General features: G+C 69.5%; 71 protein-coding genes and 2 pseudogenes (1 of these 73 only partly in view). 33 read left to right on the top strand and 40 right to left on the bottom strand.

Annotation, left to right across the window (positions count from 1 at the left end; translation table 11 throughout):
* Positions 1 to 226: 226 nt before the first annotated feature.
* Together AB0M87_RS28965 and AB0M87_RS28960 are read right to left on the bottom strand one after the other, a co-directional pair.
* The gene (locus AB0M87_RS28965) at positions 227 to 697 is read right to left on the bottom strand and encodes an NUDIX domain-containing protein (protein WP_365858079.1); all 471 of its coding nucleotides are present in this window, start codon (positions 695 to 697) and stop codon (positions 227 to 229) included.
* 2 nt (positions 698 to 699) lie between these two features.
* Positions 700 to 1,446 (bottom strand): XRE family transcriptional regulator, encoded by a 747-nt coding sequence (locus AB0M87_RS28960; RefSeq protein WP_365858077.1) that lies wholly within the window; start codon positions 1,444 to 1,446, stop codon positions 700 to 702.
* Between the two features lie 246 nt (positions 1,447 to 1,692).
* On the opposite strand from AB0M87_RS28960, the gene AB0M87_RS28955 reads away from it, so the two are divergent.
* Positions 1,693 to 1,944: a hypothetical protein gene (locus AB0M87_RS28955; RefSeq protein ID WP_365858099.1), complete on the top strand. Its 252-nt coding sequence runs from the start codon at positions 1,693 to 1,695 to the stop codon at positions 1,942 to 1,944.
* Positions 1,932 to 2,177, top strand: a complete 246-nt coding sequence (locus tag AB0M87_RS28950) for a hypothetical protein (protein WP_365858075.1) — start codon at positions 1,932 to 1,934, stop codon at positions 2,175 to 2,177. The genes AB0M87_RS28955 and AB0M87_RS28950 overlap by 13 nt, the downstream gene beginning before the upstream one ends.
* A 598-nt stretch (positions 2,178 to 2,775) precedes the next feature.
* Here the strand turns inward: AB0M87_RS28950 and AB0M87_RS28945 are convergent.
* Positions 2,776 to 3,669 (bottom strand): GntR family transcriptional regulator, encoded by an 894-nt coding sequence (locus AB0M87_RS28945; protein WP_365858074.1) that lies wholly within the window; start codon positions 3,667 to 3,669, stop codon positions 2,776 to 2,778.
* A gap of 164 nt (positions 3,670 to 3,833) precedes the next feature.
* Here AB0M87_RS28945 and AB0M87_RS28940 point away from each other — a divergent pair, with 164 nt between their 5' ends.
* The 7 genes from AB0M87_RS28940 (at position 3,834) to AB0M87_RS28910 (ending at position 9,600) form a co-directional block, all read left to right on the top strand.
* On the top strand, positions 3,834 to 4,187 hold the full coding sequence (locus AB0M87_RS28940; protein ID WP_307056007.1) for a hypothetical protein: 354 nt from the start codon (positions 3,834 to 3,836) through the stop codon (positions 4,185 to 4,187).
* Positions 4,184 to 4,372 carry a hypothetical protein gene (locus tag AB0M87_RS28935; RefSeq protein WP_307056008.1) on the top strand — a complete coding sequence of 63 codons (189 nt, stop codon included), beginning with the start codon at positions 4,184 to 4,186 and terminating at the stop codon, positions 4,370 to 4,372. Before AB0M87_RS28940 ends, AB0M87_RS28935 begins: the two co-directional genes overlap by 4 nt.
* Position 4,373: 1 nt before the next feature.
* The gene (locus AB0M87_RS28930) at positions 4,374 to 5,744 is read left to right on the top strand and encodes an FtsK/SpoIIIE domain-containing protein (protein WP_365858071.1); all 1,371 of its coding nucleotides are present in this window, start codon (positions 4,374 to 4,376) and stop codon (positions 5,742 to 5,744) included.
* Between the two features lie 36 nt (positions 5,745 to 5,780).
* On the top strand, positions 5,781 to 6,497 hold the full coding sequence (locus AB0M87_RS28925; RefSeq protein WP_365858069.1) for a DUF2637 domain-containing protein: 717 nt from the start codon (positions 5,781 to 5,783) through the stop codon (positions 6,495 to 6,497).
* Between the two features lie 141 nt (positions 6,498 to 6,638).
* The gene (locus AB0M87_RS28920) at positions 6,639 to 8,072 is read left to right on the top strand and encodes a replication initiator (RefSeq protein WP_365858067.1); all 1,434 of its coding nucleotides are present in this window, start codon (positions 6,639 to 6,641) and stop codon (positions 8,070 to 8,072) included.
* Entirely contained in the window at positions 8,069 to 8,293 is a 225-nt protein-coding gene (locus tag AB0M87_RS28915; protein WP_365858065.1) for a helix-turn-helix domain-containing protein, read from the top strand. The genes AB0M87_RS28920 and AB0M87_RS28915 overlap by 4 nt, the downstream gene beginning before the upstream one ends.
* Positions 8,293 to 9,600, top strand: a complete 1,308-nt coding sequence (locus tag AB0M87_RS28910; RefSeq protein ID WP_365858063.1) for a site-specific integrase — start codon at positions 8,293 to 8,295, stop codon at positions 9,598 to 9,600. Before AB0M87_RS28915 ends, AB0M87_RS28910 begins: the two co-directional genes overlap by 1 nt.
* Positions 9,601 to 9,688: 88 nt before the next feature.
* Here the strand turns inward: AB0M87_RS28910 and AB0M87_RS28905 are convergent, their stop codons facing one another.
* From AB0M87_RS28905 to AB0M87_RS28885, 5 genes are all read right to left on the bottom strand, one after another.
* Entirely contained in the window at positions 9,689 to 10,177 is a 489-nt protein-coding gene (locus tag AB0M87_RS28905; RefSeq protein ID WP_365858061.1) for a hypothetical protein, read from the bottom strand.
* On the bottom strand, positions 10,146 to 17,009 hold the full coding sequence (locus tag AB0M87_RS28900) for a polymorphic toxin-type HINT domain-containing protein (RefSeq protein ID WP_365858059.1): 6,864 nt from the start codon (positions 17,007 to 17,009) through the stop codon (positions 10,146 to 10,148). Before AB0M87_RS28900 ends, AB0M87_RS28905 begins: the two co-directional genes overlap by 32 nt.
* A gap of 225 nt (positions 17,010 to 17,234) precedes the next feature.
* A complete protein-coding gene (locus AB0M87_RS28895; RefSeq protein WP_365858097.1) occupies positions 17,235 to 20,888 on the bottom strand; it encodes a LamG-like jellyroll fold domain-containing protein in 3,654 nt (1,217 codons plus the stop codon).
* 435 nt (positions 20,889 to 21,323) lie between these two features.
* Positions 21,324 to 21,668 (bottom strand): hypothetical protein, encoded by a 345-nt coding sequence (locus AB0M87_RS28890; protein ID WP_365858057.1) that lies wholly within the window; start codon positions 21,666 to 21,668, stop codon positions 21,324 to 21,326.
* Positions 21,662 to 22,120 (bottom strand): ATP-binding protein, encoded by a 459-nt coding sequence (locus tag AB0M87_RS28885; RefSeq protein ID WP_365858056.1) that lies wholly within the window; start codon positions 22,118 to 22,120, stop codon positions 21,662 to 21,664. The genes AB0M87_RS28890 and AB0M87_RS28885 overlap by 7 nt, the downstream gene beginning before the upstream one ends.
* A gap of 201 nt (positions 22,121 to 22,321) precedes the next feature.
* Here AB0M87_RS28885 and AB0M87_RS28880 point away from each other — a divergent pair, with 201 nt between their 5' ends.
* Both AB0M87_RS28880 and AB0M87_RS28875 read left to right on the top strand, forming a co-directional pair.
* Entirely contained in the window at positions 22,322 to 23,182 is an 861-nt protein-coding gene (locus tag AB0M87_RS28880; RefSeq protein ID WP_365858055.1) for a helix-turn-helix transcriptional regulator, read from the top strand.
* Positions 23,182 to 23,418, top strand: coding sequence for a DUF397 domain-containing protein (locus tag AB0M87_RS28875; protein ID WP_365858054.1), 237 nt, complete (start codon positions 23,182 to 23,184; stop codon positions 23,416 to 23,418). Before AB0M87_RS28880 ends, AB0M87_RS28875 begins: the two co-directional genes overlap by 1 nt.
* 74 nt (positions 23,419 to 23,492) lie before the next feature.
* On the opposite strand, the gene AB0M87_RS28870 is transcribed toward AB0M87_RS28875, so the two are convergent.
* The 4 genes from AB0M87_RS28870 to AB0M87_RS28855 all read right to left on the bottom strand — a co-directional run bounded on the left by AB0M87_RS28870 (position 23,493) and on the right by AB0M87_RS28855 (position 27,540).
* Positions 23,493 to 24,122 carry an MBL fold metallo-hydrolase gene (locus tag AB0M87_RS28870; RefSeq protein ID WP_365858053.1) on the bottom strand — a complete coding sequence of 210 codons (630 nt, stop codon included), beginning with the start codon at positions 24,120 to 24,122 and terminating at the stop codon, positions 23,493 to 23,495.
* Positions 24,122 to 25,210 carry an S-(hydroxymethyl)mycothiol dehydrogenase gene (locus AB0M87_RS28865; protein ID WP_365858052.1) on the bottom strand — a complete coding sequence of 363 codons (1,089 nt, stop codon included), beginning with the start codon at positions 25,208 to 25,210 and terminating at the stop codon, positions 24,122 to 24,124. The genes AB0M87_RS28870 and AB0M87_RS28865 overlap by 1 nt, the downstream gene beginning before the upstream one ends.
* Before the next feature lie 70 nt (positions 25,211 to 25,280).
* Positions 25,281 to 26,723 (bottom strand): amino acid permease, encoded by a 1,443-nt coding sequence (locus tag AB0M87_RS28860; protein ID WP_365858050.1) that lies wholly within the window; start codon positions 26,721 to 26,723, stop codon positions 25,281 to 25,283.
* Positions 26,724 to 26,838: 115 nt separating this feature from the next.
* A complete protein-coding gene (locus AB0M87_RS28855; protein WP_365858048.1) occupies positions 26,839 to 27,540 on the bottom strand; it encodes an FCD domain-containing protein in 702 nt (233 codons plus the stop codon).
* A 147-nt stretch (positions 27,541 to 27,687) separates the two neighbouring features.
* Here AB0M87_RS28855 and AB0M87_RS28850 point away from each other — a divergent pair, with 147 nt between their 5' ends.
* The 4 genes from AB0M87_RS28850 (at position 27,688) to AB0M87_RS28835 (ending at position 31,504) form a co-directional block, all read left to right on the top strand.
* Positions 27,688 to 28,197 carry a gluconokinase gene (locus AB0M87_RS28850; protein ID WP_365858046.1) on the top strand — a complete coding sequence of 170 codons (510 nt, stop codon included), beginning with the start codon at positions 27,688 to 27,690 and terminating at the stop codon, positions 28,195 to 28,197.
* Between the two features lie 42 nt (positions 28,198 to 28,239).
* Positions 28,240 to 29,634, top strand: a complete 1,395-nt coding sequence (locus AB0M87_RS28845; protein WP_365858044.1) for a gluconate:H+ symporter — start codon at positions 28,240 to 28,242, stop codon at positions 29,632 to 29,634.
* A 77-nt stretch (positions 29,635 to 29,711) separates the two neighbouring features.
* Positions 29,712 to 30,479: an SDR family oxidoreductase gene (locus AB0M87_RS28840; protein WP_365858042.1), complete on the top strand. Its 768-nt coding sequence runs from the start codon at positions 29,712 to 29,714 to the stop codon at positions 30,477 to 30,479.
* Positions 30,479 to 31,504 (top strand): L-idonate 5-dehydrogenase, encoded by a 1,026-nt coding sequence (locus AB0M87_RS28835; protein WP_365858040.1) that lies wholly within the window; start codon positions 30,479 to 30,481, stop codon positions 31,502 to 31,504. Before AB0M87_RS28840 ends, AB0M87_RS28835 begins: the two co-directional genes overlap by 1 nt.
* Positions 31,505 to 31,753: 249 nt before the next feature.
* Here AB0M87_RS28835 and AB0M87_RS28830 read toward each other — a convergent pair whose 3' ends face one another.
* The 5 genes from AB0M87_RS28830 to AB0M87_RS28810 form a co-directional block, all read right to left on the bottom strand.
* Positions 31,754 to 32,398, bottom strand: coding sequence for a cytochrome b/b6 domain-containing protein (locus AB0M87_RS28830; RefSeq protein ID WP_365858038.1), 645 nt, complete (start codon positions 32,396 to 32,398; stop codon positions 31,754 to 31,756).
* Positions 32,340 to 33,125, bottom strand: a complete 786-nt coding sequence (locus AB0M87_RS28825; protein ID WP_365858036.1) for a molybdopterin-dependent oxidoreductase — start codon at positions 33,123 to 33,125, stop codon at positions 32,340 to 32,342. Before AB0M87_RS28825 ends, AB0M87_RS28830 begins: the two co-directional genes overlap by 59 nt.
* Positions 33,126 to 33,188: 63 nt before the next feature.
* Entirely contained in the window at positions 33,189 to 34,745 is a 1,557-nt protein-coding gene (locus AB0M87_RS28820) for an APC family permease (protein ID WP_365858034.1), read from the bottom strand.
* Positions 34,746 to 34,771: 26 nt separating this feature from the next.
* A complete protein-coding gene (locus AB0M87_RS28815; RefSeq protein ID WP_365858032.1) occupies positions 34,772 to 35,713 on the bottom strand; it encodes a hypothetical protein in 942 nt (313 codons plus the stop codon).
* Between the two features lie 194 nt (positions 35,714 to 35,907).
* Complete coding sequence (locus AB0M87_RS28810; protein WP_365858030.1) at positions 35,908 to 37,584, bottom strand: FAD-binding dehydrogenase; 1,677 nt, start codon at positions 37,582 to 37,584, stop codon at positions 35,908 to 35,910.
* Between the two features lie 158 nt (positions 37,585 to 37,742).
* Here AB0M87_RS28810 and AB0M87_RS28805 point away from each other — a divergent pair, with 158 nt between their 5' ends.
* From AB0M87_RS28805 to AB0M87_RS28790, 4 genes are read left to right on the top strand one after another with little or no spacing between them, the layout of a single operon-like run.
* Positions 37,743 to 38,630 (top strand): DMT family transporter, encoded by an 888-nt coding sequence (locus AB0M87_RS28805; RefSeq protein ID WP_365858027.1) that lies wholly within the window; start codon positions 37,743 to 37,745, stop codon positions 38,628 to 38,630.
* Positions 38,627 to 39,196 carry an NUDIX domain-containing protein gene (locus AB0M87_RS28800; RefSeq protein WP_365858025.1) on the top strand — a complete coding sequence of 190 codons (570 nt, stop codon included), beginning with the start codon at positions 38,627 to 38,629 and terminating at the stop codon, positions 39,194 to 39,196. The genes AB0M87_RS28805 and AB0M87_RS28800 overlap by 4 nt, the downstream gene beginning before the upstream one ends.
* A 48-nt stretch (positions 39,197 to 39,244) precedes the next feature.
* Positions 39,245 to 39,640, top strand: a complete 396-nt coding sequence (locus AB0M87_RS28795; RefSeq protein ID WP_365858023.1) for a DUF202 domain-containing protein — start codon at positions 39,245 to 39,247, stop codon at positions 39,638 to 39,640.
* Positions 39,637 to 39,942 carry a DUF202 domain-containing protein gene (locus AB0M87_RS28790; protein ID WP_365858021.1) on the top strand — a complete coding sequence of 102 codons (306 nt, stop codon included), beginning with the start codon at positions 39,637 to 39,639 and terminating at the stop codon, positions 39,940 to 39,942. The genes AB0M87_RS28795 and AB0M87_RS28790 overlap by 4 nt, the downstream gene beginning before the upstream one ends.
* 15 nt (positions 39,943 to 39,957) lie before the next feature.
* On the opposite strand, the gene AB0M87_RS28785 is transcribed toward AB0M87_RS28790, so the two are convergent.
* The gene (locus AB0M87_RS28785) at positions 39,958 to 40,884 is read right to left on the bottom strand and encodes an NADP-dependent oxidoreductase (RefSeq protein WP_365858019.1); all 927 of its coding nucleotides are present in this window, start codon (positions 40,882 to 40,884) and stop codon (positions 39,958 to 39,960) included.
* 186 nt (positions 40,885 to 41,070) lie between these two features.
* Between AB0M87_RS28785 and AB0M87_RS28780 the strand changes: the two genes are divergently transcribed.
* On the top strand, positions 41,071 to 41,982 hold the full coding sequence (locus tag AB0M87_RS28780; RefSeq protein WP_365858017.1) for an MBL fold metallo-hydrolase: 912 nt from the start codon (positions 41,071 to 41,073) through the stop codon (positions 41,980 to 41,982).
* Between the two features lie 78 nt (positions 41,983 to 42,060).
* Here AB0M87_RS28780 and AB0M87_RS28775 read toward each other — a convergent pair whose 3' ends face one another.
* From AB0M87_RS28775 to AB0M87_RS28765, 3 genes are read right to left on the bottom strand one after another with little or no spacing between them, the layout of a single operon-like run.
* Positions 42,061 to 42,657 carry a TetR/AcrR family transcriptional regulator gene (locus AB0M87_RS28775; protein WP_365858015.1) on the bottom strand — a complete coding sequence of 199 codons (597 nt, stop codon included), beginning with the start codon at positions 42,655 to 42,657 and terminating at the stop codon, positions 42,061 to 42,063.
* 31 nt (positions 42,658 to 42,688) lie between these two features.
* Positions 42,689 to 44,344, bottom strand: coding sequence for an AMP-binding protein (locus tag AB0M87_RS28770; RefSeq protein WP_365858013.1), 1,656 nt, complete (start codon positions 44,342 to 44,344; stop codon positions 42,689 to 42,691).
* Complete coding sequence (locus tag AB0M87_RS28765; RefSeq protein WP_365858010.1) at positions 44,341 to 45,102, bottom strand: SDR family NAD(P)-dependent oxidoreductase; 762 nt, start codon at positions 45,100 to 45,102, stop codon at positions 44,341 to 44,343. Before AB0M87_RS28765 ends, AB0M87_RS28770 begins: the two co-directional genes overlap by 4 nt.
* Before the next feature lie 166 nt (positions 45,103 to 45,268).
* On the opposite strand from AB0M87_RS28765, the gene AB0M87_RS28760 reads away from it, so the two are divergent.
* On the top strand, positions 45,269 to 46,549 hold the full coding sequence (locus AB0M87_RS28760; RefSeq protein WP_365858008.1) for a DUF1343 domain-containing protein: 1,281 nt from the start codon (positions 45,269 to 45,271) through the stop codon (positions 46,547 to 46,549).
* Positions 46,550 to 46,599: 50 nt separating this feature from the next.
* Here AB0M87_RS28760 and AB0M87_RS28755 read toward each other — a convergent pair whose 3' ends face one another.
* On the bottom strand, positions 46,600 to 49,374 hold the full coding sequence (locus AB0M87_RS28755) for a penicillin acylase family protein (RefSeq protein ID WP_365858006.1): 2,775 nt from the start codon (positions 49,372 to 49,374) through the stop codon (positions 46,600 to 46,602).
* Between the two features lie 240 nt (positions 49,375 to 49,614).
* Here AB0M87_RS28755 and AB0M87_RS28750 point away from each other — a divergent pair, with 240 nt between their 5' ends.
* On the top strand, positions 49,615 to 50,226 hold the full coding sequence (locus tag AB0M87_RS28750; RefSeq protein ID WP_365857998.1) for a hypothetical protein: 612 nt from the start codon (positions 49,615 to 49,617) through the stop codon (positions 50,224 to 50,226).
* Positions 50,227 to 50,460: 234 nt separating this feature from the next.
* Here AB0M87_RS28750 and soxR read toward each other — a convergent pair whose 3' ends face one another.
* Positions 50,461 to 50,931 (bottom strand): redox-sensitive transcriptional activator SoxR, encoded by a 471-nt coding sequence (soxR, locus tag AB0M87_RS28745; RefSeq protein WP_365857996.1) that lies wholly within the window; start codon positions 50,929 to 50,931, stop codon positions 50,461 to 50,463.
* Between the two features lie 124 nt (positions 50,932 to 51,055).
* Between soxR and AB0M87_RS28740 the strand changes: the two genes are divergently transcribed.
* On the top strand, positions 51,056 to 51,517 hold the full coding sequence (locus tag AB0M87_RS28740) for a MaoC family dehydratase (protein ID WP_365857994.1): 462 nt from the start codon (positions 51,056 to 51,058) through the stop codon (positions 51,515 to 51,517).
* Here the strand turns inward: AB0M87_RS28740 and AB0M87_RS28735 are convergent.
* The 3 genes from AB0M87_RS28735 to AB0M87_RS28725 all read right to left on the bottom strand — a co-directional run bounded on the left by AB0M87_RS28735 (position 51,508) and on the right by AB0M87_RS28725 (position 53,793).
* Positions 51,508 to 52,173 carry a TetR/AcrR family transcriptional regulator gene (locus AB0M87_RS28735; RefSeq protein ID WP_365857992.1) on the bottom strand — a complete coding sequence of 222 codons (666 nt, stop codon included), beginning with the start codon at positions 52,171 to 52,173 and terminating at the stop codon, positions 51,508 to 51,510. The two genes, AB0M87_RS28740 and AB0M87_RS28735, sit on opposite strands and share 10 nt — an antisense overlap.
* 114 nt (positions 52,174 to 52,287) lie before the next feature.
* Positions 52,288 to 52,575 carry a YiaA/YiaB family inner membrane protein gene (locus tag AB0M87_RS28730; RefSeq protein WP_365857990.1) on the bottom strand — a complete coding sequence of 96 codons (288 nt, stop codon included), beginning with the start codon at positions 52,573 to 52,575 and terminating at the stop codon, positions 52,288 to 52,290.
* A gap of 63 nt (positions 52,576 to 52,638) precedes the next feature.
* Complete coding sequence (locus tag AB0M87_RS28725; RefSeq protein ID WP_365857987.1) at positions 52,639 to 53,793, bottom strand: acyl-CoA dehydrogenase family protein; 1,155 nt, start codon at positions 53,791 to 53,793, stop codon at positions 52,639 to 52,641.
* 68 nt (positions 53,794 to 53,861) lie between these two features.
* On the opposite strand from AB0M87_RS28725, the gene AB0M87_RS28720 reads away from it, so the two are divergent.
* Entirely contained in the window at positions 53,862 to 54,512 is a 651-nt protein-coding gene (locus AB0M87_RS28720; RefSeq protein WP_365857985.1) for a TetR/AcrR family transcriptional regulator C-terminal domain-containing protein, read from the top strand.
* Here AB0M87_RS28720 and AB0M87_RS28715 read toward each other — a convergent pair.
* The 3 genes from AB0M87_RS28715 to AB0M87_RS28705 all read right to left on the bottom strand — a co-directional run bounded on the left by AB0M87_RS28715 (position 54,502) and on the right by AB0M87_RS28705 (position 58,584).
* A complete protein-coding gene (locus AB0M87_RS28715) occupies positions 54,502 to 55,584 on the bottom strand; it encodes a Zn-dependent alcohol dehydrogenase (protein ID WP_365857983.1) in 1,083 nt (360 codons plus the stop codon). The two genes, AB0M87_RS28720 and AB0M87_RS28715, sit on opposite strands and share 11 nt — an antisense overlap.
* Before the next feature lie 18 nt (positions 55,585 to 55,602).
* A complete protein-coding gene (locus tag AB0M87_RS28710; RefSeq protein WP_365857981.1) occupies positions 55,603 to 56,997 on the bottom strand; it encodes an aldehyde dehydrogenase family protein in 1,395 nt (464 codons plus the stop codon).
* A gap of 225 nt (positions 56,998 to 57,222) precedes the next feature.
* Positions 57,223 to 58,584: an ABC transporter ATP-binding protein gene (locus AB0M87_RS28705; protein ID WP_365857979.1), complete on the bottom strand. Its 1,362-nt coding sequence runs from the start codon at positions 58,582 to 58,584 to the stop codon at positions 57,223 to 57,225.
* Between the two features lie 263 nt (positions 58,585 to 58,847).
* Here AB0M87_RS28705 and hmgA point away from each other — a divergent pair, with 263 nt between their 5' ends.
* The 4 genes from hmgA to AB0M87_RS28685 all read left to right on the top strand — a co-directional run bounded on the left by hmgA (position 58,848) and on the right by AB0M87_RS28685 (position 63,766).
* Positions 58,848 to 60,200: a homogentisate 1,2-dioxygenase gene (gene hmgA, locus AB0M87_RS28700; protein ID WP_365857977.1), complete on the top strand. Its 1,353-nt coding sequence runs from the start codon at positions 58,848 to 58,850 to the stop codon at positions 60,198 to 60,200.
* A 19-nt stretch (positions 60,201 to 60,219) separates the two neighbouring features.
* Entirely contained in the window at positions 60,220 to 60,966 is a 747-nt protein-coding gene (locus tag AB0M87_RS28695) for a GntR family transcriptional regulator (protein ID WP_365857975.1), read from the top strand.
* A gap of 383 nt (positions 60,967 to 61,349) precedes the next feature.
* Entirely contained in the window at positions 61,350 to 62,516 is a 1,167-nt protein-coding gene (locus AB0M87_RS28690; RefSeq protein WP_365858095.1) for a type ISP restriction/modification enzyme, read from the top strand.
* Positions 62,517 to 62,560: 44 nt separating this feature from the next.
* Entirely contained in the window at positions 62,561 to 63,766 is a 1,206-nt protein-coding gene (locus AB0M87_RS28685) for a CaiB/BaiF CoA-transferase family protein (RefSeq protein ID WP_365857973.1), read from the top strand.
* A 79-nt stretch (positions 63,767 to 63,845) separates the two neighbouring features.
* Here the strand turns inward: AB0M87_RS28685 and AB0M87_RS28680 are convergent, their stop codons facing one another.
* Both AB0M87_RS28680 and AB0M87_RS28675 read right to left on the bottom strand, forming a co-directional pair.
* On the bottom strand, positions 63,846 to 64,109 hold the full coding sequence (locus AB0M87_RS28680) for a hypothetical protein (protein WP_328539596.1): 264 nt from the start codon (positions 64,107 to 64,109) through the stop codon (positions 63,846 to 63,848).
* A 230-nt stretch (positions 64,110 to 64,339) separates the two neighbouring features.
* Entirely contained in the window at positions 64,340 to 65,149 is an 810-nt protein-coding gene (locus tag AB0M87_RS28675) for an SGNH/GDSL hydrolase family protein (RefSeq protein ID WP_365857971.1), read from the bottom strand.
* Positions 65,150 to 65,333: 184 nt separating this feature from the next.
* Here AB0M87_RS28675 and AB0M87_RS28670 point away from each other — a divergent pair.
* A pseudogene (locus AB0M87_RS28670) lies at positions 65,334 to 66,429 on the top strand (DUF5925 domain-containing protein).
* Between the two features lie 87 nt (positions 66,430 to 66,516).
* Here the strand turns inward: AB0M87_RS28670 and AB0M87_RS28665 are convergent.
* Complete coding sequence (locus AB0M87_RS28665) at positions 66,517 to 66,891, bottom strand: GntR family transcriptional regulator (RefSeq protein WP_365857969.1); 375 nt, start codon at positions 66,889 to 66,891, stop codon at positions 66,517 to 66,519.
* Positions 66,892 to 66,971: 80 nt separating this feature from the next.
* Between AB0M87_RS28665 and AB0M87_RS28660 the strand changes: the two genes are divergently transcribed.
* Both AB0M87_RS28660 and AB0M87_RS28655 read left to right on the top strand, forming a co-directional pair.
* Positions 66,972 to 67,892, top strand: coding sequence for a GNAT family N-acetyltransferase (locus AB0M87_RS28660; RefSeq protein WP_365857967.1), 921 nt, complete (start codon positions 66,972 to 66,974; stop codon positions 67,890 to 67,892).
* A complete protein-coding gene (locus AB0M87_RS28655; protein WP_365857965.1) occupies positions 67,873 to 68,355 on the top strand; it encodes a DUF402 domain-containing protein in 483 nt (160 codons plus the stop codon). The genes AB0M87_RS28660 and AB0M87_RS28655 overlap by 20 nt, the downstream gene beginning before the upstream one ends.
* 9 nt (positions 68,356 to 68,364) lie before the next feature.
* Here the strand turns inward: AB0M87_RS28655 and AB0M87_RS28650 are convergent.
* From AB0M87_RS28650 to AB0M87_RS28630, 5 genes and pseudogenes are all read right to left on the bottom strand, one after another.
* Positions 68,365 to 68,937, bottom strand: a pseudogene (locus AB0M87_RS28650) (class I SAM-dependent methyltransferase); the annotation flags it as partial.
* A gap of 64 nt (positions 68,938 to 69,001) precedes the next feature.
* Positions 69,002 to 69,451 (bottom strand): GNAT family N-acetyltransferase, encoded by a 450-nt coding sequence (locus AB0M87_RS28645; RefSeq protein WP_365857963.1) that lies wholly within the window; start codon positions 69,449 to 69,451, stop codon positions 69,002 to 69,004.
* 97 nt (positions 69,452 to 69,548) lie between these two features.
* Positions 69,549 to 70,412 carry an alpha/beta fold hydrolase gene (locus AB0M87_RS28640; RefSeq protein WP_365857961.1) on the bottom strand — a complete coding sequence of 288 codons (864 nt, stop codon included), beginning with the start codon at positions 70,410 to 70,412 and terminating at the stop codon, positions 69,549 to 69,551.
* A 174-nt stretch (positions 70,413 to 70,586) separates the two neighbouring features.
* On the bottom strand, positions 70,587 to 71,525 hold the full coding sequence (locus AB0M87_RS28635) for a hypothetical protein (RefSeq protein ID WP_365857959.1): 939 nt from the start codon (positions 71,523 to 71,525) through the stop codon (positions 70,587 to 70,589).
* On the bottom strand, positions 71,522 to 75,115 hold the full coding sequence (locus AB0M87_RS28630) for a DNA polymerase III subunit alpha (protein WP_365857957.1): 3,594 nt from the start codon (positions 75,113 to 75,115) through the stop codon (positions 71,522 to 71,524). Before AB0M87_RS28630 ends, AB0M87_RS28635 begins: the two co-directional genes overlap by 4 nt.
* A gap of 188 nt (positions 75,116 to 75,303) precedes the next feature.
* Between AB0M87_RS28630 and AB0M87_RS28625 the strand changes: the two genes are divergently transcribed.
* Complete coding sequence (locus AB0M87_RS28625) at positions 75,304 to 76,311, top strand: DUF3533 domain-containing protein (protein WP_365857955.1); 1,008 nt, start codon at positions 75,304 to 75,306, stop codon at positions 76,309 to 76,311.
* A 55-nt stretch (positions 76,312 to 76,366) separates the two neighbouring features.
* Here AB0M87_RS28625 and AB0M87_RS28620 read toward each other — a convergent pair whose 3' ends face one another.
* Positions 76,367 to 77,452 carry a S1 family peptidase gene (locus AB0M87_RS28620; protein WP_365857953.1) on the bottom strand — a complete coding sequence of 362 codons (1,086 nt, stop codon included), beginning with the start codon at positions 77,450 to 77,452 and terminating at the stop codon, positions 76,367 to 76,369.
* Between the two features lie 150 nt (positions 77,453 to 77,602).
* Positions 77,603 to 78,427: an SPFH domain-containing protein gene (locus AB0M87_RS28615; protein WP_365858093.1), complete on the bottom strand. Its 825-nt coding sequence runs from the start codon at positions 78,425 to 78,427 to the stop codon at positions 77,603 to 77,605.
* A 155-nt stretch (positions 78,428 to 78,582) separates the two neighbouring features.
* On the opposite strand from AB0M87_RS28615, the gene AB0M87_RS28610 reads away from it, so the two are divergent.
* Positions 78,583 to 79,449: an alpha/beta fold hydrolase gene (locus tag AB0M87_RS28610; RefSeq protein ID WP_365858091.1), complete on the top strand. Its 867-nt coding sequence runs from the start codon at positions 78,583 to 78,585 to the stop codon at positions 79,447 to 79,449.
* Positions 79,450 to 79,472: 23 nt separating this feature from the next.
* Here the strand turns inward: AB0M87_RS28610 and fxsT are convergent, their stop codons facing one another.
* Positions 79,473 to 82,446 carry the 3' portion of an FxSxx-COOH system tetratricopeptide repeat protein gene (gene fxsT / locus AB0M87_RS28605; RefSeq protein ID WP_365857951.1) on the bottom strand. The gene runs 974 nt beyond the window's last position, so the window shows 2,974 of its 3,948 coding nt (coding positions 975-3,948); its start codon lies off the right edge, out of view; it ends in the stop codon at positions 79,473 to 79,475.

Raw genomic sequence — 82,446 nt, 5'->3', positions numbered from 1 at the left:
TCAGACGGCTCGACGGATTCGACCTCAGTCACGTTGTCACTGGTCATCGATGCATCTTCCATGATCGGGAGTTACACCGAACGTTTTACAGTCCCCATAGTACGTGTGCTACGCGGAGCCCTCGACCTGCTTCTTCGCAGGTCAAGCGCGGTTTGCTGGTCCGGTGACGTGCGTGGGTGTCCGTGGTTGTGCGGGGTTGTTGCCGTCAGCTACTGCCGTCAGCTGTTCAGCCCAGGTATGGCTTCTCGCGGTGTTCCATGAAGTGCTGGAGCCTGAGCCGTTGGGTGTGGTGCATCGGCAACTGCTCGATCTCTTCGGGCGGTACAAACCGGAGTTCGGTGGACTCGTCGGAGATTGCCAGCTGACCGCCGGTGATGCGGGCGGTGAAGCAGACGTTGAACTGGCGGCGGACCTCGCCGTCGGTGTAGGCGATGATGTGTTTCGGGTCGGTGTAGGTGCCGACCAGGCCGGTGATCTGGATGTCGAGGCCGGTTTCTTCCTTGACTTCGCGGACGGCTGTGCCGGGCAGGGAGTCGGTGAGGTCCATGCCGCCTCCGGGCAGTGCCCATAGGTCGTTGTCGCGGCGGCGCTGGAGGAGGATGCGTCCGTGGTTGTCGGTGACGACGGCGGATGCGGCGACGACCATGCTGTTCGGTTTGGGGGCGGTGGGGTCGTCGTAGTACTCGGTGCGGGCCACGGTCAGCCTTCCTCTCGTACGGGGGTTGCCGTCGTCCACACGGCGTCGAAGCTCTCGGCGTAGGTGTCGAACATGCCGCCTGTTTCGTGTCGGCGAAGATGCCACACCGGGGCTGCGTAGGCGTTGACGCCCCAGACGTGTGCGTTGACGAGTTGCTGGTCGTCGGCGCGGTAGAGGGAGTTGTAGAGCGTGGTTTCATGGGTGCGGACTTCGATGCCGGGGGTGCCGGCGAGTGGCCTGTAGTGCATGAGTGCGAGGCGGCAGCGGGATTCGATGCCGTGGCCGAACCGCTCCTCCTGGCCGCGGGCTTGGACGGTGTCGCTGTCGGCGTCTCCGATCGCGATGCGGACGGTGCAGCCTTGGGCGGCGCGTTCGGTGAGGAGGTCGTTCAGCCGGGGGTAGGCCTCGTGGAGGAAGACGGCCGCGTAGACGAGGATGTCGATCCGTTCCTGGGCTTGGGCCATCAGGTCGGTGAACGCCGAAACGGGGATGTCGGCCCGCTGTTCGTAGAGCGCCACCAACTCAGGGCTGATGGCGCGGGCGGGGCGGGCTTGGCGGAGTGCCGGCCAGAGTGCGTGCACGTCTTCTCCCAGGGCCTTGGCCGCCTGGAGGGCTGTGGTACGGCGTGGGATGCGCCCGAGGTTCACCCAGCGCTCGACCGACTTGGGGTCGACCTCAACCTCCTGGGCAAGGGTCGCGTAAGTCCAGCCTCCGGCCGCCATGACGGCTCGTAGTCTCTCGTTCGGCATGAGTCTCCCCCTTCGTCTCAGGACGGCACCAGGGACGTTCTACACGGTGCGGGACGTCCCGATGTGGGGTTTGGTGGAGGTTCCTTCGTCCCGGTGACCGGCGTGAGGATCGGTGGCGACCCTGCGGCACCGACGGGCCCAGGGGCACGTATCCACGCCGCCGAGGAGCGTCACCGTGCGAAAGAGCACCACCCCATGTGTTCCCGCCCTGCGACTGGACGCCCGCTCGCGCACCGCCTCGCCGGGGTGGTCACGATGACGGCCCCCACCCCTGATACCGACGGGCACACCGTCTCGCCCGATGTCGGCGCCCTGGTGGTCGACCGACGGAACGGCAAGGTGGGCGTGGTGATGGGGCACGTGGGGCCGTACGTGCAGCTTCGGCCACCACACGGCGGCCGGGAGTGGGACGTGCCTCCCGAGGACGTACGTGCGCCGACTCCGACGGAGGAGTTGAGCGCGAAGGTGGCCGTGGCCAACCGGAGGTGGGGACGGTGACCCCTCGCTCGGTCCTGCGCTACGAGACCTGGACTCTCCAGCCCGACCGCGAGCCGGATGCGGAGCCGGTCCAGTACGCGATGCAGTGCGCCGTGGACGGAGAGATCTCGCCGACGAGCGAGGACTTCGCCGAACCGCAGAACTGGGTGCTGCGCCACTGCGGCCAGAACCCGTCCCACCACACCTACCGGGAGATCATCACCCGGCCCTGGCGGGCCTGGCGGCAGATGTGACCAGCCCCGCTCGACCAGGCGCCGCCCCGCGCTGACCCACCCGACCCCCGTCCCTGCCGGTCGTGACCGATCGAGGCTCCCCCCGTCCTCATCAGCCCCGGCAGGGACGGGCGCTCACATGCCGGGCCCATGACCACGAGGTTCTGGCCTCAGCCACAGAAGGTCAGCCACGACGGCGGGCGCGCCGACCGATCACCCGTCACGTGTGTCTCGCTCAACCCCGCACCGGCATCAGCCCAGTTATCTCCATCGTCACGGCCTCAGCCAGGCACCAGGCCCAGGCGGCCGGGACGTCAGCTCGGCCCGGGTGCCGACGCACGGCACGAACTCACCGGACGGCCTCTCGGGCACCCACCCCGCCTGCTGCTGAACGGTCGGGCGGAATGGGCTTCCGCTTGATAATGCCCGCGCTCCCCGGATCTGCGCGCCGAGTGGCCGGTGGGCGTCGCCAGCGGGGCGGCAGACAGGAGCGGGCGGCGGCCACCGGCCACTCGGCGCGCAACGGCCCGCGTCAGCGGGCCGTTCTTGATCAAGTAAAGAAACTCTGAACAGCTCACCCTGCGCTGCGTCTCCTGCTGCTCCGTCTGGTGCGGCTGGTTCAGCGCCGGCGTCTGCCTTCGTTCAGCCGGTCGTGCAGGCGCTGGACGCTGGCGGCCTGTTCTTCAGGCGTGTAGTTGCCACTGAGGCGCTTGCGTTGCTCCATGACGGCGCGCATGGCGTCACGGTGGGCGGTAGCGGCTTCGAACTCGGTGCTGGCCTTGGTGAACCGCTCCTCGGCGGCGGCGAGTTCGGCGGCCACCTCGTCATCGCTCTTTCCGCTGAGCCGTACCGCTTCCTCGTCCGCTCGACGCTGCGCCGCCATTTCCTCCAGCCCCTCGTTGTAGCGCTTGAGGAACTGATCGCGCGGGCTGAGCTGTCGGACGAAGACCCCCCGGCCCTGCACGGAGTAGATCAGCCCCTCCTCCTTGAGGACCCGCAGGGCGTTCTGCGCGGTGGAGTTGGCGATGCCGTACTGGGCTTGCAGGTCGCGGGCGGAGGGGAGCTTGGCCCCAGGTGCGAGCCGGCCGTCCTGGATCTGCTTGCGGAGCGCGTCCGCGGTCCGCACGTACGGGGGTCGGGGATCGTCAGCGGGGCTGTCGGCGGTCTGCCAACCGCGCCGGAGGTCACCGAGACCGGTGTACTCAGGATCGGACTCGCCCAGATCGACTTCGTCTTCCTCTGCTGCGGCCACCTCTGCTTCGGTGGTCACCATCGGCTTCGGCGCGCGTACGTAGCTGCCCCGGCCGAGGACGGAGTAGATCAGCCCCTCCTCCTTGAGGACCCGCAGGGCGTTTTGGACCGTGGAGCTGGCGATGCCGAAGCGTCGTTGCAGCTCGCGCGCGGCGGGGAGCCGTTCACCTGGGCGCAGCTCGCCGTCGTGGATGGCGGTGCGCAGGACGTCGGCGGCCTGGACGTACGGCGGCCGGGGGTCCTCTCCCAGGGGCAGCTTCATGGCACGAGGGTAGCGGCGTCGGCACTCGCGGCACACCCGGGCGTCCTCGGCGTTCCAGACGTATCGCTGTAGCGATACGAATCGAGTGTTGCGGGTGTAGCGAGTGTGCCGCTATGGTCATGGCGAGTCGATCAAGCGACTCCATCGAACGAGGATGTGATGGCATGGCCATGACTCGAATCCGTGTTGCCCTGCTGCCGTCGGCGGTGTGCATCGCGGGCACCGAGCCGGTGCTGAAGATCAAGGACCAGCAGACCGGGGAGGTCGCCACCGACCGGGAGACCGGCGCGTCGCTGTACACGGTGACCGTGATGCTCATGGAGGACGGCCGCGCCGAAGTCCTGAAGATCACCGTTCCGGAGACGGGCCTGGCGGCCGGGCTCAAGCCGGGGGCGATGGTGCGGCCTGTGGAGCTGTTCGCCACCCCGTGGGCGCGGATCTTCAATGGTCAGCTCTCCGACGGTGTCGCCTACCGTGCTGCTCGCCTGGAGCTGGTGACGGTGGAGGCGAACCAGTGACCCGCTTCGAACGCCACCTGTCGGAGCGGGAGTTGTACCCGCTCCGGCCCCTGCCGGGGACCGAGGGCAAGGCCACCTTCGCCGTCTCGGCTGCCGTGCTCGATCTGCTCGGCCTGGACCCGGAACAGGCGGCCCACCTCGACCTGGCCCACGCCCTGCGCCTGATACGCGAAGAGGGGGCCTGACGTGGAAGCCGTCACGGGATACGCGTCCTACGTGCTGCCGATCACTACGGCGCTCATCGGTGTGTGGCTGGTGTGGACGGTGGTGCGCTACGTACGGGCCGACCGGGGCACGCGGGTCAGCATGCGGCAGGCCGTCCGGGTCCGCTGGGGCTGGGTACGGCTCGCGCGGATGGCGGGACTGACGGTCACCGACAAGACACCGAGCCTGCTCGCGCAGATCACCGCGCAGAAGGACGGCCCCGCCCCCGCGCCCCGGGTGCTGACGCCCCGGATCAAGGTAACCCCGGACCGGTTCGGCGTGATCGTCAAGGCGCGCACGCTGCCGCAGGTCGGACTGGAGGAGTACCAGAAGTCGGCGCGGTTCCTGGCAGATGCCTGGCGGTGCACTCGGGTCTCCGTCCTGCCAGAAGGCCCCGGTCGGGTGGTGATCCGGGGCGTGCGCTCCGACCCACTGACCACGCCGACCACCCACCGGCCCACCGGCCGCCCACCCACGGACCTGACGCGCTGGGAACTGGGCGTGGACGAGTACGCCGCGAAGGTGTGCGTGTCCCTGGCCAACGTGCCCGGGGTGACCGTGGCCGGCACCCCGGGAGCGGGCAAGACCTCAGGGGTCAACAAGTTCGTCTGCGACTTCGCGCCGTCCCCGTCCGTGCAGTTCGCGACTGCGGACGGCAAGGTGTCACGGGCCTCAGAGGGCGACTACGCCGACCTCGTCAAGCGGATGTTCGCATTCTGCGGTGACGACCTCGCCGAAGCCAACGCGCTGTTCAAGCGCCTGGTGGAGCTGCGCCAGCGGCGTTCATCGGTGATCCGTGACGTGCTGGGCGTGAAGAACATGTGGCACGTCGGCCCCTCACCACAGTGGCCGCTCACGGTCCTGATCATCGATGAGGCGCACACGTTCTTCCGCGAGTACAAGGGCAGCGACGCCGAGACGAAACGCCTGGCCGCGCTGACGGCGGAGAACGCCCGGCTGGTGGAGGACCTGGTCAAGAAGGGCCGCAGCGTCGGCATCCTGGTGATCCTTATCAGCCAGAAGACCACCGGCGACGCCATCCCCACCTTCATCCGCGACGTGTGCCCCATCGGGCTGTCCTTCGCGCAGAAGACCGTAGAGGCCGCGGTCGCCGCGCTGGGGGACGACATCCGCAACTGGCCCGACGCCAGTCCGGTCACCTTGCAGGACCCCGCCTACGTCGGCGTCGCTGTGATGGCGATGCAGGGCCGTCCCGGCTACACCCGCATCCGCACGCCCTATGTCTCCGACGCCGACGCGGCCCGCGTCGCCGAGGACACCTCGCATCTGACCGCCGACCCGGCTCTGAGCCTGGATGCCCTCCTCGGCACCTCTGTCCCGTACACCAAGTAGCTCCCAACACCCCGCATCTGAAAGGAGGTCGAGCAAATGGCGGAGGAACGGTTCACCCGGCGCACCGTGACCGTGGTCATGGCGGTCATCGCGGCCCTGGCTTTCGTCTTCTCCTTCGGCAACGTCTGGGCGCTGGCCCTGCGCCTCGGTGTTCCGCACCCGATCGCGCCGTTGATCGCCCCCATGGTGGACCTGTCCGTCGTCGGGCTCCTGGTCGCTCTGCGCTTCCTGGCCCTGCGCGGCGTGTCCAAGGCGGAGTTGCGGGCCGGTACCCGGCTGCTGCACCTGTGCGGGCTGCTCACCCTCGCCCTGAACACCGCCGAACCCCTGCTGACCGGACGCTACGGCCGCGCCTGCCTGGACACCGTCGCCCCGCTCCTGCTGCTCGGCTGGGGCCACGTCGGCCCCGCCTTCCTCGCCCAGTTCCACACCCCCGCCCGCCCCACCCCGTGCCTGGAGGCCGCACCCACCCCCATCTCCGAGCCGATGCCCGCCCCGGTCGCCGTCGCCTGCCCGGCCGAGGAACCACAACCCGCTCCGACTCCGGCCTCGGCCGCTACTCCGCCCATCACTGTCGCCAAGACGACCCGACCCGCCTCCGACCCGGCCCTGCCAGCCGCCCTGCTGGACGCGGCCCGGCGCATCGCGGACGCCCACCATGCCGAGCACGGGACACCAATCACCGCCGCTCACCTGGGGAGGCGCATGGGCGTCGCCCTTCCGGTGGCCACCGCCGCCCTCGCTCAGCTCTGAGTCCCGGCCCTCGCAGCCCGAATCCCTCTCGCCGCACCACGCCCACCCACGGGCTTGGTTCGTCATGCCCCGAGCACCAACACGCCTTCCTGGCTGGTTGCTGCTCGGGACCACCCACCCGACAGAAGGGACACGCCCCGAATGGTCACCCTGGACCTGCGCCACGTGGCAAGTCCCGCCGTGCGGGACCTGCTTCACCTGGTCAACCACCCCGACTTCGACCGCGCACAGCAGCAGATCGAACGCCTCGGCGGCTGCACCGAACCCGTCCGCCTGACCGGCCAGAGCACGACCGTCGACACCATGACCGGTGAGGTGCTGCGCTCCTACACCGCCTCCGACGAGCCCACCGGCAGCCTGCTGACCACGTGCGGCAACCGCCGTGCCTCACGCTGCCCGGCCTGCTCCCGCCTCTACGCCGTCGACACCTACCACCTCATCCGCGCCGGCCTCTCCGGCGGCAAGACCGTCCCCGACACCGTACGCACCCACCCCCGCGTCTTCGCCACCCTCACCGCCCCCTCCTTCGGCCCCGTCCACAACCGCCCCGACGCCCGGCCCTGCCGCTGCGGAATCCGCCACGAGCCCACGGACCCACTGCTCGGCACACCGCTCAATCCGGCGACGTACGACTACACGGGTGCAGTCCTCTTCAACGCCCACGCCGGAGCCTTGTGGGCCCGCTTCACCACTTACCTGCGCCGCGAGCTCGCCGTCCGGCTCGGCCTCACCCAGAAGGCCGCCCGCACGGTTCTGCGGGTGTCCTTCGCCAAGGTTGCCGAGTACCAGAAGCGTGGCCTGGTCCACTTCCACGCCGTGATCCGCCTCGACGGCCCCGACGGCAGCGCCCAGCCCCCGCCCTCGTACGCCACCGTCGCCGTGCTCACCGACGCCATCCGCGCCGCCGCACCGCGCGCCCGCATCTCCGTCACCTCGGACGCGGTCGGGGAACGCGAACTCACCTGGGGCCGGCAGCTCGACGTACGCGAGATCGCTGCCTTCAGCACCGAAACCGAACTCACCGACCAGGCGGTCGCCGCCTACGTCGCCAAGTACGCCACCAAGTCCGCCGACGCCTCCGGCACCCTCGACCGCACCCTGTTCTGCCGCCCCTGCCAGGGACGCGGCGCCACCCTCCTGCCCCACGGCACCCCGCTCCCCTGCACCGCCTGCGACGGCACCGGACAAGCCCGGCCGCTGCCCCGGCTCGCCGTCGCACCGCATGTGCGGCAGATGATCCGCACCTGCTGGGATCTGGGCATCCTGCCGGAGTTCGCCAATCTGAAGCTGTGGAAGTGGGCCCACATGCTCGGCTTCCGCGGCCACTTCTCCACCAAGTCCCGCTCCTACTCCACCACCCTCGGCGCGCTGCGCGACGCCCGCCGCGCCTGGCGTACCGAACAGGCCCGCGTCCACGCCAGCCTGCCCGAGCACGACCCGGACACCACGCTCGTCCTCGGCCACTGGGACTACCTCGGCTCGGGCTACAGCCCCGGCGCCGCGCTCCTCGCAGCCGCCGTCTGGCACCGCCGGGAACTGGAACGCCGGTTCGTCGCGGAAGGGGGCTGCGGATGAACGCGCAGGAACCCGCCCCGACCCGGTGGGGACTCAGTACGCCGGAAGAGCTGCTGACGGTCCCCCAGGTCATGGCCCACCTCCAGCTCGGCCGCTCCGCCGTCTACGACCTGCTCCGCACCGGGCAGCTCGCCTCGATCACCCTCGGCCGCGCCCGCCGCATCCCCGCCCACTCCCTCACCGACTTCATCCGCGCCCGCCTCGAACAGGAAGCTGCCTGATGGCCACGCCTCGCGACACCCCCGCCTCCCGCCGAACCCGCGCCAACGGCGACGGCACCGTCTACCAGCGCAAGGACAGCCGCTGGGAAGCCGCCGGATACGTCCTCGCCCCCGGCAACACCCGCCGCCGCATCCGCGTCTACGGCACCACCCGCAAAGAGGCCCTGGCCAAGCTCACCGAGAAGATCGCAGCCAGCAACCGCGGCCTCCCCATCCCCTCCACGCAGGGCAGCGTGGCCGCGTACCTGACCTACTGGCTGGAGAACGTCGCCGTCCACCAGCTCCGCGAGAACACCCACACCCGCTACACCGCCGTCTCCCGGCTCTACCTCATCCCCGGCCTCGGCAAGAAGAAGCTCGCCAAGCTCACCGCCAAGGACGTCCGCACCTGGCTCAACCAGCTCCGCACCACCTGCCAGTGCTGCACCCGCGGCCTCGACACTGCCCGCGACAAGCCCCACTGCTGCGCCACGGGGAAGTGCTGCTCCAAGCGGCTCTCGCCGCTGACTCTGGCCTATGTGCACTCCGTGCTCAAGTCGGCCCTGGAGCACGCGGTACGCGAGGAGGAGATACCACGCAACGTCGCCCGGAACGTCCGCACCGGCACACCCCGGCCCCGACGCTTCGAACCCCTCACCGCCGACGAAGCCCGCAGGTTCCTGACCGCCGCCAGCGGGCACCGGTTGCAGCCCCTGTTCGAACTCGCCCTGCACACCGGCCTCCGCAAGGGCGAACTCCTCGGTCTGCGCTGGGAAGACCTCAACCTCACCGGTGGCACCGCCAGCATCCGCCGCACCCTCCAGCGCACCAACACCAGCGGCCTGACCGCGCTCCCGACCAAAACCCAGAGCTCAGAACGACGCATCGCCCTACCGACACCGTGCGTGGTCTCCCTCGAACAGCTCCGCGCCCGGCAGCTCCAGGAACGCGAAGCGGCGGGGGCGGGCTGGCAGCACAGCGGCTACCTCTTCACTCGCCCCGATGGTGCACCGATCGAAGGGTCCACCCTCACCCGAAACTTCAACACCCTGCTCCACCGGGCCGGGCTCCGACGCATCCGGTTCCACGACCTCCGCCACTCGGCGGCCACTCTCCTCTTGGAGCAGGGAGTGGAACTCGTCGTGATCAAGGAGCTGTTGGGGCACGCCCACATCGGCGTCACCGCGTCCGTGTACGCCCACGTCCGACTCCGCCTCCAGCGCGACGCTATCGATCTGCTCGGCCACGCCCTCCGCAACCCCGCCGAGATCACCGGCAAGCCCGACGACGGCGACGAACCACCCCTCGGCGCGACCCTCGTCCGCTGACGTTGCCGTCAACTACTGCCGTCAGACCACACTGAAGCCCCGCCAAGATGCATCTGGCGGGGCTTCAAATTTGCGACTGCACGCGTTGCTATCGACCCCAGGCAGACTCGCGGAACCGGCGCACATGAGAGGTGCTCGTCAGCCACTCAGAGATGCGGTTTCCATCCTCGTCAACCGAGGACCGAGGCTCGACGTACCGCCACGGCTCTTGCGGGTTGAACTGTTCGTCGAGTTCATCCAGGAAGATGATCGAGTTTTGCACGTAGACCTCTTCCCCCTCGCGATACATCGGCCAACAGGAGATGAAGTTGCTGGTCGCCGGATCAGTGATTGAGGCAATGAGGCATGAGGTCGAATTATCGATCTCCTCAAGTTTTCTCAGCGCGCCATCCCAGCTTCGGTGGTATTCATCTACCGTCCAGAAACTCAGGTCCATCGGAAACGTCTCCGTGAAACCACTGACCCTGATCCTGCCGACCGCCTCGGAGGGCGGCGAAATCGCACCCTCCGAGGTTGGGTAATCGATCACCTCGATAACGAAGTCGTCATTCCTTGAGGTAGTTGAGATCCGGGTCATAGGTTCCGATCCGTTGTCCCTTGCGATTGAACATCTTCCAGCCATCCGACACGTTATGCCCATCGACATCAGGCGTGATGTAGTTCTTCCCATTAGAGAAGACCACCTGGCCGTGTGAATTGAACGGGGCCTTTTGTGCGGGAATTCTCGTTCTGTACCCCAGGGCCCCCGCCCGATCTCCTACGGTTCCGGCATACAGCTCTCGGTTCTGCTGACTCCGTGCAGCGACCGAGTCCGGATGGTACGGGTCACCCTCGAGTGCAGGGGAAGAGGTATACCCCTCCGGAAGGTCTCCGTTGCAGTTGTGGACGAGGACCGGTGTGGCCCCAGAAAGTACATAGTACGTGTGGAGCTGCCGGACGGTGAGGTTGTACATATTCGCGGCGCCGGCCCGTACGGTGATGGCGGTCACGAAGACGTGCGTGTTGCTGCTGGTGTTGAGCGCATGCCCCCGTGCGAGGTGGCCGGCTGGGACCCAGGTGTGGGTGGTGTCGTCCCAGAAGGGATGCTTGGAAGTGGTGTGCAGAACGGCCTTGCTGCCGTCCTGCTTTCGGATGGTGAGGTCGACGAGGTCGTCGTCGTGGTTGATCCATCGGGCCGTTACTGGGCGGGGGCCCTTATGTTTCCCGGTCTCTGGATCGGCGGCTTCGACTTTGTCGCCCTTCTTTATTTTGCCGATCGGTTTTGTTTTGCCCTTTTCCATGAGCACTGGGGTATCGGGGCTGAAGCTGCACGGTCCAGCTCCGCCCTTCCCGGATACGCCCGGCCGGTTACCGCGCGGTCCGTATTCCACCTGTGCCGCGATCATCATATTTGCACCCATGGCTCCGCCCAGGCTGGCACCGACCTCGTGAAAGCAATCGGTCCGGGCGCCCATACCTACGCATACGTTGAACTTCAGAACCGCAAGACTATTTGCTCCGATATCGTCGGACGGGTCGAAACACGAGAGGTCACCCACATAGCAGAGTTGCAGGCCCTGCTCCATGAATTCCTTGGTGAACCTTTGGGCGTATTTCCAGTCGGCCGATACGTCAACGGCTGGAGCGATCGAGATCCGGCCGTCCGAATTTCTATCGATTCCGTCCCTTTCGTAGGAATTACTCGTACCACCTTCTTGCCGCGGGGTATCTATGTTGCAATTCCAGGCGCAGGGGCGGTTTTCTCGATTGGGATGATAAACGGAGTCGTGATCGGGAAGTCCACCGGTGCAGCCGGTGACGACTCCGGTCATGCAATCCGCATTACCGAGTCCGGAGGGGTCTGCATCGGTGACCGGATTATTGTGGCTGTAGGCGTAGCCGTTCAGCGTCTGCTGCATGCCTGTTTGCAGGAGCGGGTCGACGCTGATGAATTGGCCGGTGGTGGGGTCGTACTCGCGGGCGCCGATGTGGGTGAGGCCGGTAGTGCTGTCGTTGGTTTTGCCGAGGAAGCCCTTGTCGTCCGGCCATGCCTGGCCGACGGGTTTGCCGCGTTCGGCTCCGAAGGGGTCCATGTGACGTTTGGTGATGGCCTGGGTGTCGTCGGAGGTGATGGCGAGGCTGGAGGTGTTGTGGTTGTCTCCTGCCAGGTAGCGGAGTAGTTCCTTGCCTGACTGGTTGGTGCGCATCGCGATGGCTGTGGTGCCTGCGGAGTAGTAGCGCTGGGCCCAGGTGGTGCCGTCGGCTTTGAGGTGGAGCTCGGTGGCCCCTGCGTACAGAACGCGTTCCCCGTCATGGGTGGTGCGGATGAGGAGGTTGCCGTCGGCGCCGTAGAGGTAGTCGGTGGCCTTGCCGTCCTCGGTGACCTTGGCGAGATCGCCCTCGTCGGACCAGACGAGGGCCTGCGTGCCTGTAGTGCCGGGGCGGTTGGTCGTGTTGCCGGTCTTGTCGTAGCTGTAGGCCTTCTCGGGCTTCGTGCAGTCCGTCTTGGTGGTGGTGCCGGTGAGTGTGTGCGGCTGGGCGCCGGTGTAGCAGTACGTCGTCTTCGTCTCACCGGCCGCCTCGTGGACGGTCTCGCTCTGGCGCTGGCCGGATGGGTTGTACGTGTAGGAGTTCCAGTACGGAGCCGGCCCCGACAGGGTGCTGGCGCTCGGGGCGGTGTCGCACCTCTGGGTGGTGGGGGTCCAGGCCTGGGTCAGGCGCTGATGGCCGTCGTAGGTGAAGCACTGGGTTTCCGCGCTGCTGGTCCCGCCGAGGGTGATGGGGTCCGAGATGGCGGTGACGTTGCCTGTCTGGTCGTGGCTGTAGTTGAGGTCTTGGAGCATGTAGGGGTGGGTCTGGTCGGTGACGCTACTGCGGGTCAGACGCCCGGTGCCCTCTTCGTAGGTGTCGGCGACGTAGATGTTCTTGTTGCCGGTTCCGCCGGTGCCCAGGGTCAGTAGCTGGGGTTGGGCGAGGGCGGAGTAGTCGACGTCACGGAGGTAGCCGGTGAGGCCTCCCACACGGGTGAGGTCACCGAGTTCGTCGTAGGTGTAGTCGACGATCTCGGAGGACAGTCCGCCGAGGGCGGGTTCCTTGTTCTGCTGGAGGCTGCCGTCGATGTTGTAGTAGCGGTCGTAGTTCAGCGTGGACGGTTCGCCCGCCTTGACGAACGGGTCAGTGGACGGGAGCGTGAGCTGGTTAGCGGAGGGCCGGCTGAGGCTGTCGTAGGCCGTGACGGTCGTCGTGTAGGCCTGGCCGGTTTTGCCACCGACGTAGCGGGTGGAGGAAGCCGGCTGTCCCTTGAGGATGCTGTCGTAGGTGTATCCGGTCAGCTGGTGCGCGTCGTCCTTCGCGCCGTCCCAAGTGCCGGTGGCACGGCCCATCTCGTCATACGCGCTCAGGATCGACTTGCCGCGCGAATCGGTGGACTTCACCACCTGGTCCAGCGTGTTGTAGGCAGTCGTCGACTTGCCCTTGTCCGGGTCGTCAGCACTGATGTTGCGGCCGAAAAGGTCGTATCCGTAGGACCATTTGGCGCCGTCCGGGCCTGTTACGGACAGTTGCTGGCCGTCCAGGCCGTAGGCGGACTTCGTCGACGTGTACGAGGTTCCTAGGGTCCCGCCGAAGTCCGTGTCGGTGGGGCTCGCACCGGAGTATTCACGGGTCTCGGTGGTCTGGCCGCGTATGTCGGTGATGGCGCGGGTGGCGGAGCCGCCCTGGAGGGCGGTGGTGGCGGTGGAGTCTCCGGTGTAACTCGTGGTCGTGGACCACTTGTTCACCCCGTACGTCACCAGGGTGCTCGTCGTCGGCCGTCCCGCACCGTCGAAGACTGTCTCGGTCTGGTCGGGTGTTTGGCCGTACTCAGCGCGCGTGTAGGTGCCGTTGGGTGTGCTGGTGTTGTCGAAGACGTCAGCGTACGTCTCATACGCGAGGCCCCGCGAGTCGTAGCGGGTATCGGTCAGCAGACGCCCGCCCTGCGGGGTCGGCGACTGTGTCTGCAACGGCCGCAACAACGCGTCAAACAGCGCATACGTCGTGTTGTAGGTGTCCCCGTCCTTCTTGAGACTCCCCGTCGACACCCACGACGGCTTCGTGTTGTCGATGTGATAAGCAAAGGTGCTGTTTGGAGCATACCCAGCCCCCCGGACTCGGTTGGGCAGCCATACGTCCGTCAGGCGGCCGAGCGCGTCATAGGCCTGCTCGGTCTTCTTCAGGTTGATGTCGTAACTGCGCAGCGGCAGCTCCCGGCGCGGGTCGAGGAAGGTGACCGACCGGTAACCCTTGGGGTCGGTGATAATGGTCTTGGTGAGTGGCCCCGCGTCGGCGGGCGTATAGGCGGTCGAGTTCGCGTGACCTTCAGCATCCGTGATGCTCTGTGGGCGGCCCAGCGTGTCGTAGGTGGTGGTGGCCGTGGTCTGCCAACCGGTCGGCGCCCGCAGGCCGTCCGACCCGGCGGTGGCCGCGTAACCCGTCGCCCGCCCGGTCCATGTCACCTGCCCCTGAGTGGGCTTCTGCGTCGCCGACCAGCTCGTGGCATCCGCGTCGTCGTAGACGGTGGCCGTGTCGGAGATGAGATCGCCTCGCGTGGCGGAGGCCGCGGGCATGCTGAGACTGGTGTCCTTGACCGAACAGGAGTCGGCGGCGACGGTCCGCTTGCGTGAGACCAGAGCGGTGATACCCGCAGCGGTGTTACGGGCGTACCAGGTGCGGGTGCAGGTCTGGTCTCCGCCCTTGCCGATTTGGCCGTAGTCGGCCACCAGGTCGGGCATGCCGTAGCTGTCGTAGGCGGTGGAGACCATGCTCGAGCGCCATGTCTTGGACGCGCTCAGGTAGGTGTAACTGTAGGCGTGCTGGTTGCGGACGTAGCGGGCCACATGATCGCCCGCATCCGGGGGGCTCTGCCGGGCGGTCTCCTTCGACCACACGTCGTTCATCGTCGCGGCGATCGCGGTGGTGCCGTCGTAGGTGACCTGCTCGCGCAGCTTCCCGGCAAGCTGGTCGCTGTCCTTGTAGCCGGAGATGCCCAGGCTGGGGGAAGACAGCGGGGCCACGGATACGGCGCGGGTGGTGCCGTCCTTCTTCTTGTCGCCGTCCATGCCCTGCAGGTACAAGGACACCGTTTTGGAGCGTGTGGTCTTCAACGCCCCGGTGTAGGAGGTGACCTGGGCGTAGCCGCGCCAGTCGGACCAGGTTCGTTCGTCATTGGGGGTGAAGGGGTCGTCGTTGTAGTGCCAGGCCGCGCCCGCGTACGAGTAGGCGTTCTCGACGGCCTCGTTGTTGCCTGTGGGATCGGAGGTCAGGACGTCTTCGACACGGTACTTGTTGAACCAGTCCACCGCGGCGTCCTTGGCACCGTTGATGTGCCAGTACTGCGGATAGCACGAGCGGGTGTTCGTGTCCTGCGGGGCATCGAGGACTTCGCTGCGCTTGCACTCCGGCGCCGAGAGGGTCACCGAGGTGATCCCGCCTGTCTCAGAGGTGATCGTCGAGATTCGCGGGCGGGTCAACGGAAGAATGTCGTCTGTGGCATCCACCCGGTTCGGGCGCATTTGGTACGTGAACGACACCGGCTTCAACGTGACAGCCGTGTCGCCGGCCTTGCCGGTATGGGTGAGTGACTTCAGGGTCAGCACCTGGTCGGAGCTGTCCCCGATGTCACCGCCATCCAGATACTGCTCGGTCAGCTTCCAGGAGTCGACCGGCGTATAGGTCTTCGTGTCCGCGGCCCAGGAGTAGGTGTCGATGTCGGTCAGGCGCTTGCGGCTGAAGAATGTCGGTCCGGAGGCGTCACAGTCCGTGTCGTCCTTGGAGCAGATCGAGTCGAAAGGCACATCAGGCCAGTTGTCGGCGGTGTCCTTGGTCAGGCTGGAGCAGTCGGAGGCCGTGCACCGCTCCGCGTAGGAGAAGGACACCTTCGCGTCCGCGTCATCGGTGAACAGCGCACCCTTGCGCAGCCCGTACTTGATCTCCGTCAGGTACCCGCCACGCGTGTACGACGCGTTGGCCGTCGCCGCCTTGTTCTTCTTGTAGTAGTTGGATTCCTTCGCGTACCAGTACGTCGCCGCATTCCCCACGGGGTCCACGACATAGTCGAGGTTCCACCGCCACCCCTGCGTGAGCGCACGATCCGCGAACGCATCACCCTTCGCATAGCCGGGCTCGCCGGAGTCGTCGCCGAAGACGGGGACCGTCCACACGGAGTTCGTCCGCTGGGTACCGGCGCCATCCAGCTTGTTCAGACCGAACGTATACTGGGTGCCGTCCCCGGTCGTGACCGTCCAGTACTCACCGTCATCGTCACCATTGTCCGCGCCGGTGGAGCGCGTCACCTTCGACGCGTCATCGCCCTCGAGCCGCCACTGGCCGCTGTCGTTGTCCTTGACCAGACGGGTCGACTTGCCGTTGAGCACCAGACGCGCGTTGTCGTACTTCCAGCACTCGTCGTTGACGTCCGCATGACCATCGCCGTCACAGGAACCGTACTGGCGAGTGATGTACGACTCGGCGAGACCGAACCCCTCACCTACCGCAGTGCCCTGATTATTGGTCGTCGCTGTCTCTCCGTCGATACCACCCGAGTCATAGGACAGTGACAGCGAAGGTGTGGGCCCAGCAGCTGCGGGCGGCAAGGTGAAGCCGTAGGACCAGGTAAACGCTCCAGAACTGCCGCCCGCCTGCCATGCCGAGGATGCCGCCAGCTTCGTCGCCGAATAGTTCCCCGTGCCCGCTGGGTTCTCCCCCGTACCGGAACCGCCGGAAGTTGCTGCGGTCAGTGCAAGGACCGTCGCCCCGCCGACCGTCTGCGTGGACAGGCCACTGCTGCCCTGCACGAGAGCAACCGTCCCCGTCACGGTGTGCGCGCCGACGTCATTGTGCGACGTCACCGGCGTCTGCGTGCGACACGCCTTCTTCTGCGGCGTCGTCAGCACACAGTCCGGCAACTCGACCAGATGGAGCCGTCCACCCCAGCCACCACCCAGGGAACCGGCGAACGGGCCGTAGTCAATACTCACCTGAGCCTGGCCGGACTTCTCGGCCGACGCCGTCAGCAGTACACCGGTAATGCCGGCCTTCTGCGCCGCCTTCTGATCCAGTACTCGGACAAGTGCCGAACCCGATGCATCGACTGGGGGCTTCGCCTTCGACTTGGTCTTCGGTGCGGCAAGCGTCACCGACAGGCCGCCTGCCTTCGTCGAGACCGCCTTGGTTGCTGTGAGATCGAGACTCGCCTGGCCAGGCTTGGGCCATGACGTTTTCCGCTCCGCGGTCGCCTTCTTCGCGAGCGCGGCGTTGGCCTTCTTGTCCTTCGCGACCCGTGCCCGGGCCTTCTTCGCACCGAGACCGGTGACAGCCCTGACCTTGCTCACCCGCTGGGTGGGCACATCCGGGCGCCCCAGCCCATCGGGGGCGGCGTGCGCCAAAGGTGCCACACCCAGTGGAATCACCAGCGCCAACGACACCGCCGTTGCTACCGACCGTGCTCTGCGCCAGAGCTCGTCGCCAAGCCCGTGTCTCGAAGTGCCTCTGCCGAAAGCCATCAGTTACGCCCCGCCCCACCCAGTCCGGAAACAAAGAGTCCACGCCATTCCGTACGGCCGCCCGGCCGGACCGCTGATCGACGGCCACGTATCCGTCGATCAGCAGTCATTTACGCGTCAGTCGCCCACGGTCTCCTCGATTTGCTCCGGACTGGCCATCGCCCCAGCCCACACCCTCACATCGGTGATTCGCGCCGGCAGATAATGACCCCAGCCCCCGCCGGTGTAGCCCTTGCCGACCGCGAAATCGCCCACGCCAGCAGCAGCGGTGAACACCTTGGGTTCGTCGTTCTGCACGCGCCCCACGTCGAGGCTGATCGTCCCCGCCTGCGCATCGAACACACCGGCCAATCGGACCGGGCCGTCCGTTTCGGCGACGTCGTCCGAGATCACCGAGCTGAATGTTCCGTCACTGTTGAGGCGCCCGAAGTGCCACTTACCGACCGGGACGATCTTCTCCTCAAGGGTGCCCTCGTCCACGACCGTCTTCTTGCCCGTCAGTTCGAACCACAGACCCCAAGCGGAGCCGTCAGCAGTCCGCTGACCCAACACCTGACCGGTGTACCCGATGTCCTTCGCCGCGAGTTTCTCGCTGTCCAGGGCCGCCAGCGTGGTCACCGTGAACGACCCCGTGTCATCGACCAGCGGACCCGTGGCGGTAGCCGCCCCGTCCGTGCCGTCGAGCACGATCGACTCGCCGTCGAGCGACGCACCGCCGGACAGGGTCAGAGTCTTGCCGTAACCGGACACCGTGTCAGCGAGCGTGCTGCCACTTCTGCCGGCAGGATTCCAGTTCGCCACCAGCTCCGCTCCTGCGTATTTTTCACTCGTCATCACGTGAGCCTGGTCGGCGGCCTCCTGGGCAGTCAGAGCACGCTGCCACACCGACACCTCATCCACCGAGCCATCCGCGTAATCGGTATAGGTATCGGACCAATGCGTGCGGCCGATCTGCAGGGGCCCCGTTGCCGCCCAAGCCGTGGTGTACGGGACGCTGCCCTGCGGCAGACCATTGACATAGAGGGTCACCGTCTTCGCCGACGCGTCAAACACGCCGGTCAGCTGCGTCCACGCTCCCAGTACGGCCTTGTTCTTCGACCACACCCGCTGATACGACCACGTCGTCCCCACCGCCGCATCGGCGTTCACCGCCCGGAAATCCCATTTCCCGGCGCTCTGCTCATAACCGAGGTAGAACGGGCTGCGGTGCACACCGTCCTGGCTGACAATGGTCCGATTCCTCGAACCGTCCTCCAGCCGCACCCACGCCGACACCGTGTACGACGACCGAGTCTCCAGCACCTGCCCGCTCGTCGCCGCGTACCCGCTGCTGCCGTCCAGCTTCAGACCCTTGTCCGTGACCGGCGTCGCCAGCGAAGCACCGTTAACGTCCTTGGTGATCAGCCCGCGCCGCCCCCGGTCATCACGCACTGCGCCCCCGGCCAGCGTCGCGTCATGACCACCCGCGCCGCTGCCCGTGGCGGAATCAACCGCAACCCCTGAACCTTCGTTGAAGTGCCACTGGGCGATGGGCCCGGCGCCTGCGGCGACCAGGAAGTCCACCACGCTCTGCGCACCCCAGCCGATACTGTCCCGGGCCCGCACGTACAACCGCTCCGTGCCCGCATCCTGCGGTGTCAGCGTCACCGACACGCTGGTCCCGCTCCCCGCCGACACCCACGCCGCCGAGGACGACAGCTTGTACTCATAGCCCGTCACATCACCGTCAACCGAAGCCGGGGTGAAAGTGAACGTCCCCTTCATACCCGGGCCGCCCCCCGGCACGCACGCAGCCGATGTGCACTCCGTGTACGGGGTCCCCACCTTCACCGTCGGACCGTGCGGGCGTGCCGGGTCGACTTTGAAGTAGCACCAGCCGGTCGTTGAGGCGTTGGAGGGGCCGGCCAGGTACTTGCTCCCGTCGTAGTAGGAGCGCACCCAGGCTCGGTAGCGGTACAGCGTGCCTTCGGCCAACGTCGACCACGGCAGGGTCACATGCGCCCCGTCGCCCACGTAGCCCGTCGACGGGCGTAGGTCTCCGTTGGTTTCCGGGCTGTCTTTCCACGCTCCAGTGGCGTCGAGTTGGTCAACGTCGAAGTAGATGCGCAGTTGTGCGTCCTTCTCACCGCCGGATGCGGTCTGGGCGGTCGCCATCAGCGCCGGCGTCGGATCCGAGGTGATCAGCGGGTCCGATGCGCTCGTCTCACACACCGGCTTGTTGCCCACGTTCACGCCGATCCCGGACGGCTTCGCCGGCAGGCCCACAAAGTCCACCGAGAGCACGGCGTCGTTCTTGAACCGCTTCCACGCGCTGGTGTCCGTCTCGTCATGCGCCTTGAGCATCAGCGTGAGGCGGGAGAACTTACCCGCAGCAAAGCTCTGCACGGTCGGCGTCAGGTTCTCGTTCGGCTCGCTCGGGCTGTCGTTGAACTCGATCGGCGCGTCCGGAGAATCCGGATCACACAACGACCCCCGCCCGGCCGACACCGACCGGTCGACCATCGTGTCCCAGCCGCCCTGCGGACGCGACGCCCACGTGGTGGAGGAGGAAATGTTGTCCGGGGTACGGATGAGGTCCACCGTCCGGGGCGAGCACTGGAACGCCCACGGCTCCGTCACCCGAAACGTCGCATCCAGCACCTTCTTCCCCTTGAGGCTGGACGGGGAGAACTCGAAATACAAACGCTGGACATACCCCGGCCCGCAGTAATAACCCGACCAGGTACCGCACTTACCGGCGCCCATCCCCCGGTCATCGCTCCCGTTACCCCACCCGTACGACTCATAGCCGTCCGAACGCAACAAAGTGCGCTCCGACTCCCCCCACGTCACCGTCGGGTCGATGAACACCGGGAAATCACCGCTGCTCGCCGTCTGCAGCATCTGCGCGTCCGGCACCACCGACAAAGCATCCTTCGAAACCTGCACATCCATCCGCGCCACGTCATCACCCTGACCGGGATGCAAACCCGAACCCGATGCGGCACTCTCCGACGGATCACCCGGCGTCGCACTGCCCGCAGCGCTCTCCGTCACGCTCGCGGACGCGACGCTCCGGCGGACAACCCCACCCGCAGGCTGAGCCGCCGTGCCCGACTGGTCAGTGCCCGACTGGCCTGCCGAGTTCCACATCTGCGCCGGGGGCGCACGGAACACCGTGTTGCCGTTCCCGTCCACCGCGGACAGATTCCCCGCCGCACCCGACTCGACCTTCAGCCCCGACGTCTTCAGCCCGAACTCGAGCTTCTTCAACCCCGGATCCGCCGCCGCCTGCGCCGACTTCACCACCAACACATGCTGGAAACTCTCCGCCGTCGCCGTCACCTTCAGATCGACGTCCGGCAGCACATCCCCATACACCGCGCTCGCACCATCCAGCACCGGAACCGGCAGCTTGTCCGGCCACGACAGCGCCAACGACTTCCCCGCATCCGCGATCCGCGCCAGCGTCCTGTCGCTGCCACCACCCGAGAACGACATGTCCACCGCGGCGGCCTTCGGACCCACCGTCCCATCCGCGCGCTTCACCAGCGTGGGATCCGGCGCCTGCCAGCCACCGTCCGGCTTCGCCACCCGCACCGGGACCGTCGACTGCTCCAGCGTGAACGTCGAACCGTCCGGATTGGCGAAGACCGTCGAACGATCCGTCCGTTCCCCCAGCACCTCGACCCGCTGACCCGACTTCTCCGCCGCCGCCAGCGCCTGCTGCCCCTCGGTCAACACCGGGGCATCCGCCGCCGACGCAGTCCCCGCCCCGGACACCGGCCCCACCAGCACCGCACACACCGTCGCGAACACGGTCACCGTGACGCTCAGAGCATCCCGCCGCCGACGCCCCCCGTACCGTCCGACGACACGACTACCCCACACCGACGTCACAGAACCCCGCCCCCAGAGCCACAGAATCTTCAAAGACTCCGGAAGGAAACACTGTGCGTTACGCACCGTCAAGGAGAGGAACCGCGAGCTCACGCGCTGCAGGCGTGCCGGTCCAACCAACTCGCTTGCGCAATAAGGGAGTTGAAATCCACGTCACATGTTGACCAAGAAACCCGATTCCACCTTGCGGAAATCCCAGCGGGTTGCATGTATCACCAAAGATCAACTCATAGCCGACATCGACGGTTAAGGCCCATTCCGGGCGACTGATCTACCGCAAGCGACGGAGGCCCAGCGGGCTGAGGATCCACAGCGCGGGCCGTCCTGCTACTGGCCCGACCACTCCGGCACCGCCCCCGTCAGCTGGCAGACCATCAAGTACAGCGGAATCGGCGGCGTGTACGGCAGCGGGTCCTGCGGCCAGTGCAGCAGGCGGGGACGCGCCCCCGAGACGCGGGCGCCGCGGGCGTAGCGCACCTGGGGCGGCCAGGCGAGTTCGAGGTCCGAGCCGGCCGGGACGATCCACCACCACCAGTCGTCGTCGACGAAGACACAGCCGGGCTTGGGCAGCCGGGCCAGCAGCCGGAAGCCGTGGTGGTCGGGCACCCCCACGGCGTCGCAGCCGAGCGGGGTGGAGAGGGTGGGGACGCGCGCGAGCGCGGTCCTCAGCACGGCCGCCCCGTGTCGTGCGGGAGCTCCGCCCAGACCAGTCGGCCCGGGCCGTGGATCGCTTCCCGCACACCCCATGCGCTGCTGACCGCGTCGACCAGGAGCAGGCCACGGCCGTGTTCGCCCTCGGGCGCGAGACAGAGCTGCGGTCCCCCGGAGGTATGGCCCTGATCCTGTATGGCGATGCGCAACTGCCCACCGGCGGCGCGCAGTTCACAGGCGACGTGGTCCCCGGCCGTATGCACAACCGCGTTGGTGACCAGCTCGGAGATGATCAGCAGCGCGGTGTCGCTGGTGTCCTCGGAGAAGTCCCAGCAGGCGAGCCGATTCCGTGTCAGGCGGCGGGCGCGGGCGACGGAATCGGTGCGTGCCGGTAATTCGAATACGTAGCGCCGTATGTCACTGTCGGGGCACCGATCGATGAGCTGGGGGACGAGCGCAGTGCCTGGAGCCACAACCGAATCCTCACGGTGGGGGAACGACGACTGCCGCGCCTTCCCCCACGGGCGCACGCCAGTCGCACAACTGCTTCACCGCTCTACTGTCCTCCGTCACGGACACCTTGGCAAGAGGCACTTTGAAAAGTACAGAGTGGCGTTTCCCCGATTGGATGGACATGGCACACTGCTGAACAACTGCCCATGTGGAGGTCTCAGTTGAGTGAGCCGCGGTCCGCCCCGACCGTCGGCCAGGTCGTGCTCGGAAAGCGCTTGCAGGAACTGCGCGAGCGAGCCGGTCTGAGTCGCGAGCAGGCTGCCAAGGTCCTCAGGGTCGCGCCGGCCACCATCCGCCGGATGGAGACGGCCGAGGTGGCGCTGAAGATCCCCTACGTGCAGTTACTGCTGAAGGCTTACGGAAACAACGAAGCGGAGGCGGATGCCTTCATCGAACTGACGGAGGAGGCCAATCAGCCCGGCTGGTGGCAGCGTTTCCACGGCATCCTGCCCGACTGGTTCAGCATGTACGTCAGCCTGGAGGGCGCCGCCGCACTCATCAGGGCGTACGAGCCGCACTTCGTGCCCGGGCTGCTGCAGACCGAGGTCTACGCACGGGCGGTGATGCGGAGCGGCGCCGTCGGGGAGACCAGCCCGCAGGACATCGACCGGCATGTGGCGCTGCGGATGGAGCGTCAGTCCCTGCTGAGCCGGCCCGACGCGCCGGCGTTCTGGGTGGTGATGGACGAAACGGTCCTGCGCCGGCACGCCGGAGGTCCCGCCGTCATGCGGGGGCAGGTCGACCGGCTGCTGCAGGCAGCGGATCTGCCGAACGTCACGCTGCAGATCGCGGAGTTCAGCGCCGGTCACCACCCGGGGACGTACGCCCCGTTCGTCCTCTTCCGCTTTGCCGTACCCGAGTTGCCCGACATGGTCTACAGCGAGTACCTGACCGGCGCCGTCTATCTCGACGCGCGCCAAGAAGTGGCTGCCCACCTCGAGGTCATGGACCGCATGGCGGCGATGTCCGCCACAGCACAACGCACGAAGGAGATCCTCAGAGATTTCCGCAAGGAGCTGTAATGAAGCACATATACAACGGCATGCCTGCCGGGGATCTCGGCGCCGAAGGCTGGCACAAGCCGTGGAGCGGTGGGAACGGAGGCAACTGCGTAGAAGCCATGAAGCTGTCCGACGGCCGGGTCGCCGTGCGTCAGTCCGCCGATCCGGAGGGCCCCGCTCTCATCTACTCACCGGGTGAGCTGGCTGCGTTCATCCAGGGCGCCAAGTCGGGGCAGGCCGACTTCCTCCTCACGTAGCAGCTCCCCGAGCGCCGGGGTGCGCGCCGGACCGACCGACCGGACCGGCGGGCACCCCCAAGACGTTCCGCAGCTCAGTGGCCCCGTCCCAGCCACTCCGGCAGGCCGGGGGCCTCCGCGCCGATGGTGGTCGGGTCGCCGTGACCGGTACGGACCACGGTGGCGGGATCGAGCGTCAGCAGCCGGTCACGAATGGACGCCACGATCGTCGGGAAGTCCGAGAAGGAGCGCCCTGTCGCGCCGGGTCCGCCCTGGAAGAGCGTGTCCCCGGTGAAGACCGTGTCGAGCGCCGGGGCGTACAGACAGACCGCGCCCGGGGCGTGGCCCGGGGTGTGCAGCACGGTCAGCTCCGTACCGGCGACCGACAGGGTCTGCCCGTCGGACAGTTCACCGTCGGGGGCCCGGTCCGGGTGGGTCAGTTTCCAGAGCGGCAGGTCGTCGGGGTGCAGCAGGATCGGCGCCCCGGTCGCGTCGGCGAGCGCGGGAGCGGCGTCGACGTGGTCGTTGTGCGCGTGGGTGCAGACGATCGCGCGCAGCGTACGCCCGGCGAGCGCGGCCTCGATGGCGGCGGCGTCGTGGGCAGCGTCGATGACGATCGCTTCGTCGTCGTCGCCGACGATCCAGACGTTGTTGTCGACGTCCCAGCTGCCGCCGTCGAGCGAGAAGGTGCCGGAGGTGACGAGGTGGTCGATACGGGCGGCCATCAGAACTCCACCACCGAGCGGAGCACATCGCCTTGCCGCATCCGCTCGAAGGCCTTCTCCACCTCGTCGAGCCGGATGGTCTCGGTGACGAAGGCGCCGAGGTCGATGCGGCCCTGCTGGTGCAGGTCGATGAGCATCGGGAAGTCGCGGGACGGCAGGCAGTCGCCGTACCAGGACGACTTGAGCGCCCCACCGCGGCCGAAGACGTCGAGCAGCGGAAGCTCCAGTCGCATTTCGGGGGTCGGCACGCCCACGAGGACGACGGTGCCGGCCAGATCGCGGGCGTAGAAGGCCTGCTTGTACGTCTCCGGGCGGCCCACCGCCTCGATCACCACGTCCGCGCCGAAACCGCCGGTCAGTTCCCGGATCGCCTCGACCGGGTCCGTGGTGCGGGAGTTGACGGTGTGGGTCGCGCCCATCTTCCGTGCGGTGGCCAGCTTCTTGTCGTCGATGTCGACGGCGATGATGCGGGCAGCTCCGGCGAGCCGTGCCCCGACGACGGCCGCGTCGCCCACTCCGCCGCAGCCGATGACCGCGACCGAGTCGCCGCGTCCGACCTGGCCGGTGTTGATGGCCGCTCCGATGCCGGCCATCACCCCGCAGCCGAGGAGTCCCGCGACGGCCGGCGAGACCGAAGGGTCGACCTTGGTGCACTGCCCGGCGGCCACCAGGGTCTTCTCGGCGAAGGCGCCGATGCCCAGGGCGGGAGAGAGCTCGGTGCCTCCGTCGGCCAGGGTCATCTTCTGCTTCGCGTTGTGCGTGTCGAAGCAGTACTGCGGCCGGCCGCGCAGGCAGGCCCGGCACTGGCCGCACACGGCACGCCAGTTGAGGATCACGAAATCGCCGGGGGCGACGTCGGTGACGTCGGTTCCCACCGCCTCCACGATTCCGGCCGCCTCGTGGCCCAGCAGGAAGGGAAAGTCGTCGTTGATCCCGCCCTGCTTGTAGTGCAGGTCGGTATGACAGACCCCGCAGGCCTGGATCTTCACCACGGCCTCCCCTGGTCCCGGATCCGGGACCAGGATCGTCTCCACGCGGAGCGGCTCGTTCTTGCCGGGGGCCACGACCCCCTGGACCTGCTGCGTCATGCCGTCAACAGCCTTCCGTGTCACCGGGCGGTTTTGTCGCCCCAGTCTGTCAGGCACTCTCCCAGGCCGGTCAGTCTTCCAGGCCCGGGCGCTCCGCCGCGACGGCCGCGACCCGGCCGCGAACCACGAACCAGCCGCCGACCAGAGCTGCGGCGATCAGCGGAAGGCACTCGATGGTCGTCCGGCCCACGCCGCCGCCCCACCACATCAGGAAGGCCACACCGGCGAGGAAGCACAGCGTGACGATCTGGGTGTACGGAGCCCAGGGCAGCCGGTAGGCCGGACGGCTGACCCGTCCCTCCCGGGAACGCCGCCAGAAGAGCAGCGAGCAGAGCATGACCATGCCCCAGGTGCCGAGGATGCCGATGGAGGCGAAGTTGAGGACGATCTCGAAGGCCTTGCCGGGCACCAGGTAGTTGAGGATGACGCCCAGCACGCCGAAGCCCGCGGTCAGCAGGATGCCGCCGTAGGGCACCTGGCCCTTGTTGAGCCGTCCGGTGAACCGGGGGGCGGAACCGGACAGCGCCATCGAGCGCAGGATGCGGCCGGTGGAGTAGAGCCCGGAGTTCAGGCTGGAGAGCGCCGCCGTCAGCACGACCAGGTTCATCACGCCTGCCGCGCCGGGGACGCCGAGTTTGGCCAGCACGGTGACGAAGGGGCTCTGCCCGTCGGAGTACGCGGTGTACGGGAGCAGCAGCGCCAGCAGGACCACCGAACCGACGTAGAAGATGCCGACCCGCCACATGATGGAGTTGATCGCCTTGGGGATGATCTTCGCGGGATTCTCGGTCTCGCCGGCGGCGACACCGCACAGCTCGACCGAGGCGTAGGCGAAGACGACGCCCTGGATGACCAGCATCATCGGCATCACACCCCGGGGGAAGAAGCCTCCGTGGTCCCCGATGGTGGCGAGGCCGGGCGTGTGTCCGTCGACCGAGTGCTGGGTGACCACCAGGAAGATCCCGATGCACATGAAGACGATCAGCGCGGCGACCTTGATGATCGCGAACCAGAACTCCATCTCGCCGAAGTACTTCACCGAGATCAGGTTCGCGGTGAGCACCACGGCGAGTGCCACCAGGGCGCAGACCCACTGCGGGACCGAGCTGAACATCGCCCAGAAGTGGGCGTAGGTGGCGGCGGCCGTGATGTCGGCTACGGCGGTGGTCGACCAGTTGAGGAAGTAGAGCCAGCCGGCCGCGAAGGCGCCCTTCTCGCCCATGAACTCGCGCGCGTAACTGACGAAGGCGCCGGACGACGGGCGGTAGAGGACGAGTTCGCCGAGGGCCCGTACGACGAGGAAGGCGAAGGCGCCGCAGACCGCGTAGGCGATGGCGAGGGAGGGGCCCGCGCCGGCCAGACGGCCACCCGCACCGAGGAAGAGTCCGGTGCCGATGGCGCCACCGATTGCGATCATGTTGATGTGACGGGACTTGAGGTCCTTGCTGTAGCCCTGATCGCCGGCATCGACGTGGGGGGATGGGGCTGCCGCCGTGATGGTGCGGTCACTCATGTGGTGCTTCGCCTTACGTGGGGGAACCGGTCGATCAAGGCGACAGCGTAGAGGGGCGCACCGGGCACGAGAACCGATTGAAATCTTTGTCACATAACGTTTGAAACACCATATGTCAGGGTGCGAGGACGTCGAGCTCCTTCAGCGCGCCGACCGCGATCTCCCTGGTGAGTTCCTCGGCGCGCGTTGCATTCCCTTCCCGAACGGCCTCAGCGACCTGCACATGCAAGGTTACGGCCGCCGGGTCGGGGTTCTCGAACATCACCTGGTGCTGCGTGCGACCGGTCAGGACCTCCGCGACCACATCGCCGAGTTTGGCAAACATCTCGTTGCCCGATCCGCGCAGCACCAACCGGTGGAAGGCGATGTCGTGCACGAGGTAGGCGGGCAGCTGGTGCCCGCGTGAGGTGGCGACCATGCCCAGCGCCCGCTCGGTGAGCTCGGCGCACTGTTCGGCACTGGCGTTCCGTGCGGCGAGCCCGGCGGCCACCGGCTCCACCGAGTAGCGCAGCACGGTCAGTGACCGCAGCTGGTGCGGGCGGTCGGTGCCGGCCAGCCGCCAGCGGATGACCTGCGGATCGTAGACGTTCCAATTCTCGGTCGGCCGCACGGTGACGCCGACCCGGCGCCGGGATTCCACCAGGTGCATCGACTCCAGGACGCGGATCACCTCGCGGATCACCGTGCGGGACACCTCGAAGCGCTGGGCGAGTTCGTCGGTCCGCAGCACGCTCCCCGGCGGATACTCCCCGCAGGTGATCGCCGGCCCGAGGCTCTCCAGCACATGGGCGTGCAGCCCCCGGCCCTGAGTGGTCATGGCGACAGCCTACGGGGCCCAGTCGCCGGCCATTAAGTATGACTTTTATGTCACAGCCTCTTGAATACGTCGTACCAATGAGTTTCAGTTGCGCCACGGACCCGCGTCGATGAAGACAGCGCCGAAGAAGACAGCGAGGCACCACCGATGAGCACCCCCCGAGTCGTCGTCCTGATGGGCGTGGCAGGGACCGGCAAGACCACGATCGGTCCGCTGCTGGCCGAAGCGCTGGGCGTTCCCTACGCCGAGGGCGACGACTTCCACCCGCCGGCCAACATCGCCAAGATGTCGGCCGGCACGCCTCTGCAGGACGCGGACCGCCGGCCCTGGCTCGACGCCATAGGGCAGTGGGCGCACAGCCGCGCGGGGCGCGGTGGGGTGGTCAGCAGTTCGGCGCTCAAGCGTGCCTACCGGGACCGGCTGCGGGCCGAGGCCCCTGGTGTCGTCTTCGTCCATCTCACCGGCGACCGGAAGCTGATCGAGGAGCGGATGACGGAGCGCAAGGGCCACTTCATGCCCACCGCGCTGCTCGATTCGCAGTTCGCCACGCTCCAGCCGCTGGGCGATGACGAGCCCGGTGTGGCCGTCGACATCTCCGGAACCCCCGCAGAGATCACCGAGCGGGCCGTGGCGGCGCTGCGCCGCCTCGATCAGTAGCGCCCATCCCCGTCCCCACCGTACGAGTCAAAGGAATCCACCGTGTCCAGTCTCAGCGTTGAGATCCTGGCAGCGGACGTCGAGCCGATATCCTCGGCCGGCCATGCGCAGCTGGGGATCGCCGTCCTCGCGGGCATCGCCGTCATCGTTCTGCTCATCACGAAGTTCAAGCTGCATGCGTTCCTGTCGTTGATCATCGGATCGCTCGTGCTGGGGGCGGTGGCCGGCGCCCCGCTCGACAAGGTCATCACCAGCTTCTCCGGGGGCCTCGGCTCCACCACCGCGAGCGTCGGTGTACTGATCGCGCTGGGCGCCATCCTCGGCAGGCTGCTCGCCGACTCCGGCGGCGCCGACCAGATCGTCGACACCATCCTCGCCAAGGCGAGCCGGCGGATGATGCCCTGGGCGATGGTGCTGATCGCCGCCATCGTCGGCCTGCCGCTCTTCTTCGAGATCGGCATCGTGCTGCTGATTCCGGTGGTCCTGCTGGTCGCCAAGCGCGGCAACTTCTCGCTGATGCGGATCGGCATCCCGGCGCTGGCCGGTCTGTCCGTGATGCACGGCCTGATCCCGCCGCACCCCGGCCCGCTGGTCGCTATCGCCGCCGTGCACGCCAATCTCGGCCTCACCCTTGCGTTCGGCCTCGTCGTCGCCATCCCGACCGTGATCATCGCGGGCCCGGTCTTCTCGAAGTACGCGGCCCGCTGGGTCGACATCCAGCCGCCGGACCGGATGATTCCGGAGCGCGCCTCCGACGAGCTCAAGAAGCTGCCGGGTTTCGGCGCCACCGTGGGCACCGTGCTGCTGCCCGTCCTGCTGATGCTGGCCAAGGCACTCGTCGACATCGTCATCGACGACCCGGCCAACACCGTCCAGCGTGTCTTCGACGTCATCGGCTCACCGCTGATCGCCCTGCTCGCCGCGGTCGTGGTGGCCATGTTCACGCTGGGCCGCGCCGCCGGATTCACCAAGGGCCGGCTGGCGGCCACCACGGAGAAGTCGCTCGCCCCAATCGCCGGTGTGCTGCTGATCGTCGGCGCCGGTGGCGGCTTCAAGCAGACCCTGATCGACACCGGCGTCGGCCAGATGGTCCTGGACGTCTCGAAGGACTGGTCGATCCCCGCGCTGCTGCTTGCCTGGCTGATCGCCGTGGTGATCCGTCTCGCGACCGGCTCCGCGACGGTGGCCACGGTCTCCGCCGCCGGTCTGGTCGCTCCGCTCGCCGCCGACATGTCGTCTTCGCACGTGGCGCTGCTGGTGCTCGCCCTCGGTGCCGGTTCCCTCTTCTTCAGCCATGTCAACGACGCGGGGTTCTGGCTGGTGAAGGAGTACTTCGGGATGAGTGTCGGGCAGACGATCAAGACGTGGTCGGTGATGGAGACGATCATCTCCGTCGTCTCCATGATCTTCATCCTGCTGCTGTCGCTGATCGTCTAGGCAGCCCGCCGTCCCGTCCACCGTCCGTGCAGTCGGCGGTCGCCCGATCGCCGGCCGCCCGAGGAGGCCCACCCGTCATGGCACATCCGCTCTTCGACATCGCCGGCCGCACCGCCCTGGTCACCGGCTCCAGCCGGGGCATCGGCCTGGCGCTCGCCCGGGGGCTGCTCGAAGCCGGCTGCACTGTGATCATCAACGGGCGGGACGAGGACCGGCTGAAGGCCGCGGCCGACGAACTGGCGGACACCGGGGGCACGGTGCGTACCGCGCCCTTCGACGTGACCGACGGTCCGTCGGTGACCGCCGGGATCGCCGCGACCGAGGAGCAGGCCGGTCCGCTGGACATCCTGGTCAACAACGCCGGGATGCAACTGCGCGCCCCGCTGCTGGAATTCACCGACTCCGACTGGCACCGGATCGTGGACACCAATCTCACCAGCGCCTTCCTGGTGGGCCGCGAGGCGGCCCGGCGGATGACCGGGCGGGGCCAAGGAAAAATCATCAACATCTGCTCGCTGCAGAGCGAGGTGGCCCGGCCGGGCATCGCCCCCTACGCCGCGACCAAGGGCGCGCTGAAGATGCTCACCAAGGGCATGTGCGCCGACTGGGGCAAGTACGGCATCCAGGTCAACGGCCTGGGGCCCGGTTACATCGAGACCGAACTGACCCGGCCGCTGGTGGAGGACGAGGAGTTCAGCTCCTGGGTCCGGGGCAGAACCCCGGCCGGGCGCTGGGGCCGGACCGAGGACCTGGTGGGCGGCGTGCTCTATCTCGCCTCCCCCGCCTCGGACTTCGTCAGCGGCCAGATCCTGTACGTCGACGGCGGAATGACGAGTGTGCTGTGATGCGCGGATGTGTGATCCATGGAGCCGACGACCTCAGGATCGAGGAACTGCCCGAGCCGGTGCCCGGTCCGGGTGAGGCCGTCGTATCGGTACGGTACGGCGGCGTGTGCGGCTCCGATCTGCACTACTGGCGCCACGGCGGCGTGGGCGACTTCCTGCTCCACGAGCCGATGGTGCTGGGCCACGAGATCGTCGGCACCGTCCATTCCTACGGCCCCGGAACGGACGGGCCCGCGGTCGGCACCCCGGTCGCCGTGCACCCGGCGACGCCGTGCGGACGATGTGCCGAGTGCCTGGACGGCCGGGCACAGGTCTGCCGGGACACCCGCTACCTGGGCAGTGCCGCCCGCACCCCGCACGTCCAGGGCGGCTTCGCCTCCCGGGTCGCCGCGCCCGCAGGCCAGTTGAGGGCCCTCCCCGACAATCTTCCGCTGCGCCGGGCGGCGCTGGCCGAGCCGCTGTCGGTGGCCCTGCACGCGGTGCGCCGGGCAGGCTCCGTCCAGGGGAAACACGTACTGGTCACGGGTGCCGGGCCGATCGGCTGTCTGGTGGTGGCCGCTCTGCGGGCCGCCGGTGCCTCAGCCGTAACGGTCACCGATCTGCTGCCGCGGGCTCTGGAGTTCGCCGCCGCGGCCGGTGCGACCACCCTCGTACGCGCCGACGACCCCGCGGATCCCGGGTGGCCCGACGAGGTGGACGTCGCCGTGGAGGCCTCCGGTTCCGCGGCGGGCCTCGACACCTGCCTGCGCGCCGTGCGGCGGGGCGGGGTCGTGGTCCAGCTCGGCATGTTGCCTCCCGGCATGAGCCCGTTCGCCGGGAACCTGGTGGTGAGCCGGGAGATCGAACTGCGGGGGGCACTGCGCTTCGCCACGGAGTTCGACGAGGCGATCGGGTTTCTCGCGCGGGAGTCCCTGTTCGATGGGCTGGTGAGTGCGGTGGTCCCGGTGGGACGGGCGGTGGAGGCGTTTGCGTTGGCCGGGGACCGGGGGCGGTCCTGCAAGGTGTTGCTGGACTTCGGGGTGTGAGGGGGAGTGCCTGCGGCGGGCCCATTTCGCCTCCCCCCTTCCCGCTGTGACATTTTGCGGCCCCGCCGCGTGAGGGGCTCCGCCCCGGGCCCCGCTCCTCAAACTCCCTCAGCCGCCTCCCCCAGACTCCGTCCGGGGGGACCCCCACGGAGGGGCTCCCAGGAGGGGCTTGATGTGGCCGGCGTGAGATGGATGAAGCGGGTGCGTTGAAAACGCGGGTACGTTGAGGGCGCGGGCGCACCCTGGCCGTCAGTCCTCGTCCAGCCACAGCGGATGCTCCCGCTCGGCCCACCCCCGCCGCACCCATCCGTTCCGCATACCGCGCCGTGCCTCGGGGTCCCCGATGGCCATGCCCACATGCCCGGCGATCGCCACACCCACCGCCAGCGCCAGCCAGTCGTGGATGAACGTCGCACTCGTACGCCACACCAGCGGCGCCAGGTGCGTGAACCACATCAGCAGACCGGTGCCGAGCATCACCAGCGCCGCTCCCGCGATCCAGCCCGCGTAGATCTTCTGGCCGCCGTTGAACTTGCCCGACGTGCGCGGTGAGCCGTCCCGGCGCAGTGCCGAGCGGACCCAGGCCCGGTCGTAGGAGGCGAAACGGTTCAGGTGGCCGAGGTCGTCGCGCAACGCGCGGGACACCAGGCCCACCAGGACCGGACCCGGGAGCAGCAGGCCCGACCATTCGTGGACGGTGACCACCAGATAGCGCCGGCCGACCAGTTCGGCGAGCTGGGGTACGTACAGGCAGGCCGCCGAAGCGATGCACACCAGCATCAGGGTCGCGGTCGTACGGTGCGCCCAGCGGACCGAGGGGGCGAAGCGGCGCAGTTCAGACCGTGGGACGGTCGTCGCGTCCGTTGGACTTGCCGACCCAGGCGTCGATGTCATAGCCGCGCTCCTCCCAGTATCCCGGTTGTACGGCCTTGGTGACGGTGATGCCGGACAACCACTTCGCCGACTTGTAGAAGTACATGGGGCCGACGTAGAGACGGACCGGGCCGCCATGGTGGTAGCTCACCGGCTTGTCCTGCATCTTCAGCGCCACCAGAACGTCCGCCCGGCGGGCCTGTTCCAGGGTGAGGCTCTCGCTGTAGGCGCCGTCGAAGCAGGTGAAGCGGACCGCGCCCGCCCCCTCGCGCACGCCTGCCGCGTCCAGCAGCCGGGACAGCCGCACGCCCTCGAAGGGCGTGCCGGGGACCCGCCAGCCGGTGACGCACTGGACATCGCGGACCAGGCGGGTCTGCGGGAGTGTGCGGAGGGCGTCGAGGGTGTAGTCGCCCGGCCGGTCGACCATTCCGTCGACGGTCAGCCGGTAGCTGTCGGGGCCCTTGTGCGGTACCGAAGAGGTGACGGAGTAGTACCGGAACCCTCCGCCGTTCGGCAGCAGACCGGTGAGCCCGGTGGGGTCCTTGCCGGACACCGCGCCCAGCGCGGCGTCCACCCCACGCTGGATGTAGGGCGCGGTGACCAGCCCGGCGGCGCCCAGACCGAGCATGCCGAGCACCAGGCGACGGCCGACGGGCGAGCCCTCGCGGGAGGGCCCGGTGGTGTCCGGCCCCTCGGGCCGGGACGATGCTCGGCCGGGCGCCGCCCGGTCGGATTCTTCCGCGTTCACGCTTTGATTCGAGCACTCGCGGCCGTCAGAAGCCAGCGACCGCGGGTACCCGTCAGATTTCCGTCATATGTTCGCGGCCCCGGAAGCGGCCGCCGCCTCGGCTGCCTTGTCGAGCTGGAACGCTTCATTGCCCAGTCCGATCCGGGCGTGCACATGCGGCCTGGCGGAGCGCAGCACCAGCCCGTACACCAGGCCGCCGACCAGCGTCAGGCCGATGATGCCCGGCAGCAGCCAGCTGAGCACGGAGCCTGGTCCGGCGCCGACCAGGACGTCGAAGTCCTTGACGGTGAGCACCGCGATGGTGAGCAGGGCCAGGCAGGCCAGTCCCGAGGCCACCAGTCGCCACACCTGTGCGCGGCCGGCGCCCCGCTGCACGAAGAAGGCGATGACCGCGACCGATGCGGCGGCCATCAGCAGGATGATGCCGAGGGCGCCGATGTTGCCCATCCAGGTGAAGAGGTGCAGGACGGGCGCAGTCGGGTCCCCGGTGGGCTTGTGATCGGTCACCGCGAAAGCGATGACCACGACCAGGGCGATGACGGTCTGCAGGAGCGATCCGGTGCCGGGCGCGCCGCTGGACTTGTTCGTCCGGCCGAAGGCCACGGGCAGCAGACCCTCCCGGCCCATCGCGAAGGCGTACCGGGCGACCACGTTGTGGAAGCTGAGCATCGCCGCGAACATGCCGGTGACGAAGAGGACATGGAGGACGTCGGTGAAGGACTTCCCGAGGACGCCCTCGCTGAGTCCGAAGAGCAGTCCCGGTCCGAGCTTTCCGGCCTGCGCGTTGATCGCGGAAGGACCGGCGGCGATGGTCAGCGCCCAGGAACTGACGGCGAAGAACAGCGCGACGAAGCCGATGGCCATGAACATCACCCGGCGGACAACGATCTGCGGGCGGCTGGTCTCCTCCGCGTACACCGGCGCCTGTTCGAAGCCGACGAAGGCGGCGATGCAGAAGCAGAGCGCGGTGCCGAAGCCCGCACCGGTGAGGGTGTCGGGGTTGAAGGCGTGCAGCGAGAGGCCTTCCTTCGCCGGATCGGCGACCGCTGCCACATCGAAGATGATCACCAGGAGGCACTCGATGAGCAGCAGCACACCCAGCAATTTGGCGTTCAGGTCGATCTTGAGCCAGGACAGCACGCCGACCACCGCGACCGCCGCCAACGCAGGTATCCACCAGGCCAGTTCGGTGCTCAGATAGGTGGCGAAGAGATTGGACACCTCGAAGCCGAAAATGCCGTAGATGCCGACCTGCATGGCGCTGTAGGCGACCAGCGCGACGAAGGAGGCGCTCGCACCGGCGGTGGCGCCGAGGCCGCGGGCGATGTACGCGTAGAAAGCGCCGGCGTTGTGCACGTGCCGGCTCATCTCGGCGTAGCCGACGCTGAAGAGCGCCAGGACGACGGCCAGGATGACGTACAGGATCGGCTGGCCGACGATTCCCATCAACCCGAAGATCGTGGGCATGACACCTGCGACGACCATCAGCGGCGCGCTGGCCGCGAGCACGGAGAGCAGCAGGCCCGCCGTTCCCAGCCGGCCGGCCCGCAACGCCTGTTCCTGCCCCTTGAACGTGCTGATCTCGGTGATCTCGCTCGTGCTCGAACTGCCCGTCGACATCGCGGGTCGGTCCCTTCGGTGAGGAATTACGCGGAGCCGAGCGCGACGCTGCGCGCGGCGAGGAATGCCTGGAACGGGTCCCGGTCCGGATAGGACCAGGGAGCCGGGGTGATGTGCGCACCGATCCGCTGGAAGAGGGCGGCCGCTTCGGCCTGGCGGCCGCCGAAGTACTTCGCGTGGGCGAGGAAGTTGAGATCGACGCGGTTGCGGGGATGGTCCTCGCCACCCCACTCCAGCCACCAGTCGAAGGCTGTCTTCATCACCTGGCGGGCCCGGCGCCCCGACCAGTGCGCGGAGCGTGCGGGGTCGGAGGGTTCCATGCCCGCGGCGGCGAGCACCCGGTAACGCTCGGCGTGCGCGACCACCGGCAGCACGGCGAGCGGGGAGTCGGCCGGGGCCTGTTCGGCGGCCCAGGCCGCGAAGTCGTACACCTCGTGCAGGGGGTCCTGACCCGCTTCGGGCCGGTGTTCGGCGAGTCGCGCGGCCATCAGATGGTGGGCGTGATGGTGCTCCGGGTGGCGCGAGCGGACCTCGTCGAAGAGGTGGCCGACCTCCTCCTCGGTGCCCCGGCTGCGGGCCAGGATCAGCAGACCGAGCCAGGGCGTCGGGTCGGCCGGCGCCAGCCGGGCCGCGGCACGGCACAGCTCCCGCGCCCGGTCGTCGGTGTCCTTCCCGTCCAGCGCCCGCATCACCGTGGCGCAGGCCAGCAGCGTCGCGGCGTCCACGCTCTCCGGCTCGACCAGTAGCCAGTCCCGGGCCCAGGCAGCGGAGCTCTGTCCTTCGGCGAGTACGACGATGCGGTGGCCGCGCCGGTCCCAGTCATCGGCGGTGGCAGTGAGCAGGGAGCTGACCGCGATCCAGCGTCCCTGCGCCAGCTGTGTGCGTACTTCGGAGAGTTCGGAGTCGTCGAGAGCCGGGTCGGCGAGCGGGCCGCCCCGTTTGCGGGAGCGGCCGATGAGGGGAGGCATCCGGGGGGTTCCTCAGGGGCGCCGGTAGCAATGATCACGCACAGCAAAGCGGTAGTGATGGCTCCACGTCAAGGCCGGGCCGGTTCGAAAGCGCTTCCCAACTCCCTTTACAGCAAGGTGTTTTGGTGCGCCCCGGCGGGCTTGACCTGCGGTGCTCCGCCCCTGGGACTCCGCTCATCGAACTCCGGAGCGCGTCAGCTCACCGCCCGGGCCGCTGCCCGCCCCGCCACCCGCCCGGAGAAGATGCACCCCCCGAGGAACGTGCCCTCCAAGGACCGGTATCCGTGCACGCCGCCCCCCCCGAACCCGGCCGCCTCTCCTGCCGCGTAAAGACCCGGAAGGGGGCCGCCCCTGTCCGACGAGGGCTCACCGCTCTCCGTCAGCACGCGCGAGGAGAGGTCCGTCTCGAGGCCGCCGAGGGACTTGCGGGTCAGGATGTGCAGCTTGACCGCGATCAGTGGGCCCGCCTTGGGATCCAGGATGCGGTGCGGGGCAGCGGTGCGGATGAGCTTGTCGCCGAGGTAGTTGCGGGCTCCCCGGATCGACATCACCTGAAGGTCCTTGGTGAAGGGGTTGGCGATCTCCCGGTCGCGGGCGGCGATCTCCTTGCGGAGTCCGGCCTCGTCGATCAGCGGTTCGTCGGTGAGCGCGTTCATGCCGCGCACCAGGGAAGCCAGGTCCTTCTCCACGACGAAATCCGCGCCGTGGTCCATGAACGCCTTCACCGGCGCCGGCACATCGGCGCGGGCCCGCCCGATGACGTCACGGACCGACTTGCCGGTCAGGTCGGGGTTCTGTTCGGAGCCGGAGAGCGCGAACTCCTTGCCGATGATCCGCTGGTCGAGAACGAACCAGGTGTAGCCGTACCCCGACTTCATGATGTGGTCGAGCGTGCCCAGCGTGTCGAAGCCGGGGAACAGCGGTACCGGCAGGCGCTTGCCCCGGGCGTCGAACCAGAGCGAGGAGGGACCGGGCAGGATCCGGATGCCGTGTGCGGCCCAGATCGGGTTCCAGTTCTGGATGCCCTCGGTGTAGTGCCACATCCGGTCGCGGTTGATCTGGTGCCCGCCGGCCGCCTCGGCGATCCCGAGCATCAGCCCGTCCACGTGTGCGGGCACCCCGGAGAGCATGTGCTCCGGCGGGGTGCCCAGGCGTGCCGGCCACTGAGCGCGTACGAGATCGTGGTTGCCGCCGATACCGCCGGAGGTGACGATCACCGCCTGCGCCCTGAGTTCGAAATCGCCGGTGACCTCGCGGCTGCTGGCCGCACCGCGTTCGATGTCGCTCGCGGCGAGCACCTCGCCGCTCACGGTGTCCAGCGCCCCGCCGCTCCGGGCGAGACCGGTCACCCGGTGCCGGAACCTCAGCTGGACCAGGCCGCGCGCCACACCTTCCCGAACCCGCCGCTCGAACGGCGCGACGATACCGGGGCCGGTGCCCCAGGTGATGTGGAAGCGCGGTACCGAATTGCCGTGCCCGGTGGCGTCGTATCCGCCGCGCTCGGCCCATCCGACGACCGGGAAGAACCGCATGCCCTGGCGGTGCAGCCAGGCGCGCTTCTCACCGGCGGCGAAGTCGACGTAGGCCTCGGCCCACCGGCGGGGCCAGTGGTCCTCCGGCCGGTCGAAGCCGGCCGTGCCCAGCCAGTCCTGCATGGCCAGTTCGCGGCTGTCCTTGATCCGGAAGCGACGCTGCTCGGGCGAGTCGACGAAGAACAGTCCACCGAAGGACCAGTGCGCCTGCCCGCCGATGGACTGCTCGGGCTCCTGGTCGAGGAGGATCACCTTCTTGCCCGCATCGACCAGCTCGGCGGTGGCGACCAGGCCCGCGAGCCCGGCCCCGATCACGATCACGTCAGCGTCGTACGCCATGGGCCCCATCCCTGCCGGGTTACTAATGAGTCACATCTTCGGTACGGGCCGGTTCTGCGTCAACCGTTCATGTGGCCTGCACGATGGTGCGGGGCCGGCCGCAGGCACTATCGTCGCCCGCTACCTGACCCCTTTCGGCCGGTCTTGAGGTGGATCACATGTCGTTCCTGGTGCTTGCGCTGTCGGTAGGCGCGGCCTGCTGCCTCGGCTTCGGATTCGTGCTGCAGCAGAACGCCGCGCAGGACGCACCGCTCAGTGACTTCCTCTCGCTGCGCCTGCTGCTCGACCTGGTCCGGATACCCCGCTGGCTGCTGGGGATCGGGCTGATGGTGTGCGGGATGGTGCTGGGCGCGCTGGCGCTCGGCCAGGGTGAGGTGTCACTGGTCGAGCCGCTGCTCGCGACCAATCTGCTCTTCGCCATGGCGCTGTCGCGTCACCGGACGGGGCAGCCGCTGGGCAGACAGGGCTGGGGCGGTCTCGCGCTGCTCGCGGGCGGGGTCTCGGCGTTCATCATGGCGGGCCGGCCGCGGAGCGGTACCGCGACGGTCGACCCGGTGCGGCACTGGCTGATCATCGGTGTGGTCGCGGGCACCGCGCTCGTCCTCACCGTCTGCGCCAAGCGGATCAGGCTCAGCTGGGGGCCCGCGCTGCTCGCCCTGGCCGCCGGGCTGCTGTACGGGCTGCAGGACGCGCTGACCCGGATCAGCGGACAGCGTCTGGGCGACGGTGGCTGGTTCGAGCTGAGTACCGGCTGGCAGCCGTACGCGGTGGTGGGGCTCGGCGTGACCGGGCTGGTCCTGGTGCAGAGCGCCTTCGAGACGGCGCCGCTGCGGATGTCGTTGCCCGCGCTGACAGCGGCCCAGCCGCTCGCCGGGATCGCCTGCGGCGTGGGATTCCTGGGTGACCGGCTGCGTACCGACGCCGGAGCTCTGGCCTGGGAGGCGGTGGGTCTCGCCGGTGTCGTCGCCGGGATCGTGCTGCTGGGGCTCCACCCGGCGATGCCGCAGGGGAGCGCCAGGGTGGCCCGGGAGAGAATCGCGGCATGACCCCTGCCCAGGCCGCCGGCTCCAGTTCCGGTTCACCCGCCTCCCCCGTACCTCCCGCCTCCCCCGCCGACGAGATCCTCGACCTGGTCGATGCGTCCGACCGGGTGATCGGCCGCGCACCGCGCGGCGAGGTGTACGCGAAAGGGCTACTGCACCGCTGTGTCTTCGTGCTGGCCCGGGACGCGGACGACCGGATCTTCGTCCATCGGCGTACCCCGGTGAAGCTGGTGTTCCCCTCGCTGTACGACATGTTCGTGGGCGGCGTGGTCGGTGCGGGCGAGTCCTACGACGCGGCCGCGCTGCGCGAGGCGGAGGAGGAACTCGGCGTCTGCGGGCTGCCCGCTCCGACACCGCTCTTCTCGTTCCTGTATCAGGGGTCGGGTCAGGGCTGGTGGTCCCGGGTGTACGAGGTGCGGTGCGCGATGCCGGTGCATCCGCAGGAGTCGGAGGTGGCCTGGCACGACTTCCTCACCGATGAGCAGCTGGCACACCGGCTCGGCGCGTGGGAGTGGGTGCCGGACGGGCTCGCCGCCTACCGGCGGCTCACCGCGCGGCGGGCCCGATGACGGCACCCGGCCGGGCGGGGCACTCACGATGCGCCTAGGGTCGGAGCGGTGATCGGCTTCCTGCAGAGTCTTCGGCTTTGGTTCTCTCCTGAGCGCATCCGGGAGGAGGGCCACACCCCCGACTACCGCTTCTCGCTCGCCAATGAGCGCACCTTCCTGGCGTGGATCCGGACGGCTCTGGCCCTGATCGGCGGAGGTTTCGCGGTGGATCAGTTCCTGCCGGACCTCCGCTGGGGCGTACGGGTGGGCCTGGCGCTCGCGTTGCTCGGTTCCGGTGTGCTGTGCTCCCTGCGCGCCGTCAATCACTGGGTGCGCTGCGAGCGGGCGATGCGGTGCGGCGAGGCGCTGCCCGTGTCGCGCTTCCCCACCGTGCTCAGTCTGGCGGTCGGCGTCGTCGCGGTGGCGATGGTCGTGGTGGTGGTCCTCGGGCTGGCCGGCACATGACCGGCCGCGATCCCGGGCTGCAGCCGGAGCGCACGCGGCTCGCCTGGCGGCGTACGACCCTTTCCTTCGCGGTCGCCGCCCTGCTGGCCGGCCGGCAGGCGCTGCACGGCACCACGGCCGACGGGATCGTCATCGGTGCGCTCTGCGTGCTGATCTGGCTCGGTTTCCTGCGGGCCGCGCACCACCGGATCCGCGCGGTGGGAAGCATCGCGGAACCCCGCGCCATGCCGGTGCGGGCAGCGCTGCTGGCCGCGGCCTGCCCGATCGCCCTCGCGGTGATCGGCGCGGTCATCGTCCGCTAAGGGCTGTCCCCGGTGCTACTGGCCGACGGTGACGACGATCTTGCCCCGGGTGCGGCCCTCGGCGTTCAGCCGGTGTGCCTCGGCGGCCTGCTCCAGCGGGAACACCTGTTCCACGTGCACGGTGATGACGCCCTGGTCGGCCAGTTCGCCCAGCACGTGCAGGTCCAGCGGGTCGGGGCGTACGAAGACGTAGCGGCCGCCGAGTTCCTTCACGCCGGGGTCGACGATGGAGGCGAGCCGGCCCTCGGGGGCGAGGAGGTTGGCGGACAGCTTCAGGGTGTCGCCGCCGATGGTGTCGAACACCGCGTCGACGCCCAGGGGGGCGAGCGCCCGCACCCGGTCGGCCAGCCCCTCACCGTAGGTCACCGGTTCCGCCCCCAGACCGCGCAGGTAGTCGTGGTTGCGCTCGCTCGCCGTGCCGATGACCCGCGCCCCGTTGTGCAGGGCCAGCTGGACGGCCATCGAGCCGACGCCGCCGGCCGCCGCGTGCACCAGCACGGTGTCGTCCGACCGGATCTCCAGGGCTCGGAGCACCTGGTAGGCGGTGAGTCCGGTCAGCGGCAGCCCGGCCGCCTCCTCGAAGCTCAGCCCGGCCGGCTTGCGGGCCAGTGTGCGCACCGGGGCTGCGACGAACTCGGCGAAGGTGCCCCGGGAGAGGAAGTCCTCGCGTACGTACCCCATGACCTCGTCACCCGCCGCGAATTCCGGCGCGGCGGCTCCGGGCCGCACCACGACCCCGGCGACGTCCCAGCCGGGAATCACCGGGAACACGGTTTCCATGCCCCCGTCGAGATAGCCCGCACGGGCCTTCACATCGACGGGATTAACGGCCGCCGCGCGCACCTGCACCAGCACCGAGTCCGGTCCCAGCTTGGGCTCGGGGCGCTCGCCGTACTCCAGGACCTCGGGTCCGCCGTATTCGCGGTAACTGATCGCCTTCATAGCTACGAGCCTCTTGCCCGGCCAGGCCTCGCGCAACCGGTGGGGCGCGCGATTCATCCGGAACATGAGGCGCCACCCGACACGGGACATGACGACAGGCCGGGGTTCCTCGGCCCCACCGTCCCCTCCGACGGCGTCGAATGACAGGGTGGCCGGGATCAGTCGGCCGTGCCAGGAGGGGCTTCGATGACCGCAGGGAACCCGTACACCACACAGCTCTCGCCGCATGTCCACGCCTATGTGCAGCCGGACGGCGGGTGGTGCGTCAACAACGCCGGGTTCGTCAGCGCGGGCGGCTCGACGCTGCTCATCGACACGGCGGCCACCCTGCGCCGTGCTCACGCGTTGCGGGAGGCCGTGCTGGCAGCCGGGGTGCCGCTGCCGCGCACCGTGGTCAACACCCACCACCACGGCGACCACACGTACGGCAACAGTGTGTTCCTGCCGGATGCCACGGTGATCGGCCATGACGCCTGCCGCAGCGAAGTACTCGCAGCCGGGCGTCAGTTGCACCTGATGTGGCCGCAGACCGATTTCGGCGACGTCAGCATCACCGCCCCCGACCTCACGTACAGCGAACGCCTGACGGTGCATGTGGGTGGTACGGAGGTACGGCTGATCCATCCCGGGGTGGCGCACACGATCGGGGACACCATCGTCCATCTCCCCGAGCAGCGGATCGTCTTCACCGGCGATCTGGTCTTCCAGGGCGGCACGCCGTTCATCGCGATGGGGTCCCTCAGTGGTTCACTGCGCGCCCTGCGGATGCTGCGCGGTCTGAGCACCGATACCGTCGTTCCCGGCCATGGCCCGGTCACCGACCCGTCCGCCTTCGACGCGACGGAGCGCTATCTGCGTTTCGTCGCCGACACGGCAGCCGACGGTCACGCCCGGGGGCTCAGCCCGCTGGAGAAGGCCCGCCTGACCGACCTCGGGGAGTTCGCCGGGTTGCGCGAGAGCGAGCGGCTGGTGGCGAATCTGCACCGGGCCTACGCGGAGCTGGACGGGCTGCCCGAGGGCTCGCCGCTCGACCCGGTGGTCGTTTTCGGTGACATGACCGCGATGAACGGCGGTGTTCCGGTGGCATGCCACGCATGACCGTCCGGCGGTGTGGTCGCGGGGTCGTCCGGCCGCCGCGCACCGAGGTGCGCGGCGGAACCGAGCCGGCCGCGGGCGTTACGGGCGCAGGGCCCGCAGCAGCAGGTCAGCCAGGTGGTCGGCGACCTGCTGCGGGGTGAGCGGGCCGTCGGGCCGGTACCAGGTGGACAGGTGGTGGACCGAGCCGAAGTGGTAGTCCACCACCAGGTCCGCGGGAGTCGCCGTGGAGAACACCCCGTTCCGCTGGCCCTCTTCGACGAGCGCCCGGAACCGCTCGTGGTAGCGCCGGCGCTCCACCCGGACCTGCTTGTTCTTCTCCGGACTCAGGTGATGCATCGAGCGGAAGAAGATCGCCGCGTCGTCGAGGTTCTCGATGGTGGTGACCACCACGTCGGCCGCCGCTGCCCGCAGCCGCTGCTCCACCGGCGCGTCCGCACCGGCGTGGGCGTCGAGCCGTTCCTGCTGGAGGCGCAGCACCCGCGCGTAGACCTCCTGGAGCAGGTCCTCCTTGGACCCGAAGTAGTGGTAGAGCGCGCCCTTGGTGACACCGGCCGCCTCCACGATCTCCTGGACCGATGTCCGGTCGTACCCCTGCTCGGCGAACAGCCGGGTGGCGGCGGCCAGCAGCCTCTGGGGGACGGGGGTGCCGTTCCCGCCGGTCGTCCTGGCTGCCATCGCTGCCACCTTCCCTGTGTACGTCGAGCCGTCAGTGCTGGGAACGCAGTCCCCGCCTCAGGATCTTCCCACTGGTCGTCTTGGGCAGCTCCGGCAGGATCTCCACTTCTCGCGGGTACTTGTATGCGGCGAGGCGTTCCTTGCAGTAGGCAGCGAGTTCCGCCGGTTCCGGCGTCGCACCGGGGCGCAGGCTCACGTACGCCTTGACGGACTCACCGCGATAGGAGTCGGGGATGCCCACCACGGCCGCCTCGCGCACCGCGGGGTGGGTGTAGAGCACATCCTCGACCTCGCGCGGCCAGACCTTGAAACCGGAGGCGTTGATCATGTCCTTCATCCGGTCGACGACGTAGAGCCAGCCGTTCGGGTCCATGAAACCGATGTCACCGGTGCGCAGTTCGCCATCCGGGAAGCTCTCCGCGGTGGCCTCGGGTCGCTGCCAGTAGCCGGAGACGACCTGCGGGCCGCGCACCACGATCTCGCCCTGCTCCCCGAAGGGCACCTCGTCACCCTTCGGGTCGATGATGCGTACGACCGTGTCCGGGCCGGGAACGCCCACCGACAGCGTTCCGGAGACCGGGTCGACGGGAGCCACCTTCTCGGGCGGGACCGAGGCGCACGGGGCGGTGCACTCGGTGAGCCCGTAGCCATTGCGGATGTACGGGCCGAAGTCCTCGCGGAACTTCTCGACCAGGGCGGGCGGCAGGGGGGCGCCGCCCGATGAGATCACCTGGAAGGAGGCGAAGTGCTCCGGGGTGACGGACGGGTGGGCGGCGAGCGCCATGAAGGCCGTCGACGGGCCGACGGTGTACGCGGGGCGGTGCTCGGCGAAGGCGTCGAGCACCACGCCGGGGTGGAAGCGGTAGGCCAGCACCAGGGTGCCCGCGTTGCAGAGGCAGGCAGCGAGTTCGCAGACCATGCCGGTGATGTGGAAGAGCGGCGCCAGTGCGAAGTAGGCCGCACCCTCGGCTATCGGGTGGCCGGTGCGCTGGCGTTCGGCGTTGACCATGACGTTGGCGTGCGAGTTCATGGCCCCCTTGGGGGTGCCGCTGGTCCCCGAGGTGTAACTGATCAGCGCGATGTCCGTGGCCAGCGGGTCACGGTCGGCGGGGGCCGGCAGGCCGCGCCGGGCCACCGTCACCAGATCGTCGGCGTCGGCTGCCGGCGGCAGCCGCTCGAAGGCCAGTACCCGCTCGTCGTCGCGGGTCTGCAGGTCGCGTTCGCAGGCGGTGAGCGCGATCCGCAGCGAGGCGGTCGCCGCGGTCTCGCGCAGATAGGACTCCCAGGCCCGGTCGGAGCAGATCAGCGCGGTGGCGCCGGAATCGCTGAGCGCGTGTCCCACCTCGGCCGACTTGTACATCGGGTTGAGCGGTACGACGGTCGCTCCGGCCTTCCAGGCGCCGAGCAGCGCCAGCACGAAGTGCGGGGTGTTCTGCAGCATGATCGCGACCCGGTCGCCGCGCGCCACACCGCGGGCCGCGAGGTGACCGGCGACCGAGTCGGAGAGCTCGTCGGTCTCCCGGTAGGACAACCGTCCGTCGAAGTAGGCGAGCGCGGGCTGCTCGGGCACCCGGGCCAGCGTCTCGCGGAAGGCGTGCACCAGGGTGGCCGCCGGATGGACCGGGGTCCGCTGGGCCTCGCTCAGCTGGGCGAGCCAGGGCTGAGCCGCGTAGATCGACCCGGTCACTGTCCGGCCTCCCACTTCTGCTGGAGGTGGTTCATCCCGGTGATCCACCGATCGGGCTCGGCGGCTCTCGTCCGGTAGTACCCGGCGACCTCGGGGTGCGGAAGCACCAGGAAGCGGTCGGCGGCCATCGCGTCGAAGAGCGCCGCGGCGACGTCCTCGGGCTCGATCGCGGTCGGCTCCAGGACCAGGCTGCCCGCCGAGCCCGCCGAGGTCAGCATGTCGGTACGCACGCCCTGCGGGCAGATCGCATGGACCTTCACGCCGCGGTGGCGGTAGGTCAGTGAGAGCCACTCGGCGAAGGCCAGCGCGCCGTGCTTGGTGACGCTGTACGGCGCGGCGCCGATCATGGTCAGCAGGCCGGCCGCCGAGACGGTGGAGACGAACCGGCCCTCGCCGTGCTCCAGCCAGTCGGGCAGCAGCGCCCGGGCCGCGCGCACATGGGCCATCACGTTGACGTCCCAGGCCGAGGCCCAGATCTGCTCGTCGGCGAAGGGGTCGCCCGGTGAGCCGAGGCCCGCGTTGGCGCAGTAGATATCGACCCGGCCGCCGAGCGCCTCCCGTGCGGCGTCCACGATCTCCGACGCGTCCCCGGGGACAGCCGTGGCACCGATCTCCTCGGCCACCGCACGGGCCTTCGCCGCGTCCAGGTCGTTGACCACGACCCGCGCCCCCTCCGCGGTGAACCGGCGGGCCAGCGCCGCGCCGATCCCGCCGCCCGCCCCTGTGACCACTACGCCCGCGCCGTCGACCGTACCCATCAGGACCTGCCTCTCCGTTGAATGCACCAGCAGACTAACCAGTCGGTATGTGGCAGGGGAAGGGGGGAGGACTAGCGTGCGTGCCCATGACAGCCGCCCAGCCTTGGGGCGCCCGGACCATGGGACGCCCGGATCGTGCGGGGCCCGGAGCATGGAGGTAGCCCGAATGAACTTGTCCAGACGGGGACTGCTGGCCGCGAGCGGTGCGCTGGGGGCCGTCGCGGCCACCGCGGGCTCGGCCTCCGCACAACCCGCGCACGGCAGCCGGGTGCGTACCGGCTTCGACCGGCTGTCGGCGGACGGTTACCGCCTGCTCGACGGCGAGCGGGTCGGCATCGTCACCAATCCGACCGGGATCACCGGCGGCGGCACCACCCGCTCGGCCGAGGCCGAGCGTGGCTCGGTGCGCCACATCGTGGACGTCATGCACGCCGACGACCGGGTGAAGCTGACCGCAGTCTTCGGGCCGGAGCACGGTTTCCGCGGGACGGCCCAGGCCGGCGGCTCCGAGGGGCGCTACGACGACCCGGCCACCGGGCTGCCGGTCTACGACACGTACACCAGGAGCGGGCAGCCGCTGGCGGACATCTTCACCGCCTCGGGTGTGGACACGGTGGTCTTCGACATCCAGGACGCCGGCGCCCGCTTCTACACCTACATCTGGACGCTGTACGACTGCATGGAGGCGGCCGCACTGGCCGGGAAGCGTTTCGTGGTGCTCGACCGGCCGAATCCGGTCACCGGCCGGGCCGCGCTCGGTCCCGTACTGCACAAGGAGTTCGCCACCTTCGTGGGGCGGCAGCCGATCTCCCAGGCGCACGGCATGACGGTGACGGAGCTGGCCCGGCTGTTCAACGGGGAGTTCCTGACCAAGCCGGTGGAACTGGACACCGTGGCGATGTCGGGCTGGCGCCGTGCGGACTTCTACGACGCGACGGGACTGGCCTGGGTGCCGCCCAGCCCGAACATGCCGACACCGGACACCGCCCTGGTCTATTCGGGGACCTGCCTCTTCGAAGGCACCAACCTCTCCGAGGGGAGGGGCACCACCCGCCCGTTCGAGCTGCTGGGCGCGGAGGGCATCGACCGGAAGTGGGCGGAGGCGGCCGGAGCACTGGAACTGCCGGGTGTCGCCTTCCGGGAGGCGTACTTCGCGCCGACGTTCTCCAAGTTCCAGGGCAGGACGGCCGGTGGCGTCCAGCTCCATGTCCAGGACCGCGAGGCCTTCGACCCGGTGCGTACGGCCATCGGGCTGCTGGTCACCGCCAAGCAGGTGTGGGACGGCTTCGCCTGGCGCTCCGACAACTGGATCGACAAGCTGACCGGTTCCACCCGGGTCCGCACGATGATCGACGCGGGCGCCGGTACGGACGAGGTGGTGGCGGACTGGCAGGGCGAACTGGCGGCCTTCCGCGCGGTGCGGAAGCGGTATCTGGCCTACCGCTGAGCGAGCTCTGCGGGCCGGACCGGCGGCTTCCGGCCCGGCCCGCAGCCGTCTCAGCGGTGTGCGGGGAACTCGACGACCTGCTGGTAGGTCGGCCGGTTCTGCCACTGGATCGGCCAGAACTGCAGGCCGCCCAGCGGGCGCTGGATGATCGAGTCGGAGCACCACTGGTCACCGGCGCCGCAGCCGGCGTCGCCGGGGTAGACCTGCGCCGGCGTCCTGGCCGCCGCCTGGCCGAGCGTGCTGAGCAGGACGTCACGGCAGGCGCTCAAGTCGCCGCCGCCGCAGTACGTCCGGCCCAGCTTGCCCTGCACCGGGCGGCCCAGAACCGTACGGATGTCCTTGTCGACATAGCTCCACCAGCCGTACTGGAAGGCGGATCCGGCGTGCGCGCCGGTCGGTCCGTGGCCCGCCGACGGGGACTCGTCGATGGTGAGGTCGGCGGTCAGCGCGGAGTAGAGACCGTCACCCAGGCCCGGTTTGAACTCGGCCTCCACCAGCAGCGGCCACCAGGCGTCCATGATCCGCACCGCGTCCGGATGGCTGTAGACGTGCGAACTCTGGGCATTCTCCTTGCGCTGGGCGCCGTCGGCGACCCAGGCTTCCAGCTGCTCGACGGCCTTCGCCTGCGCCGGGTCGGTGACGGGCTTGCTCCGCAGGACGTCGAGCAGTTCGGGCAGCACGTCCTCGCCCCGCAGGTCGGTGACCGCGGCCTCGGCCATGGCGCGGGTGAGCGCGGCGCGGGTGACGCCGCCCTTGGCCACCAGCTTCGCCACCCGGTCACCGAGCAGGTCGACGCGGTGCACCGAGCCGTTGCCGAAGCCGGCCGATGAATAGTCCTTGGCCTGCTTGTTGTTCCAGGAGACGTAGTAGTCCTGGCCCACCGACTGCGGATGTTCGGCGTCCGGTGTCAGGTCGGTGGTGTGGGTGACGGGGTCGAAGCCCTTCCACTCGTAGGCCCGTTCGGCCCTGACGGGCAGCGAGGCGTCCACTCCGTCGGCGCGCACCGGGTTCATCCCGCTGTTGAAGTACGCGGCCTGCCGGGAGTCGGCGTAGAACCAGTTGAAGGTGTAGCCGATGTGCGAGGCCGCCTGCTGGAAGGACTTCGCGTCCGTCACGTACGACGGGTCGTTGAGCATCTGGAAGCCGACGATCGAGTCCGCCTCGTGCCCGTAGGTGCTGCGCAGCGAGGTGTACGCGACGGGCTTGCCGTCGACGGTCGCCCGGTGCGTGACGATCCCGTAGTCGGTGCGGTAGAGCTGCATCCGGTACGAGCCGGCCGCCGTGGAGTCGGCGACCGTGGGCTTCCAGGAGTTGGTCCGTTCCATCTTCTCCATCGGGGTGCAGACACCCCGGTAGAGATAGTGGGTGTCGTCCTGGCAGAGCTGCACGGCGTAGGTGTCGGCGATGTCCTGGCCGGCCGATGTGGCGCTCCAGGCATAGTCCTGGCCGCGGCCGAGCTGGATGTACATGCCGACCCCGGCGAAGGAGACGCCGCGGGCGCTGATACCGGGGCCCTGGAGTTCCTGCAGCATCAGCAACTGCGGCAGGAAATAGCCGGTCTGCGGCCCGAACACGGCGACCGGGTTTCCGCTCGCGGTGTGCTTGCCGGAGACCACCAGGGCGTTGGACATGCCCTTCTTGCTGCTGAAGAGGTTGGCGGGCAGCACACCGTTGTCGTACAGGCCCTGCAGCGGCTTGAGACTCTTCGGGGCGTTGACGGGGGTCTCGGCGCCGGTCTTGGCGCCGCCCGTCCTGTCGTACACGAGCGGTTCGGCCGTGACCGAGCCGGGATCGGGCAGGGCGGCGCCCTTCGGGTTCGCCGGTTTGTCCGCGTACGGGAAGCTGGTGCCGTCATGGATGGTCAGCGTCGCCTCGGGGTCGTTGCGCTCCCGGAAGGACTCCCAGACCTTGCTGCCCTCGGTGACGCCGTACTTCTGCTGGGCGGACAGCAGCGACAGCGCGGCCTGCACCTCGCCGCCTCCGCCACCGCCGAAGAGCGCGCCGACGACCGAGGCGAGGGCGATCATGTCGGTGATCTTGAACGGTTCTATCTCACCGGCGTTGGTGATCGCGTTGATCTTGCCGGTGAGCACGTACTCGCCGGGGAAGTACCGGCCGTCCTTGGACTTCTGCCGGTAGGCGTTGATCCCGTCGACATAGGCCTGGGCGTCGTCCATGGCCTGCTTGCCGCGGGGACTGCTTGCGGCGATGTTGTCGGCCTGGTCCTGGAGATCCTGCTCGGTGTACGGGGCCTGCGGCCAGAATTCCTGCTCCAGGCCCTGGTTGGCGAGAGCTCCGCCGGCGAAGGAGGTGAGCTCACCGCGGCCGATGTGCCGGAAGAGGTCCATCAGCCAGAGCCGGTCCTGTCCGGCCGCGTAGCCGGCGCCGAACTCGGTTCCGTAGCGGGTGGTGCCCTTGATGTGGGGGACGCCGGTCTTCTTGTCGCGGGTGATGCTGACGTCGTCGCGCGGCTTGGTGACCGAGGCGACCTGGTCCGGGGGGACACCGAATGAGGCGTCGTTGAAGAAGCTGTTGAGCGTGGAGTCGGTGAGGGACGAGGCGCCCGCAGGCAGTGCGTCGTACGGTCCGAGCTGGTCGGCGCTGTGGGCGGGGCGGGTACCCAGCGCCCGGTTGGCGAGGATGTCGGCGAGGGTGGCGTTGCCGTTCTCGCCGGGCGGCAGAATGTCGTCGCACTGACTGTGGCAGTAGTCGGCGGGGTCCGGGTCGGCGGCGGTCGCCTGCGGCAGCGGAGCCAGCAGGCCCGTGCCGAGCGCGAACAGCGCTACGGCTGTGGCAGTTCTGAGCTTTCCGGTGCGTCGTCGCATGAATGCTCCTGTGGGGAGGCCGATGCTCGGACGTTACTGGCGAGGTGACTCGTCAGTAAGGTGAACATGCGTCACCTTTTCCGAATCGCCACACGGCGACGGGATGCCGGTCCGGCGCCGCCGGCGAAACCGCAACAGCGCATGAGTGATGGCTCCCATCCGAAATTCGATGGAGCCGAATCGGGTAGCCGTACGTCCATCCCATGACGCCGAAGCATCAGCGACGGAGGTGGCAGTGCGATGGCCGGATTTCGGAGCCTCGCGAGAGAGGTGCGTGACCCTCATCACGATCTTGCGCTGCGGCGGTATTCGCTGCGCAAGTGTCTGGAGAGGTTTGCGCCTTACGGACACAGGGCGACCTGGGACCATCTGTGTGCCAGGCACCACATCGGGCCCGAGGACCGGGCGCCCGATCCGGCGCGGCTGGTTGCCGCGCTCGATGAGCTGGAGGAGGCGCGCACCGTGTGGCTGGCCTACGAGGCCGAGTTCGCGGAGCGCCGCAAGCGCGAGAAGCACGCGGGCCTGCGCCGCCCCGGCCCCTTCGACGACTGGCACCGGCGCACCTGGGGCGGGTGCGGCGTGGTCTGGTGCGCCGACCCCGCCGTACACCCCTCGTGGCCGCTGGCCGAGGTCCTGCGGCGGCTGATTTCCGCCCTTCGGTCGGATCCCGCTGCCTGCTGCCCGGTGTGCGCGGAGCGTTCGATCGGCTGGAGCACCGGGGCCGCCCCCGAGGAGTGGTCGGGTCCGGTGTGCACGCGGTGCGGCATCCTGGTGCCGCAGCCCGTGCTCACCCCGGCCGCACTGACCGGTGCCAGGAAGGGGCGGCACACCGCACTCGCCTCGGTCGCCTGAGCCGTCCCCGGCTCAGAGCCTGACGGGTGACCTCCGGTCTGGCGCCCGAATCCTGGCACGCACTCCCCAAGGTCTTTAAAAGGGTCAGGGGGACCCCACCGAGGGCGCTCCGGTGCCTTGCGATCGCGCTCGGCAGCCGAAGGATCGAATGAAGAGCCGAGACGGAGAGAGCGAAGCGAACGCAGTGCACCAGGGCGCGTTCGCCTGACAACCGGAGGTCACCCCGACAGGCTCTCAGGCCGGGGAATCGCGGCGCTCGGGGAGCAGCTTGGAGCCGGAGATCCGTTCGCCGAAGACATCGTCCGGGTTGGAGAGCACGCAGGTCTCCAGCGACAGGCAGCCGCAGCCGATGCAGTCGGTCAGGTGGTCGCGGAGCCGGCCGAGTTGACTGATGCGCTGGTCGAGCTCCGATCGCCAGGCGGCGGAGAGCCGTGCCCAGTCCTCGCGGGTGGGCGTGCGCTCCTCGGGCAGTTCGCTCAGGGCGGTCCTGATCGTGGCGAGCGGGATGCCCACGCGCTGCGCCGCGCGTACGAACGCGACCCGGCGCAGCGCGTCTCGGCTGTAGCGCCGCTGGTTGCCGCTGGTCCGGCGGCTGCTGATCAGGCCCTTCGACTCGTAGAAGTGCAGGGCGGAGACGGCGGCCCCGCTTCGCGCGGACAGCTGGCCGACGGTGAGTTCGTGAATCTTTTCCGGAATCTGCGGCACTCCGCGAAGCCTACTGCCCGTCGGCTCCCTGCCACGGCGGACAGCGGTCGTTGACAGCAGAGGCCCTCCCCGACAATGCTGAGCAAGCGCTTGGACACTTCGTTGGGAAGGCAGGATCACGAACATGGCAGAGCCGAGGATCTTCACATCCGCCGAGGAACTGCGAGCCGGGGTCGGCGAGCAACTGGGGCACAGCGACTGGCTGGAGATCGACCAGAAGCGGATCGACCTCTTCGCCGAAGCCACCGGCGACCACCAGTGGATCCATGTCGACCCGGAGAAGGCCGCGGCGGGGCCGTTCGGCACGACCATCGCGCACGGCTACCTCACGCTGTCCCTGCTGCCCGTCCTGGTTCCGCAGATCCTGCGGGTCGAGGGCGTCCAGATGGGCATCAACTACGGCACGAACAAGGTGCGTTTCCCCGCCACGGTGCCGGTCGGCTCACGGCTCCGGGCCACCGGCGTGCTCACCGATGTGTCCGAGGCGGGCGGTGGCATCCAGGTCACCCTCGCCGTCACGATCGAGCGCGACGGCGGCGACAAGCCGGTGTGCGTGGCCGAGTCGCTCTCCCGGTACTACTTCTGATCCAAGGCCCTACCGCTGTGCGCGGGCTGCGGGGCGCGGGCGGAGACCATGCGCAGGACGAGGTCGGCGTAGAACACGCCGACCTCTTCGGGCGTCCGGCGGCCCTCCACGTTGAACCAGCGGGCCACGTCGATGGAGAGCGACAGCACGGCGAGCGCGGTGCCGGGGACGTACGGGACGTCGAACTCCCCTGCCTCGACGCCGTCCTGGAGGATGTCGCGGACGGCCGCGTCGCTGCGCCTGCGCAGTTCGATGATCTCCGCGCGGTGCCCGTCGCCGAGCGCGTCGAGCTCGTACTGGACGACCCGCGCGGTCATGTGGTGCCCGGCGTGCCAGCGGACGAAGGAGCGCACAGCGGCGGCGAGCCGGTCTGCGGCGGTGCCGGGTCCGTCGGCCGCCGTTTCCAGGATCTCGAGGGCCTTCTCGTGCCCGATCCGGCTGATCCGGTGGAGCAGCTCTTCCTTGGTCTTGTAGTGGATGTAGAGCGCGGCCGGGCTCATCCCCGCGCGGCCCGCGATGTCGCGGGTCGTCGTCGCGTGGTAGCCGCGTTCGGCGAAGGCCTCGACCGCGGCGACGAGCAGCCGCCTGGCAGCCTCGGGACTGACCTCGGCCCACGGCATGTCCTCGCCGCCTGCCGTCTCCTCCGCCGTGCTCATTGCTCGCTCCTTCCGCCCGTGGTGCAGAACGCACACCCTACCCGAAGGTGAGCAAGCGCTTAGCGGATGGGCGGCACGGCAGACCCGGGAGGGTACCGGGCGCTTCCGGAACGGTCAGAGCTTCTGGAAGGGATCGTGGTCGGCGAGCAGCTTCTCCAGCCGGGCCTGGTCGACCCGGTTCACGATCTGCCCGGCCTCCTCGCGGTCCCTGACGACCTTGGCGAGGGTGAAGGCCGAGGTGGTGAGGTAGAGAAGCCCGAGGCCGAGGAAGGCCCGTACCCAGACGTCGACGTCCAGGTTGAGGATGCCCAGTGCCATGGCCGCCAGCGCGACGGCGAAGGAGGCGACGGCCTGTCCGTAGTACGCGGCGGTGTTCTGCTGCTTGACCTGTGTGTCACTCATGAGGAGAGCATCGGACGGCCGCCGCGGACCCGCATCCGTCCGGATACTCAGCTCCCCTACTCATCAGAACGCGGAGACGCCGGTGAGCGCGCGGCCGATGACGAGCTTCTGGATCTGGCTGGTGCCTTCGTAGAGCGTCATCACCCGGGCGTCGCGGAGCAGCTTGCCCGCCGGGTACTCGTCGATGTAGCCGTAGCCGCCGAAGACCTGCAGGGCGTTGTTGGCGGCGCGCACCGCGGCCTCGGACGCGAAGAGCTTCGCCTTGGACGACTCGGTGACGAAGGGCTCACCGCGGTCGATCAGATCGGCGACCCGCCAGGTCAGCAGCCTGGCGGCGTCCACATCCACCGATATGTCGGTGATCAGCTCCTGGATCAGCTGATGCTGCGCGATGGACTTGCCGAACTGCTCGCGCTCGCCGGCATACCGGAGCGCGCCGTCGAGCGCCGCCTGGGCGATGCCCACGCAGCCGGCGGCCACCGACATCCGCCCCTTGGCCAGGGCCGACATCGCGACCGAGAAGCCCTTGCCCTCCGGACCCAGCATCGCGGAGGCCGGGACCCGGACATCCTCGAAGGTGAGCTCGGCGGTCGCCTGGCCGCGCAGACCGAGTTTCCCGTGGATCGGGCGCCGGCCCAGGCCCGGCGTGTCGGTGGGGACCAGGAAGGCGGACACGCCCTTGTGGCCGGGGGCGTCCGTCGAGCGGGCGAAGACCAGCACCACATCGGCCCACGTACCGTTCGTGATGAACATCTTGGCGCCGTTGATGACGTAATCTCCGCTGTCCTCGCGGACGGCCCGGGTGGTGAGGTTGCCCGCGTCGGACCCGGTGCCGGGCTCGGTGAGGCCGAAGCAGCCGATGAGGTCCCCGGAGGTCAGCCCGGGCAGCCAGCGCCGCTTCTGCTCCTCGTCGCCCCAGTGGGCGATGGTCTTGGCGACCAGGCCGAGCGATACCGAGACGATGCCGCGCACCGACGAGTCGCCGCGGCCGAGTTCCTCGGTGACGAGGCAGTACGAGAGGTGGTCACCGCCGGAGCCGCCGTACTCCTCGGGGATCGTGAGTCCGAGGAAGCCGACCGCGCCGAGTTTCTTCACGATGCCGCGGTCGACACTCTCCGCCCGGTCCCACTCGACGACATGGGGAGTCACTTCGCGGCCTACGAAGTCCTTGGCGAGCTGTCGTACCGCTGCCTGCTCCTCACTCAGCTCCAGGTTCATTCGGGCACCTCACGTAGCGATTAATTAGCACTGCTAGTTTTTAGTCGGCAGGCCCTACTATGTGCGCCATGGCCCGCCCACGCAAGCCCCTCCTCAGCAGAGAGCGCATCGTCGCGACCGCGAGCGCCCTGGTGGACTCGGAAGGGCTCGCCGCGGTGTCCACCCGACGGCTCGCCGCGGAGCTGGGGGTCAGCGGACCGTCGCTCTACAACCACTTCCGCAACAAGGACGAGATCCTCGACGCGGTCGCCGACGCGGTGTCCGCCCAGATCGACCTGTCGATGTTCGACGAGGACGACGCCCGCGACTGGCGCACCGCGCTGCACGACTGGGCCGTCTCCTACCGCTCGGCGCTGACCGACCACCCCAACATCGTCCCGGTGCTCGCCCAGGGCCCCGGCCGCCGCCCGGCGGGGCTTCGGGTGGCCGACGCGGTGTTCGGCGGGATGGTGCGGGCGGGCTGGCCGCCCGCACAGGCGACGTACATCGGTGCGCTGATGCGGTACTTCGTCACCGGTTCGGCGCTCGGTTCCTTCGCCCGCGGTTTCGTCGAGGACGAGACGGCCTACGACCCGGCCGACTATCCGCACCTCGGCCAGGCCCACCTGCTGGCCGAGCGGCAGCAGCAGGTGGACGAGGGCGCCTTCGAGACGGGGCTCGGTGCGCTGGTGGACGGGCTGACCCTGCAGTACGAAGCGGCGCGGCGGGTCAGAAGATGACCAGCGCCCGCCCGCCCTTGCCCGCGATCATGTTGTCGAACGCCGCCGGGATGCCCTCGAGGCCGATCCGCTCGGTCACCAGCGCACCCAGATCGAGGCGCCCGTTCCGTACATGCTCCGCCAGCACCGGCAGGTCCTCCGCCGGGTTCGAGTTGCCGTAGACACACCCGGCCAGCGTGCGCCCGAAGTGAAAGATCTCCAGGGCGTTGAAGGTGACCTGCTGGTCCTTGCCGCCGATACCGACCACCGTGGTCCGGCCGCCCCGCCGGGTCGACTCCCAGGCGGTACGGATGGTCACCGCCCGCCCCACGCACTCGACGGCGACGTCGACCCCCTGCTTGCCGGTGAGGGTACGGATCTCACGAGCCGTGTTCTCGGACGCCACCACGAAGGCGGTGGCGCCGGCCGCGCGCGCCAGTTCCTCCTTCGCCGGGGAGACGTCCACCGCGATGATCGTCGACGCACCGGCGATACGAGCGGCCTGCACGGTGGCGAGGCCCACCCCGCCGACGCCGAATACCGCGACGGACTCGCCCTCGCGGACCCGTGCGGCATGGTGCACAGCGCCGTACCCGGTGAGGACCGCGCAGCCGAGCAGGGCCGCGTCGGTGAGCGGGATACCGTCGGGGACGGGCAGCACACAGTTGGCGGCGACGACGGTCTCCTCGGCGAACGCGGCGACGTTCAGGCCCGGATGCAGTTCCGTCCCGTCGGAGGCCCGTCGCGCGTAGACGTTGCCGGCGCCGGAGAGCGCGTTGGCGCAGAGCCACACCTCGCCCAGCGTGCAGGCGTGGCACGCTCCGCAGGCGGGCGCCCAGTTGAGGACCACGCCGTCGCCGGGCGCGACGTGGCTGACGCCCTCACCGACGGAGACCACGGTGCCTGCTCCCTCATGTCCGAGGACGGCGGGCACCGGGACACGCATGGTGCCGTTGCTGAGGGAGAGGTCGGAGTGGCAGACCCCGGCGGCCGTGAGGCGGACTCTGACCTGACCCGGGCCGGGCTCGGGCAGGTCGATGTCGGCGATCTCCAGCGGAGAGCCGACGGCGGGCAGGATTGCGGCGCGGACCATGGTGCGGTACTCCCGGGCTCAGAACTGGAGGGACTTGGTCTGGAGATACTCGGCGAGACCGTGCGAGCCCAGCTCGCGTCCGACGCCGGACTGCTTGTAACCGCCGAAGGGGGCCCGCGGGTTGAACCGCCCGCCGTTGATATCGACCTGGCCGGTGTCCATCCGCCGGGCGAAGGCCACCGCTTCCGCCTCGTCACCGGCCCATACGGCGCCGGCGAGCCCGTACACCGTGCCGTTGGCGATGCGCAGCGCGTCGTCCTCGTCCTCGTAGCGGAGGATCGAGAGGACCGGGCCGAAGATCTCCTCCTGCGCGATGGTCATCTCCGGGGTGACGTCGGCGAACACCGTCGGGCTGACGAAATAGCCCCGTTCCAGCGGCGCGTCGGGGCCGCCGGCGACGAGCCTGGCGCCCTCGTCGACGCCCTTCTCGATGTAACCGCGGACGCGCGCCTGCTGCTTGGCGTTGACCAGCGGGCCCACCCGCTCCCCCGGCACGTACTTGGCCACCGCGGCCGCGGCCAGTGTCACGGCCTCGTCGTACTGGTCGCGGTGGACCAGCATCCGGGTCCAGGCGCTGCACGTCTGGCCCGAGTTACCCATCACGTTGGCGACCCCGACATTGACCGCCTTGGCCAGATCGGCGCTCGGCAGGATCACGTTGGCGGACTTGCCGCCCAGTTCCAGGGCGACGCGCTTGACAGCCGCCCCCGCAACAGCACCGATCTGCCGGCCGACAGCGGTCGAGCCGGTGAAGGAGACGAGGTCGACCCCGTCATGACCGGCCAGCGCCTGGCCCGCGACCGTACCGATACCGGTGACCAGGTTGAACACCCCGGCGGGCAGTCCGGCCTCCTGGGTGGCCTCCGCGAAGAGCTGAGCGGTCAGCGGGGTGTCCTCGGCAGGCTTCAGCACCACCGTGCACCCGGCGGCGAGCGCGGGGGCCACCTTGGCGACGATCTGGTGCAGCGGGTAGTTCCACGGTGTGATCGCACCGACGACCCCGACCGGCTCGGAGAAGACGGTCGAGTTGCCGACCTTCTCCTCGAAGGGATATGTGGCGGCCAGCTCGGCGTAGGAACCCGCGACCAGGGCCGGCACCCCGGCGTGCACCATCTGGGAGAACTGCGGCGGGGAGCCGAGTTCGGCGGTCACCGTCTCGGCGATCTCGTCCTTGCGGGCCACCAGCACATCGCGCAGCGCCGTCAGCCGGGCCGCGCGCTCGGCGGGTGAGGTGGCGGCCCAGGCCGGGAACGCCGCACGGGCGGCTCGTACCGCCCGGTCCACATCCTCCGGCGTGCCCGCCGGGACGTGGCCGATGACCTGCTCGTCGGCCGGATTCAGGACCGCGATGGTCTCCTGTCCTGCGGCCGGCCGCCACTCGCCGTCGATGTACATGCCGTCATGGGCCTTCATCGCTCTCCTCCAGAACCTGCGTTGCGCTGCTGTCCGGGCGGTCGTCGTCCGTCTGCCCCGGCTGCCCAAACTAGCGCTGTTAGTTTTTCGGCGCCAGGGCGCGACGGGTGACGAGGACGTCGTTCTTGACGAGGACGTCGTTCTTCAGGAAAGCAGGCGGCGGAGGTCCGGGCATGCCTGGGGCCCGGCGGGCCTGTCCGCCGGGCCGGCCTTGGCCGGTAACCGTCAGAGCGGTCCCTCGTCGAGACCGGGCAGGTCCCGCGGCGCCGGACAGATCCTGCGGCCGTAGTGGTCGAAGACATAAAGATGCGCGAGGTCGACCAGCAGCGGCACCTGGGCGCCGGTCCGCACCCGCAGATCGGGGCTGGTGCGGACCACCAGATCGCTCGCCCCGAGAGAGGGACGGTCCGGGCTGTACGAAGGCCGGGGCGGCAGCTCGGCCTCCGGCTCGTCGAGGACCACCACGGGCCCCGAGACGTGCTGGGCGGCCCGCTCCTTCAGCCGGCTCAGCACACCGGTCGGCGCACCGCCCTTGTGACGGCGTGCGGCGGACCCCGGCCGCGGCGACTCCAGTTCGGGCACGACCGCGGGCTGCGAGCCGGTGTTGAGGTGCACCAGCGCCTCGTGCCCCTGGTACTCCATGTGCTCGACGAGGCCGCTGATGGGCACCTCACCGGGGCGGGCCTGACTGGGCGGGGCGATCCGCACCGCCTCGGAGCGAAGACCCACGATCAGCCGTCTGCCCTGCTGGATACGGAGCAGCTGGTGGTCGGTGCTGAGCGGTTCGGGAAGGCGCAGCCGCTGCCGGCCCAGATCGATCGACATCGCGCCCTCCAGCGGCGCGTGCACCAGGGCCTGCAGCAGGTTGATCCGCGGCGTGCCGATGAACGCGGCGACGAACACGTTCTCCGGCAGTCCGTAGGCGTCCCGTGGCTTGCTGATCTGCTGGAGCACCCCTCCCCGCATCACAGCGACCCGGTCGCCGAGCGACATCGCCTCGGCCTGGTCGTGCGTGACGTAGACCGTCGTCACCCCCAGCTCGCGGGTGAGGTGGGCTATTTCGGCCCGGAGATGGCTGCGGAGCTTGGCGTCGAGGTTCGACAGCGGCTCGTCCATCAGGAAGACCGAAGGACGCCGCGAGATCGCCCGGCCCATCGCGACGCGCTGCCGCTCACCGCCGGAGAGCTGGCCGGGATAACGGTCGAGGACGTCCTCGATGCCGAGCATCCGGGCGGTGGCCTCGACCCGGGCCGACGAGTCCTCGCCGGGGGCTTCGAAGCGCAACGGGAAGCCGATGTTGTCGCGACTGGTCATGCTCGGATAGAGGGCGAAGTTCTGGAAGACCATGGCCATGCCGCGCTGCCCCGGCGGCAGGTGGTTGGCGTAGACCCCGTCGAGGAGCACCTCGCCCTCGGTGATGTCCTCGAGACCGGCGATCATGCGCAGGACGGTTGATTTTCCGCACCCCGAAGGACCGAGCAGCACCAGGAATTCACCCGGCTCGACTTCGATCGACACCCGGTCGACGGCGCGGACGCCGCGATCGTACGTCTTGGAAATGTTGTGCAGGGAGATGGCGCGAGACATGGATTTCCGTCCGGGGCGATGAGCGCGGCGGCTGCGACCAGAAGAGCGGCTGCGACCAGAGGAGACGACTGGGGCGCAAACTAGCCGGTTACGCACCGGTTGGGAATGGCCTGAACCGACCATTCCTCACGCTCAGCTCATCGTCGTTATACGGACCGCCCGCCGGATCGCGCCTCGAAACGCGCGCTGTTTCCTCCCATTGACGTTCAGTAAGCGCAATCCTACTGTAGAACATAGGATTCTTTCGGCATCTGGAGCGAGCGATGACCACCATCGAACAAGCGCGGAAGACGGCGGACGGACTGACCTACTCCTCGGGCTTCGGCAACGAACACACCTCCGAGGCGGTGGCCGGCGCCCTGCCGCACGGACGCAACTCCCCCCAGCGCGCACCGCTGGGGCTGTACGCGGAGCAGCTCAGCGGCGCCGCCTTCACCGAGCCCCGGGCCCACAACCGGCGTTCCTGGCTCTACCGGATCAGGCCATCGGCAGCTCACCCGCCGTTCGTCCGGATCGACAACGGCACGGTGCGCTGCGCGCCGTTCACCGAGACGGCGCCCGACCCCAACCGTCTGCGCTGGAACCCGCTCCCCGAGCCCGCGCCCGGTACCGATTTCCTTGCCGGGCTGTGGACCCTGGGCGGGAACGGCGACGCGGCCTGCCGCACCGGTATGGCCGTGCACCTCTACCACGCCAACTCGGCCATGACCGACCGGGTGTTCAGCGACTCCGACGGCGAACTGCTGATCGTGCCCGAGCAGGGTGGCCTGCTCATCCGCACCGAATTCGGGCTGCTCCGCGCGGAGCCGGGACACGTCGCGCTGATCCCGCGCGGTGTGCGCTTCCGGGTCGAGCTGCTGGACGACAGCGTCCGGGGCTACGTCTGTGAGAACTACGGCCGTCCCTTCCAGCTCCCCGACCTCGGCCCGATCGGCGCCAACGGACTGGCGCACGCGCGGGACTTCCTGGCCCCGGTCGCCGCGTACGAGGAGGAGGAGCGTCAGGTCGAGGTGGTCAACAAGTTCTGCGGCAACCTCTGGGCCGCGACGTACGACCACTCGCCGCTGGACGTCGTCGCCTGGCACGGCAACCATGTGCCGTACGTCTACGACCTCCACCGGTTCAACGTGCTCGGGTCGATCAGTTACGACCACCCGGACCCGTCGATCTTCACGGTGCTGACCTCACCGTCCGACACCCCCGGCCTGGCCGGTGTCGACTTCGTGGTCTTCGCGCCGCGCTGGCTGGTGGGCGAGGACACCTTCCGGCCGCCGTACTTCCACCGCAATGTGATGAGCGAGTACATGGGCCTGATCGAGGGTGCCTACGACGCCAAGGCGGCGGGATTCGTCCCCGGTGGCGGCTCGCTGCACAACATGATGTCCGCGCACGGCCCGGACCGGGAGACCTACGAGCGCGCGAGCACCGCGGAGCTGAAGCCGCAGAAGATCGACGACGGGCTGGCCTTCATGTTCGAGACGCGCTGGCCGGTCACCGCGACCGAGCAGGCGGCGACCGCGGACCACCTGCAGTCCGGGTACGACGACGTATGGCAGGGTCTGCAGCGTCACTGGAGGTCCGGGGAGCACTCCCCCGGAGCCGCCGGCAGGTCGTAAGTACGGACGGAGATGCCCCGTGACCGCCTTCGCGCCCGACTCGCTGGTACTGAACCGCAAGTTGCCGCTCTGGTATCAGGTCTCGCAGTCGCTGCGCGCCTCCATACTGGGCCGCCGGCCGCACGACCCGCTGCGGTTGCCCACCGAGGAACAGCTCGCGGGGCACTACCGCGTCAGCGTGCTCACCATGCGCCAGGCCCTCAAGGAGCTGGAGACCGAGGGGCTGATCAGCAGGCACCGGCGGCGCGGCACCTTCATCGCCCCGGGAGCCCGCCCGAGCGCGCCACGCCGGCTACTGGGATCGATCGACGCGATCGTCGCCCAGCAGTCCGGCGAGCTCACCACCGTGCTCAGCCAGGGGCCGATGGCGGTACCGGGCGAGATCGCCGACTACTTCCCCGACCTCGACGAGGTCGTCGGCTTCACCCGGCTGCGCTGCGACGAGAACGGGGAGCCCACCAACTGGGCGGAGAACGCGCTCCGTCCGGAGATCGCCGCGGCAGTGAAAGCCACCGACCTGGAGCGCTGGCCCATGACCAAGGTGCTGCGCGATGAGGTGGGGGTGCGGATCAGCCGGATCACCGACACCCTGGAGGCCACCCTGGCCGACCCCAGGACCGCCGAACTGCTCAAGGTGCCGCTGCTCTCGCCCATCCTGCACTACACGGGGGTGACCTACGACGAGGCGGGCAGGCCGGTGGATGTGGCCCGGATCCGCTACCGGGGCGACCGGTTCTCCTTCTCGGTGACGGTGGAAGCTCCCTAGCGGACGGACCTGTTGGGCCGTCCAGTCATCCCTGGCGGATCAGCGCGCGGCGTCAGATGCGGTGCATCGCAAGGCGGAGGGATGCTCGCATACTGGATGTATTGGGGCGTTCCGACAACGCGGCGAGGCGCCGTAGCTGTCGTCGTGCGCCCGCCGGGGATGACGGGACGGACCTGAGGGCCGTCCAGTCATCCCTGGCGGATCAGCGCGCGGCGTCAGATGCGGTGCATCGCAAGGCGGAGGGATGCTCGCATACTGGATGTATTCGGGCGTTCCGACAACGCGGCGAGGCGCCGTAGCTGTCGTCGTGCGCCCGCCGGGGATGACGGGACGGCCCTTAGCATCGGAATGTGACGGATGACGCGCCCCTGCTCGATGAGCTGATGCCCTGGTCGGTGGCACCCCTGCGGCTGGGACGTGGCTGGGTGATGGCACCGGACGAGGGTTCGCTGAAACTCCGCTGGGAGCGACTGCTGCGGGCCGAAGGGGCCGAGCAGGAGCGGCTGTTCCGCTCCACCCGGGCCCGGACCCCGAACAGCTCGCTGAGCGCGCTGCCGGGGCAGCGGACCGGGACCGGTCGGCTGGCGCGCGAGTCCGGACCGTGTCCGCCGCCGGTACGGATCACGCACGGCCCCTTCGACGAGCAGTGGCTGATCCCCGACCACCGGCTGCTCGACGCGGCGCGATCGGAACTCTGGCGGGTGGCCGACGGCCGGCAGCTCTTCGCCACCGAGCAGGGCCGGGTGCCGGCTGCTGCCGGACCCGCGCTGCTGGTCAGTGCCCTGCTGCCGGACGGGTGTTCCGCCGCAGGGCGGCCGGGGCGGATCCGGCCCCTCTACCGCAGGCCCGGAGGGATCGAGCCCAATCTCGCACCGGGACTGCCGGCCCGGCTGACCGCGCAGTACGGCGCGGAGGTCACGGCCAAGCAGATCCTCGCCTGGGCGCTCACCGCTGCCACGACCTCACCGCGGGGCTGCGTCGTACCGCTGACCGCCGATCCGGGGCTCTGGCGGGCGGGGGTCGAGCTGGGGCAGCGGGCGCTGCGGATCCAGTTGCGAGGCTCCCGCGGCACCGAGCGGCCCAGACTGCCCGGCGGCCGCCGCCCCTATGTGCGGGCCGCCGTCCCGGCCCGGCCGGGGGACATCACGTACGAGCCGGACGAGGAGGCACTGCGGCTCGGCTCGGGACGCATCGCACCGGTGCCGGCTGGGGCGTGGAACTTCCGGGTCGGCGGGGTCCGGATGCTGGAGCTGTGGTTCGAGCGCCGCAGCGCGCCCGCCGAACCGGGCACGCTGGAGTCGATTCGGCCGTCCGCCTGGCCCCAGGAATGGACGTCGGAGCTGCTCGAGTTGATCACCGTACTGGCACTCCTCAGTGAACTCGACCCGGGTCAGCAGGAGGTGCGGCAGCAACTGGCCGCGGGCCGCGCCATCGACCGCGCCGAACTGCGAGAGGCCGGCGTCATCCCGGCGCCCCCGGCCGCCCGTCGCCCCGCCTCGGTGCTGGACCACCAGGAGGAGGGGCCGGAAGGTCAGTTCGCCCTGCTCTGACAGCCCGCTGCTCCGGCCGGTGGACCGGGGGGGATCATGGCAGGGTGACTCCTCACCGCACTCAGCCGCTGCCCCTCGACGGCATCACCGTCGTCGCCGTCGAACAGGCCGTCGCGGCTCCCTTCGCGACCCGCCAGCTCGCCGATCTGGGCGCGCGCGTCATCAAGGTCGAGCGGCCGGACGGCGGCGACTTCGCCCGCGGCTACGACACCGCGGCGGCCGGCCTCGCCTCGCACTTCGTCTGGTGCAACCGCGGCAAGGAGTCCATCGCGATCGACCTCAAGGACCCCCGCGGCCTGCACATCGTGCGCCGGCTCATCGCGGACGCCGACGTGTTCGTACAGAACCTCGCCCAGGGCGCGGCCGCCCGGATGGGCCTCGACGCGGCCGCCCTGTGCGCGGCGCATCCGGCGCTGGTCGCCGTGGACATCTCCGGGTACGGGGCGGGCGGCCCCTACGCGGACAAACGGGCCTACGACATGCTCGTCCAGTGCGAGGCGGGACTGGTTTCGGTGACCGGCACCCCCGAGCAGCCGGCGAAGGCGGGTATTCCGGCGGCGGACATCGCGGCGGCGATGTACGCGTTCTCCGGGGTACTCGCCGCACTCCTGCGCCGCGGCGCCACCGGACTCGGCGGGCCGGTGGAGGTCTCGATGCTGGACTCCCTCGCCGAGTGGATGGGGCACCCGCTGCACCACGGAATGCACGGAGGCACCGCACCGGCGCGTACCGGGGTCGCGCACGCCGTCATCGCGCCCTACGACGCCTATCCGACGGCCGACGGCGGGCAGGTGCTGCTCTCCGTGCAGAACGACCGGGAGTGGCGGCGACTCGCCGAACAGGTGCTGAAAAGGCCGGAGCTGGCGACTGATCCGGACCTGGCCACGAACCGGGCGCGGACGGCCCACCGCGAGCGGACGGACCAGGTGGTCGCGGAAGCACTGGCGGTGCTGAGCACCCAGGAAGCGGTGGAGCGGCTCGATGCCGCGGGCATCGCCTGCGCACGGCTCAATACGGTGTCCGAGCTGGCCGCGCATCCGCAGCTGGCGGCACGGGACAGGTGGCGGGACGTGGAAACGGCGGCCGGGCCGTTGCGGGCGCTCCTGCCGCCGATCACCATGCCGGGTGGGGAGGACCCGCGGATGGGCAGCGTCCCGGAGCTCGGCGAGCACACCGACGCACTGCTGCGGGCCCTGGGGATGACGGAGGGGGCGACGGCAGTGCTGCGCCGGGACGGTGTGATCGCCTGAGCGCGTACCGGCCGGTTCAGCCGTCTCCGGCCGATCTGGCCGTTCAGCTCCGGCCGTTGGGGCGTCCGTGTCGTTGCGTTCAGCCGCGGCTGCCGAAGAGTGAGCGGCGCAGTCGCCGCAGCGGCGCGAAGAGCTTGACCCGCGCTCCGCGGCCTGTGCTGGAATGCGCGACGTCGCGTGAGGTCAGCTCACGCATCAGTGAGGTCGCCTCCGCCGACTCGCGCTGCGGGACGACAGGGCCGCCCAGCACCGAGAGATGACGGTCGAGACGCGAGCTGGTCGCACCACTTCCGCAGGTAATGGCAGGCACTCGTGGCCTGCTGCGCACTGTTATCTGTTCCATGTCACTCCCCACCCGTACGAGGGCACCCGGCCCGGGGCACAGTAACCCTACAGTCCCCCGATGGCACGCGTGTATCCCGGCCGCCGGATTCACCTCCCCAGTACGGGTGTTGACGGTAACTCCCCGAATCCGTCTGAGTCCAGGGCGAGTTGGATGGTGGAGGAGGCCCCACAGGAAAAGACCTCCTCCCTGACGACGTGCGGACCGCCGGGATGCCGGCCCGCCGGAGCTCAGTCCTCGGTGTTGAGTACGGGCAGGTAGCCGCCGGACTGTCCGGCCGCCGTGGGGTGGTAGGACTCGGTCAGGTTGAACAGGTTGACGCTGTGCAGCCAGCTGTTGCCGGAACAGATCTCGTGCCCGGCGAAGGCCGACGTGACGCTGCCGAAGGCGAATCCGTGGTCGAGCGCACGCTTGGCGGTCACCGAGTTGAGGTGGTCGGAAGCGGCGTTGATGGCACTGCGTTCGGTCTCGCTCAGCCCCGCGATGCAACTGCCGTTCAGTTCGTAGAAGCGCGGATAGCCGAGCACCACGACATGTGCGGCGGACGCCCGGGCGGTGATCGCCGAGTACACCTGGTCGAGCAGGCCGGGCAGGGTCGAGTCGATGTAGCTGTTGGCCGTGGCGAGGCGGGAGAGGCAGGAGGACTGGGACTGCAGCACACAGGTCGTCATGGTGTCGGCGAATCCCGCGTCGTTGCCGCCGATCGTGAGGGAGACGAGGCCGGTCGAGGTACCGAGCGAGGAGAGCTGGCCGGACAGAACATCACCCGTACGAGCACCCGAGCAGGCGGCGAAGTGGAACGACGAGGGTGAATGTGCGGCCGCCCAGAGCGCCGGATAGGCGCGAGGGCTGCGCAGGCAGTCGCCGCTGGAACTGTCGTAGCTGCCGGAGCCGACGCCCGATGAGTACGAGTCACCGAGGGCCACATAGCCGGTGGGAGTGGCCTGTTGGGCTCCCTGTGCCGCACCCGCCCCGGTGAGGGCAAGTCCGACGGCGAGCAGGAGCGAGGATGAGAGTGTCGCGATTCGGGACAGTTTCATGGAACCTCCCTTAGCAGGATTTCCGCCTCAACTGTCGTACCAGGGAACAGATGCGACTGGAAGTGTCCATGCCAACTATTCAGTAACTTGACGGACTCGCTACCATCCGGGGGGATCACGCCAGCTGACTGCATGTCGCAGAAAGCGCGTGCGTCGGCCGCCGCCGTGCCGGATCATGGGCGCCATGTCCGCGAACCCTGAGGCATCCCTGCCGATCCGGCTCAACGTCGACGACAGCGATTCGCCGTCCGACGTCGTCGACGCGCTGTTCCTGGGCCGCTTCGCGACGGGCGAGCAGCCGTATTTCGCACAGCTCATCGCTGGACCGGGTGAAGAAGGGGCGCACCCTGGTACCTCCGGACGCGACCGTGCTGCGAGCCGCCCGGGACGATGACCGCAGCGCGACCCTCGCCGAGGGCGAGGGCTGGACTCTGCTCGTCTCCCGCTGGAACCGCGGCGCCGACGTCACGGTCACCGCGGTCAGCGAGGAGTTGGCGGCACGCGTGCTGAAGCAGGCGACGGACGGCGCGCAGGACGAGCCCGAACCACAGCCGGAGAACGTCACCATGGGGTTCTGGTACGTCTCACCCCGGCGCGGCCCGCACCGCACAGCCCGGCAGATCGCGGCCGGTACCTGGGACGAGGTGCGGGCCAACTACACCGCACCGGTGGCCGATGCGCTGGACGGCCTGATGAAGGTCACGCCCGACGACATCTCGGGCCGGCTCCTGCTGCTGCACGGGCCGCCCGGCACCGGAAAGACCTCGGCCCTGCGGACACTGGCCCGCTCCTGGCGGGACTGGTGCCAGGTCGACTGCGTGCTCGATCCGGAGCGCCTCTTCAACGACGTGGGCTACCTGATGGACATCGCGATCGGCGAGGACGACGGCTCGGCGAAGGGCCGCTGGCGACTGCTGCTGCTCGAGGACTGCGACGAGCTGATCCGCGGCGAGGCCAAGCACACGGCGGGCCAGGCCCTGTCCCGCCTGCTGAACCTCACGGACGGCCTGCTCGGCCAGGGCCGCAACGTCCTGGTCGGCGTCACCACCAACGAGGACCTGGAGCGCCTGCATCCCGCGGTGGTCCGACCGGGCCGCTGCCTGGCCCGCATCGAGGTCGGAACACTGACCCGCAAGGAGTCCGCGGCGTGGCTCGGCACGGAGGAGGGCGTCGGCCGGGACGGCACCACACTCGCGGAGCTGTACGCCCTGCGCCGGGGCGCGGGGCCGGCTTCGGTGCCGGCCCAGGAACGGGGGGCGGACGCCGGGCTGTATCTGTGAACGACCCGGTACGTGTGAACGACCGGGTATGTGTGAACGACCGGGTATCGGTGAACGGCCGGGCGGAGACCCGCAGAGGCCGGCGTACTACGCCGGGTAGGCCGCCCGCAGCGCCTCGTCCACCGCGGCCCGTGCCACGTCCGCGCTCAGCCCCAGCCGCACCGCCCGCTCCGCATAGACCCGGGCGGCCTCGGCCGCCTCCCGTTGAGCCGCATCCCCGGCGGCGGCGACATACGTACCGTGGCGCCCCCGTGTCTCGATCACACCGTCCGTCTCCAGCGCCCGGTACGTCTTGGCGACCGTGTTGGCCGCCAGGCCGAGCTCCTCGGCCAACCCGCGCACCGTGGGGAGCCGGTAGCCCACCGGGAGCCGGCCCGAGCGCGCCTGCTCGGCGATCTGGGTGCGCAACTGCTCGTACGGGGCGGTCCCGGAGGCCGTGTCCACGGCGATGTTCAGAGTCACCGTACGATTCTCCCTCACCACGGGCCCCACGCCGGAAAAGGGGAGGCGACAACCCTGGCCGGTCCGTATTCTGCGACCACATGACTGTGATCGTCCGCGACTTCCGCCCTGCCGACGCCGAGGCCTGGGTCCAGGTACGGCGGGCCGCGCTGCCCTGCATGGTGACCACCCCGGAGCAGGTCGTCTTCGACCTCGCCAACGCCCACCCCGACCAACGGTTCCGGCTGCTGGTCGCCGAGGAGGACGGTGAGCTGATCGGGACGGCGCAGGTCGGCGTCGCCTACGAGGCGACCGAGCCGGGGCGGGCGTTCTGCAACCCGTATGTCCGCCCGGACCGGCTGGGCCGCGGAGCGGGTTCGCTGCTGGTACAGGTCGCCGAGGGGTACCTGGCAGGGGCCAGCGCGACCGCCGTGTACAGCTGGGTGCTCGACGAGCCCGCGAACCGTACGTTCGCCGAGTGCCGGGGATACCGGTCGAGCCGCCGCGCCCACTTCCTCCGCCTGGACCTGGCGAACGCCACGCTGCCCCCGTCGGCGACCCTGCCGCCGGGCGTGGAACTGCGTACCGGCGCGGACTTCGCAGCCGATCCGCGGCCGCTGTTCGAAGCGGACGCCGAGACCGTCGCGGACGAACCGGGTGACATCGACGCGCAGTTCACCGACTACCAGGACTGGCTGACCCACACCTGGCGCAATCCGGGTCTGGACCACGAACTGACCTCGGTGGCCGTGGTGGACGGCCGGGTCGCGGCCTTCACCGCGGCGCGGACCGACGGCCTGACGCGTTACGCCTCCGGCATGACCGGCACCCGCCGGGCGTTCCGCGGCCGGGGCCTGGCCAAGCTCGTCAAGAACGACTCGCTGCACCGGGCCAGGGCGGCCGGCTACACGGACGCGTACACCGGCAATGACGCCGGCAACGGCCCCATGCTGGCGGTCAACACCTGGTTCGGATACGAGATCTGTGCGACGGAGGTGCGGTATGTCCGCGAGCTCGGCTGAGGTCACGGTGGTGCTGCGGAAGGCGGGCCGTACGAAGATCTCCTACCCCGCGACTCTGCTCTCCGACGACGGTACGGGCGTGTCGGTACGGGCAGGCTGGGCCGGTGCGGGGACCCGGGACTTCGGGTTCGTACGGTTCGAGCCGGGCGACGTCTTCACCGAGCACTACTGGCGCAACAGGTGGTACGCGGTCAAAGAGGTCCGGGCCGGCGACGGGGAGCTGAAAGGCTGGTACTGCGACGTGACCCGCCCCGCCGAGATGGGCGGCGGCGAGCTGGTGGTCGAGGACCTGGACCTCGACCTGTGGGTGTCGGCGGACGGGTCCACCATCCTGCGCCTGGACGAGGACGAGTTCGCCGCGAGTGGCATCGCCGACCGGGACCCGGAAGCGGCCCGCCACGCCGTACAGGCCCTGGACGAACTGGAGCTGCTCGCCGCACGCGGGCAGCTGCCGTTCGCCTGACAGGTCTCAGGCCATGGCCACCAGCACATAACGCTCATCGTCGACTTCCCGTCCCCACAGCGCCGGGTCGGACGAGAGCAAGGTGTGATGGACCGACGCGGTGAGGGGGTCGAGGGCCGCCATCAGCTGGCCGGCGGACAGCCCGACCCCGCCCCAGACGCCTTCGACCAGCACCAGCCTGCCCCCCGGATTGAGCAGCGAGCACCAGTGCTTGAGCGCCGCCTCGGGATCGGGCAGCAGCCACACCACATGGCGGGCCAGCACCACGTCGAACGTGCGCTCCCCGACCGGTGGCCGGGACGCCTCCCCGACCAGCACCTCGGCGTCGACACCGGCCAGTTTGGCCCGCGCCCGGTCGGCCATGCGCGGTGAGAGGTCCACCGCGGTCACCCGGTGGCCCTGTTCGGCGGCGAGCAGGGCGAGGCTTCCGGTACCGCAGCCGACGTCGAGCACATCGGCCGGCGCGTCGGGCAGCCAGCTCCTCAGGCGGGCCTCCCAGGCTTTCCGCACCCCGGCGTCCCGCAGTCCGTGGTCGGCCTCTTCGTCGAAAGTGCCGGCAGCGGCATCCCAGTCGATCGTCATGCTCCGATGATCTCAGCCGCCACTGACAATCGAGTTGATTGGCCCGTCGGCGGAGGACGGCGCGTCAGTCCGTGAGCCGCTTCCGGTAGTGCAGCCGGTCGTAGGGCCCGTCCGCCCGCCGCTCCATCAGCTCGTAGCCGTACCGCGTGTAGAGCTTCTGGTTCTCCCACATCAGCGCGTTGGTGTAGAGGCGGATCTCGCCGAGTCCGCGTTCCGCCGCGTACGTCTCGACGAAGCGGAGCAGCCGGCGGCCGATGCCCGTGCCGTGCGCGTCCGGGTGGACCGCGATCGATTCGAGGAAGAGATGATCGGCTTCGGGGACGAGGACCAGGACGCCCACCACCGGCGTTCCGGTGACGAACACCCGTCCTGCGGCCACGTTCGCGGCGTGGTCCGCCTGCACCGGCAGGGGGACGACGCCGATCCGCTCGATGTACCGGTGGTACGCGGCCTCGGTCACGGCCCGCACCGCCGGGGTGTCCTCGGCCGCGGCGGGCCGGATCTGATCACTCATGCGGACACGCTACGACCGCTTCGGCCGGCTCGTCGCGCGGGCAGCCCTCCCGAGGAGGGCCGGCCGCGCTGTTTGCCGGCCTCGCCGGCGTCCCCGCTCAGCCGACGGCCGAGGCGCAGGTCGTGCGGGTCGCGTGGGCCGGGTCGAGGGAGTTGACGACCTCGTGGTAGGCGATCCGGTCGGTGAGGCCGATGGCGCCGTGTTCGGACAGATCGAGGGCGCACTTGTCCTGGACCACCACGTTGGTGACGTCGGGGCCCTTCAGGAACTGCGACTTGTAGGGGGTCACCACCTCGTCGTACTTGGTGGCGATGACCGTGTACCGCACTCCGGGGACGGTGTCGCCGCCCGCGTTCAGTTTGGTGAGGAAGGGCGAGCCCACGATCTGGTCGCTGAGTCCCGGTGTGCCCTTCCGGAGGATGTCCGTCGCGGCGGGGAAGTACTTCAGCAGTCTGGTGAGACCCGACAGGTCGGTGCCGTGGTTGTCCGGCGCGAGGCCGGTCAGGGAGTTCACCTTGGCGGCCCCGCCGAGGAACTTGAGGTAGTAGTTCGGCATCATGCCGCCCTGCGAGTGACCGACGATGTCCGTCTTCGATGTGCCGGTCGCCCGGAGCACCTTGTCGACGAAGACGGAGAGCTGCCCGGCCGACGCGTCGATCGGGCCGAGCCCGTCGAAGAGTGTCTCGCCGGGGAGCTGACCGTAGTCGAGGGAGTAGACGCAGTACCCGCGGTTGACCAGGTACGGGGCGAGGGCGAGGAAGTTGTCGATCGAGTTGCCGAAGGTTCCGGGGACGAGGACCACGGGTCGCGGGTGGGCCGCGGACGGCTTGCAGGAGTAGTTGTTCCATCCGCTGCTGGGGGCCGACGACGCGTGGGCCGTGGTGGCGGCCGGGATCACGGTGGCTACTGCGGTCAGCAACAGGGCGGGGAGCGTCCTGAGAGTACGTTTCCAGGGCAGCATCGAGTGTTCTCCTTGCGGCTCAAGGGAGTTGCGATGACTGTTCGCCCTGTGGTCCGGACCACAAGAAGGTTCTTCATCGCTCAAATTACGCGCCAGTAAGGTAGCGGGGGAAGTTACGCGTCGGTAAAGATCTGATGGGGGATCAGGAGTCGATCTTCGCCGGTCACCGGGGTTCTACGCGGCAAGCGCGCCGGGCAGGATCGCCCGGGGGCCGAATTTGGCCCGCGCCCGGTCCGCCACCGCCTCGATCCTGCGCGCCTTGTCGTCCGCCGGGTCGAACGTCAGCTGGTGCGTGGAGTGCTCCACCGGGGTCAGCCCCTCGGCCCGCAGCCCGATCCCCCGGACCCTGGCCCGCTGCAGCCCGAGGGATTCATGGATCGCGTACGACGTCGCGGTGAGCGCCGCCGAGTGCGCGGTCGGCTCGCGCAGGGTACGGGTCCGGGTGGTGGTGGACCGGTCGGCATACCGCATGGTGAGCGTCAGCGTGCGGCACACCTGGCCGTCGTCACGCATCCGGGCTCCCAGTTCACCGGCGAGCGAGAGCAGGGCTCTGCGGTGCCGTTCCCGGTCCAGCTCGTCCCGGGGGAAGGAGCGTTCGGCCGCGACCGAGCGGGCCGCCGCGTTCGGTACGACCTGGGTGCGGTCGATGCCGCGGGCCCGTTCCTGGAGCTCACGGCCGGCGCGCGCGCCGACGATCCGCTGGAGCGTGGCCGGCGGCGCTTCAGCGATCCTGCCGATGGAGTCGAGCCCGTACGAGCAGAGGGTGCCGGCCAGCTTCGGTCCGACCCCGTACAGCGCGCCGGCCGGCCGGTCCGCGAGGAAGGCCACCGCGTCAGCCGCCACCAGGGTCGTCCCCGGCCGGGCCTCCCGGGCGGCCATCCGGGCCAGCAGCGGGTTGGGGCCCACCCCGATCGTGCAGTCCAGGCCGTGGTGGGCGAGCGCCCGCACCCGCAGCAGGGCGGCGATCTCGGGGGCGCTCCGCCCGAAATACCGCTGGGCGCCGCGCACGTCGATGAGCGCGGCGTCGGGCGGGAACGCCTGGACGACCGGGGTGAGGTCCTCGATCAGGCCGAGCGGCAGGGCCTCGGGCGTGAACCGTACGTAGAGGATCACCCCGCGCTCCCCGGGCTGGAGTGCCAGAGCTTGCGCCCGGTGGCGACTTGGTCGCCGGCGGGTTTGAGGTCCGCCCAGGGGTGCATCTCATAGCCGGTGGCCAGCTGGATACGGCGGTCGGCGCCGGCCCCCGCTTCTTCCCCGGCCCCGGGCGCGCGCTCGGGCCCGGGCCCCGGCCCGGGCTCCGGCTCGGACACCGCAGGCGCGGCCAGCGCTGCGGCGACCGCATCGAGCCCGCCGGTACGCCGCAGTTCCACCAGATCGGCCAGATTCCAGGCCGCCGAACCGACCACACCGATGCTGCGCGGCCCGCGCCGTTGCACCACCCCGCGTACCAGCAGCAGCCAGGAGTGGAAGACGGTGTGCGCGCAGGCGGCGTGACTGTCGTCGAAGAACGCCAGGTCGACCAGGCCCGTACCGTCGTCCAGCGTGGTGAAGATGACCCGGCGCCCCGACCGTACGGGCGGCGTCTGGGTGGCGGCCTTGGCGCCCGCGACCAGGACGCTCTGCCCGTGCTCGGCGGACCGCAGCCGCTGGGCGGAGAGCGCGCCCAGCTCCTTCAGGAAGGCGTAGTGGTCCTCCATCAGATGACGCGAGGAGTCCATGCCGAGGACACCCAGCTCGGCGCTGAGGCGCTCCTCGTCGTTGAGATCGGGCAGGCCGGCCGATGCCACCTGCTGCCCCGGGTCCTGCTGCGCCTCGCCGATGTCGAGCTGACCACTGTGCGCGGAGCCCCGCCGCCCCGCGTGCAGTTCGGAGAGATGCAGCAGCAGATCCCGGCGGTTCGCGCCGAACGCGTCCAGCGCGCCGACCTGAGCGAGCCGTTGGGCGACCGGCTTCCCCGGCCGGGCGCGCTGCCAGAAGTCCAGCAGCGAGGAGTAGGGCTGCCCGGCCACGATCCGGGCGGACTCGGCCTCGCTGATGCCATGGACGTCGGACAGCGCAAGCCGGATACCGAAGGTACTGGATGTGCTGGATACGCCGGATGTTCTTGATACACCGGATGTACTGGATACGCCGGATGTACTGGATTCATCGGACACCAGTTCGATACGGTGAGCGACCGCAGACCGGTTCACATCCAGCGGCAGCACCGGCACCCCGCGCCGTCGCGCGTCCGCCAGCAGCAGCCGCTTCGGATACATCCCGGGGTCATGGGTGAGCAACCCCGCGTAGAAGGCCGCAGGGTGATGCGCCTTCAGCCAGGCGGACTGGTAGGTCGGCACGGCGAAGGCCACCGCGTGCGCCTTGCAGAAGCCGTACGCACCGAAGGCCTCGACGATCTCCCAGGTACGGGCGATCACCTCGGCCCGGTAACCCCGCTGTTCGGCCAGCCCCGCGAACCAGGCACGGATCTGCCCCTGCAACTCGGGGTCCGACAGCAGCCGGCGCACCCGGTCCGCCTCGTCCCGGCCGCAGCCCGTCATGATCCGGAGGATCTCGATGATCTGCTCATGGAAGACGACCACCCCGTAGGTCTCCTTCAGCGCATCGGCCAGATCGGGATGCGGATAGCGCACGGGCGTGCGACCGTGCCTGGCCTCGATGAAGGGGCGGACCATGTCGGCGGCGACCGGTCCAGGCCGGAAGAGCGAGATGTCGACGACGAGATCGTGGAAGCCGGCGGGCTGCAACCGCCCCACCAGATCGCGCTGGCCCGGCGACTCGATCTGGAAGCAGCCCAGCGTCTCGGCCGAACGGATGAGCCGGTACGTCGCCGGGTCGCCGGCCGGCACCTGCTTCGGATCGTCCAGGTCGAGGCGCTCCCCCGTCGCCCGGCCGATCTCGGCGACCGCGTGCGCCATCGCGGACTGCATCCGCACGCCCAGCACATCGAGCTTGAGCAGCCCGAGGTCCTCCACGTCGTCCTTGTCGAACTGGGACATGGGGAGGGGGGCACCTCCCGTGCCTTCAAGGCTATGGGGGACTTCCCCGCTGGTCGGCATCACCGGCGTGCGGCGCAGCAGGGAGGCATCGGAGAGCAGCACCCCGCACGGGTGCATGGCGCTCCCCCGCGGCAGTGCGTCCAGCGCCTCGACCAGCTCCCACAGCCGTCCGTACTTCTCCTTGTCGGCCGCCACGGCGCGCAGTTCGGGCAGTTCGTCCATGGCGGCGCGGGCGTCGCGGGCCCGGATGTGCGGGAAGGCCTTGGCCAGCCGGTCGGTCTCGGCCGGGTCCAGGGACAGGGCCGCGCCCACGTCCCGTATCGCATGACGCACCCGGTAGGTCTCGGGCATGGCGACGGTGGCGACCCGTTCAGCGCCGAAGCGGTCGATGATCGCGCGATAGACCTCCAGCCGGCGGGCCGACTCGACGTCGATGTCGATGTCGGGCAGCGCGGTCCGGCGTTTGGACAGAAAGCGTTCCATCAGCAGCCCGTGCTCGACCGGGTCGGCGTTGGTGATGCCCAGCAGATGGTTGACGAGGGAGCCGGCCCCGGAGCCGCGGGCCGCGACCCGGATGCCCATCTCCTTCACGTCGCGTACCACTTGCGCGACGGTCAGGAAGTACGAAGCGTGTCCGTGGAAGGCGATGATGTCCAGCTCGTGATGCATCCGCTCCCAGTAGTCGCGGCGCCCGTCATAGCCGCGCAGCACCATACCGGCGGCGCTGCGGGAGGTGAGGACGCGCTGCGCGGTGCGGCGCGTGGCGCCCACCAGGTGCGGCTCGGGGAAGTGGACGGTGCCCATGCCGAGGTCGTCCTCGGGGTCGACCTCGCAGGAGGCGGCCAGTGCCTGGGTCTCGTCCAGCAGTCGGTATGCGGTGTCCCGGCGGAAGCCCGCCGCTTCGACGATCCGCTCGGCGCCGCGCAGCATCTCGTCGGGTCCCTTGAGCCAGCGTTCGCCGTTGTCGAGCCCCTTGCGCGGATCGACCGGCACCAGCCTGCGCGCGGAATCGAGGACATCGGCGACCGGGCCCTGGCCGGGGTCGGCGTAACGGACGGCATTGCTCAGCACGGGGCGTACGCCCTGCTCGGCGGCGAAGCCGACCGTGCGGGCGGCGAGCCTGAGCGATCCGGCGCCGGTGCCCTTCAGGCCGTGGTGGACGGCTTCGAGGCGCAGGGCGTCGCCGTAGATCTCCCGCCAGGGGGCGAGCAGGCCGGCGGCCCGGTCGGGGCGGCCCGCGGCGAGCGCCCTGCCGACCTCGGAGTCCGGGCCGAGCAGGACGGCGAGACCTTCGCCGTGGTTTCCCGCCCAGGGCAGCAGGGGCCGGCCCGTACCGGCGTGCGAGGCGGTGACCAGTCGGCACAGGTCGGCCCAGCCCGCCGCGCCGTCACGGGCGAGGAAGGTCGCACGGGGCGCCGACTCGTCGACGAACATCCCGCCGCGCACCGGGGCACGCATCCGGTGAGTGAGCCCCTCCTCGCGGACCCGCCCGCCGATCGCGAGCTCCGCCCCGAACAACGGCCGCACCCCCGCACGGGCGCATGCCTTGGCGAAACGGATGCTGCCCGCGAGGGTGTCCCGGTCGGTCAGGGCGATGGCGTCCATGCCCCGCTCGGCTGCCCGCTCGGCGAGTCGTTCCGGGTGGGAGGCCCCGTACCGCAGGGAGAAGCCGGAAACGGTGTGCAGATGCGTGAAACCGGACATCCGCCCCACCTCCTGATCCAGTGATTCCAGCCTCCCCGGCCACCGGCCGGAGGGACCCCCAGCCTCCTTCTTCTCCACCATAGACCAAGTTTCGAACGTGCGTACGATTCACTGCACGCGCCTCGGCCCTTCAGCCATTCAGACCCTCCCCACCTGCGGAAATACCCGTTCCCCCGGACCCTGGGCCCATGACTTTTCTTGACGAGATGAAGAGCGCTGTCACCCCGCGGGCCGCCCTGCTCGTCGTCGGTGTGCTGGTGCTGCAGTGGTTGTTCATCGCGTCCTATGTGGGGGCGCTGCACAGCCCCGCGCCGAAGGACGTCCCCTTCGGCGTCGTGGCGCCCGAGCAGGCCGCGCCGCGGCTCGTCGGCAGACTCGACGCGCTCCCCGGCGGGCCGCTGGATCCGCGTACGGTCGCCGGCGCGGCCGAGGCCCACCGGCAGATCATGCACCGCGATCTCGGCGGCGCCCTGATCGTCGACGCCCACGGCCGCGAGGACACCCTGCTGGTCGCGTCGGGCGGGGGGACCGTACTGTCGTCGGCACTCACCGCACTCATCGACCGGGTGGAGAAGGGACAGCAGCGCACCGTACGCGTGGTGGATGTGGCCCCGGCGTCCGCGCAGGACTTCGACGGGCTCTCCGCGTTCTACCTGGTCGTCGGCTGGTGCGTCGGCGGCTACCTCTGCGCCTCGATCCTGGCGATCAGCGCGGGCTCCCGGGCCGCCAACGGCCCCCGCGCGGTGATCAGGCTCGCCAGTATGGCGCTCTACTCGATCGCGGGCGGGCTCGGCGGCGCGGTCATCGTCGGACCGTTGCTCGGCGCCCTGCCCGGCAGCGTCCTGGGGCTGTGGGGGCTCGGCGCCCTGGTCGTCTTCTCGGTGGGCGCGATCACGCTCGCCCTCCAGGCACTCACCGGCGTCGTAGGGATCGGCCTGGCCGTCCTGCTGGTGGTGATCGGGGGCAATCCGAGCGCCGGCGGCGCCTTCCCGCTGCAGATGCTGCCACCGTTCTGGCGGGCCATCGGCCCCTGGCTGCCGCCGGGCGCGGGCACCTGGGTGGCACGCTCCATCGCGTACTTCGACGGCAACGCCGTCACCGGGCCGCTGCTGGTGCTCTCCGGATGGGCCGTGGTGGGCACGGTGATCACCCTCGCGATGTCCACCGTCCGCAGACGTCCGGCGCCGGCGGCCTGAGGCACGACGAGCCCGGCCCGCCACAGGGACGGGCCGGGCCGGGGTCGCGCGGGAATCAGCCGATCGTCGCGCCGAAGGCGGCCAGCGCGGCGGGCACCGGCTGGAAGAACGTCTCGCCGCCGGCCGAGCAGTCGCCGCTGCCGCCCGAGGTCAGGCCGATCGCGGTGTCGCCCGCGAAGAGCGCACCGCCGCTGTCGCCGGGCTCGGCGCAGACGTCGGTCTGGATGAGCCCGTTGACTACATCGCCGTTGCCGTAGTTGACGGTGGCGTCCAACCCGGTGACCGTACCGCCGTGCACGTGGGTGGTGGAACCGCTGCGCTGCACGGCCATCCCGACGGTCGCGTTACCGGCCTTGGTGATCGGCTGGGTGCTGCCGTTGTAGAGGTCGACCTCACTCGGGTGCGGGGTGCCCGAGGTGTACTTCACCAGGCCGTAGTCGTGGCCGGGGAAGTCGGAGGCCGCGTTGGTGCCGATCTGGGAGCCGCCCTGCGTGTCGGACCAACTGGTGACGGCTTCGGTGCAGTGCCCGGCGGTGATGAAGTACGGCTGGCCGTCCTTGACCACATTGAAACCGAGCGAACAGCGCGCGTTCGAACCCCAGATGGCGTCGCCGCCCGCGATGAGGGGCTTGAACTCCCCGGAGCTCTTCTTGAGTTCGGCTCGGGAGCCCAGCCCCTTGACGATCCCGTCCAGTTGGGAGAGTTCCGTGCCGGACACGGTGCGGTCCACGGTGACGACCATCTTGTTGCTCACCGGGTCCACCGCCCATGAGGTGCCCGGCAGTGACGCCTTGGCGACCAGGGTCTTACGGGCGCTCTTCAGCTCGGCGAGGGTGTTGTCGACGATTCTCGCCCTGCCACCCGCGCTGCGCACGTCCTGGGCTGCCGCCTCGTCGACGACGTTCATCACCAGGTGCTTGCTCTTGGCGTCGTAGTACGAACCGGCCGTGTCGGCGCCCAGTTGGTGGGTCAGCGTCGCTGCCAGGTTCCCTGCCGCGGTCACGGACAGCGTCCTGGCGAGAGGCGTGGGGGTCCCCTCGCTGGCGCTGGCCGTCTGGAAGGTGACAGCCGCGGCGATCAGCGCGGCAGCGCCGCCCGCCGCGATGGCCACCCGGCGCTTGGGTATGCGTCGGTGCTTCAACTTTCGACCTCCTGTGGGGGCCGCATCCGGTCAGTGGGGTGTCCGGACACGGAGGATGGTTGAGCCGCCCACTATCCCGACAGGCACAGCTCGCACACAAGGTCGACTTCAGGACGCGCACATGACAGCAACAAACCGACCGCACGGTGTTCACGAATGGGTGGGCGGCCCCGACTCCACCACGGTCGCCGGCTCGGCAGCCGTCCCCGCTTGCTGGGGCGTCGCCCGCTCGAGGAAGCGCAGCAGTTCGACCGGGAAGGGCAGCACCAGCGTGGAGTTCTTCTCGGCTGCCACCGCGACCACGGTCTGCAGCAGCCGCAGTTGCAGAGCGGCCGGCTGGTCCGACATCACGCCGGCCGCCTCGGCCAGCTTCTTCGACGCCTGCAGTTCGGCGTCCGCGTTGATCACCCGGGCCCGCCGCTCACGGTCCGCCTCGGCCTGCCGGGCCATCGACCGCTTCATCGTCTCCGGCAGCGATACGTCCTTGATCTCCACCCGGTCGATCTGCACGCCCCATCCGACGGCCGGGCTGTCGATCATCAATTCCAGGCCCTGATTGAGCTTTTCGCGGTTGGACAGCAGATCGTCGAGATCGCTCTTACCGATGATCGAACGCAGTGAGGTCTGCGCCATCTGGGACACCGCGAAACGGTAGTCCTCGACCTCCACGAGAGCATGGGCCGCGTCGATCACCTTGAAATAGATCACCGCGTCCACCCGGACAGTGACATTGTCCCGGGTGATACCGTCCTGGGCGGGGACCGGCATCGTGACGATCTGCAGATTCACCTTGTGCAGCCGGTCGACGAAGGGCACCACCATGGTGAAACCCGGACCACGCACCGTGTCCGTCAGCCGTCCCAGCCGGAAGACCACACCCCGCTCGTACTGTTTGACGACCCGGGCCCCCGCCAACAGATAGACGGCGCCGACAGCCACCACAGCAGCACCGGCCGACATCAGTTCCTCGACCATCACGGCCCCCAGGGTCCGAATTGGACGTGCCTTTCGACGGTAACCCCGCTTTCCCGCCAAAGGGAGTCCCGGACATGACCCTCCATGGGTAATCATCGATGCGAAGGGGGATGCCAGTGCACACGACGCATGCATACAGCGCGGGGGGTCCGGGGTTGCGTGGACGGGTGCGCGCGAGGGATGGCCGGCACCTGACCGTGGAGCGTCTCGGCGATCCGCACGGCAGGCCGGTGTTCCTGCTGCACGGCACACCGGGCAGCAGACTCGGGCCCGCACCACGCGGCATGGTCCTCTATCAGCGCAGAATGCAGCTCATCGCTTTCGACCGGCCGGGCTACGGGGGCAGCGACCGGCTGCCCGGGCGCAACGTCGCCGCCGTCGCCCAGGACGTCAGGGACATCGCCGACGCGCTCGGCCTTGAGAAGTTCGCGGTGGCCGGCCGCTCCGGCGGCGCCCCGCACGCGCTCGCCTGCGCGGCGCTGCTGCCCGAGCGGGTGACCAGAGCCGCGGCCCTGGTGACGCTGGCCCCCCGGGACGCGGACGGGCTGGACTGGTTCGAGGGCATGGCCGCGTCCAACGTCAGGGAGTACACCAGCGCGTCCGAGGATCCCGCCGGACTCGCCGCCCGGCTCATCCCGCGCTCGGCGGAGATCAGGAAGAACCCGGTCCGGCTGCTCGACCAGTTGTTCAGTGATCTCACCGACTCCGACCGCAGGGTCGTCAACGACGCGGGCGTACGGGCCATGCTGCTGCGCAACTACCAGGAGGCGCTGCGCACTTCACCGTACGGCTGGATCGACGACGCGCTGGCCTTCAGCCGCCCCTGGGGCTTCGACCCCGCCGACATCCGTGGTCCGATCCTGCTGTGGCACGGGGTGCAGGACGTCTTCTCGCCGGTCGGCCACTCGCGCTGGCTGGCCGGGCGCATCCCGGGCGCGACGGCCGTACTCGAACCGGCCGCCGCGCACTTCGACGCGCTGCACGCGCTCCCCCGCATCCTGAACTGGCTGCTGGACGACTGAGCGCCGCCCCGCAGCCGCGGCCCCTACACGACAAGCGGCTCCAGGTCGCGGTTGAACCGCCGCGCATCGCTCGCGATGGCCACATAGGAATGGTCGTCCCCCAGTTGCCGCTGCAACTCGGGCACGACCTCCGCCCGGAGCAGCTGAGCCTCCTCCTTGCGGCCCAGTGCGTCCAGCGAGACCGCCATGTTGGACGCGCCGGCCAGCGTCTCCGGGTGGTGCGCGCCGATGACCTCACGGAGTGCGCCCACGGCGGCCCGTTCGATCCGCAGTGCCTGTTCCGGGTCGCCGAGGTCGGCGACGACGTTGGCGAGGTTGACCGTCGCGAAGAGCACCTGCGGGTGACGCGCGTTCAGCACTTCGCTCATCGCCCTGATCGCCCCCGAGAGCAGCGACTCCGCGCTGTCGAGCGAGCCACAGGCCCACTGGTATATGCCCAGGTTGTTGATGGCGGTGAGGGTGTACGGATGCCGCTCGCCCGGCACCTTCAGATACTCGTCCACCACGCCCTGGGCGGCGTCCCGGGCCGCCACCGCGTCGCCGGCGGCGAACAGGTCGGCCGCGAAGTTCAGCTCGCAGGCCAGCGTGTCCGGGTTGGCCGCGGCGTACTTGATGCGGTACCGGTCGCGGGTGGCCGCGGTCAGCCGCCGCGCGTCCTCCGTCCGGCCGGCCCTGCGCAGCGAGACGGCCAGGCTCTTCGCGGCGGCGAGGGTGCCGGGGAAGGTCCTGCCCAGTTGCTGCTTGAAGATGTCGTACGTACGGGCTAGCAGGGCGGCCGAGTCCTCGTACCGACCGACCTCCCGCAGGTCGCGTGCCAGGTTCTGGGCGGAGGAGAGGGTGTACGGGTGTTCCGGGCCGAGCACCTCGGTGCGCCGGTCGTAGACGTCCTGGTCCATCTCCCGGGCGCGGGCGTACTCCCCGGCGATCCGCAGGTTCAGTGCCAGGTTGTTGGCGGCCGCGAGGGTCCTCGGATGGGACTCGTCGAAAATCTCCTTGAACCCCTCGTACGCCTCGGTCGCCAGTGTCATGGCCCTGCTGTACTCGCCGAGCGCGCCGAGGTCCATGGCCAGGGCGCTGGTGGTCATGTAGGTGTGCGGATGTGAGGGGCCGAGCTCGGGCAGCTGGGCCCGCTGGCGCTCCAGCGTCTCCTCGTCGAGCTCCATCGCCTCCACATAACGGCCGCGTGAGCGGAGGATGTTGGAGAGGTGGAAGCGCAGGTAGAGATACTGCAGATCGTTGCTGCCGAGTTGCTCGCGCCAGACCTCACGCAGTTCCCCGGCGAGAGCGGCGGCCGTGACGAAATCGCCCCGCTTCCACAGGTACCGCACCCGGTCGATCATCAGCCGGCGGGTTTCGGGTTCCTTGCAGAGCCTCGCCTCGGACGGACCCAGGTGCGGCCAGATGGGAGCGAAATCCGGCCAGGTGTCGGGGTTGTCTATCGGCTCGTCGCCATCAGGTCTGGCGCCCGCGAGGATCCGGTGCACGGCGTGCCGCGCCTCGTTGCGCTCCTCCTGGCTGAGCTGAGCCTTGATGACGGCCTGTACCAGCCGGTGCACCTGGATGGAACCGCCCACCTGGTCCACCTTGGCCAGCGCGAAGCGGCCGATCTCCCGGATGACCCGGCCCAGTACCAGCTTCTCCTGGAGGGTGGCGTCGTACGGCTTGAGCGCGTCGATCATCTCCCTGCTGTAGAGCAGCTTGGCGGAGATCGGCTCGGGGGCGAAGAAGGCACAGAGCTGGAGCAGGCGCACCGCGGCGGGCGAGCGCTCCTTGAGACGGGCGATGGACACGTTCCAGGTGGCGGCCACCGGTTCCGGATATCCGGCCGGCTGGTTGAGTCCGAGGACGCTCTCGGCCTCCTGTGCGAGCTGCTCCAGATAGGTGTTGACGGGGGTGGCGGTCTCCGCGATCCAGGCGGCCGCCTGCTCGACGGCCAGCGGCAGGTCACCGACCGCTTCCGCCACCCGCGCGGCGTCCTCGGCGGACAGGCCGGGGGCCCGGCGCTGGAGGTGTTCGACGGACTCCTCGCGCAGGAAGACGTCCACCGGCAGCGCGTCACCGTACTGCGACCAGGTCTGGTTCCGTGAGGTCACCAGCACGTGGCCCGGGCCGCCCGGCGGGAAGAACCGCTTCAGCTGCTCCGGGTCGTCGGCGTTGTCGAAGACCAGCAGCCAGCGCGGGGTGGGCACCCCGCGCCGCAGCAGATCGATGGCCTCCTGGGAGGCCGCGGCCATGTCGTCGGCGCCCTGCGTCCCCAGCCGGACGGCGAGCTCGGCGAGGCCGGCCACCACATCGTCGGTCTGCTCGGCGGAGATCCACCACACCAGGTCGTAGTCGGCCATGAAGCGGTGCACGTATTCGAGAGCCACCTGGGTCTTGCCGACCCCACCGAGTCCGTACAGCGTCTGCGGCTGCGGCAGTACCACAGCCATGCCGCCGCCGAGCTGGTCACGCATCCGCTCCAGGACCATGGAACGCCCGGTGAAGCCGGAGTTGCGGGGTGGTGCGTTCCAGATCTTCGGTACGGTCCCCGGGAAACGCGGCCCGGGGGACATCGCCCCGTCGGCGAGCTGGACCGGCCGGTCCACCGCCCGCAACAGGGCCGCGGTGGCGTGCACTTCGTCCAGCCGGAAGAGGTCCACCGGGTTGCGGTCGATGTAGGGCGTGGTCAGCCGTACGTCGCCGACGCGCAGCGGCAGCAGATGCCGGCGGGTCCCCGAGGGGTCCTCGGCCGCGGAACGCTGCCAGACCTCCACGGCGCGGGCCGACTTGAGATAGGCGGAGGACAGAACGACGACCGTACGGGCGGCGCCCTCGGCGGCCGCGGTCTCCGCGTCGGACGGGCCCGCCTCCGCGGACACGTCACGCGGTACCACCCGGAAGCCGGCCCGGGTGAGCACCGACTCGATCCAGTCGGCCCACATCCGGTTCTCGGCCACATAGCTGAGCAGCAGATCGGCGGGGAGCGCGGGGCGGCGGCGGGTGAAGGCGTCCCTG

Source organism: Streptomyces sp. NPDC051320 (assembly GCF_040682175.1).
In the GTDB taxonomy this organism is placed as follows: Bacteria; Actinomycetota; Actinomycetes; order Streptomycetales; family Streptomycetaceae; genus Streptomyces.
The sequence above is the reverse complement of the archived record's forward strand: the minus strand, read 5'-3'. Positions and strand labels throughout refer to the sequence as shown.

Excerpts from the sequence above, each read along its gene's own strand:
- AB0M87_RS28960 (WP_365858077.1), bottom strand. The coding sequence starts at position 1,446 with ATGCCGAACGAGAGACTACGAGCCGTCATGGCGGCCGGAGGCTGGACT.
- AB0M87_RS28945 (WP_365858074.1), bottom strand. The coding sequence starts at position 3,669 with ATGAAGCTGCCCCTGGGAGAGGACCCCCGGCCGCCGTACGTCCAGGCC.
- AB0M87_RS28940 (WP_307056007.1), top strand. The coding sequence starts at position 3,834 with ATGGCCATGACTCGAATCCGTGTTGCCCTGCTGCCGTCGGCGGTGTGC.
- AB0M87_RS28925 (WP_365858069.1), top strand. The coding sequence starts at position 5,781 with ATGGCGGAGGAACGGTTCACCCGGCGCACCGTGACCGTGGTCATGGCG.
- AB0M87_RS28920 (WP_365858067.1), top strand. The coding sequence starts at position 6,639 with ATGGTCACCCTGGACCTGCGCCACGTGGCAAGTCCCGCCGTGCGGGAC.
- AB0M87_RS28915 (WP_365858065.1), top strand. The coding sequence starts at position 8,069 with ATGAACGCGCAGGAACCCGCCCCGACCCGGTGGGGACTCAGTACGCCG.
- AB0M87_RS28910 (WP_365858063.1), top strand. The coding sequence starts at position 8,293 with ATGGCCACGCCTCGCGACACCCCCGCCTCCCGCCGAACCCGCGCCAAC.
- AB0M87_RS28905 (WP_365858061.1), bottom strand. The coding sequence starts at position 10,177 with ATGACCCGGATCTCAACTACCTCAAGGAATGACGACTTCGTTATCGAG.
- AB0M87_RS28875 (WP_365858054.1), top strand. The coding sequence starts at position 23,182 with ATGAAGCACATATACAACGGCATGCCTGCCGGGGATCTCGGCGCCGAA.
- AB0M87_RS28870 (WP_365858053.1), bottom strand. The coding sequence starts at position 24,122 with ATGGCCGCCCGTATCGACCACCTCGTCACCTCCGGCACCTTCTCGCTC.
- AB0M87_RS28865 (WP_365858052.1), bottom strand. The coding sequence starts at position 25,210 with ATGACGCAGCAGGTCCAGGGGGTCGTGGCCCCCGGCAAGAACGAGCCG.
- AB0M87_RS28860 (WP_365858050.1), bottom strand. The coding sequence starts at position 26,723 with ATGAGTGACCGCACCATCACGGCGGCAGCCCCATCCCCCCACGTCGAT.
- AB0M87_RS28855 (WP_365858048.1), bottom strand. The coding sequence starts at position 27,540 with ATGACCACTCAGGGCCGGGGGCTGCACGCCCATGTGCTGGAGAGCCTC.
- AB0M87_RS28850 (WP_365858046.1), top strand. The coding sequence starts at position 27,688 with ATGAGCACCCCCCGAGTCGTCGTCCTGATGGGCGTGGCAGGGACCGGC.
- AB0M87_RS28840 (WP_365858042.1), top strand. The coding sequence starts at position 29,712 with ATGGCACATCCGCTCTTCGACATCGCCGGCCGCACCGCCCTGGTCACC.
- AB0M87_RS28835 (WP_365858040.1), top strand. The coding sequence starts at position 30,479 with ATGCGCGGATGTGTGATCCATGGAGCCGACGACCTCAGGATCGAGGAA.
- AB0M87_RS28830 (WP_365858038.1), bottom strand. The coding sequence starts at position 32,398 with ATGACATCGACGCCTGGGTCGGCAAGTCCAACGGACGCGACGACCGTC.
- AB0M87_RS28820 (WP_365858034.1), bottom strand. The coding sequence starts at position 34,745 with ATGTCGACGGGCAGTTCGAGCACGAGCGAGATCACCGAGATCAGCACG.
- AB0M87_RS28815 (WP_365858032.1), bottom strand. The coding sequence starts at position 35,713 with ATGCCTCCCCTCATCGGCCGCTCCCGCAAACGGGGCGGCCCGCTCGCC.
- AB0M87_RS28810 (WP_365858030.1), bottom strand. The coding sequence starts at position 37,584 with ATGGCGTACGACGCTGACGTGATCGTGATCGGGGCCGGGCTCGCGGGC.
- AB0M87_RS28805 (WP_365858027.1), top strand. The coding sequence starts at position 37,743 with ATGTCGTTCCTGGTGCTTGCGCTGTCGGTAGGCGCGGCCTGCTGCCTC.
- AB0M87_RS28800 (WP_365858025.1), top strand. The coding sequence starts at position 38,627 with ATGACCCCTGCCCAGGCCGCCGGCTCCAGTTCCGGTTCACCCGCCTCC.
- AB0M87_RS28790 (WP_365858021.1), top strand. The coding sequence starts at position 39,637 with ATGACCGGCCGCGATCCCGGGCTGCAGCCGGAGCGCACGCGGCTCGCC.
- AB0M87_RS28785 (WP_365858019.1), bottom strand. The coding sequence starts at position 40,884 with ATGAAGGCGATCAGTTACCGCGAATACGGCGGACCCGAGGTCCTGGAG.
- AB0M87_RS28780 (WP_365858017.1), top strand. The coding sequence starts at position 41,071 with ATGACCGCAGGGAACCCGTACACCACACAGCTCTCGCCGCATGTCCAC.
- AB0M87_RS28775 (WP_365858015.1), bottom strand. The coding sequence starts at position 42,657 with ATGGCAGCCAGGACGACCGGCGGGAACGGCACCCCCGTCCCCCAGAGG.
- AB0M87_RS28765 (WP_365858010.1), bottom strand. The coding sequence starts at position 45,102 with ATGGGTACGGTCGACGGCGCGGGCGTAGTGGTCACAGGGGCGGGCGGC.
- AB0M87_RS28760 (WP_365858008.1), top strand. The coding sequence starts at position 45,269 with ATGAACTTGTCCAGACGGGGACTGCTGGCCGCGAGCGGTGCGCTGGGG.
- AB0M87_RS28755 (WP_365858006.1), bottom strand. The coding sequence starts at position 49,374 with ATGCGACGACGCACCGGAAAGCTCAGAACTGCCACAGCCGTAGCGCTG.
- AB0M87_RS28750 (WP_365857998.1), top strand. The coding sequence starts at position 49,615 with ATGGCCGGATTTCGGAGCCTCGCGAGAGAGGTGCGTGACCCTCATCAC.
- AB0M87_RS28740 (WP_365857994.1), top strand. The coding sequence starts at position 51,056 with ATGGCAGAGCCGAGGATCTTCACATCCGCCGAGGAACTGCGAGCCGGG.
- AB0M87_RS28735 (WP_365857992.1), bottom strand. The coding sequence starts at position 52,173 with ATGAGCACGGCGGAGGAGACGGCAGGCGGCGAGGACATGCCGTGGGCC.
- AB0M87_RS28730 (WP_365857990.1), bottom strand. The coding sequence starts at position 52,575 with ATGAGTGACACACAGGTCAAGCAGCAGAACACCGCCGCGTACTACGGA.
- AB0M87_RS28725 (WP_365857987.1), bottom strand. The coding sequence starts at position 53,793 with ATGAACCTGGAGCTGAGTGAGGAGCAGGCAGCGGTACGACAGCTCGCC.
- AB0M87_RS28720 (WP_365857985.1), top strand. The coding sequence starts at position 53,862 with ATGGCCCGCCCACGCAAGCCCCTCCTCAGCAGAGAGCGCATCGTCGCG.
- AB0M87_RS28715 (WP_365857983.1), bottom strand. The coding sequence starts at position 55,584 with ATGGTCCGCGCCGCAATCCTGCCCGCCGTCGGCTCTCCGCTGGAGATC.
- AB0M87_RS28710 (WP_365857981.1), bottom strand. The coding sequence starts at position 56,997 with ATGAAGGCCCATGACGGCATGTACATCGACGGCGAGTGGCGGCCGGCC.
- AB0M87_RS28705 (WP_365857979.1), bottom strand. The coding sequence starts at position 58,584 with ATGTCTCGCGCCATCTCCCTGCACAACATTTCCAAGACGTACGATCGC.
- hmgA (WP_365857977.1), top strand. The coding sequence starts at position 58,848 with ATGACCACCATCGAACAAGCGCGGAAGACGGCGGACGGACTGACCTAC.
- AB0M87_RS28690 (WP_365858095.1), top strand. The coding sequence starts at position 61,350 with ATGCCCTGGTCGGTGGCACCCCTGCGGCTGGGACGTGGCTGGGTGATG.
- AB0M87_RS28680 (WP_328539596.1), bottom strand. The coding sequence starts at position 64,109 with ATGGAACAGATAACAGTGCGCAGCAGGCCACGAGTGCCTGCCATTACC.
- AB0M87_RS28675 (WP_365857971.1), bottom strand. The coding sequence starts at position 65,149 with ATGAAACTGTCCCGAATCGCGACACTCTCATCCTCGCTCCTGCTCGCC.
- AB0M87_RS28660 (WP_365857967.1), top strand. The coding sequence starts at position 66,972 with ATGACTGTGATCGTCCGCGACTTCCGCCCTGCCGACGCCGAGGCCTGG.
- AB0M87_RS28655 (WP_365857965.1), top strand. The coding sequence starts at position 67,873 with ATGTCCGCGAGCTCGGCTGAGGTCACGGTGGTGCTGCGGAAGGCGGGC.
- AB0M87_RS28645 (WP_365857963.1), bottom strand. The coding sequence starts at position 69,451 with ATGAGTGATCAGATCCGGCCCGCCGCGGCCGAGGACACCCCGGCGGTG.
- AB0M87_RS28640 (WP_365857961.1), bottom strand. The coding sequence starts at position 70,412 with ATGCTGCCCTGGAAACGTACTCTCAGGACGCTCCCCGCCCTGTTGCTG.
- AB0M87_RS28630 (WP_365857957.1), bottom strand. The coding sequence starts at position 75,115 with ATGTCCGGTTTCACGCATCTGCACACCGTTTCCGGCTTCTCCCTGCGG.
- AB0M87_RS28625 (WP_365857955.1), top strand. The coding sequence starts at position 75,304 with ATGACTTTTCTTGACGAGATGAAGAGCGCTGTCACCCCGCGGGCCGCC.
- AB0M87_RS28615 (WP_365858093.1), bottom strand. The coding sequence starts at position 78,427 with ATGGTCGAGGAACTGATGTCGGCCGGTGCTGCTGTGGTGGCTGTCGGC.